The following is a 115,343-nucleotide window of genomic DNA, read 5'->3' on the forward strand; positions in this document are numbered from 1 at the left end:
GTATCAAATCAAGGGCGCGCGCTGTTGTCAGCCGCGCCCTTTTACTTGCCCCTCCGACATGGCCTCATGCCATCGTCGAACCCTTCATATAAATAACAAAGTGTCGCGTGTCATCGATAGAGTGAACTGGCGCGTTAAAGCGTTAACGGGTTAAGCAGATTAAGCGTGACCTACGCACTGAATCCCCTTGCACCCGCCGCCGTGATGTTCCCCCAAATCTTTTCGCGCCCGTCTATCGTTCAGATGCCAATTTCCCTCGTTTCAATTAAAAAAACCGGCGCCCTTGCCGCGCTAATTTACTGCACGCTAACTATGGCGATGCCGGCACGGGCAGCCGACAACGTGATCGTGCTCGACTCCGGCGAGGCGCAACTGACGCTGATCGACCCCGTCACGCACAAGGTCATCGGCACCGAGCCGACCGGTAAAGAACCGCATCATCTGATGATTACGCCCGACGGCCACTCGCTCATCGTGGCGGATTCGATCTCGAACAACCTCATGTTTCTCGATCCGCACACCGGTAAGGTGCAGCGCAAGGTCGAAGATATTGAAGACCCCTATCAGCTCGGTTTCTCGCCCGATCACAAATGGTTTGTCACCGCTGGCCTGCGGCTCGATCGCGTCGACGTGTATCACTACGACGGCCAGAATATGACGCTCGCCAAACGTGTCCCGCTCTCGAAGACGCCGAGCCACATGACGTTCTCGTCCGATAGCAAGACTGTGTTCGTCACGCTGCAAGACACGGGCGAAGTGGCCGCGATCGATCTGGCGACGCAGACGGTGCTCTGGAAACTGCATGTCGGCAATACGCCCGCCGGCCTCTGGATGACGCCGGGCGACCGCTATCTGCTGATCGGCATGACGGGCGAAGACGACGTCGCCGTGGTCGACTGGCAGAAACAGCAAGTCGTGAAAAGAATCCAGACGGGTCGCGGCGCGCACAATTTCCGCAACCTCGACGACGGCCAGCACGTGGCGCTAACGAACCGCGTGGAAAGCACGATCAGCATTCTCGATTACAACACGCTGACGAAAACCGCCGACATCACCGGACTCATGCCCGGCCCTGACGACATGGAACTGTCCGCCGATCGCCGCTACCTGTGGGTCACTTTCCGTTTTTCGCGGCATGTCGGCATCATTGATCTGACGACGCATAAACTTATCGACACGATCGCGGTCGGACGTTCACCGCACGGTTTGTATTTTGCCAACCGAGCTCCCGTGTATGCGCCCAATCCAGACTGAACAGGCTTTCGTTTCGATGACAGAACCCGCAATCCCAAGAGGCTTTCGATGATCCACGAAATCATCGCGCAACTCGACAATGGCATCTCGACGCTGCAGACACTCCTGTACGTCGACGTGGTGCAGCCGTTTTTCTATCGCTTCGGCCTGATGGGATATGACGAGGACACCTACGATGCACTCTATTGGGTGATCGTCGGCGTGCTGCAAATCCTGGTCACGTATATCGCCTTGCGGCCGCTGGAAGCGCTGCGGCCCATCGAGGCGTGGTCCGATCGAAAAGCGCTGCGCGCCGATGTGATCTACACGTGGATCGCCAAGCTCGGCATCCTCAATATCGCGTTCTTCTTCATGCTGCAGCCGCTGTTCAATCACTGGCAGAGCTTGATGGCGATCTACAACGTGCCGAACATCGACATCGACGGCGTGTGGCCCGGTGTCACCGATCAGCCGGTTGTGTCGTTCCTCATCTATCTGATCGTGCTCGATTTCTTCGGGTACTGGTATCACCGCTGGCAGCACCGCTTCGGCGTGTGGTGGGAACTGCACGCGGTGCACCACAGCCAGCAGCAGATGTCGTTGTGGGCCGACGACCGCAATCACTTTCTCGACGACATCATTCAGGCCGCGTTCTTTGCCGCGATTTCGCTGTTCATTGGCGTGCAGCCGACGCAGTTCGTCGTGCTGGTCGCGGTCGGCAACTTCATGCAAAGCGTGCAGCACGTGAATGCGCGGTTGCCATATGGATGGCTGCTCGAACGCACGATCGTGAGCCCGATTTTTCACCGGCGTCATCACGCGGTCGGTTACGGCCATGAAGGCACGCGCTACGGCTGTAACTTCGGCGTGCTGTTTCCGTGGTGGGACATGATGTTCAGGACCGCGTCGTGGGATCGTGCCGTCGAGCCGACCGGCATTCGCGACCAGTTGCCGGCACCGCACGGCGCGGGGCGCTCCTATGGCGAGGGTTTGATCGCACAGCAATGGCGCGCATTCGGCCGCATCGCCATGCGGCTGCGGGGGCAACGCAATTACGGCAGCGTGACGGACTGATTGTCATTGTCGTGGAGCGGGCGCGGCTCCCATCGCGGCCCGCTCGCCAGATCGTAGATCGCGACTGAAGGCCCGGCTGCCACCGTGAAGGCCACCCAGCGAAAACGAGCGGTTAGCGACTAGCGGGGACCTCATCCCAACCCCACCGCTCGCGCGATCAGCCACACCCCTGCGCCAACGATGCAGGCCCCAATGACGCGCGCCACGCGCTCACCACGCGGTGCAAGACGTTCGACGGTGATAGCCGCCGCCACGACGGTCATCACCCGCCAATCCATGACCCCGCCCACGAGAAGGACCATCGTCAAGCCTGCACAGCAGTAGCTGCAGTGGAGACCGAGGCGCAGGCCATGTCGCCATGCCGTGGCGGCGTCCGCGGGTAATGCGGGTGAGCTGGGCAACGCGGCCACCCCAGCCAACATCAGGCAGCGCCCAGGCGTCTCGCGGCAGCAGGCCAGGTGCCGCGCCTTCCATGCCGTGAACTGCAGCGCCCCGGCGAGAAGCACCACCACACCGACCGCGAGCGGAACCGCGCGTGCCAGCGCTGGCAGCGCTATCTCAAGTGCCGCCAGCGCGGCGCCCAGCGGAAATGCGGCCACGCCGAATACGGTCCACACAAAGAAATACCCGGCGCCCACCCACGCCGTCAGCCAGCCCAAACGGGTCTCGCCTATCCCGCCGACGGCCTGCCGGTAACGCCACAGCATGGGTACAAGAGAGGGCAGCATCATCGCGACCATCATCACTATCCACATGCCGAGGAACAACGCCGCGACGCCGGGCCATGTCTGTCCGCACATCCGCATCCATGCCGCCGACATCGTCCAGCCGCCCGGCATCGGCATCTCGCCCATCGCCGACATGGACGCGGCGCCGATTATCGTCACCGCCGCGCTAACAGCGAAGAGCAGCGCCGAGACGCCGAAGAACGCCCGCTGCGAAACTCGCGCTTCGACCAGGCGTCCCGACATCTCCCGTCCGCCGGTTGCGCTAACGTGTCCCATGGCCGGGCTCAGCGCTTCTCGTACTCGTCGTGCCGCTTCCACCAGACGCCCGTCTCGTTGCGCCCCTTGGGAGCACGGTCGAGCCACTGGTACATGCCCCAGATGCCGTCCACGCCGCGCGCATAGGTGGAATACGTGTGATAGACAACGCCGTCCTCGAGTACGAACGCGCTTAAGCCCGGCCGGTCGCGCGTGTAGGTCGCCGCGTCGGTGCCACAGGTGGCCGCGAACTGGGCGACGGGCGCCGGGACCTGTGTCGTCTCGTCCATCGCGTGGCCGCCGCGCTCGTAGTTGTACTCGATACTTCCTTCACGCTGCTGCGCCTCGGTGAACGCGATGTTGAAGTCGAAGTTGAAGTCGCTTCCGGACGAGGACGCCCAGGGAAACGTCCATCCCATCCGGCGCTGGTAGGTCTTCAGCTTCTCGAGCGGTGCCCGCGACACGGCCGAAAGCGTGACGTCGTGATTCGCCAGATGAACGACGAGGCCGTCGAACCCATCCGCGATCGCGGAGCACGACGGGCAGCCCGCCTTGTAGTCCGGCCCGAACATGAAGTGGTACACGAGGAGCTGCGAACGTCCCTTGAACAGGTCGGCCAGCGTGGCGCTTCCCGCCTCGGTTTCGAACCGGTACGTCTTGTCGACGCGTACCCAGGGCAGCGCCTGCCGCTGCCGCACCAGTTCGTCGCTCTGCCGCGTAAGCGCCTTTTCCGCCTTAAGCAGATCGAGCCGCGCCGCCAGCCACTCGTCACGTGTCCCGGTCGTATGTGTCGTGGTCATGCTTCCCTCCTTGGGAGTCCTTCGTCGTTCGTGCAATTGCAGATACGACGAACGGGTTGGTGGTCGTGCTAGATTAGTCACGGACACCGAACGGTGGGAGTGACAAGTGTGGCGGGATTCGAATCGACCATGGACGCGCGGGTAACGGCCGCGGCGCGGGCACTCGCGGCCGGGGACCCGCTCGGCGCACTGAACCGGGTTGCCTTGCGCGACGACGCCCCTGCGCTCGCTCTGCGAGGCATCGCCATGGCCCAGCTCGGCGATCTCGTTCGGGCGAAGGCGCTTGTGCGAAGTGCAGCACGCGCCTTCGGTCCAAAAGAGCCCGTAGCCCGCGCGAGATGCGTGGTCGCCGAGGCCGAAATCGCGCTCGCCTCGCGCGATCTGGGCTGGCCCGCCAAGGCGCTCGATGCCGCACGGGCAACGCTGGAAGCCCACGGCGACCGGCTGAACGCCGCACATGCGCGGTATCTCGAAGTCCGGCGCCTGCTCCTGATCGGACGCCTCGACGAGGCCGAGCGCCTGCTCGCCAGACTCGACCCCACGCCGTTCCCGCCCGCGTCGAGAGCCGCCCACGAACTGGCCGTCGCGGGCATCGCCATGCGCCGCCTCGACACGAAGACGGCTCGCGCTGCGCTGGCAAGGGCCGAGCGCGCCGCGCGTCATGCCGGCATCCCGTCGCTGACGGCGGAAGTCGAAAGCGCACGCCTTCTGCTGAACACACCCGCGGCGCGTCTGATTGCGCGTGGCGAGGCGCGGCCCCTCCTGCTCGAGGAAGTTGAAGCGTTACTGGCGTCGAAGGCGCTCGTCGTGGATGCGTGCCGTTATGTCGTACGTGAAACCAACATCGTGGTGCCGCTCGCGCGGCGTCCGGTGCTGTTCGCGCTCGCACGCGCACTGGCCGAAGCGTGGCCCGAAGACGTCTCGAGGAACGTACTCATCGCACGGGCATTCAGGACGAAGCACGCCGATGACTCGCATCGCGCGCGGCTGCGAGTCGAAATCGGACGGCTTCGCGCATTGCTTGGGCCGTTAGCCGGCGTGAGCGCGACGAAGCGCGGCTTTGCGCTCGTGCCGCACGGCGCGCGCGAGGTTGTCGTGCTCGCGCGCCCGGTCGAAGAACCGCATGCGATGGTGCTCGCCTTCCTCGCCGATGGTGAATCGTGGTCGAGCTCCGCGCTCGCGATTGCGCTGGACGCCAGCCAGCGCACCATGCAGCGGGCACTCGATTCGCTGGCGACGGCCGGCAAGGTGCAGTCGTTCGGTCGCGGGCGGGCGCGGCGCTGGATGACGCCGCCCATGCCCGGATTCACGACGACTTTGTTACTCCCCGCTCCCCTCTCGAGTGATTAGGATGGATCCATGAACCGATCAGCCGCCAAAATCGTACGTGAATATGGACCGTTTCCGGGTGTCGACAGTGTGCATGGCGTCACGTACGACGGTCAGCACGTCTGGATTGCTACCGGGGACAAGCTGAACGCCTTCGATCCGGCGAGCGGAGAAACGCTGCGCTCGATCGATATCACCGCGCAGGCAGGCACGGCCTTCGACGGCCAGCACCTGTTCCAGATCGCCGGCGACCGCATCCAGAAGATCGATCCCGATACCGGCCATGTGCTCGCCACGATCCCGGCACCTGGCGGCGGCGGCAACTCAGGGCTCGCGTGGGCCGAAGGAACGCTCTGGGTGGGACGGTATCGCGACCGGCAGATCCATCAGGTCGATCCTCAAACCGGGGCAATTCTTCGCACCATCGAGTCCAACCGCTTTGTCACCGGGGTCACCTGGAACGACGGGGAGCTCTGGCACGGCACCTGGGAAGAGGACGAGAGCGAATTGAGGCGAATCGATCCTCGTACGGGAGAAGTCCTGGAGAGCCTCGAGATGCCGACCGGCGTGTACGTGTCAGGGCTCGAATCCGATGGCCACGATCAGTTCTTCTGCGGCGGCGGAACCAGCGGGAAGGTGAGAGCCGTACGTCGCGCGAGGCCAGACGCCGGGATTGCCGCCGAGGCCGAGTCTACGAGCGAGTAGTTGAAAGTTGAATCTGAGTGGTCCCGCCGGAGCATGCCGGCGGCGTCTCGTGCCGATTGGGGCAGATGAGCCCCTTCGTCCATGCGCAGCAGGCGCCCCGCATTCGCGATCACAATGAAGGTGCCCCAGGTTGTGCAAAAGCGCGACCCAGACAGCGCTGAGCACACCTATTGCGGCCAGCGCGATCACAGCGACCGTCCACGCCAGGCCGATCGCGGCATTGATCGCCGCGGTATGCAGGCAGCGTCGCCCGAGGCGGACACACGTCGGGATACGGCGCAAATCGTCGCCAAGCATCACGACGTCCGCCGACGCCACCGCAATGTCGATACCTCGTTCGCCCATCGCAATGCTGGTCGGGCCGGCCTTGATGGCAAGCACATCGTTCAGGCCGTCGCCCACGACGAGCGGATGATAGCCCGCCGCCATTTCCCGCACGACGTAATCGAGCTTGTCGTGCGGCCGCGCCTGCGCGACGACGATGGCAATGCCGGTGTCCGCGGCCAGTTTGCGCGCCACTGGCTCGCGGTCGCCGGTCAACAGCGTCTGGCGCGTCAGCCCGAGCTCCCGCAACTCCGCTAACGCGTCCTTTGCTTCCGCACGCAGTGCGTCGGCAAATCCCGACCACGCGAGCAAGCTCACAAGCGTGGACGAGACCATCGCGTGAACCAGCGCGGCGGGCGAAAGAGGCTGCAACGCCGTCGCGGCGATCGCCACGGAAAGACAGCCGCACATGGCCACGCCCCACGGTTGCCAGTGGAAAGCTCGCCAGGCGAGGCTCGGTGGCCGCGTCTCGGCATCTTGCCGGACAAGTTGCCTGACGAAGCTTACGCCCCGCTTCCAGCCCGACTCCTCTGCCGGATCACGTGGCCTGCGTGTCATTGCCGCCTGCCATATCGTGACAACGAACACGTTCAGGCATGCGCTCGCCAGCAACGCGCTCCAGCGCAGATCCACGGGTAGGGTTGTCAGAAGGTTCAGGGCGCCGAGCAGGGCCGCAAGCCCCACGGCGACCCAGCCAGGATAGGAAACTCAAGGTTATCCCGCATTGTCACGCCGGGAATCGCCGCGCGTTGCACACGCAAGTGAAAACCCATAAGCGGACCAGCAACCGCAGAAAGGCGATGTACGCATTGACCAGAAAACGTGATCGGCGGCAGCCGTCATGTCGTGGGATTAATTAACGGTTGAAGCGACGGATTACTGCGGGTCGTTCCGTTAAAGAAGCTGGAGCACAACGTTCGCGAATCACCAGCAGCCTGACAGCGCTGAAAGCTGGCGTGGCAAACCCGGCAACCGTGATAGGGCAACCAACGTTACTGCAAACCCTGTTTGCCGGCCTATGCGTTCAATTTCCTTACTATGACAACTCAAATACTGGTCGTTGACGACGATGTCGAACTACTCGGCTCGCTGGCCGACTTTCTCGGACGCGAAGGGATGGCGGTATCCGTTTTGCATGAGATGCGATCGCTCGGGGAACAGATCAAGCGGGAGCCGCCGGATCTGATTGTCCTCGATCAGATCATGCACGGTGTGAACGGCCTCGCAGCGCTGAGCACACTCCGCGCTGCCGGCAACACGGTCCCCGTGATTCTGGCCTCGGGGCCCGACGACATGGACCGGATCGTAGGACTCGAAATGGGCGCCGACGACTGCATCGGCAAACCATTCAATCCTCGCGAACTCCTTGCGCGCATGCGGGCCGTTTTGCGGCGACGAACCCTGTCCGCGTCGGCCGCCGCGCGGGCCGAACCCGAAGTCGTCGGAATCGGCCCATTCACGCTGGACCTTCAGTTGCGCACGCTCAACATGGAGAACAAACGGGTCATTCTATCGGGGGGAGAATTCGCGCTGCTTAAGGTCTTCGTCAATAATCCGATGCGCACACTGACCCGTGAGCGCTTGCTCGAGTTACTGCATGGTCCGGAGGACGATCATACCGACCGAGGCGTCGACGTTCAGGTGTGGCGGTTGCGCAGAATCCTCGAGACGAACCCCTCCTCTCCGCGGTTCATCCAGACAGTCCGCAGCCACGGTTACGTATTCGTACCTGACGGCGCGCACCCTTGAGCGGATGTGGACAAGGCGTTCAAGGCGCTGCATTATCCATGCTGGCTGTTAGAGAGGCGAACAATGCCCAGGCACAACCCAGCGCTTCATCGCAACGAAAAACCCGCCATGACGCCGGCTCGCCGGCGGCTTCTCATTGCCGGCGCGATACTGCTGATGGCGCTGCTAGGGTGGGGCATGGCCGTGATACTCGAACCCGCCTTCCGGCACACGATCGTCATCACGACCGGCGCAGACAACGGAATCTATCGCGGCTTTGCCGATCGCTATGCGCCCATCCTGAAGCGTGACGGCATCAAGCTCGATATCCGCAGTTCATCGGGTTCGAGCGAAAACTATCAACGCTTGAAGGATCCGAACAGCGAATACGAAGTGGGCTTTATTCAGTCCGGCACCACCCACCCGAAAGAATCCGACCATCTGAAGACGATCGCCGCCGTCTCCTATGAACCGATCTGGGTGTTCTACCGTGGCGAGTCCACCATCAACCAGCTGGCGCAACTGCGCGGCAAGAAAGTTTCAATCGGTGTTCCTGGCAGCGGCCTGCTGAACGTCTCGCAAGTATTGCTCGGGTACAGCGGCATCACGCGGGACAATACGGCGTTGCTCGAAATGGACGCGACCCAGTCCTACAAGGCGCTCGAAAACGGGCAACTGGATGCCGCTTTCTTTATCGGCAGGCCCGATGCGCCCATGCAAACCACGCTGCTGAACAGCGATCTCAAACTGATGAGTTTTGCGCAGGCCGATGCGCTGGTGCAGAAATTCCCGTCGCTATCCAAGGTTATTTTCCCGCGCGCCGCGACCAGCATCGCCAACGACCTGCCGCAAACCGACGTCACGCTACTCGCGGCCACCGCTTTGCTCGTCGCCAAAGACACCCTGCACCCCGCACTGGTCTACCTGTTGCTGGACGCGGCCAAAACCGTCCATGGCGGCGAAGATTACTTCACGCCACTTGGTGTTTTTCCAAATCTGAACACCGAGGAATTTCCGCTTTCCGAAGAGAGCGAGCGTTACTTCAAAACCGGGCGCCCCTTCCTGCAGCGCTACTTGCCATTCTGGCTAGCCAGCTTTATCGAACGACGTCTGCTGATCCTGCTGCCCTTCATGGCTTTGCTGCTGGGGCTGGTACAGGCGCTGCCGCGCATGGCGGCGGCGCGGATAAAAAAGCGCCTGGTGGTCTGGTATCGCGAGATCAAAGCGCTCGAAGATGAGATATGGAAAAACAGTCATCCCACCCCGGACCAGATTGCGCAATGGCGGGACGAGATCGAGCACATCGACGCGCATGCCAATCAGATCCGGATGCCGCAGCGTTATTTCCAGGACGTCTACGCGCTCAAACAGGCAATTGGCGTAGTCCGGGATCGAATTTCCCGCGTGGCAAGGGAGCAATAGCGGCGCAGTGAGGGTGTGCCTTCAGGTCGGGCGCATACGCATAGGAGGGTCCTGGCTCAGCGAAGCCACGCGGCGCGCTGACTGCGAACTGAGCAAGCACAGCGCCCTCATGCGCGGACCAACATCAACCCGCTGGCGCGGCGGCATCGTCGACGATTGGTTGGCGGGCCATGAACCAGTAGAACAGCGCCGCACATCCGGCAATAATGCCGCCGGAGATGAATGCGAGCGCATAGGAGCCGGTGCGGTCGACGATAAAACCCGCGACGACGGGCGAAAACGCCCCACCGAAGTAGCCGCCAAAATTCTGGATCGCGCTCACCGACGCAATCATCGACGACGGTGCGATATCCGCCGCGAGCGCCCATGCCGAGCCCACCACGGCCGCAATGAAGGCGAGGCCGACGGTGAACAGCACGAGCGTCACGCTGAATGCATGGGTGAACGGCAACGCGATCGCGCACACTGCCGCGCCTGCCGAGCAGCACGCGATCAATAACCGCTTCGCATCGATCGCCGACGCGAGATGACGATCGACCATTTTCTTCGCCAGATAGCCGACTGCGATTTCACCCAGCGCGCCGCCGGCCCAAGGAATTCCCGCGACCATGCCAAGTTGCGCGAACGAGATATGAAAACGATCGAGCAGATAGAGCGGCAAGAACACCAGGAAAATGTTCCAGAGCCAGATCGTGCAAAAGTAGCCGAGGATCATGCCCCACACGCTGCGGCGGCCGAACAGCGAACGCCATTTGAGTGAGGAGGTCGCGAGCGACCGTTCGTGACCGCCGCCGCCCGCTTCGATGTAGGCGAACTCGTCCTTCGACAGACGTTTGCTGTCGACCGGATTGCGATACAGCAACAGAAACAGGAGTGCGAACGCGATCCCAACTGCGCCGGTGACATGAAATAGCGAGCGCCAACCGAACGCAAGCATCAACGCAACCAGCATGGCGGGCGCGAGTGCCGGTCCCCACTTGGATGACGAATCCCACACGCCTGTCGCGAAGCCGCGTTCCTTGGCCGGAAACCACGCCGCGGTGATTTTCGCCGAGGTGGGCCAGCACGGTGCCTCGCCCACCGCGAGCAACGCGCGCATCACGAGCAAGCCGGAGATCGAACCCACTACGCCCGTCAGCCAGGTCGCAACACTCCACCAGATCATGCCGAGCGCATACGCGCGCTTCGCGCCGAAACGGTCGATCAACCAACCTGCAGGTAATTGCATCACCGCATAGGTCCACGCGAACACGCTCCCGAGCAGACCAATCTGCGTGCGTGTCAGACCAAGCTCGTGAATCATGCCGGGCGCGGCGATCGAAAGACTTGCGCGGTCCATGTAGTTGATGATCCCGCCGATCATCAGCCAGATCAGAACGTGCCAGCGATAGTTGAAGCGAGCGGACTGCGCCGCGGCGGCCGATACGGGAATGATGTCTTTGTCCAAATCGTGTCTCCGTCCAGATGGCCTTAGGTGGCCATTCATCATTGTCGGTGGCGTCTTTTAGCACTGCGCAATGCGATGCTCGCTTGCACGCACCGAGCGACAAGTGTACGGACGGCCATGCACCGACTCCAATGAGGAAACCGGATGGGCCGATAGCGTTTACGTTATCGGCACAGGCCTGTAGAGACGAAAGCCGGGCGCGGCGTCAGTCAGGTTGCTCAGCTTACCCAGGCTATGAAGGGCGCAGCATGAGCTTCTGTACGCGCCAGTTAAGAAGCTCGGCGACATACAACACGTTCTCAGACGGACAGGCCATTTGGTGAATCCAGCCGAACTGCTTCAGTTGCTTGCCGGATTGCCCCAGCACGCCAAGCAGTTTTCCGTCGAGCGTCAGTTTGTAGATACGTCCCGGAAACGCATCGGAACTGTAGAGCACCTGATTCGGACCCGGAGAAATGCAGATCGCCCAGGGGGAGCCGGGTGCAAAAGTGCCGGCGGCTAGTATGGCTTCGTCCGGCACGTTACCGATTGCGGGTTGAGCGCCGGGCGGTACCGGTACGTCGATAGTGAACTGCCGCTGGAAATTGCCCTCGCCGTCAAAAACCTGAATACGACGGTTGCTGCGATCGGCGACATAGACGAGACCTTTGGCATCGACGGCGATGCTGTGTGGCGTATGGAACTGACCCGGACCGGTCCCACGGTCACCCCACGATTTGAGCCAGTTACCGTCCTTGTCGACTTTCGCCACACGGGAGTTGATGTATCCGTCACTGATATAGGTGTTGTCCGCGCTGTCCCACGCGACGTCGGTGACTTGCCTGAAACGACCCGGCTCCGACGGCAAAGGCGGATTCGGATGCTTGAGCGGACCGGTTTCCTCGTCCGCCGCCTCCTGCTTGCGGCCAAAAACCATGGCTACGCGTCCCTCCGGAGTGAACTTGATCACCATGTCGGAGCCCTTGTCGCTCACCCAGATATTGTCGTGCCGGTCGACCTTGACCGAGTGGGCGAACGACCAGGCGTACAGGTTGTGGCCGATTTCGCGGACGAAGCGACCATCCGGCGCGAACTCGAGAAGCTGGGCCGCGGCCGCGCCGTAGGCCGGGCCGATCGAGTTGCTGCGCGAGAGCACAAAAATATGCCCCTTCGAGTTGAAGCTCACGCCGGAACATTCGCCGAAATAGACGTCGTTTGGGAGACGCAGCAGATTGGGAACCGACTCGTAAGCGATGCTCGGGACAGACTCCGCGTAGGCGAGGCCCGGGTAGAGAGCAAGCGCCGCAGCGCCTTCGGCCGCCAGGGTAAGGAAGCGGCGCCGACTTAAAACAGCGCTTTGGGAATCGCTGCAGCACAGACAGGCGTACGACTGCTGGTCGTTCATTGGCTTGCCTCCCTTTCGCTCGCTGTGCAGGACAGCGACGTTGTCGGTTTTCGCGCCGATGTATACGGCATGTCCGAATAACAGGCGCAGTAGGTCTTACACGCGGGAGGATACACCGAGTGGGTGTGGAGGATCGGCTTCGGGCTAACCAGGTACAGGCAGAGGCACACGCAGATTCCCGGCACGCATCAGATCACGCGTACTATCCCGACTATCCGGTTCACCGGCCGTGCTCAACGGCCGCAACCGCCACGCGCCGCGCTTCACTCGAGGTGATATCCATGCTCAGGTATGTTTCGCAAGCCAGCTTCGCAACCATCGCCGTATCAATGCTCACCGCGTGTGCAATGCCACCCGCGAGTCCGCCGGGTGCATCCATCGAGCCACCCCAGGCCGAGCGCGTGATGACACTTGCAGCGTCTGGCGTGCAGAACTATTCGTGTGAATTCGACGCACAGCATCGTCTGGGATGGGTGTTCAAGAGTCCGCTCGCGACGCTCTACGACGCGAGCGGCCACGCGGCGGTCCGGCATGGCGCAGGGCCGTCCTGGGAAGCGGAAGACGGTAGCCGGATCGTAGGCCGCGTGCTTGCGCAGCAGCCCAGCGAAACCCGGGCGAGCATCCCGCAGCTACTGCTCGAAACGCATAGCACATCCGGCAGCGGCACGCTTTCAGCGGTGCGATATGTGCAGCGTGTGCATACCGTCGGCGGGTTAGCGCCAACGGCACCGTGTTCGACGGAACATGAAGCCGGCAGCTCGCCCTATCTCGCGGACTACGTGTTCTACCGGTAGCCGCCCACGCTTCATGTCGTGCACTTACTTCATGTTGGGCTGGTTCGGTGGCGGCAGTCCCGGATCGAGTTTCGCCGACTCTTTGACTAGCTGATCAGTCATGGCAGCCGCAACCGGATTCAAGCCCTGATGGTACGCGTCGTTACGGCTGGGCTGGACCGGCGGAGGCGGCAATGCCGGATCGAGTCCGGCGGACGCTTTGACCAGCTCATCCGTCATCGCGGAGGCGGCCGGATTCAAGCCATGACGATGCAGACTGTCGCCCCTGCTTTCGGTTCGCGGGGTTGGGTCGGCCTTCGATTCAACGTAACCATGAACGGCGACCGGTTCGCGTGGCCGCACGGCCGGCCGCGGCGCCTGTTCGACACCGATAACTGGCGAGTCGGCTGCCGTCACCACGGCCCCGCTCGTAGACTGCCCGGAACCCATCGCCGCGTTGCCGGAGAGAGGCGCGGCGCCGACCACAGTGCCCGCGGTCACATGGGTGTCACCCGATTGCGGGGAGGCCGAGGCCAATTCCACTGAACCGTTTGTGGCGACGTCGCTGTCGGCCGTCGAGCGATGGCTTTTCTGTAACAACAAAAAAGCGCCGAATACCAACTCGACGAAAAGCACTCCGACGATCAATGATGTGCGTACATTCCTCATATTAACCAACGATTCGTTCAATCGAGATGATTGGATTGATGACAGCCGTTCGCCCGGAGAATACGTCGAACGGCAGGTTCGCAGTCTGAGCCTGCGATAGGTTGATGTGGGGATGACTGCTTGGTCCGCACACGTTGATCGTCCAGCGGCAATGGTCCGGGGATTCACTCCGCCGGACGGCACTGGGCACCTTCATATGCTAATGCGAAAAAACAATCTGTGCTGAATGGCCACAAAATCCGGGCGCGATCGTTCGAACGCCGCGGGCTTTCTCTGCGCCCGCGGCCATGGGGGATTACAGCGCGATGTGATGGAACATCCGCCTCGGAAAGGCAATTTTCTCGTCCGGATGTGTCAGCTTTTTGTCGGCAACGAGCTAGTTCTCTTTGCGATCGACACGGGGCATCGAATCGTCCGACGATCCAGGCGCAGTGGGCCCGCGTCCTCTGGCAATCAATACGCCCCTTGCACCAGATGGGTCGGCGCGCCGTTGACGAAATTCTCGATGTTGTCCATTAATTGATCGGCGAGACGTTGCTGCGCCTCATCCGATGCCCATGCAACATGTGGCGTCAGAATGACGTTCGGGCGAGCCGCCGCACGCATCAGTGGATTGTCCTCGGGAGGTGGCTCGCTTGCGGTCACATCGAAACCCGCGCCGCTGATCAAACCTTCGTCGAGCGCCTGCACGAGTGCATCTTCGTCGACCAGCCCGCCGCGCGCTGTATTGATGATCAACGGCTTCCGTTTCATCGCGCGGAACTCGGGCATGGCCAGCATATTCCGCGTGTGCGGCGTGAGCGGACTGTGCACGGTAATGATGTCGCTCGTCGCGAGCACTTCGTCCCACGGCGTGTAAAGCGGACCCAGGCCGTCACGCCCCTTGTGCGCGGCGAACATCGGCTGCATACCGAAGGCTTTGCCGATTTCCGCGACGCGCTGCCCGAGCACCCCTTCACCGATGATGCCAAGGCGCGCGCCGGCCAGATCGTGAATCGCGTGCGTGAAGAAGCAGAATTGCCCGGACTTCTGCCACTCGCCGGCGAGCACGTCATCGCGATACGCGATCAGATTGCGCCGTAGCGCGAGAATCAGCGCGAAGGTATGCTCGGGCACCGTGTTGATCGCATAGCCGCGAATATTGCACACTGCAATGCCGAGCCGCTGGCAGGCCGCTTTGTCGACGCAATCGGTGCCCGTTGCAGCGACGGCGACGAGCTTCAGATCAGGTAATTGATTAAGGATTTCCTGCGTCAGCGCCACCTTGTTGATGATCGCGATCGACACGCCGGTGAGCCGCTGCAACACCTGCTCAGGCGCCGTGTTTTCATACTCGATCAACTGATGATCGAAGCGCGGTTCGCGCAACACGATTTGCGGTGCGAGCGTGGCGCGGTCGAGAAAAGCGATCTTGTACATGTTCGTGTCCTTTTTTGATTTACAGATGTCGCTTTGCCTCGGCCACGACATGCTGTGCGGTAATACCGAAGTGCTCGTACAACGTCTCCGCGGAAGCCGAAGCACCGAAGCCGGTCATCCCGACAAACCCACCGCGTTCACCCAGATATCGGTCCCAACCGAAACGCAGCGCCGCCTCGATACCGACGCGCACCGTGTTGGAACCCAACACCGCGGCGCGATAGTGGGCGTCCTGTTCATCGAAGATTTCCCAACACGGCATCGACACCACGGCGGTCGCAATGCCCTCTTCCTGCAACTGGTGGCGCGCCTGCAACGCCAGCGCGACCTCAGAGCCGGTGGCAAGCAAGGTCACGACACGCGCGCCGCCCTCCGCTTCGGCCAGCACGTAAGCACCGCGACGCGACAACGACTCGGCGCTATGTTCGCGGCGCACCAGCGGCAACGCCTGGCGAGCGAACACCAGCGTGCTCGGCCCGCGCCGATGCTCGAGCGCAAGCGCCCAGCACTCGGCCGCTTCCACTGCGTCGGCGGGACGCAGCACGCGCATGTTCGGCATCGCGCGCAATGAGGCCAGTATCTCGACGGGTTGATGCGTCGGCCCGTTCTTGCCGACGCCGATCGAGTCGTGGCTGTACACGTAATGCACCGGCAAGCCCATCAGCGCAGCCATGCGCATCGCCGGGCGCTGATAGTCGGAAAATGCCAGGTAGGTGACGCTGGTCGCGACGATGCCGCCGTGCGCGGCCATGCCATTGGCCATCGCGCCCATCAGATGTTCGCGCACGCCGCAGTGCACGTATGCACCGCTGCGGTCATCGGCGGTGAAGGCGTGCAACTGGCGCTTGTGACCCGTGGGCGCTTCGAGATCCGCACAACCCACCATGCGTTCAGGCAGCAGCCGTGCGAACAGATCGCTGATCTCGCCTGACACGGTGATGCCTGACTGCGGCTCATCGCGCTCGACAGCGCGTTTGCGGTAAGCGTCGAGCACATCGTCCCAGCCTTGCGGCAAGCCGCCTGCCAGGACCCGCTCGAATTCGGCGCACTGTGCGTCCGGCAACGCGGCGAGGCGTGCGTGCCAGGCGTTGTACTCTTCACTGCTCCGTCGTCCCGCCTCGCGCCACGCGCTCAGAACGTCAGCGGGCACGTTGAACGGTGTATGCGGCCAGCCGAGTTCGGCGCGCGCCGCGTCGGCATCCGCCTGAAACAGCTTGCCGCTATGACCACCGCGCTGGCCTTGCAAGCGCGCAATGCCGCAGCCGATGACCGTCTTGCACGCGAGCATCGACGGTCGCGGGTCTTTACGCGCGATGGTCAGCGCCGCACTGACCGCGTCGAGATCGTGACCATCGACGTCGATCACATGCCAGCCCGCAACGCGAAATCGCGCGCAGACGTCTTCGCTGATCGAAAGCGAGGTGCTGCCGTCGTCGGTGATCTGGTTGTCGTCCCAACAGAGGATCAGCTTGCCAAGCCTCAGATGGCCCGCCAGCGAGATCATTTCCTGACCGATGCCCTCCTGCAGACAGCCGTCGCCGACGAACGCATACGTGTAGTGATCGACCAGCTCGCTGCCGAATTTCGCCGCGAGATACGCTTCGGCAATGGCCATGCCGAACGCGTTGGCGATGCCCTGTCCGAGCGGGCCGGTAGTCGCTTCGATACCATGCGCCGGTTCGTACTCGGGATGTCCCGCACAATGCGAGCCGAGTTCGCGGAAGGTCTTCAGCTGGTCGAGGCCGATCGCCGCATAGCCGGTCAGATAGAGCAGCGAATACAGCAGCAGCGAACCGTGTCCGTTGGACAGCACGAAGCGGTCGCGATCGGGCCAGGTTGGATCGGCGGGATTGAATTTCAGGTGCTGGGTGAACAGCGCAGTTGCGATTTCGGCCATGCCGAGCGGCACACCCTGATGGCCCTCGCCGGCTTGCAGGATCGCATCGATAGAGAGGAAGCGAATCGCGTCCGCGAGCGGTAACGACGGCAATTGCGCCGCTTGCGCCGCCGTTGCGTGCGAAACAATCGAAGCATTCGGCGCAGCAAGCTGCGCTTCTGTAGTGGACATGACAAAAGGCTCCTCTACGCCGCTCCGGCATGCAGAGCGGCGGCAATCAAAACGGATCGAATAGGGCGGACGAACGTCGTAAAAGCGGCTGCGCAGCGCAGCCTCATCCGTCAGCGGATCAATGCAGGAAGCCGGTCGAAATCCACGGCACCGCGGCGACGATGATCAAGCCGACCATCAACGCGGCGATGTAGCCAAGAATCGGCTTCATGCCTTCGTCCGGATGAATGCGGCTCACCGCGCACGCCGAGTAGTAGCCGACGCCAAATGGCGGCGCGAACAGCCCCACGCCCATCGACAGGATCACCACCATGGCGTAGTGCACATCGTGAATCCCCAGCTGCCGTGCGATCGGGAACATCAGCGGGCCGAACAGCACGATTGCCGGAATACCTTCGAGTACGCTGCCGAGAATCACGAACACGCAGATGGAGGCGGCCATGAACATCGCCGCGCCCCCTGGCAAACCGCCGAGCGTCTGCGCAAGCTGCCCTGAGAAGCCTGATTGCGTCAACGCCCACGCCATGCTCGTCGCCGCACCGATGATCAGCAGAATCGCACCGGACAAACTCGCCGTATCGATCAGCATCGGCTTGAGGCGCTTCCACTCGAAACGGCGATAGATCAGCAACCCCGCCAGCACGGCATACGCAATGCCGATGGTCGAGACTTCCGTCGCCGTTGCAATTCCTTCGACCACCGCCGCGCGAATCACGAATGGCAACGCGAGCGCCGGCACCGCGATCACCAGCTTGCGCAGAATCTCGCCACGGGTCGCACGTTTGACACCGGACAGATCTTCGCGCCGGTAGCGCCACTGCACCACCGCGCACAGCGTGATAGCCAGTACGATGCCCGGTAGCATGCCGCCCGTGAAGAGCGCCGAGATCGATATGCCGGTTACCGAGCCAAGCGTGATCAGTACAAGGCTCGGCGGAATCGTCTCCGTCTGCGCGCCGGTTGCGGCCAGCAGCGCGACCAGATCGCCAGGTTTCGCCCCGCGCGCTTTCATCTCCGGAAACAGCACCGGTGCGACCGCCGCCATGTCCGCGGCCTTCGAGCCTGAGATACCCGACACCAGGTACATCGCGCCGACCAGCACGTACGACAGCCCGCCACGCACGTGTCCCAACAGACTCGCGAGGAACGCGATCATCGCGGCAGCCATGCCGGTCATCTCGATCAGCTGGCCGAGAAAGACGAACAGCGGCACCGAGAGCAGGATCAGATGCGACATGCCCTCATCCATCCGGCCGACCACCACCGGCATCGGCGTATTCGTCGTCAGTGCAAGATAGCCGAAGGTGGCAAGTCCGAACGAAAAAGCAATCGGCACGCCGCTCAGCACCCCGAGCGCCACCAGCCCGACAAAGAAGATCAACAGGTTGATGTTGCCGAGATCGCGCAACAGCGGTCCCAGCGCCATGAAAATGCCGACCAGCGCGCCGACCGCTGCAATCGCGGCGAGCGTCATACGCCAGTTCCCCACGCGGGCGAGCCGCACCACGGCGACCAGCAGCATCAGCGCCGAACCAACCGGCAATGCAGCGGCGCGCCACGAGTTCGACAGTTCGAGTGCCGGCGTGGTGATGAACGATTCGTCCTGCGCGAAGCTGATCGCCGGGCCGATCACCATCGCGAGGAACGCGATCGGCGCGGCGATCGCCACCACATCGAGAAAGGCGCGGACACCCGGCGACGCCATGCCGACCAGCGCCGTCATCCGCATATGCTCGCCGCGCCGCAAGGCGATCACGGCGCCGAGCATGGCGAGCCACAAAAACAGCATGGAGGCGAGTTCATCGGACCAGACGAGCGGCGCGTGCAGCAGATAGCGGCTCGTCACGCCGGCCAGCAACACGACAATTTCCGCGAGTACCAGCAAGGCGGCGGGAATCTCCACCAGATGGCCGAGGGCGGAGTCGAGCGCACAGGCGAACCGATGCTGCCGCTCGTGCGAATAGGAGATCGAGATCATCACATTACCCCAGTTTTCCGACGGATTTCTCCATCAACCCCCACGCCTCGTCGCCGTATTTGGCTTTCCAGTCGTGATAGAAACTCGTCTTGGCCAGCGCGGCACGGAAAGCCTCGCGGTCGACATCGATAAAGGTAATGCCCTTCTTTTTCAGGTCGTCGCGTAACGACAGGCTGAGCTTGGCGATATCCGCGCGTTGCAGCATCGCGGCCTTTTCGAATTCGCGCGTGACGATCGTACGGATGTCGGCGGGCAAGCGCTCCCACGCGGCGCGGTTGCCAAGAATCCAGTAACCGTCCCACACGTGCGATGTCAGGCTGATGTACTTCTGCACTTCATAGAGCTTGGCCGTGGCGATGATCGGCAGCGGATTTTCCTGGCCTTCCACCACGCCGGTTTGCAGCGCCGAATACAGCTCGTTGAAGTTGATCGGCGCGGGGCCGGCATCGAGCGCCTTGAACAGCGAGGTCAGCATCGGCGCTTGCGGCACGCGAATCTTGAAGCCTTTCAGATCAGCCGGCGCACGCAACGCCCGGGTCGATGAACTGATCTGCCGGAAGCCGTTGTCCCACACCTTGCTCACCGAGACGATGCCCGACTTGCCGATCTGCGCGCGGATGTAGTTGCCGAGATCGCCGTCCATTGCCTTCCAGACCGCGTCGTAGTCCTTGAATGCGAAGCCGGTGTTGACGATGCCTGCGGCGGGCGTCAGCGTCGCCAGAATCGACGAAGCCTGATTGAAGAACTCGACGCCGCCATTGCGCACCTGCGACAGCAGATCGGTGTCGGAGCCGAGCTGATTCTGCGGAAACAGCTTGATATCGAGGCGGCCGTTGGTCGCTTCGCGAATGTGATTGATCGCCTCCTGAGCGCGAATATTGACCGGATGCGTCGGGTCCTGGCCGGTCGCGAGCTTGTACGAAAACTCGGGGGCCGCCATTGCGCGTCGCGAGATGCTCCAGAGCGGCGCGGCGGCGGACATGGCCGCACCGGCCTTCAGAAAGGTGCGACGGCTGATGCCCTGGGGGGCGTTAGAACGGGTAGTCATGGTGTCTTCCTCCAAATCAGGATCGCGTGTCGTTATAGTTTGCGAAGCTGAACCGCGGCGGCTGCACGTAATGCTCACCGCGATCGTCTGTTCTCTACTACAGGGCCTCCATCGCCACCGCCGGTCTCCCGCCAGACGGCCCGTCCTGCCGGACCGGGATCAGCCGTGAATCAGCATGCCGCCGTTCACATCGATCACCGCGCCGGTGATATACGACGACAGGTTCGACGCGAGGAACAGGAAGGCACCGGCCACATCGTCGGGTACGCCCAGACGGTTAAGCGGAATGCCCGCGAGAATTTCGCCGCGTTTGTCGTCGCTGATCTTGCCTGCGTTGATGTCGGTCTGGATCAGGCCTGGCGTCACGCAATTCACACGGATGCCGTCGTTGCCGAGTTCGCGCGCCATCGCCTTGGCGAGACCCAGCACACCCGCCTTCGCCGCCGAGTAATGCGGGCCGCCGAGAATGCCGCCCCCGCGCTGCGCCGAGACCGACGACATGCAGCCGATCGAGCCGCTTTTCTGCTTCTTCATCTGCGGAACAACCGCTTGCGACAGATACAGCACGCCGCGCAGGTTGACGTCGAGGATACGGTCCCAGCTTTCCGGATCGATCTCGAGCAGCTTGGCGGCCTGGGTAATACCGGCGTTGTTGATCAGGATATCGATCGAACCAAAATCGGCGACGGTGCGTTCGACGGCAGCCTGGCAGGCGCCACGGTCGGTCACATTGCACACATAGCCGCGATGTTCGGGCCCGATCGACGCGGCGGCTTCGACCGCGGCGTTTTCGTCCAGATCGAAGATGGCGATGCGCGCGCCATGCGCCGCGAACATGCGGGCGGTCGCCATACCGATGCCACGCGGCGACGCGCCGCCGGAAATGACGGCGACCTTGCCGTCGAGTAGACGTGACTCTGACATGATACTGATCTCCTGAATATGAAGCTTATGGTTTGCCAAGTTGTTTGCTATCGGTAACTACGCGCGTATGGCGCTGCGCTGATCGACGCTTATGAAGCTTTATCGCAGCCAGCCTTTGATCGTGTCGCACATCGCCTCGGTGGAAATGCCGTAGCGGTCATGCAGGGTCGGCAGCGCACCCGCGTCGAGAAACGCATCGGGCAGGCCGATCTGACGAAACGGCGGCGTGACGCCGTTGGTCAGCAACACGGTGGCCACTGCCTCACCCAAGCCGCCGATCACCGTATGGTTCTCCGCCACCACCACGAGACGGCCTGAGCGGCGCGCTTCGCGCAACAGCGTGACGGTATCCAGCGGCTTGATGGTCGGCACATGCAGCACGCCCACATCGACGCGATCGGCGGCCAGCGCCTTGGCCGTTTCCAGCGCGCGCATCGTCATGATCCCGGACGAGATGATCAGCACCTCGGCGCCGTCGCGTAGCAGCTTCGCTTTGCCGAGCTCGAACTGATAGTCATACTCGTCGAGCACGACCGGCACGTTGCCGCGCAACAGCCGCGCATACACCGGCCCACGATGGTCGGCGATGGCCGGCACCATCTGTTCGATTTCGATGGCGTCGCATGGGTCGATCACGGTGAGATTCGGCATCGCGCGGAACAGGGCGAGATCTTCCGCCGCCTGATGGCTCGGGCCGTAGCCGGTCGTGAGGCCGGGCAACGCGCAGACGATTTTGACGTCGAGGTTGTCCTCGGCAATGGCCTGATGGATGAAGTCATAGGCGCGGCGCGCGGCGAACACGGCGTACGTGGTGACGAACGGCTGCGCGCCTTCGTGCGCCATGCCGGCCGCGGCCCCCATCAGCAGTTGTTCGGCCATGCCCATCTGGTAGTAGCGTTCGGGATATTCCTTCGCGAACAGATGCAGGTCGGTGTATTTGCCGAGGTCGGCGGTCATGCCGACCACTTCGGGCCGGTTGCGCGCCAGTTCGACCAGTGCGTGGCCGAACGGCGCGGAGCGCGTGAGTTGCCCTTCGCCCGCAATCGAGGCGATCATCGCCGAAGTCTTCAGACGCGGTTTCGGTACGGCGGCGCTCATACGGTTCTCCCGGCTTCCAGCGCCTGCAGCGCGAGTTGCCACTCGTGCGCATCGACGCGGATAAAGTGGTTTTTCTCACGCGCTTCGAGGAACGGCACACCGCAACCCATCCGCGTATCGCAGACGATGATTCGCGGTTGCGCTTCAGGATGCGCGTGCGCCGCATCGAACGCGGCGACAACGGCCGCGAGATCATTGCCGTCCACGCGTTGCACGAACCAGCCAAACGCCAGAAGCTTGTCGACCAGCGGCTCAAACGCCATGACGCTCGACGACGGGCCGTCGGCCTGCTGATTGTTGACGTCGACCATCGCGATCAGGTTGTCCAGCTTCCAGTGGGCCGCGGACATCAGGCCTTCCCAGATCGCGCCTTCATCGAGTTCGCCGTCGGAGAACAGCGTGTAGACGCGGGCGTCCGAGCCTTTGCGCTTCAGACCCAGGCAGCGGCCCACCGCAATCGTCAGCCCCTGCCCGAGCGAGCCGCCGGACATCTCCATGCCGGGCGTATAGCTCGCCATGCCGGACATCGGCAGACGGCTGTCGTCGCTGCCGTAGGTTTCCAGTTCTTCGTCGGCGATGATGCGGGCCTCGATCAGCGCCGCGTACAGCGCAATCGCGTAGTGACCGTTCGATAGCAGAAAGCGGTCGCGGCCTTCCCATTCAGGATCGTCGGCGCGATAGCGCATAGCGCGGAAGTAGGCGACGGCCAGAACATCGGCGATGTCGAGCGCCTGGCCGATATAACCCTGCCCCTGCACTTCGCCCATGCGCAGCGCGTTGCGGCGAATCTGGTAGGCGTGCGCCGCAAGTTCGGTGTACGGCGCGGTTTCGCTGGTGTTCACTGTTTGTCTCCTCGTGGCTCTCTTTGCAGGGACCGCTGTGATGCCGTTCCCAGTGACTCAAGCGTAATCTCGTGCTCACACGCGCTCAAACGAATTAAGATGGGCGGATGGATGAATTCAATTCACCTTGATGCTGCCATGCACAATCGCGTCACTTTCAAGTCGATACAGGCATTCGAGGCCGCCGCGCGGCTCTCGTCGTTCGCGCTCGCAGCAGACGAGCTGTTTGTCACACCGTCGGCTGTCAGCCATCAGATCAAGCTGCTGGAAGAGCAATTGAGCATTCGTCTGTTCCATCGGCTCCATCGCACGGTGATCCTGACGGACTACGGGAGGCAATACGCTGAAGAAATCACCGCGGCATTCGCGCGGATCGACTCAGCCACCCGCGAGATCGGGCGCGCCGCCAAGAGCGACATCCTCACGATCCACTGCACGCCGAGCTTTGCGACCCAGTGGCTGATGCCGCGCATCGCGCGTTTCAGTGCGGCGCATCCGGATATCGATGTGCGCTTGAATGCATCGTCGGAGCCGGTAAATCTGATTTCGGAAACGGTCGATATCGATATTCGCTACGGTCCGAGAAAACTGCAGCCGGCCGGCACGATGGTGCTCGAACTGCCACCCGAGACGATCGTGCCGCTGTGCTCACCCACGCTCATGACGGGAGAGCACCCGCTGCGCAGCGTCGCGGATTTGCAGCACCATGCGCTGATTCATAGCGAGGGGTGTCTGGTGGGGTGGCGAGACTGGATGCGCCTCTATCGCAAGACGCGACTCGATATCGGACGCGGTCCGCGTTTCGATCGATCGTTCATGGCGATCAGCGCCGCGGTCGACGGCTTGGGCGTCTGCCTCGAAAGTCTGCTGCTGGCGCAACGCGAACTGGAAACGGGCCGGCTGGTGGCGCCATTCGGTTTCGAAGGGCTCCCGGTGCACGGCTATACGCTGAACCTGCTGAAATCTCGCGCCGAGTTGCCGAAGCTGCGCAGCTTCCAGGATTGGCTGTTTGCGGAACTCGAGAAGTGATGTGCGGGCGGCGGCCATCTGGCTGATAGCGACGTCGGCAGGCTATCAGTAGAAACCAGCCTCCGCGCTGCCCAGCAGGAAACAAACTGCTATGACCGCTTTCGGGCGAACAGCGCAGGCGCCATCCATCCTCGCCGGACATTCAGATAACGTCTTCCGCTGATCCAGAAACAAGCCGACTGGCCAGAAAGTCGATCAACGCGCGAACGCGCCGTGGAACCGTGCGCGCCGCCGTCCACACCAGATGCACAGGTACGGGCTCAGGCTCGAACGCATCCAGCACCGTCACCACTTGCCCGGCATCGAGCAGTGTCTGCACCTGAAAAATCGGTGCCCGACCGATGCCCGCTCCGGCCGCAGCTGCCGCGTTGCACGCTAGCGCGCTTGTGGAGCGGAATCGCCCTGTGACTTCAACAGCGCCCCCTGCCCGATTGAATGTCCACGTCTCACGCTGACCGTGCTGACGCAGGATGCAGTCGTGCGCGGCAAGTTCGGACGGATGGGCCGGGTGACCGCGCGCGGCGAAATAGTCCGGTGTGCCGAACACCACCCGCCGCAACGTACCCACCTGTTTCGCACGTAAGTTCGAATCCGGCAGACGCCCGAGGCGGACCGCGAGATCGATGTCGGCTTTCGCAAGGTCGAGATGCTGCTCGGCAAGCACGAGTTCCGCCCTGACATACTCGTGAATCGCCAAAAACTTCGCCAGAATCGGCGAGACGAATTCAGCGCCGAATGCCGTTGGCGCACCCACGCGAATACCGCCGCGCAACTGCGTGACCAGGTCGACGAGTTCGTCACGTGCTGCGTTGATTTCCCCCAGCGCGGGTCGAATTCGCGCGGCGAATTTCAGGCATGCCGCAGTGGGTTGCACACGACGCGTCGTTCGGTGGAACAAAGTTACGTTCAACTCACGCTCGAGCGCTGCAATGGCGCGGCTCACCGACTGCAACGTTCGGCCCAGCGATCGCGCCGCGGCTGTCAGGCTTCCTTCGTCGAGAATCGCTAATAGCACTTCGTATTCGTCTTTGTTCATGCACGTGATTCTCTCGTTTTCTGGAAGAATATCTGACGGCTCGCCCAGCTATGCGGGAACCGATCGTCGCCTTACATTCTAGCCCTGTTGATATCCAGCAGGTTCCACAGGAGGTGACACATGACTCAACAAAACGAGAACGTTATGCCCATGAAATACAGCGACCGGTTTCATCTCGCCGATGCGCGCGAGGTCGCGCGCGCGGCCGAAGAGGAAGCCGTGCGCCAGGGCTGGCCTATGGTGATAGCGGTCGTGGATAGCGGCGGGCACCTGGTGCTTCAGCAGCGGCTCGATGGCGCGCAACTCGGCAGTAACGACGTCGCGAGACAGAAGGCCGAAACAGCGGTTCGATTCCGGCGTCCCACGCGCGTTTTTGAAGACGCAATCGCGCAAGGCGGTCTCCACCTGCGCCTGCTCGGCATGAATAATCTCGTCCCGCTGGATGGGGGCATTCCGCTGATTCGCGACGGCGCGGTGGTCGGCGCGATAGGTGTGTCGGGAATGCGTTCCGATCAGGACGCGCAGGTCGCCCAGGCCGGCGCGGATGCGCTGCCGCAGACCCCGCAGGCTACCGGCCTTTAGGGTTTGCCTTTGAGGGTAAACGGCGCCAACAGTGACTGTACGTCGACCTGTTGCCCCTGGAGCAGAAGCAGTCTCGCGTGAAGCACCGTGTTCTCGAGAACAAGCTTGGCGGTGCTCAGCAGATACAGGGCGTGGATGTCGGAAATCGACATGTTGCCGGCTTCGACCATGTGGTGACGCTCGACGAGTGAACTCATGACAAGGCGCCTGAGCTCCTGCTCTCCAAATGGAAGGTCCGCGTAATCGATCGGGTCGTCGGCTTCGACTTCCCGTAGCAGTTCCACCAGCGTTTCCGTGCTCACGTCCATGTGCGGGCTCCACGTTGTCGATCAAGACCAGCATAGCCAAACAGAGTCACCAGCACTCACAGCCTACCGCTTCTGTTCGTGGGCGTCCAGCCTGGGCCGTCGTGGAAAGGCATGATCGACTGTCCGATGTCTCCAAGGTGTGCGCTACGCCGCAAACCTGTTGCCGATGTTGGCCCCCATCACTTCTCCGAAGGTGTCTTTGCAACGTTCCAGCGTAGGCGCGGCAGTAGAATGCTTCCAGATACGGAGGGTCACCCTATGGCAACGATAACGAGTATCGGCATTGAACAACTGCGCCCGCTGCAGGCAACGGTCGGCATGCTGGAAGTCGATGCAAAACGAAAGCGCCTTCTGGCCATGGACGCAAAGTCCTTGAAAGACTTCCTGAAAGGGGCGCCGATACCAACCGTCATGGGCAAGCGTGACAGGCACTACGTCATCGACCATCACCACCTCGCGCGTGCGCTGTGGGACGGTGGCATCAAAAAGGCGTTTGCCGTGGTCGTGGACGACCTGTCCCGGCTGTCGGACGTCAAGTTCTGGGACACCGTGATTGAAAAACGCTGGGTGCATCCCTACGACGAACGCGGCATCCTGCGAGCCATTTCCGCGATTCCCGATGCGGTCTCCGCCCTCACGGACGACCCGTACCGCAGCATCGCCGCGTTCGTGCGCGACGCAGGGGGCTATCTAAAGACGCCCGAACCTTTTGCCGAATTTCAGTGGGCGGATTTTTTCCGCACACGCATTCCGCTGTGGACGAGCGATTCACAATTCAAGGCGGCCGTCGAGCAGGCTGTCCACCTGGCGTCGAGCCCCGACGCCAGGACGCTGCCGGGCTTCAAATCGCGACGCGTGAAATAACGTCGAGATAATCACCGGCAGAGAAACGGTTTGACACCCCGAAAAGTAAGTCGCTGGCGCGTCGAACCGTAGCGAAGCGCTGGTTACGCTCGCCGTTTCTTCTTCAGCTCGATCGTTTCGAACAACTCATAGTTCTGCGTCGGGGTCTGGTCCGCCCCCGGCGCATGATAGTAGTTCATCGTAATCGTGGTCTCGCCTCCCGGCTGTCCCGGGTCATGATCGAACACCGCGATACCGTAGCCCGTCCCGGTGTCCCGTTGTGCTGACCAGACCGCATCTTCAACGGCATCCGCGCTGGCACGCACAAAAGTACCCGCAGCCGTCCCGGCAACCGGACGATTGGGCCGTGTGAAAATGCGCGCCTGCGGCAGGCCGGTACCGATATCCACGCCATACACATCGAGCGGCGCGCTCGTGCCGCCACCGCCGAGAATCAGGTGAATGGTGCCGTGGCTCGTATCGAACGTCGACGCACCCGACGACACCGCCGACATCACCGGCCGCGGCTGCAACGTATCGACCACCCGTCCCGTGGCGATATCGGTGCCCTTGTTGTGATGACAGCCGCGCACGGGATAGCTGCGCTCGTAATCATGGTCATGCCCGCACAGCACCAGGTCGACGCCGTAGCGGTCGAACAGCGGCAGCCAGGCTTCGCGAATGCCTTTGTCAGAACCGTTGCCGGTTTTCGATGAGCTCAGCGCGTCCTGATGCATCTGCACGATGATCCAGTCGACTTCGTCGTCTTCCGCCGCGCGGCGCAATGTCCGCTCGAGCCAGCGGGTCTGCTCGCCGTCGCTATAGCCACGCACATAGAGCGACGTGCCCGGCTGAATCGGCGGATTGCCGGTGCTCGCCACCGGCACGAGCGGACTCGGGCCGGCAACGAACGCGGCCGCATCCTGATAGACCACGTCGTCCGCATCGAGCGAAATGAAGAGCACCGAGCTCACGCGGAAGCTGTACCAGCGCCCCTGGAAGCGCGTGTGATTCTCGGGCAGCGTGTAACGCGAGAGATACGACGCGAGGCCTTGTTCGCCGTTGTGAAATTCGAGCTCGTGATTGCCCGGGCAAGGCATCCACGGCCGGTTCGACGCCGAGGTCTGGCAGTTGTTGCCGAAATCGCGCCACACGTCCGGCTGGTGCGTCGGATTCAGATTGGCATAGCAGAGATCGCCGTTGAGCAGGTGGAACAGCGGCTGAAATCGCTCGACAGCCTGAACCGCGAAACGGCTTTGCGGCGACGACAGGACCCAGCCGGTGTTGGGCGTCGCGAGATCGCCGTAGCTCGTCCAGCGAAATGGCGCGCGGCCACGGGGCGCTGTGCGGAAGCTCGCGGTAAAGGGCTGGGCCGCATTGCTGTCGTTGTCGGCGCTCACTTCGTACTCGTAGCTCGTGTCAGCTTTCAGGCCACGCAGACGCGCGTGGTAGGTGAACACGACCTCGCCGTTGATGCCATCGGTATACGTGCTTTGGACGCCGTGCACCGTGTCTTTCGTCGCGCCCGCACCGCCGAAGCGCACCTTCGGATTGACCGCCGGCGCCGGCGAGGCCCACGACACAGTGACCTCACTCGTCGGATCGTTGCCCCAGGTCAGGTGGACCTGCTCCGGCGTGCCGTCGGGCGCACTGTTCGCGGCCCGCGCCGCCGAGGCGAGCGTACCCGCAGCCGTTGCCAGGCTCGACGCGCCGGCAAACTTCAGAAACCCGCGGCGCGAGACGATGCTAGCGCCCGGATCGGCCGGCAAATCTTTAACGTTTTTTTTGTTCGACATGTCTGGTGTTTTTGTATGGGGGTGGAAGGTCGTCAACGCGGACGGCGGGCGCACGGTGCTATGTGGGCCGCGAGGGCCACGCCGGACCAGGGCGCGACAGAAGTAACAGGGCATCCTAGTCGTGAAGCTATGACAGCCAGATGAAATGACCGGACGTGAGAAGATGGTGTCCTGCTTTCTCAGGAGCGACCGTTTGACCCCACTGCCGCACATCGCACCGCCCGACCGCCCTGACCGGTCGATCGACGGATGGCGCAAAAGCCGCGCACACGGCATAGAAAACCCCGGCATGGCACTCCGAATCGAGGCATCGCGATTGGCTTGCCAGTCACGCCGAAATCCCATGCCCGGCAGCCCCATTCATTAAGGGGCTGCATCCCTCACCCCTTCGCCGTGTAAACTGCTGACTTTTTTGACTCTGGTGGTATGGTGCAAGCCCCACAGCGCACAGCTTTCAGTGGCCCGGCGCTCATTCGTTTACTTGCGCGCCTGACGGACGTCGACGTTCCCGAATCCAGCCAATCGCTCTCGGACCGGCTAAGCCAGTGGCTAGGCTGGACCGACGCGATCGCGTTGTCCTCGGCGCTGACCAACAGTCCGCCTGCGGCGGCCGCCGGCGCGCGAGCCTTCGGCGACACTGAAGAGAGCGAGTGCGCCCGTGCGCGCGCGTCCCTGGCGAGTGCCATCGTCGGCGATAGCGTGTTTGCCGCCGCGAGGCGTCGTGGGTCCACGGCGTCGGCGCAGCCCCAGGGAGCGTCCGCGGATGCGCCGGTCGACTACGCGGTTTTTCGTCAGCGCTACCTCTCCATGCAGCAGTCGATGGAGACGGGCGTCGGCAATCTGCGTGCTCGCCTGCGGGCCATGCTGGCCGCCAGAACGCCCGCCATGGCCCGGCTCGCGGTGGTGGACGCCGTGATGGAGCGCGCGCTCAGTGAGCGCGAGCGGAGCTTGCTGGCCGCCGTGCCCGGGCTGCTGGCGGGGCACTTCGAGCGTTTGCGCCAGGCGGAGCAACAGACGCTGGCCGACGCCGAAGCCCCGGAAGACGCCGCACCCGCCGCAACCGCCACGCCCGGCGCCTGGCTGGACGCGTTCCGCAAGGATATGCAGAGCGTGTTGCTGGCCGAACTGGAAATTCGTTTACAACCGGTCGAAGGGTTGCTCGCGGCCCTTCGCACCCGCTAACTGGGACACTATGTCCAGATATCTCAATCTCGTTGTTTTTCTGGTAGGTCTGGCCGCGGTGTGCTGGATCGGTGCCGGCTACGTCGGCTCGAATCCGCTGGCGTTCGCGGTCACGATGTTGATTGGCGCCTGCTACGTGGCGGGTGCGCTCGAGCTGCGACGCTACAGCCAGGCCACGTCCACGCTGGCGCGTGCGGTCGCGAGCCTGTCCGCGCCACCGCCCAGCCTCGGCGCCTGGCTTGACGCGTTGCATCCCAGCCTGCGCAATGCGGCGCGCCTGCGCGTCGAGGGTGAGCGTGTGGCCTTGCCGGGCCCAGCGCTGACGCCGTATCTGGTCGGCCTGCTCGTGCTGCTGGGCATGCTCGGCACGCTCCTCGGCATGGTCGCGACCCTGCGTGGCACCGGCATGGCGCTGGAAAGCGCGACGGACCTGCAGGCTATCCGTGCGTCGCTCGCCGCGCCGGTCAAGGGGCTGGGCTTTGCCTTCGGCACCTCGATTGCGGGCGTGGCCACATCCGCGATGCTGGGGTTGCTTTCGGCGCTGTGCCGTCGCGAGCGGATCGATGCCGCACAGACGCTCGACGTGAAGATCGCGACGACCTTGCGCATCTACTCGCAGACCCATCAGCGTGAGGAGAGCTTCAGGCTCCTGCAGCGGCAGGCCGAGATGATGCCCACCCTGGTCGATCGTCTGCAGACGATGATGGCGGCCATCGAGCAACAGAGTCTCGCCTTGAACGAGCGGCAGATCGCCAGCCAGGACGCCTTCCACGGCAAAGCCGAGGCCGCCTACACGCGCCTCGCTTCCTCCGTGGAGCAGTCGTTGAAGGAGAGCGTCGCCGAAAGCACGCGCGCCGCCAGCGCGGCGCTGCAGCCGGTCATGGCGGCCACGATGGCGGGCCTCGCGCGCGAGACGGCCTCGATGCACGACACCGTCACGCACGCCGTGCAGCGGCAACTGGACGGGCTCTCGACTGGATTCGAGACCACCACCGCCGCCGTCGCGGACATCTGGAACAAGGCACTTGAGGGACACCAGCGGTCAAGCGAGGCCCTCACCCAGCATCTGGGCACGTCGCTCGATCGATTCACCGAGACCTTCGAACAACGCTCGGCCGGTTTGCTGGATGGCGTCTCCGCGCGCCTGGACGCGACGGCGGGCCGTGTGTCGGCAGCCTGGAACGAGGCGCTGTCACAGCAGGCGCAAGCCGGCGAGAAGCTGGCTGACCACAATCAGCAGGCGCTGGTTGCGGCCGCGGCGACCTTCGAGCAGCACTCGGCGTCGCTGTTACGCACCGTGGGACAGTCGCATACCGACTTGCAGACGGAACTGGCCGCGCGAGACGAGCAACGCCTGGCGGCCTGGACCGAGACGCTCGGTTCCATGGCCGCGACATTGAGCCAGCAGTGGGAGCAGGCGGGTACGCGTACCGCGAACCGGCAGCAGGAGATCTGCGACACGCTGGCGCAAACCGCACGCGACATCGCAGCCCAGACACAAGCGCACGCGAGCAGCACGATCGCCGAGATCGCCCAACTCGTGCAAGCCGCGTCAGAAGCCCCCAAGGCCGCTGCCGAAGTCGTCGCCGAACTGCGTCAGAAACTCTCCGACAGCATGGTTCGCGACACCGCCATGCTGGAGGAACGCAGCCGCCTGCTGGCGACGCTCGAAACCCTGCTCGACGCCGTGAACCACGCCTCCACCGAGCAACGCTCAGCCGTCGACGCGCTGGTCGCCACGTCGGCCGATCTGCTGGATCGTGTCGGCACGCGGTTCACCGATAAGGTCGAGCTCGAAACCGGGAAGCTGGGCGCGGTCGCCGCCCAGGTCACCGGCAGCGCCGTCGAAGTCGCGAGTCTCGGCGAAGCATTCGGCGCGGCCGTCCAGGTGTTCGGCGAGTCGAACACCACGCTGGTCGCGCATCTGCAGCGTATCGAAGCAGCGCTCGACAAGTCCCTCGCGCGCAGCGACGAACAACTGGCCTATTACGTGGCGCAGGCGAGAGAAGTGATTGACCTGAGCATGATGTCGCAGAAGCAGATCGTCGAAGATCTGCAACAGCTCGCGGGCAAGCGGGCGGCCGCGGGAGCTGAAGCGGCATGAGCGAGGAAATCGACGGCGGCGTGGAGACGGTGGCGCCTATATGGCCCGTCTTCGGCGACCTGATGTCGGTGCTGCTGGGCGCCTTCGTGCTGATCCTGGTGGGCGTCATCGGCGTGCAACTGGAGCTTTCGACCCGGCTGGAGCAGGAGGTCAAGCAGCGTCAGATGGAAACGCAGCGCCGCAAGACCCTGGAGCAGGCATTGGCAGGACCGCTGGCAGCGGGCCGGGTGACGCTGGTCAACGGGCGCATCGGCATCAACGGCAGCGTGCTCTTCGCACTGAACTCCGATCAATTGCAGCCTGAAGGCCGGGATGTTTTGAAGAGTCTCGCGGGGCCGCTGTCCGCGTATCTTCGGGCCAACGACGAGATCCTGATGGTGAGCGGCTTCACCGATGACCGGCAAGTGCGGGAAGCTAACCGTCGCTTTGCCGACAACTGGGAACTATCGGCCCAGCGCGCGCTGACGGTGACCCGTACGTTGATCGATCAAGGCGTTCCGTCCTCGTCCGTATTTGCGGCCGCGTTCGGTTCGCAGCAGCCCGTCAGCTCGAATGCCGACGACCAGGGGCGGGCCAAAAACCGGCGCGTGGAAATAGCGCCGGTCCCGAGGCCTTCGACCGCAACGGTGAAGCCCGGTGAGTAATGTGACTAGCGTGGGTAGTGCGAACGCTGACGCTAGCGAGTTGGCAAGCGGCGCCCGGGCAACGCTCGATGCATGGCGCGAGTGCGGCGCCGATCGCCTCGACCCCATCCGTTTTCGTTTCATCGCGGCGCTGGATCGGCGGGCAGCCGGCCACAGCGGCGAGACGCGACGCATCCTGGACGACAGGCTGTCCAAACTGATCGAGGCTTATGCCGGCGATCTCGAACGTGCTGCGTCCGAGGGTGCCGATGCGGGCACCGCGGCATCCTCTACCGAATCCGCTCGCGGAACGCTGGCCGAACTGATCGACTACATCGCCCATGCGCCGGCCGGCGGAAACAACCCCGCAGCAGGCAACGCCGCATCCCGCCGCCCCACTTATCCCGAACTGGAAGCACTCGATTACTTCAGGGAGACCTGGGCCAAGGTCCGGTCCGAGAAACAGTTGCGGCAGTCGTTGAAGAAAGCGCCGGGTAATGCCGGCCCGCTCAACTCGAGCAGCCTCGTCCATCGGTCGCTCTCACTGATGCGCGAACTGTCGCCTGGGTATCTCCAGCAGTTCCTGTCGTACGTCGACGCCTTGTCGTGGATGGAGCAGATGAACGGCGGCGGCGCGTTGTCGGCTAAAGACGCGCCTCGCACCACAAGCGCCAGAAAAAGTGCCCGGAGCAAACCGCGCTAACGCCGTGGGGACGGATCAACCGAAGCTTGGGCCATCACAGTCAGACCAAAACCGATCTTTCGGTCTAGGCCGTTTTCACGCCCGATATCGCGATTTAGACGCAGACTTCTATTTGGGATAATTAGATTGTACTATCTGGTTAAAACCTGAAAATGTTCGAATCCCTGCTGTCCGACGAAGATTGGCAACGCATTGCCCACCTGTTCCACCATGACGCCACACCGAGAGTCGGCCGGCCACGGCGAGATCCGCGCGAGATCGTGAACGCCATCCTGTGGATCGTTCGCAATGACGAAAAGTGGCAGCGTCTCCCCGCAAGCTTTCCACCGTCGCAAACCTGTTACATCAAATGGCTGGAATGGCGACGCTCCGGGATGATGTCGAAGGTTTTCGTCGAACTTGGCATGTGCGAGCAGTTAGAACATTGATCGTTCAGGGTGCGATGACTGCAGGATAAAACCGCGCCACTTCGTTTGTCGGCCGCATGCGAGTTGGCAATGGACTGACGATGCCAGCGGCATCTACGCAGCGGTGCGCCAATGTCTGATCCTGCGGTTTAACGGCTCGGAATAAAGCCGTGCGATGCCGGCACTCAACGCTGCCGACAGCACCAAAAACCCAGCCAATAGCAGCAGTTTTGTATCACCGTCCACAACGCGCGGCGGCCACATTGTTCGCATCGCCCCAAGCACGATGAGATGGAACAGGTAAAGCTCATAGCTAATCCGACCAAACCACTCGAAGCCCAGCAGAACCCGGACGTCTCCAACGTCAGGCGCGGCCGGTCGACAGTACGCGCCCAGCAGTAACACGGCAGTGCCCAATGCCATTCCCGTCACACCGAAGACATTGGTTTCTGCAATCGGCCCAACCAGGTACAGGACTGTCATGGCAACCACCGCGACGCATTGCAGGAGCGTTGCCGCGCGACCGCGCAGCGCGATCCGTTTCGCGAGCACGGCCGTGCAGCAACCAATAGCGATGCCGTCGAACGAAGCAAAATAAGCGTAGAGAAAGCCGCCTTCGTCACCCTGATGGGCAAGGCGATAAAACGGGCCGATGACGATGATCGCCGCCCAGAAGACAAGCAGGCGCGACTCCCGCTTCAGGACGAGGCACAGAATCGGGAAGAACAGGTAAAACACCTCCTCCACCGACAAAGACCACAACACACCCAACGGGTAGTTGACCCACCCGTGCAAGCCCACGAGCACATTCATCCAGAAGCTCAGCGACGCCAGATTGACGAGCCAGAAAGAGACCGGTGTGCCGGCCGGCGCGTGATTCTGGAAGATGGCGACACCCGCCAGCGCGAGCAGATTGACCGCACCCAGCAACAACAGCAGACACGGAATGATCCGCGCGACACGCAATCGATAAAATGCCCGCGCATTGATGCCGCTGAGACCGGACCAACGACGATCCGCGTTCGACGTAATCAGATAGCCCGAGATGACGAAAAACATCGTCACGCCATAATTACCGTTTCGAGCGACAGCGCGCACCGCTTCCCAGCCGAATGTTTTCGCCAGCCATGTGTCGTTCAGACGGTACGCGATGTTGAAGTGGTGAAACAGAACAAGAAGAATCGAGACGCCGCGGATCACATCGATCCGCGAGTTGCGCTGGCCAACCGTCATCATGTCCGATCCGAAGCCCACTTCACGAATGCAGCACCGACCTCCCGCAAGACGGCCTCCCGAGCGGGCATGCCAAGCGCCGGCGCATCGTAATAGGCGGCGATGAGAAGCGGCGCGCGTCGCGGTGGGCGCACGATCGCATAGTCATTGGTTTCTTCTTCTACGCTTGTTCCGGGTCTGTCACCCGCTATCCAGTCCGGCGGAAAAGCCGCGCGAAGCCGGTTCAAACCCGGCTTGCAGGCGATCATCCAGTTTTCCAGTTGCGCACGCGATTGGGGACGCAGGACGTTCCCCAGCAGAATTTTGCTCGCCGACGTCGTGATCGATCGAGGTGTGGTGGTGTCGAACACCCCGCTGTATTTATTCGACTCGGGTTCATACCGGTCGGAGCGGGTAACGGTATCGCCGAGACCACGAACGAATTGCGTCAAACCCGCGGGACCGCCAGCACTTTTCATCAACAACACTGCCGCCGTGTTGTCGCTCACTTCGACGATAGCCTGGCACAGCGCGCCGACCGACATCGCGCCGTCTGCCACGTGTGCCTTCGTCACGGGCGACGTGAAGATCAGGTCTTTCCCGGTGTATGGCACAAGGCGGGCAAGATCCTCCTTGCCGGCGTCGACGCGGGATAGCACCTGTGCGGCGAGCAATCCCTTGAAGGTGCTGCACATCAGAAAGCGCTCGTCAGCGCGATGCGTCCAGGTTCGGCCTGAACCGGTATCGACAGCGAACACGCCGAGGCGCCCGCCATTGCGGCGTTCGATATCGGCTAGCGAAGATGTATTTGCGGCCAGCGTGGGTATGGCGCCAAGGCCGAGGAGGATGGGCAACCCGAGCGTCAGGCTCCGGCGTGTTGCAGAGATGGTCAATGAATCGTCCTCAAAGTCAATTCGCTCACGAGGACCACGCGATGGATGGCAAAGGTCAGGCATAGCGCGCAGCTATCCGACATCCGGCCGACTGGTTTCCATGCTTGCGTTGCGGCGGGCGCCGGTCCTGGCTCAACATAAAAAAAGGGCCAGCCCTGCGTAGGGCTGGCCCGCTCACGGCGCCAAAAATCAGGTCTGAGGATTCGCGTCGTCTGTGGTTTGAGCATTGTCGGCGTCGTCCTGCTTCTCGCCGTCTTTCTTCTGGACCAACGACTCCAATGCGCCGGCGCCTTCAAAGCCCGCAACCGCCGCAACGCCCTTTGTGAGCAGGCCTGCATCCGGATCGACTTTTTCTGCTGCTTCAACGGCCGCTACTGCGCCAGCGATCTTGCCTACTTCGTCCAAGAGTCCCATTTCGCCCTCCGCGAGAAAAAGTGAAATGCCATCCTCTCACGAACTCGACGCCTTGTCGTCAAATGTAAAATTGACTTACCAGTTTGCGCCCAGCCCGAAATGACATTGAAAGAAATCGCTCATACGCACGCTTAAATCGCCTGCGTCACTGGCGCGGATGCAGCCGGACCGGCAATGCTCGCGTGGCCCGTTTATAGCCGTTCGGAGTACATGGTCCAGTTGAAGGGCTGCAGCTTGATGGCATCGAATCGCCGTTTGTGACACTCGCGTGTCGTGCTGGAAAGCAGGTGGACTGCCTCTAACCGCTAGCGCCTGGGTGGCTGCGGGTTACTCGCCGGATTGGTATCGAACCTGGCGACGCTTCCAATGCCGTCGTCGCCGACGAGTGCCCACAGTTCGGCTTCCATCACGTCGGCGATTTCCTTGCCGTATATCTCGTCGCCATTCACATAGACAGTGAACGACTGCAAGTACTTCGCTTTCTTCTCCGGGTTCTCGATCGTCTGCCGGGTCCATTGATAAAGCGGATAGTTTTCCGGACCCCGCTTTTCCGCTTCACGCACGTAGTCGGCGAAAGCGTCGAATTGGCATTTCACGGTCGCGTTGTGCCTGCTCAAAACATCACGAAGCGCGGCATGCGAAGCGCTCGCCGGTTCTGCGCGCAGATCGCTTGCAAGTTCAGGCGAGACGGCGATTCTTAGCTGGAATTGCCATGCGGGTTCCATGTCTACCTCGGTATCGAATCACGAGCGCTCGCTCGCGGACATAAGAGAAGGTAGCACGGTCAACGTAACCGCACGTGAACGCATCCGCCCCAAGCTGCTTTCAGGCAAGCAGCTCATCAGCACACTGCTTTCAACCCAGCAGCAAGAAGCCCCTTTCCCACCCGTGGACCAGCAAGACGACGCACTCGCCCCGATGGCATAGCTCGTGCTTTGTAGTCCACAGGGTCAAGAGCCTGGCCGCTCTGGCTTACTCCACCTACCGACTCAAGAGCAGGCGCATGACATCAAAAAATCAGCGTGAAGAATTGCCACTTTCATACGGCACCGACTATGAACAGTTGGCCGCCAGGTTCAGGCCGATCTTCGCCCGAATCGCGGAAGGCGCGCTCGAGCGCGAGCGCACTCGCTCGCTTCCCTACGAGCAGATTGTCTGGTTGAAGGAAGCCGGATTCGGCGCGGTCAGAGTGCCACGCGAATACGGCGGTGCCGGCGCGTCACTTCCGCAACTCGTGCAGCTCCTGATCGAACTGGCCGAGGCCGATTCGAGTTTGCCGCAAGCGTTACGCGGCCACTTCGCCTTCGTCGAGGACAGGATCAATGCAGTGCCCGGCGCTGGACGGGAAAAATGGCTGCAACGCTTCGTGGCGGGTGAAATCGTCGGCAATGCGTGGACCGAAGTCGGTGCGGTCAAGATCGGCGACGTGATCACGCGTGTATCGCGCAGCGACAACCAGTGGGTCGTCAACGGAACAAAGTACTACAGCACGGGCAGCATCTTCGCCGACTGGATCGACGTCTACGCGCAGCGCGACGACAACGGCGCCGACGTCATCGCGGCGGTGAGCACGCATCAGTCAGGTGTCAAACAAAGCGACGACTGGGACGGTTTCGGCCAACGCACCACCGGAAGCGGGACGTCTGTGTTCGACAACGCCGTCGTCGAGGAAGAGAACATTATCGATTTCTCCACGCGCTTCAAATACCAGACCGCGTTCTATCAACTCGTGTTGATCGCCGTGATCGCAGGTACGGGGCGCGCCGCGCTGCGTGACATTTCGCATGAAGTGCGCAAACGTACCCGGGTTTACAGCCACGGTAACGCGCCACGCGTCAGCGAAGATGCCCAGGTGCAGCAGGTGGTCGGGCAAATAGCGGCACGCGTATACGCGGCAGAGGCCGCCGCCGTGCGAGCCGCGGAGCCGTCACAAAGGGCGTACGAAACGCGCTTCGGCGCGGACCGCGATGCTGAACACGCGGCGAACGTGGCGGCCGAAATTGAATCGGCAAAGGCGCAAGTCGCCGTGGCCAGCTTGATTCTGCAGGCCACCACCGATCTGTTCAATGCGCTCGGCGCCTCGGGCATTAGCGAAAACAAACTTCTAGACCGTCACTGGCGAAACGCGCGCACCGCTGCGTCACACAACCCGCTGATCTACAAGGAGCGGATCGTAGGTGATTGGGAAATCAATGGCACACAACCTCCGTTTGTCTGGCAGATCGGCAACAGCAGATCGGTAGAGTAATCCGCTTGCGCCGTATGCGCTGCATTGAGCGTGGGCCGATTTCGCAACCGGCCCACGTTAAGGCTCGCCGCATGGAGAGGGCTAGTGCGCATCCGGCATCGCCGGATCGTATCTACTTCTGTGCGGAAATCTGTTTGGCGCGGATCAAACGCGCGCGTAACACGTTGCGACTAATGCCGAGCAGCCTCGCAGCCTGAATCTGATTCCGGTAGCAGAAGTCGAACGCCACGCGCATCACCGTGTCTTCGATCTGCTCGAATAGATTGCCTTCCGCATTATCGAAAAGATGACGCAAGGCCCCTTCCAACCCTTCCAGCGGTGTAGACGCAACAGGTTCGATCGCCGCGCGTCGCGCCGCGTGAACTCCGAACGACGACATCTGCAGATCGCCCTCGCCTAGCGAATCGCTGCGGCACACCAGCAACGCATAGTGGATGACGTTCTCGAGTTCACGAATATTGCCGGGCCAACTATGTTCCAGCAGCTTTCGCTCCGCGCGCGGTTCGATGCCGACGGGGCCGTAGCCCAGCCGGTTCCGATATTCTTCAATGAAGTAACGGGCCAGCGGCAGGATATCGCCGGGCCGATCGCGCAGTGTCGGCACGGCCAGATGTACGACGTTTAGTCGATAAAACAGGTCCTCACGGAAATGGCCCGCCGCCACCGCGTCCTGCAAATGCACGTTCGTGGCCGCCAGCACGCGCACGTCGATGGGAATACTCCTGCGCGAACCGAGCCGCACGATCTCTCGCTCCTGCAATACGCGCAGTAGCTTGACCTGCATCGACAGCGGCAGATCGCCGATCTCGTCCAGAAACAGCGTCCCGCCATTGGCCGCTTCGAACCAGCCGGGTTTGGCGCAAAACGCGCCGGTGAACGCGCCTTTCTCGTGGCCGAACAACTCGCTCTCCACCAGCGATTCGGAGAACGCCCCGCAGTTGACCGCGACAAAAGGGCCGTCCTTGCGAGCACTCAGGTTATGCACATGGCGTGCGACCAGCTCTTTACCCGTTCCTGTCTCGCCGATCACGAGCACGTTAGCGTCGCTCGGCGCCACCATGCGAATACGTTCGAGCAACGCCAGCGATTGCGGGTCGGAGAAGATCTGGGCAGTCGCGCGAATGGAGGTGGTCAGCGTGCGCTTGTCGGGCATCGTCAGCACAGGCGGCACTTCCGTTCGCGCGACGGCTGGCCGGTCCGGTAACACGTGATTGAGCGAATAGTTCATGAGTAGAAGCTCGGCGTCGGATATCGTTGCGTCAGGGCCCATTCGCCGATTTCTCGAAGCTTATAGGCAAGCGGATCGTGAAGCGTATGTGTGCGCAGATTGCGCCAGTGGCGGTCCAGTCGCAGCGCGCCATGCGTCGCACGCGCGCCGGCCACATCGAACATACGGGTACAGATGGTGAGCCCGATTTCTGTGGCGGCCACTTTGGCCGTGGCGACCGCCAGCGCCACTTCGCCACGCTCGGCGTCGGTCAGCGCATCCGCTCTATTCCAGGCCGCATCGAAACGGTCTGCCGCGCGGTCGGTCAACAGCCGCGCCGCCTCGAGACCCGTCCAGAACTCGCCATACTGGCCGAGGATATAGGGATCCGCCGCGGTGGTTGTCACGCCGGACGTATGCCACGGGCGCGCTTCATGAAGCGTGTAATGACGGGCGTCGTTAAACGCGCTTTCGCCGATGCTGAGATAGACATTCGTCAGAATCAGCTGAGCAAGCAAAGGACGCAGACAGGCAAACGGCGTCGACAATGGCCCGGGGTCGGTCAGAACCTCATGATTCTCCACACGCACCTTTTCCAGCGTCACGGTGCCGCTGTCCGTTTGGCGCTGGCCGATGTTGTTCCAATCTTCCGCAACGGAAATGCCCGAACGTCCGGTCGGTATGGCCGCGACCAGTAAGGTTCCGGTGCCGGCGTCTCGCGCGGAAGCAATCAGCATTTCGGAGTCGAGGGCGCCGGAACAGAAACTCTTCTGCCCGCTGAACTCCCGCCAATCCGCGTGCGAATGGCTGACAGCCCGCTCATCGAGTGGGTTTAACGCATTGCCCCAGAACCATTGGCGGCGGGCAGTCTGTTCGAACCAGGCGCGCCACTGCGCCGGCGCACCGAACAGACGCACGGTCGCCAGCATCAGATGATGAAAACCGAACACATGGCCAAGCGAACTGTCCGCCCGGCCGAGCGTACGCACCACATCCAACGTCTGCCGCCAGTCGGCGCCGAGCCCGCCCTGCGCCTCGGGAATGCTCATCGCAAGAAGACCGCTGGCGCGCAACGCATCCCGCTCCGCTTTCGGCGTGCCGCCCCGCGCGTCGCGCTCGGCGGCGGTTACCGAAAATGCGGTCGCGAGCCGCTGCGCGATCTGCAGAGGCGTTTCAGTTGCCGACGCTGTGGCCGCGTCCGGTAGCACGGAAGCCAGTGCGTCCGACAGTACGTAGGTCGAATTCATATAGGCAAAAGGGCACTCACCCCGCTACGTGCGGGCGTGGACCGTTATTTTTCAGTTGGCGGGTGTTAAATGGCGTCGATCAGGATTGCTTCCTGAGAAACATATTCTGACCATCTACCGCGACTTCCGATGCATTTTGTTGTGGTAACCAAAGTCGAATTGCTGCTTACGCAGCAGCATCGTTATGGATGCTGCCTCTGCATCAGCATCACCCCCACTCGACGCCTCCCAGGCAGCAGATCTACTGGAATTCTGAAAGCCTGCACGTCCATCGCCGGAACACAGCACTGCTGCTCCAGCAGCAGCATTGAGACCATGTTGCTTCGTCAGCTTCATACGTCAGCCTGCAATCGTTCTATGCCACCGCGATATGCGCGGAGGCAAAAAACCTCAAACGGTTATGCCATTTGACTTGGCGCGCGATCAACGTTGGTCCGCAGATTCCCTCCATGCCCGTCCTGTCCGCGCAACACCGGATGGCACGGTATTCGCTAAATAAGCTGTAGTCCCGATTAATTCGATTTCGCCTGTAAGGATCGTTCGAATGACCAAGAGATTGAAAGTGGTCGCCGTCTCCGGCGGATTGCAACGGCCGTCGCGCACGCTCGTCGTAGTTGAACGTCTGCTTGCCTCGCTTGGCGACGCGCTGCCGATCGACACGCATCTCGTCGAATTGGGGCAGATCGCCTCACGCCTCGCCGGCGCGGTTCAACGCTCGCAGGTCCCGGCTGACGTGGAAACGCACATCAAGGCGATTGAATCGGCGGACCTGCTGGTCGTCGCAAGCCCGGTTTATCGCGCGTCGTATGCGGGACTTTTCAAGCATCTGTTCGATCTCGTGCATCACGAGGCGCTATTCGACGTGCCGGTTCTGCTGGCCGCAACAGGCGGTAGTGACCGTCACGCGCTCGTCATCGATCATCAACTCCGTCCGCTGTTCAGCTTCTTTCAGGCTCGCACGCTACCGGTTGGCGTGTATGCGTCGGAAGCGGATTTCAGCGGCTATGCGATTTCGAACCCGGCACTGGAAGAGCGCATTGCGCTCGCTGTGACGCGCGCGCTCCCATGGCTGCATGCCGGCCGTATCCCTGCTTCGCTCCCGCAAGCCGCCACGCTGGCTGCATAGACCCTCACCCCATTATCAGGAACATCATGAGCCAGAACCCCTCTCACGACGACGCCGTCAAGTTCGCCTACTGGGTGCCCAATGTCAGCGGCGGTTTGGTCGTCAGCACGATCGAGCAGCGCACGGACTGGAGTCTCGAATACAACCAGAAACTCGCACAAACCGCGGAGAAGGCGGGCTTCGAATACGCGCTGAGCCAGATCCGCTTTACCGCCGGTTACGGTGCGGAATATCAGCACGAATCGGTTTCGTTCAGCCAGGCCCTGTTGCACGCGACAACCAAACTCAAGGTGCTGGCTGCGATTCTGCCAGGCCCGTGGCACCCCGCTGTCGTCGCCAAGCAACTGGCCACGATCGACCATATTTCGAATGGCCGCATTGCCATCAACGTCGTGAGTGGCTGGTTCAAAGGCGAATTCACCGCGCTCGGCGAGCCGTGGCTCGAACACGACGAACGCTATCGCCGCTCGAAAGAATTCATTCAGGCGCTCAAGGGCATCTGGACGCAGGACAATTTCACCTTCAAGGGTGATTTCTACCGCTTCAACGATTACACGCTGAGTCCCAAGCCGGTACAAAAACCGCATCCGGAAATCTTTCAGGGCGGCAGTTCACGCGCCGCCCGCGATAACGCTGCCAGCGTCTCCGACTGGTACTTCACCAATGGCAATACGCCGGAGAATCTGAAAGCGCAGATCGACGATATTCAGACCAAGGCGGCGAAGAACAATCACAAGGTGCGCATTGGCGTGAATGCCTTCGTGATCGCGCGCGATACCGAAGAAGAGGCCAAGGCCGTGCTCGCCGACATCATCAAGCATGCGCACGTCGAAGCCGTGCATGCTTTCGGCGATGCCGTCAAACAGGCGGGCCAGGCTTCACCGGAAGGGGAAGGCAACTGGGCCAAGTCGAGTTTCGAAGACCTCGTGCAATACAACGACGGTTTCCGCACCAATCTCATCGGTACGCCTCAGCAGATCGCCGAGCGCATTGTCGAGTTGAAGTCGATCGGTGTGGATCTCGTGCTGACAGGTTTTCTCCATTTCATCGAAGAGGTGGAGTATTTCGGTAAACGGGTTCTGCCGCTCGTGCGCGAACTCGAGCTCAAGCAGCAGGCCAAGGCCGCTTGAACATGACTCAGGCACCGCCGTCGACGCTACCGGACTGGCTGCGCCATCAGGCGCGGCACCGACCGCACGCCATCGCATTGCGCCACAAACGGCTGGGCACATGGCACGCGCTGTCGTGGCAAGACATCGCAACGGCGGTCGAGCAACTGGCCGCGGCGCTTGCACAACGTGGCTTTGCCGCGGGCGACGCGCTGCTGCTCGTCAGTCATCCGCGCGAGGAGGCGCTGCTCCTGTCGCTGGCGGCGCAGTGGAGCGGTGGCGTCGCGATACCGCTCGACCCGCATCTCGCTGATGACGCGTTGCGCTCGGTGCTCACGCATCTCGCCCCACGCTTCGTGTTCGCCGAAGATGACAGTCAGATAGATCGTCTGCTGACGCAGGCGGGATTGCGCGTGATTGACGCCAACCCGCGCAATCTGACGCCTCATCCGCACCCCGCCGTGACGGACTATCGCGCGTTGTCGATCCACAACGAAGACAGCTTTCCATCCGCTGCCCGCCCCCATGACGACGCATTCGCTTTCGTGCGCCACGATGCCGATGGGCAACTTGTTCAACAACGTTTCTCGCACGCGACGCTGGTGCGTGAAGCACAGCAACTCGTCGCCACCGAGAATCTGAACGCAGACGACGAAGCATTTGCCGCACGCGCATTCGCCGCCGCCTCTCAGGCCCGCTATCTGATCGCACCCTGGCTACTGAACGGTTTCCGCCTCAATTTCCCGGAGTCGCTCGCGACCCGCGACAACGATCGCCGCGAACTCGCACCGACACTGGTTGCGGGCACGCGTGAAACTTATGCCCGCGTCGCACAGCTCGTCGACGACCGTTTTCCCGGCGCACGCTCGTGGCGGCGCCGCCTGATCAGCCGTGCGGAGCGCAGGCAAAGCGGTCCGCTTGTCCGTGCGCTGACCTGGTGGCTCATCACCCGGCCGTTACGCGACGTGATCGGTTTTTCGCGCACCCATGCGGCGCTCGTCATCGGGCCGGCGCTCGACGACAAAACCGCTGCGCTATTCGAGGCATTACGTGTCGACGTGCGCGCGTGGCCCGATACCGGCGACTGGCAACGTGTCGAACATAACCGTCAGGCAACTGCAACTGCAACTGCAACTGCAACTGCACCGCAACGCTATGCGGCAGACGGCGCGTCCGAACAACCGGCCTATTGATTATTAATGCATGACCCAACGTCCAATGACTTCGTCCTCAAACCCGCTACTCTCGCTCGACCATATCTCGCTGTCGTTCAAAGGCGTGAAAGCGGTCACGGATATCAGCTTCGCTGTGCATACGGGGGAAATCTGCGCGCTGATCGGTCCGAACGGCGCGGGCAAAAGCTCATTGCTCAACGTGATCAACGGCGTCTATCAACCGCAGCAAGGCAGCGTGCATTTCGACGGCCACGCCTACGGGCGCATGAATCCGTATCACGCGGCACACCGCGGTATTGCCCGCACGTTCCAGAACATCGCGCTCTTTCGCCGGATGAGCGTGCTCGACAACGTGCTCACAGGCCGCAATCTGCATCGGCGCAGCACGTGGTTCGAACAGACTTTTGGCATCGGCCGCGCGCGTAACGATGAAACGGCGCAACGCCGCCATGCGGAAGTCGTGATCGAAGCACTCGACTTGCAGCGCTATCGGCATACCACCGTCGGCACCTTGCCGTACGGCGTTCAAAAACGCATTGAACTGGCCCGCGCCCTCGCCGCCGAGCCCCGTCTCTTACTGCTCGACGAACCGATGGCCGGCATGAATGCCGACGAAAAACGTGCAATGGCCGGCTATGTGCTCGACGCCAACGCGCAATTCGGCGTGACCGTCGTACTCATCGAGCACGACATTGGCGTAGTGATGGACCTGTCGGATCACGTCGTGGTGCTCGACTACGGCAAGAAGATCGCAGACGGCGCCCCAGCCGATGTGCGCACCAACCCGGACGTGCTGGCCGCTTATCTCGGCACCCGTCACTGAGAGATTGAACGACATGGGATTCTTCCTTGAGGTACTCGTCGGCGGCTTGCTGGCGGGCGTGATGTATTCGATGGTAGCGATCGGCTTCGTGCTGATTTACAAAGCGTCGGGCGTATTCAACTTCGCGCAGGGTTCGATGGTGCTATTCGGTGCGCTCACGTATATGAGTCTGGTCGAGCGGCATGTCAATCCCGTGCTTGCATTCGGTTTGGCGCTAGCGGCACTGGTGTTGATTGCGTTGCTGATCGGCCGCCTCGTATTGCGGCCGCTGGTGAATCGGCCGCCCATTGTCCTGTTCATGGCGACGCTCGGTTTGAGCTTCATTCTTGAAGGCGCCGCGCAATTATTCTGGGGTGCCCAGGTGCACGGCCTGGATCTCGGTATCGACGACAAACCGCTGAACGTGGCCGGCGTCATGATCAGCCAGTTCGATCTCTTTGCCGCGGCGAGCGCCGGCGTGCTGGTGATCGGCCTGTCGCTTCTGACCAATCGCACGCGACTCGGCTTGTCGCTGCGTGCCGTTGCCGACGATCCACTCGCGGCGCTCGCTATCGGCATACGGCTGCCGCGCGTGTGGGCGATCGTATGGGCGCTGGCAGGCTTTGTCAGCCTCGTGGCAGGGCTCCTGTGGGGCGCGCGCCTCGGAGTGCAGTTCTCGTTGTCGCTGGTCGTGCTGAAGGCGCTGCCGGTGCTGATCATCGGCGGATTTTCGTCGATTGGCGGGGCGATTGTCGGCGGATTGCTGATCGGTGCATCGGAGAAGCTTGCCGAGGTCTATGTCGGCAGCCTGGTCGGCGGCGGCATCGAAAACTGGTTTCCCTATCTGCTCGCCATGCTGTTCCTGCTCGCGCGGCCTGTGGGTCTGTTCGGCGAACCCGCCGTCGAACGCGTGTGAGGCGAGCTATGTCAACGCCTCACGCCACCGCCGACGCGCCGCGCAAGTTCAAACCGTACCCGCTGCAATTGCCAGTGTTGAAGTTATGGCTCACGGCGATTCTTGTGTTGATCGCGTTCATCGCCGTGCCGTTAGTCGGCAACGACTACTGGCTCAATGCGATTCTGATTCCATTTCTCGTGTTGTCTCTCGCAGGACTCGGCCTGAACCTGGTCACGGGCTACGCGGGCCAACTCTCGCTCGGCTCCGCGGCGTTCATGTCGGTCGGCGCCTATGCCACCTACAACCTGATGGTGAGAGTGCCAGGCTTGCCGCTGGTTGTGGATCTCTTCCTCGGCGGATTGATCACGGCCGTGGTCGGCGCCGTGTTCGGCTTGCCGAGCCTGCGCATAAAAGGGTTCTACCTGATCGTCTCGACACTGGCCGCGCAGTTCTTTGTCGAATGGATCTTTACGCGCGTCAGCTGGTTTTCCAACGACGACACCTCGGGCGTACTTAGCGCGCCGCGGCTCGCAGCATTCGGCTGGAAAATCGACACGCCGGCCGCACGGTATCTGCTCGTACTTGGCGTCACCACCGTCCTGTTCATGCTGGCGACCCGCCTCGTACGCAGCGAACTCGGTCGACGCTGGATGGCCGTGCGCGACATGGACACCGCTGCGCGCGTGATCGGCATTCCGATCGGCCGCACCAAGCTACTCGCATTCGCGCTGAGTTCGTTCGTGATCGGCATTGCGGGCGCGTTGTGGGCGTTTGCTTATCTGGGCACGGTCGAGCCGCACGGCTTCGATCTCAATCTGTCGTTTCAGGTGTTGTTCATCATCATCATTGGCGGCATGGGGAGCATCGGCGGGAATTTTCTGGGTGCGGCGTTCATCGTGCTGCTGCCAATCCTTCTCTCGAATGCGGCCGGTGCGCTCGCCAGCGTCGGCATCGAAGCCGGTCAGTTGCAGAACCTGCAGAAGATCCTCTTCGGCACGTTGATTATCGTTTTTCTCATCAAGGAGCCGGACGGGCTCGCAAGACTGGTTCAGACCGCGCGGAATCGTCTGCGCGACTGGCCGCTGCGCGCGTGACTCCGGTTTCATTCATCGCTCTTTAACCATCGTTTATCCATTCAAGGTCCATTCAGTATGAATTTCATCGACTCCTTCAAGAGGCGTGGGACGGCTTCGCGCGTTGCTGCTGCCGCAAGCCTGATGCTTGCCCTCGCCGCCGCATTTGCGTCCAATGCACAGGCCGCTGGCGAAGAATACTTCCCGCTGCAAAGCTACCGCGTCGGGCCGTATGCGGCAGGCGGCAGCGGTTTCTTCGGCGGCTTCATCGACTATATGAACCTCATCAACAAGCGCGATGGTGGCGTCAATGGGGTCAAGCTAACGTGGAGCGAATGCGAAACCGAATACGTCGTGGAAAAGGGCGTGGAATGCTATGAGCGGCTCAAGGGTGGTCTGAACGGCGCACCGGCTGCGGCGACCAATCCCCTTTCGGTCGGGATCGCCTATGCGACACTCGACCGCTCAACCGCCGACAAGATCCCTCTGGTCACGATCAATCACGGTCGCACGGATTCCACCGACGGGGCGGTGTTTCCGTACGTGTTTCCGCTTCAACTCAATCCGTACAGCGAAGTCTCGGCGATCATCAATTACATCGGTCAGCAGTCAGGCGGCCTGAATCAGCTCAAGGGCAAGAAGATCGTGGTGCTCTACCACGGTTCGCCTTATGGCCGCGAGACGATTCCCGTGCTCGATGCGCTCGCTAAAAAGTATGGCTTCGAACTCACGCAGATCGAAGTCCCGCACCCTGGTAACGAGCAGGGATCGCAGTGGCTCACCATCCACCGGATCAATCCGGACTGGGTGATTCTGCGTGGCTGGGGCGTGATGAACCCGGTCGCGTTGAAGTCGGCGCAGAAAGTGGGCTTTCCCGCGAATCACATTATCGGCAACATCTGGAGTAATTCGGAGGAGGATGCACGTCCGGCGGGCGACGCTGCGAAGGGTTTCATTTCGATCACTACGCATCCGTCGGGCACCGAGTTCCCGGTGCTTCAGGCAATCAATCAGTACGTGATCAAACCCGGCAACGGCAACCTGAAGGACCCGGCGCGCTTCGGCACGGTGTACTACAACCTGGGCGTCGTCAACGGCATTCTCAATGTCGAAGCGTTGCGCGTGGCTCAGGCGAAGTACGGCAACAAGCCGCTTACGGGCGAACAGGTGCGCTGGGGGTTCGAGCATTTGAATCTCGACGACGCGCGTCTTAAGCAGTTGGGCGCGTACGGCCTGGTTCAACCGCTGAAGTTGTCGTGCTCCGATCACGAGGGCGGTGGCGCCGTACGCTTCCAGCAATGGGACGGCCAACAGTGGAAGGTGATCAGCGGCTGGGTCCAGGCGGATCGCGCCCTGCTGCGCCCGATCATCGAGAAGTCGGCAAACGCGTACGCCAGGGAAAAGGGTATTACGCCGCGCGATTGCAGCAAGGATCTCTGAGCATGAGCGCCGCCCCGATCCTGCAGGTCGAGGACATTGCCGTGACGTATAGCCAACTCATTCCGGCATTGCGCGGTGTTTCCCTGACGGTACCGTCCGGCGCCATCGTCGCACTGCTGGGCGGCAATGGCGCCGGCAAGACGACCACGCTGAAGGCCATTTCGAACCTGATTCGTGCCGAACGGGGCGAGCTGACGTCAGGCCGCATCGCGTATCGCGGCGACGCGACGACTCATGTGGATCCGTGGACGCTCGCCGAACGTGGGCTCGTCCAGGTGCTGGAGGGGCGGCGTTGTTTTGCTCATTTGTCCGTCGAAGAAAATCTGCGGCTCGGCGCCTTTGTACGCCGGCCTCGACGCGCTGAACTCGAGGCGGATCTCGAACGTATCTACGGGATCTTTCCGCGGCTCAAGGAGCGCCGTAAGACACTTGCGGGCTATACGTCCGGCGGAGAACAGCAAATGGTGGCGATCGGCCGCGCGTTGATGGCACGGCCCTCGCTGGTGTTGCTCGATGAACCTTCTATGGGACTGGCTCCGCAAGTCGTCGAAGAAATCTTCGAGACCGTGGCTGCGCTCAATCGCGACGATGGCGTCAGCTTTCTGCTGGCGGAGCAGAATGCGGCGATCGCGTTGCGGTATGCGCAGTCTGGGTATGTGCTCGAAGGCGGCCGCGTGGTTGCGCATGGGAAGGCAGACACATTGCTGGAACTCGATGCGTTGCGCGATGCCTATCTTGGGCGTGACAAACCAGTTACGAGTGGCGCGCGCCGGGGATCACGCCACCTTGCCCCATCAGCGGCGGGCTAACGCCGCAGACGCATCGGCGTTTCAATGCTGCTGCTCAGTCCTTATCCACGGAATGCGCGGCCAGTCCTTTTTCGAAGTGCGGGATCTCCTCGCTTCGGACCGGCTTGCCGAGAAGAAAACCCTGAGCATGCGTGCATCCGCAGACGCGCACAAAATTCAGCTGCTCCTGCGTCTCGATGCCTTCGGCCGTAGTCGGCATACCGATTTCTCGCGCCAAAGCCACAATCCCACGAACCATGGCCGCGGATTCGCGCCGATACACCGATTCCTTCACGAACGAACTGTCGATCTTGAGCTTGTCGAATGAGAAGCGCACGAGCGTCGACATGGTGGAAAAACCGGTGCCGAAGTCATCGAGCGCCAGACCGATTCCCAATGCGCGGAGCTTTTCGATGTTGTGCCGGGTGATGACATCGTCGCTCAACAACACCGTTTCCGTGACTTCGATATTCAGACGGGCCGGCGGCAATCCCGTCTTGCTGAGTATCGCAGCGACCGTCGACGCGAACGACTCCTCCCGCAATTGCACCGGCGAAACATTCACGGCGACGCTCACTGCATCACGCCAGGTGGCGGCTTCCGTGCATGATTGCAGCAAGACCCACTCGCCGAGGCCGAGAATGAGCCCCGTACGCTCGGCGGTAGGAATAAATGCGGAGGGAGAAAGCTCACCGCGAGTCGGGTGTGTCCAGCGAAGCAGTGCTTCACGACCGGAAATCGTGTCGTCGCTGAGATCGACGATCGGCTGGTACTCCATGCGCAAATCGCTGTAAGACTGCATTGCACCTTCCAGATCGCTGCGCAGGAGACTCAGACTTTCGTCGGATGCGTGCGTGGCTGCATCGAAGATAGCGAACGCGCTTTTGCCGCTGCGTTTGACCGCGTACAACGCGCGGTCCGCGCAAATCAGCAATTGCGGCCCGGTATTGGCGTGCTCCGGATAGAGTGAGATGCCCACGCTCGCACCGATATGTACCAACGCTTCGCTCAACACGAAAGGACGTGCCAGCGTTTTGACGATGCGTTCGGCCAGCACACGAACATCGGGCGTGGACGCCGTGCCGTCGGAAATGGCAACGAACTCGTCGCCGGCCAGACGCCCGACAAGATCGCCCGCAGGCAGCACGTCACGCAATCGAGCCGCCGCCTCCTGAAGGATCTGATCTCCGGCGGCATGGCCCAGGCTGTCATTGATTGCCTTGAAGCCGTCGAGGTCGATCAGTAGCACCGCGAATAAATGATCCCACCGTAATGAGCCTGCCGCCGTGCGCTCCAACAGAAGTTCGGTAATGCGAGCCCGGTTGGGCAGACCCGTGAGACTGTCCTGGTGAGCGAGCCGGTGACTGCTTTCACGTGCCAACAGTAATGCAACGGTGTCGCGATTACTGCGCAATGCCACGGTGAAGAAACCCGCGGCACAAAACGGCGCCTGAAACAGCAGCACGAGTTTGCCGGAGCCGGGAGAAAGCGCCGCCCCCCAACCCAGAAGCCCGAGAATAAGCGAAATCTGCAGAAGCACGAGCCGGGGTGTACCGGCATTGCGTCCGGCTAACCCGCCGATCACGCCCACAGCGCAAACGTTACCGAGCAGAAACAGCGTCTGGTTTCCGCTGGTATTGCACAAGAAACTGCCGAACCCGAATAAGACGGCCCAGAGAAGGCTCGCAAAGAGGAAGGCTGAGGTAGGGGTCGGCAGATTCTGGGCGCTGCGCCTGCAGCACAGCCAGATCAACGCCAGACGCGCAACCAGCAACGCGACCACGGCGCTGCTCCACCCTGCGTAAAGGGGTCTTGGGTACAGGTAGTAGGCAGTCGCGCAGACACTTATTTCGCAGATCGACGCAAACACGATCGATGCGGTTCGCGTGAACAGGTTGGCAAGCAATACCTGCCGGTTGTCGGCACTCAGGTCCTGAGCGGAGGACACCACCCACTTGAAAAATGGAGACCTTGGTTCGCTGAAAGCCATAACCTGCACATTTCCACGGATTATTGAATCGAATCGGAGGCGCCTCGCGATTATTACGTAAACACAAAACAAAATGTCCAAAGCAACGCTACCGCGCTGTTTTGGACGCTATCACGCCGGTATATACCCGAAATGTTGTGCTGCATCCTGGTCGAAGGCGCGATTATTCCTTGCGTATTGCATCACGCTTCGGCGAGAAAAAAGGATGGATCAGGCGACTTCTACCGGCACCCGCTTTGCCAGCGCGCACATCAGTTCGTACCCGATGGTCCCCGAAGCGTGAGCCACGTCATCGATCTTGACCTGCTCGCCCCACAACTCGACCTTTGAACCGATCTGCGCACGCGGACATGACGTGAGGTCGATCGTGAGCATGTCCATCGAAACGCGGCCCACCACTTGCGTCATGAATCCGTCGACAGCGATTGGCGTACCCGTCGATGCGTGCCGCGGGTATCCGTCCGCATATCCGCATGCCACCACGCCAATGCGCATCTCACGATTCGCAGCGAAGGCACGACCATAACCGACCGTTTCCTGCGCCGACAATGATTGCACACCGATCACTTCGCTCCTGAGCGTCATCGAAGCACGCAAGCCCACGTCGTCAATGTGGCGCGACTGACCGGTGGGCGAACCGCCGTATAGCACGACACCCGGGCGCACCCAGTCACGATGCGCCTGGGGATGCCACAGAACGGCCGCTGAATTCGCGAGACTTCGTTGACCCGGTATGTCGTGAGTCACTGCATCGAAACGGTCCATCTGCCATGCCACGTCGCCGTCGTCAGCATTCGCGAAATGGCTCATCAACGTGATGTCGGCAATGGCCGGAATCGATCGGGCTTCTTCCCACGCGGCACGGTAGGCGTCGGGCCGAAAACCGAGGCGATTCATCCCGGAGTTCATCTTCAGGTGCACGTTGACGCGCTGACGTGACGAAGACAGGCGCAACAGATCGAGTTGCTCACGACAATGCACGGCCATGGAAAGATCGAATTGCTGGGCGATATGCACGTCGCCTGGCCTGAAAACACCTTCCAGAAGAAGAATCGGTTTGGTCCAACCCAGCTCACGCACGCGGACTGCTTCATCGAGATCGAGCAACGCGATACCGTCGGCGTTCGCGAGCGCCGGGAAAACGCGGTCGATTCCGTGCCCATATGCGTTGGCTTTAACTACGGCCCAGGCCCGCGATCGAGACGCGCGCTGCTTGACGAGGGAGAGATTGTGGCTGACTGCGCCAGGATGAATCTGGGCAACGATCGGGCGTGGCATGGGAGGTGTTGGGGACTTGTTTAGAAGGAATGGATGCCCGTTGCTAAAAGCCGGCGCTACCGCCGGCAGGCAGGTTTTCCCACTATCGTATCTAGCCTCAACCAGTTTTTGTTACTGTATTGTTTTGATTTTTTGGGTTTATTTGTCGATTCTCCTGACCGGTTATCGGTCTACTTCAATGCCCCTTCGGCGACAGAACCGCCCCATACCGGGACGGTTCAACGCCCTTGAGATGCGTCCCCGCGTAGTAGCACCATAATTTCTCCTGCCGCGATGCACCGCGTTCTGTATCTGGAAGTGGGCAGCCGGCACGCCTTACGTCGATACCGCGCGTTTCGCTCACGCAGGCTCCATTCCATGCGCAAGCTTGGCCGAAGCCGCTTGAGGCGAGGCAAGGAACGCGATGAGTGCCTGCGCTTCGGCCACCTGTTCAGACGCCGTACAGACCGCAGCCGAAAAAACAGTGACAACCTGGATATCGGACGGCAATGTCCCGACAACATCGATGCCGGGCAAATGCATCAGCTCGCTCAATTGCTGGAAACCGAGCTCGATATCTCCACTCGCGACAAGGGAGCCCACCGGAACGCCGGGCGGGGCTTGCACGATGCGCGGCGCGATCGTCTCAGCGATGCCCCAGCGCTCGAATAAACGAACCAGGTGCGAACCGCTAGGACCCGTTGAGTAGCCGATGCTACGCGCAGCCAGAATAGCGTTGCGAACAGCTGCGTCACTAGTGATGTCGGGTTGCGTCGCCCCAGCCGCCACGGCAATCGCCACGCCCGAGCGTGCCAGATCTGCCCGAGTGCCCGCAACGACCCGGCCAGCCGCGGCGAGCCGGTCGATCGCGCCGGCCGCCAGCACGACCATATCGAACGGCTCACCGTCCAGAACGCGCCGGGCCGCCTCGACACCACCGACCGATTCGACCGCGACCCGTTGCCGCGAATGTCGCGTGTACTGTTCGACGAGATCGGCCAGCACATTGCGGGTAGCCATCGAGGAGATGCCGGTGATCGCCTGGCTCAAGGTTGGATCGAAGACCATGCTCACGTCCCTTTCAGTCGATGTAGCGCAGTCCGGCCTGCTGCAACGGCTCGCGCATGTTGTACATATCCAGACCGAGCACGCCGCTGGCCAGCTTCGCGCGTTTCTCGCCTTCGTTGGCTTCGCGTGCCGCCGCTTTGTCGAGAACCTTTTGCGCCGACGCTGCAGGCACCACGACCACACCGTCGTCATCGGCCACGACGACATCGCCGGGGTTCACCAGCGCACCTGCGCATATCACGGGTATGTTCACCGAACCAAGCGTCGCCTTGACCGTTCCTTTCGCCGAGATCGCCTTGCTCCATACCGGGAACTTCATGTCGGCCAGCACGCGTACGTCACGTACGCCACCATCGATGACAAGCCCCCGTGCTCCGCGAGCCTGGAAGCTCGTCGCCAGCAGGTCGCCGAAATAGCCGTCCGTGCAATCCGTCGTGATCGCGGCAATGACGATATCGCCAGGCTGAATCTGCTCCGCCGCGACATGCAACATCCAGTTGTCGCCGGGTTGCAACAGGACGGTGACGGCGGTGCCGCTAGCCTGCGTGCCCGCATGAATCGGCCGCATGTACGGTTTCATCAGCCCGGTACGTCCCATTGCCTCGTGCACCGTGGCAGTCCCGAGCGCACCGAGCTTCGCAGCGACGTCGCCGTCCGCCCGCTGAATGTTGCGATACACGACTCCAAGTTCATACATGATCAATACCCCTTCGCTTTCAATCTTGCGTCCAGACGCGGGTAGACCCGCCGCGCGTTACCTTCGTAAATCTTGTAGCGTTCATCTGCATCGATATGTGCCGCCTCGATATATCGCTTCGTGTCGTCGAAATAATGCTGCGTGTACGGATCGATACCGCGGACCGCGCCAATCATCTCGCTCGCGAACAGGATGTTGTCGACGGGAATCACTTCGGTTAGCAGATTGATGCCGGGCTGGTGATACACACAGGTATCGAAGAAGACGTTGTTCAGCAGATGGTCCTCCAATGGCGGCTTTTTCATCTCCTGCGCGAGACCGCGAAAACGTCCCCAGTGATAGGGCACTGCGCCGCCGCCATGCGGAATTACGAAACGCAGCGTGGGGAAATCATGGAACAGGTCCGATGCCAGGCACTGCATGAAGGCGGTCGTATCGGCGTTCAGGTAGTGCGCACCGGTAGTATGGAAACACGCGTTACAGCTCGTGCTCACGTGAATCATCGCGGGGATGTCGTACTCGACCATCTTCTCGTAGATCGGGTACCAGTAGCGGTCGGACAATGGCGGGCTGGTCCAGTGCCCGCCCGACGGGTCCGGATTGAGATTGATCGCTACGTTGCCGTATTGCTCGACACATTTCACCAGTTCGGGAATGCAGGTGGCAATGTCCACACCCGGGCTCTGAGGAAGCATCGCAGCCGGAATGAAATGGTCTGGAAAGAGTTCACTCACGCGGTAGCAGAGTTCATTACAGATCGCCGCCCACGTGCTCGACACTTCAAAGTCGCCGATGTGATGCGCCATGAAGCTCGCGCGCGGACTAAAAATGGTCAGATCGAGCCTGCGTTCGCGCATCAGCCGCAACTGGTTGCTTTCGATCGACTCCCGCAACTCGTCGTCGCCGATATGCAATTCGGACGCCTTCGGCATGTCCGACGGATTGTTGATACCTGCGATTTGTCGGTTGCGCCACATCTCCAACGCTTTTGGCGCTGTCGTGTAGTGGCCGTGGATATCGATGACCATCGTTGTTCCAAGTAGCTGATTTGATGTTACCGCGATGTCACGCTTGACGAGTGGCATCGCCCCTTTACTTCGTCAATGTGCCGCCGATCACGAGACCCAGCGGCGCCGCGGTCATCACCAGACCGAATGCGGGGCGCGAAATCCCCCAGTCATGGATGATCGAAGGTGCCACAAAGCCCATGATGGCCACGTCCATGCCATCGGCAGTCACGATGAGAAAACACAGCGCTACCAGTAGCCACTGGTAAGGCGAGATGGGTCGCTCGTCGATAAAGGCCTTGATATCAATTGTCTTTCCGGTCGTCATTTGTTTCTCCTGTCTCCTTGCCGCCCGCTTTGACGTAACGCGCCGATCGCGATCTGGTCTGCAGCCGCGTCTTTCACAAGCGGGGGTGAATACCTGCTCGCGCAATCGTCAGGTTGATTTTTTGGTCTTCTTCACAAATTCTTACGTCATGGTTAGTTTTACTAATTTCGTGAAAACTTAACCACTTCCCTATCTGAAGCAAAGCTGGAAACGCACTTAGACCTGACGAAACAGACCTGACCGGGTTGCGACACGAAACAGTGACATCGGGTCAATATAGTCACCTCACCCAGCTTTCCAAATAGGTCTACGCATACTGGACAGGGCAGAAAGAACGTGCCGAGCAGCTGTTTCGATGTAAGGGTTTTTGCTTACCCCGCACTCTTACTCCTGGTACGACATCAACACTCGCCCTCACAAGCTCTTGAAAAATATGAGATTTTCCGTAGTTTCGGGAAAGGACTCAGCCGTCTGCCTGTGAGCCTCCGCGACGAATGCACGTCCTCACCATGAGGCGAGTTACTCAGACTCGATAAACAAAACAGATGGAATGCTGTAGCACTTGGCAAAGTGGTCAGTGACGAGAGGCAGGGCGTTGGTATCGTGCCGCTCCAATCCGTCTCTCAACTCTTTCCTTTTTTCGCACTGTCCCAGTCGAGTTTACCGGCACTCTTTCCCGCCACCGAGTACAGAGCACCAGGCGCATTGCGGGTGCGTTGGAAGGCCTCGAGCGTTTCTCCGCGCATTGCGGCGTAGATGTGAAGATTCGACACGCCCGTCACTGCGCCTAGCTTCTCGAGCATGAAGAAAATGACGCCGCAGTGCAGCAGGCCGCGCCAATCTCGACGGCGGATCAGGTCCCGCTCTTCCTCAGTCAAGCCCGCTGCTTCGAAACTCGCCTCTGGATCGCTCATGAAGGCTTCACGATGAACGGGCTCCACCATCCGGTGAAGGTAATCGTTGATCCGATAGGCCCTCACGGCGACTTCGATCGTGAACGGATACGTGCCCTCAAGCTTCTCAACATCGGCGAGCTGCGTCGCCATTCTCTGCCGGTGGCGCTCTGCGATGGAAGGCTTCGCCTCACTCTCTTCGCCTTCGTAGATCGCGGTCGCGATGCCAGCCATCGACGGCAAGTAGTAACTACGATGCTTGCATACGACGTTGGACGACAACGCGCCTCGCATCGTGAGCCACATGATCACTTCCGCGCCCTCGAACCCGCCCAGCTCCGCATATTCGGCAATCGTCATCTCGGCCAGTTGCTCGGGATCGTGCTCGAAAAGATCGAGAAAACGCTGGTCCCATTCCGTGTTGTTGAAACCCGCGCGCTCTCCATGCACCTGGTGCGAAAGCCCACCCGTTGCGACGATCGCGACTTTGAGATCCTCCGGGTAACTCTCGATCGCGCGTCTCAGCGCTTGCCCGAGCTTATAAAATCGCCGCGCACTCGGAACCGGCAGTTGCAGCACACCCATCTGCAGCGGTACGAGTTTCACCGGCCATTCGGGCGTGTGGGGGCAAAGCATGGATAGCGGGGAAAAGCAGCCGTGATCGAGCGCCTTGTTCTGAAAGAAGGACATGTCGAACTCATCGGTCATGAGGGAGGTGCCGATGTGCGCGGCCAAAGCGGGATGCCCTTTGATAGGCGGCAGGTCCCGCGCGCCGCCTCCCTCGTCAGCAACATGCCACTCGGGCCCCACGCCCAGCGCGAACGCCGAATAGTTCGCATCAGGTATATTTGGGATCCCAAGTGGGCTCGAGCCATCCAGGACACCTGCCCACATTTGTCCATAGCCAATAAATAGAACAGATGGCTCATAAACTAAATCGCAATCCGGTTTGCATACGTAGTGGCAGCGATAGTGCGTCGCTATACTGATATCGACAAATGAGTAAGCCCCGCCATTCATGAGCAACAACGAACTTCTCAACCTGTCGCAACTGCGCGCGTTCCGGCTTGTCGCCAATACGGGCAGCGCGACGCGCGCAGCCGCCATGCTCTTTCGCGCCCAGTCTGCTGTCACACGTTCAGTGCAGGAGTTGGAAGCGGCACTCGGCGAGCCGCTTTTCGACCGCAGCCCCTCGGGCATGCTTCCGACCCCCGTTGGCCGCGCTGTCCTGAAGCGTTGCGAGCGAATCTTTGCCGAGCTGGAAGAACTCGCGCAGTGGTGCTCGGCAAAGCAGGCACGTCGCCGGCCTGCAGCGGAGGGCGCGTTGCCCGCCTATCTGCTCAATACACGGCGGCTTCAGTTGTTTACCGCGCTCGCCCGTCATCGGCACATGCCGAGCGCAGCCAAGACCTTCGGTATCAGCCAGCCGGCGGTGAGCACGGCGATTCGCGTGCTGGAAAGTGGTGCCGGTCTGACTCTGTTTCACCGCAGCCCACGCGGCATCCTCCTCACAACCGAAGGCGAAACGTTTCTGCTGCGCGTGCGCCGTGCGTTGAACGAGTTAAGGCATGTACCTGACGATATCGCGGCAACGCACGGCAAGATCCAGGGCACGGTGACGGTCGGCGCGCTGCCGCTCGGACGCACGCTGATCCTGCCCAGAGCGATTGCGCGGATGACCAAAGAGAATCCTGGCGTGCGTACCGTCACGAATGAAAGCGCCTACGAGGCACTGGTCGCCGACCTGCGGGCGGGCGATATCGACTTTATCCTCGGCGCCCTGCGAGACAATGACGCCTCCAGTGGCTTGAAAAACGAGCGGCTGATGTCGTCAGATATGGCGCTACTGGTGCGCCGCGATCATCCGCTCGCGCACATGGACAATCTCACGATTGTGGATTTGCGCGGAGCGCAATGGGTGCTGCCGCGGAGCAATGCGCCGGCTCGTGCCCTCTTCGAAGCGCAGTTCAAGCGGATAAAAGTGAAGCCGCCCATGCCGACCGTCGAGACAGCGGACCTTGCCGTGATCCGCGGGTTGCTATCCGATACGGACATGATCGCTGCACTGTCGGCCCATCAGTTACATCTGGAGATTGAATCTGGACAGTTGGCTGTCCTCGACGTCAAGTTGCACAATACCCGGCGCGACATCGGGTTGACCATGCGCTCGACTGGCAATCCGTCGCCCGCTGCACGAGCGTTGATCGATGCAATCCGCCTGTCCGTTGTCGACGTTACGCGCACAATCAGTGGGTGAAGTTCGCCCACTCGCGGCGAGCGGTACCCGCTCCCCCTCAATTCCTGATCGATTGCACGAACCATTCACGCGGTAGCAGCACGCCAGGTTTCTCGCGAACGCCCTGACGTAATAGATAAACCAGGGTTCGTGTCGATGAATTCCATCTATTACCAGCCGCTACTTGTTGAAGGCACATGCATTGCGTTATATATAGTCCGATACAACGATACAGAAATAGATACATCAAGGTCCATGACTCGCTCAATCAACGTCTTTCAGGCGCTCACACTCGTATCAGCGGGGATGGGCGTGACATTCTCAGTCCATGCTCAGGACGACGGAATCCAGCTGACACCTGTAGTCATCACCGGGATATCTCCCGCCGCATACCCGTCGTATCAGATCGACCGAACGAAAGTAGGACCGCTAGGCGAGAAGGAGCTTCTTGATACGCCGTACTCGATCAGCGTCGTTCCCTCATCGCTCGCGGAGAATCAGCAACTCCAGAGCGTGCGGGAAGCATTTCGCTTCATCCCCACGGTTCAAGGGGAAAATATTCGCCCTCAGACTCGAGGGCTGCAAGCCGGGGTGGTCCAGAACACCCGGATTGATGGCCTGAGTATCGCCGCGACAACAGACTATCCGATCGAGCAATTCGAGCAGATCGAAGTTCTAAATGGCCTGGCCGGTGCGCTGTACGGACCCGCCAGTCCTGCCGGCACCTTCAACTATGTGCTTAAACGGCCTACCGCCGAACCGTTACGCGAGTTCACGTTCGGCTACGCGTCACGCGAGTCCTTGACTGAACATCTGGACCTTGGAGGACACTTCGGCAACGACGACCGCTTCGGGTATCGGCTGAATTTGCTCAACCAGAACGGTGAGGGGTATGTGGAGGGCAGTCGCCTGCGCAGACAACTGGCAAGCCTCGCGTTCGACGTTCGTTTCTCCCCGGACACGACGCTTGAGACCAATTTCAGCACGTACCACTACCTGTCGACCGGATTCCCGGGCACGTTCGCTTTAGCGCGTAACGTGCCCTTTCCCAGTGCGCCCGACCCTGCACGTCCGGGCTACGGCCAATCGTGGGCGGGTGATGACAACGTCACCAACATGTTCAGTGCGACCTTGAAGCACGACTTCAACAAAGACTGGCATCTAAGCGCCGGCGTGTTGAGAGAGACGAACGACCGTGCGTCGACAGTCCCGACCAACACCATCACCAGCAAGACAGGCGCCTATACGACGACCACCGCGACGACCACGTACAGTCTGGACACGATTGTCAGCAACACCGTCGCGCTGAATGGCCACACCGAGCTTGCGGGCCTGTCACACGACATCTTCGTGTCGAACACCGGTTTCTTCTGGCATCGATACACGCCGTATCAGACGGGAGCGATTACGCTCGGCAGCGCAAGCATCGACGACCCCCTGTCTTTTGCGAAACCTCCTCTGCCCGATTTCTCCAATCGGTATTTGTCCTCCAATACGGTCCAGCAGTCGATTAGCGTCGGGGACACGATCGGATTCAACAAATACTGGTCAACGCTACTGGCCGCAAGCCAGAGCTGGATACACACAGAGAACTACAGCAAGCAGGGAGCGACAACCAGCAAATACAACGCGAGCGGCATCAGCCCGACAGCCAGTCTGATGTTTAAGCCGCTAGATAATATGACGGCGTATCTGACGTACGCTGACAGTCTTCAACAGGGGGACAATGCCCCGGCCGGATCAGCAAATGCGGGAGATAGCCTCGCTCCGTACCGAAGCAAAGAATGGGAACTGGGCTACAAAGTCGATGTGAGCCGAGTTACGCTCGGCGCCGCTCTTTACCGCATCGAGCGACCGTACGCGTATGTCGGCGCGAACAACGTTTTTGCTGAACAAGGTCAACAAGTTAATCGTGGACTCGAACTGACTGCGACAGGCGCGGTTACACGAGATCTCAACATCTTCACGGGGATCTCGCTACTCGATCCCCGCCTGTCCGACACTGGCTCGGCGTCGACCAGTGATAAACAGATCCTCGGGCTGTCGCGCGTCGTATTCAATGCGCTACTTGACTACTCCGTGCCGGCCATCGCCGGTCTCGGGTTCAACGTCAACATGAATTACGCAAGCCGCCGGCCAGGCAATTATACGAACACAGACTATGTGAACGGTTATTCCGTCTTTGATCTCGGTGCACGCTACAGAACAAAAATTGCCGGCAAATCAGTGACGCTGCGCATTGCTGTCGACAATATCACCAACCGCCAGTACTGGGCCAACATCACGCCCAGTGGACAAAACGGCTACAGCGGCTCCGACAATGGTACTGGCACGCTGGGTGCCCCTCGTACCGTCCGCGCTTCGTTACAAATCAATCTCTGAACAAGGACCCACGTATGGTACTTCGCACCCTTTTTAGCGTCGTTCTCGGTAGCACCGTGGGCATCGCGTCGGCACAGCAAGCGCCTGCCACGGCAGTTGTCACGATCTATGCTGCCGGAAGCATGGGCGGCGCACTCGCCACGATCACGCAGCAATACACCGCGGAGTCGGGCCAGAAGATTGATCTCGTTACAGGACCGGCAGGTCTTCTACTGAACAAGATCGAGAATTCCGCCAAGGCAGATATTTTTGTTTCCGCCAATATGGCGCATCCGCAGCGCCTCACGACAGAAGGAAAAGCTGCGCCCACCGTTGTCTTCGCGAGGAACCGGCTTTGTGTTCAGGCCCGTCCGGACGTCGGCCTTACAACGGACAATCTGCTCGACAAACTGCTGGATCCGAATATAAAGATCGGCACTTCAACACCGAAGGCAGACCCGGGCGGTGACTATGCATGGGAGTTGTTCGCGAAGGCCGACTCAGTGCGCCCCGGAGCGGGGCAGACTCTGGAGACGAAAGCGCAGCAACTGGTTGGTGGTTCAGCAGCGCCCAAGGTTCCAGTGGGGCAGAATCCCGTGAAATACTTTATGGCGACGCGGCGTGTCGACGTCTTCATCGGCTATTGCAGCTCTCACGAAACAAAGCCCGATCCGACTCTTGTGCAGGTCGAACTCCCGGCCAACCTCAGCATCTTCGCGGACTATGGGATGACGGTTGTGGAACGGCAGCAGACCGCTATCACGCGAAACGCCGCTTACCGGCTTGCTTTGTACCTGATGAGCCCGGAGGCACAGGACGTCCTCACACGTTACGGGTTCACGCCGGTCGCGCGTCAATAGAATTTCTGAAAGCTGACGCGCCAAGGCGTTCGCTTTTCGCCAGACGGCTCTTCAAAGAGCGTCCGGGCTGCGCTCTGAGGTCTGTCATTGAGTCCAGATAGTGAAAACTCATGACAGACCTTATCCCGCACACCGCCAGCCTCCGACCGGCTTCATTTCATCTGATCAGCAATGCCCCGCACGCCCGCTCCGCCCACCATTTACTTGACATCTAAACTATCGAAGCCTAAATTACCCTCCAGAGCAAAGTCCACGTGGGAGAGTCAGCATGCGCATCGTCTGTATCGGCGGCGGCCCGGCCGGGTTGTACTTCGGTTTGTTAATGAAGGGCCGGAACCCGGCGTATGACGTCACGGTGGTCGAACGCAATCGCCCGTATGACACCTTCGGATGGGGGGTCGTATTCTCCGACCAGACGCTCGGCAACCTGCGCGCCGCCGACGCTCCAAGCGCGGACGCAATCCTCGACGCCTTCAATCACTGGGACGACATCGAGATCAATTTCCGCGGCAGGCAGATTCGCTCGTCGGGCCATGGCTTTTGTGGCATCGGCCGCAAACGTCTGCTGAATATCCTGCAGGCGCGCTGCGAAGAACTGGGCGTCAAGCTGGTTTTCGAAACCCAGGTCACGGACGACACCACCTACGAAGCCGACCTGATCGTCGCCTGTGATGGCGCCAACAGCGCAATCCGCCAGAAGCACACCGCCACCTACAAGCCCGCCATCGACATGCGCGATTGCCGCTTCGTCTGGCTCGGCACCAAAAAACTCTTCGACGCGTTCACCTTCGCCTTCGAAGAAACCGAGTTCGGCTGGTTTCAGGCTCACGCCTATCGCTTCGACGATCAAACCTCCACTTTCATTGTGGAAACACCGGAGCGCGTGTGGCGCGCCGCCGGTCTCGACGAAATGAGCAAGGAAGACAGCATCGCGTTCTGCGAGAAGCTGTTTGCCAAGTATCTGGATGGCAATGCGTTGCTATCAAACGCTGCGCATTTGCGCGGCTCATCGCAATGGATTCGCTTTCCGCGCGTTGTCAATGAAGAATGGGTGCATTGGCGCGGCAATGCCGACGGCACACAAACGCCGATCGTGCTGATGGGCGACGCAGCGCACACCGCACATTTCTCCATCGGCTCGGGCACCAAGCTCGCGCTCGAAGATTCGATTGAACTCGCCAACAGCATCGGCGCGCATCCGGGTGATTTGGCCGCCGCGTTGCAGCACTACACGGACGTCCGCAGTATCGACGTCTTGCGTATCCAGAACGCCGCGCGCAATTCGACGGAGTGGTTCGAACATGTCGATCGCTATACGTCGTTCGAACCGGAACAGTTCGCCTATTCGCTGCTCACGCGCTCGCAGCGCATTTCGCACGAGAATTTGCGTGAGCGTGACGCGGGCTATCTTTCGACGTTCGAAGACTGGCTCGCGCACCGCTCCGGTGTTGACCGCGCGCCCGAAAAACACTCCGTTCCGCCGATGTTCACGCCCTTCACGCTGCGTGGCATCACGCTGAAAAATCGCGTGGTCGTCTCGCCGATGGCGCAATACTCCGCCGTCGACGGCATTGCCGGTGACTATCACCTGATGCATCTCGGTGCTCGCGCGATGGGCGGCGCCGGGCTCGTGATGACGGAAATGACCTGCGTGTCGCCCGAAGCGCGCATCACGCCCGCCTGTCCCGGCATGTACGCGCCAGAACATCTCAGGGCGTGGAAGCGGATCGTTGACCTCGTGCACAGTCAGTCGGACGCGAAAATCGGCATTCAGCTGGGGCATTCCGGTGCGAAAGGATCGACACGCGTCGCATGGGAAGGCATCGACCAGCCGCTTGACGAAGATAACTGGCCGCTCGTGTCCGCATCGCCGCAGCAATACTTGAGCGGCGTCAGTCAGTACTCGCACGAAGCCTCGCGCGACGAACTGCAAGAAATCGAAGCGCAATTCGTACGTGCCACGCAAATGTCCGCAGAAGCGGGCTTCGATTGGCTCGAACTGCACTGCGCACACGGCTACTTTCTGTCGAGCTTCCTGTCACCGCTGACCAACCAGCGCACCGACGAATACGGCGGATCGCTGGAAAATCGCCTGCGCTACCCACTGCAGGTCTTCAAGGCGATCCGCGCAGTCTGGCCGCAAGACAAACCGATCTCCGTGCGTATTTCCGCTAACGACTGGGTCGAAGGCGGCACCACGCCTGACGACGCCGTGCAAATCGCGAGCGCCTTCAAAGCGGCAGGCGCCGACATGATCGACGTCTCGTCGGGCCAGGTCAGCAAGCAGGAAAAGCCCGTTTATGGCCGCATGTTCCAGACGCCATTCGCCGACCGTGTACGCAACGAAGCCGGCATCGCAACGATCGCTGTTGGTGCCATCTCGGAAGCGGATCACGTGAACAGCATCATCGCCGCGGGGCGCGCGGATCTCTGCGCGATTGCGCGACCACATCTGGCGAATCCGTCGTGGACGCTGAATGAAGCCGCAAAAATCGGCTATTTCGATGTGATGTGGCCGAAGCCTTACACAGCGGCCAAGTCGCAACTCGAACGCAATCTCGAACGTGAGCGTGCACAGGTTGCGGCGAATGCCGGCCTGTCGCCACAAGAGCGCGCGCAACGTGCGGAGGGAACCACGTGAATACGCCCACCAGAACGCTCGCAGGACAGCATGCTGTCGTCACAGGCGGTGGCAGCGGCATTGGCGCGGCAGTGGCCGAAGCGCTCTTGCGTGCCGGTGCTCGCGTCACCTTGATGGGACGCAATGCACAACGTCTTGATGCACAGCGGGAAAATTTCAACGGACTCGGCGAGGTCGCCTGCATCAGCGTCGACGTCGCTAGCGAAGATTCGGTCGAGAAGGCATTCGCACAGGTCGGGGCAATCGACATCCTCGTCAACAACGCCGGTCAGGCTCAAGCGGCACCCTTCACTCACACCGACATGGCGCTCTGGCAGCGCATGCTCGACGTGAACCTCACGGGCGTGTTCCTCGGCACGCGCGCCGTATTGCCTGGCATGCTCGAACGCGGCCACGGACGCATCGTCAATGTTGCGAGCACCGCAGGGCAAATCGGCTATGCCTACGTCGCGGCGTACTGCGCGGCGAAACACGGTGTAATCGGCCTGACGCGCTCACTCGCACTGGAAGTCGCGACGAAAGGCGTCACCGTCAATGCCGTGTGTCCCGGCTACACGGAGACCGAACTGCTTCACGCATCGCTCGAGCAGATCACCAGCAAGACTTCGCGCACCGAACAGCAGGCGCGCGAAACCTTGCTTCGCTCGAATCCGCAACATCGTTTCGTGAGCCCGGAACAGGTCGCTAATGCGGTGCTTTGGCTCTGCCAACCGGGTTCGGACGCGATCACGGGCCAATCCATTTCCATCTCCGGTGGAGAAGTAATGTGACCAAGTCGCCGAACATCAAGAAGCCCTCATCGCTCGAAGTCAAGCCGCCGCGCAAAGGCGTTGCCAAACCAGCGGAGAACGTCGTGGATCTGGAAATGAGCACCGGCGCCGATAGTCATATGGGCCTGCGTTTGTGGCTGCGCATGCTGACCACGACCAATCTCGTGCAAGCCGAGCTGCGCAAGCGCCTGCGCAACGAATTCGACACCACGCTGCCGCGATTCGATTTGATGGCGCAGCTTGAACGTCATCCGGAAGGCCTGAAGATGACCGAGCTGTCGCGCCGTTTGATGGTGACGGGCGGCAACGTGACCGGCATCACGGATCAGCTCGAAAAAGAAGGCCTGGTGTCGCGTGATACCGATCCGAACGATCGCCGTTCGATCAGCGTGTGCCTCACGCCCACGGGTCGAAAGACGTTCGACAAGATGGCCATCGCGCATGAGCAATGGGTCGTCGAACTGTTTGGCGGCTTGAGTCTCGATGAAAAATCGCGCACCCATCAGCGTCTCGGCAAGCTTAAGAACCATCTGCTGGACAGTCTGAAAGACTGATCCTCATCGAACCTGGCTTTGCATATGACCCGAGAAGGCTGCTAAAGCGCCAACTCTGGACGACACGCTAAAGCGTCAATTCTGATCGACAGGAGAGACTCATGACACGATCCAACGCCGACGCCCTGCTGGCCGGCAACCGCCTGACGCTCGCCGGTTACGAGGCGCGGCACTTCGGCTGGTCGGTCGCCGACAAAGTCGCGACTATCACGCTGAACCGCCCCGAACGCAAAAACCCGCTGACGTTCGAATCGTATGCGGAATTGCGCGATCTGTTCCGCCAACTCGCCTACGCGACCGACGTCAAGGCCATAGTGATTCACGGCGCAGGCGAGAACTTCTGCTCCGGCGGCGATGTGCACGACATCATCGCGCCGCTGATCGATCTGCCCATGCCGGAACTGCTGTTGTTCACGCGCATGACCGGCGATCTGGTCAAGGCAATGCGCCATTGTCCGCAGCCCATCATTGCCGCGGTCGACGGCGTATGCGCCGGCGCCGGCGCAATTCTGGCGATGTCGTCCGACATGCGCCTGGGCACCGCGCGCAGCAAGCTCGCGTTCCTGTTCTCGCGTGTCGGTCTCGCGGGTTGCGATATGGGCGCTTGCGCGATCCTGCCGCGCATCATCGGCCAGGGACGCGCCGCCGAATTGCTGTTCACCGGCCGCTCGGCGAGTGGTGACGAAGGTCACGCCTGGGGTTTCTACAACCGCCTGTGCGAACCGGCAGCCCTCCTCGCGGAGGCGCAAAAGCTTGCCGCCGATCTCGTCGCCGGTCCGACTTTCGCGCACGGCATCACGAAGAAGATGCTGCATCAGGAATGGAGCATGAGCATCGACGAAGCGATCGAATCCGAAGCGCAAGCACAGGCAATCTGCATGAGCACGCGTGATTTTGAACGTGCGTATAGCGCGTTTGCCGCGAAGTCCCGCCCGGTGTTCGAGGGAGATTGAATTGAGCACTCACAGCGATAACAGCGATATGGATCTGCACAGCGCGCTGGCCTGGCCGTTCTTCGAACCACGTCATCGCGAACTGGCTGCGGGTATCGAAGCATGGTGCCGCGCGAATCTCTCGCATGTAGCGCACGACGACGTCGATGCGACCTGCCGCCATCTGGTCCGCGAACTCGGTTCGGCGGGCTGGCTGAAATACGGCGTTGGCGGCGTTGCTTATGGCGGCCACGGTGACACCATCGAAACACGCGCCGTGTGTCTGCTGCGCGAAACGCTCGCGAAACATTCCGGCCTCGCGGATTTCGCATTGGCGATGCAAGGTCTCGGCTCAGGCGCAATCTCGCTCGGCGGCACGCATGAGCAAAAGGCGCGTTATTTGCCGCGCGTGGCGAACGGTACGGCTCTCGCCGCATTCGCCTTGTCGGAACCGGAAGCGGGATCGGACGTCGCGGCAATGGCATTGAGTGCACGCGAAGACGGCGACGCCTACATTCTCGACGGCGACAAGACGTGGATCTCCAATGGCGGCATCGCCGATTTCTACGTGGTGTTCGCCAGAACCGGTGAAGCGCCGGGCGCACGCGGCATCACGGCATTCATCGTGGATGCCGACACGCCGGGTCTGGAAATCGCCGAACGCATCGACGTAATCGCGCCGCATCCCCTGGCGCGATTGCACTTTGCCGGCGCACGCGTGCCGCGCAGTCAGATGCTCGGCGCACCCGGCGAGGGGTTCAAGCTCGCGATGCGTACGCTGGATATTTTCCGCACGTCGGTGGCGGCTGCATCGTTGGGCTTCGCACGGCATGCCATGGCTGAAGGTCTCTCGCGTGCGTCGTCGCGCAAGATGTTCGGACAGACACTCGGCGATTTTCAACTGACGCAAGCCAAGCTTGCACAGATGGCATTGACGATCGACAGTAGCGCATTACTGGTCTATCGCGCGGCCTGGCTGCGTGATCAGGGCGAAAACGTTACGCGTGAAGCCGCGATGGCCAAGTGGCACGCAAGCGAAGGCGCGCAACAGGTGATCGACGCCGCCGTGCAACTCTTTGGCGGCATGGGCGTGCAAAGCGGCACTGCCGTCGAGATGCTGTACCGCGAGATTCGTGCGCTGCGGATCTATGAAGGCGCGACTGAAGTGCAGCAGTTGATTATCGGCCGCGACCTTTTGAAGGCTTACGCTGCGCAAGCCACCAGGGACGCAGCGAAATGACCACCACCTTCGAAAGACCGGTCCGCATCCGCTTCCAGCACTGCGATCCCGCCGGCATCGTGTTCTTTCCGCAGTATCTGGTGATGACCAACGCGCTGGTCGAAGACTGGTTCAACGAAGCCCTGCATATCGACTATGCGCAGATGATCGCGCAACGCCGCATCGGCTTGCCGATCGTCAAACTCGATTGCGAGTTTTCGCGGCCGAGCCAGATGGGCGAAACGATCACGCTGGCACTCAACGTCACGAAGGTGGGACGCCGCTCTATCAGCATCGAGATCGTCGGCCAGCACGGCGGCGAAATACGCTTCAGCGCGAAACAGGTACTGGTCACGACATCGCTCGAAAGCGGCACATCGATCGACATTCCCGACGACATCGCGAGCGCGCTCGCGATGTTCGCCCCACAGCCCGAATCTATCGAGGCGCATCGCTCATGAAAAAAGCCCTCCTCCCCACTGGTTGGATCAAGCCGCGCGGCTACGCGAACGGCGTCGCGGCAAGCGGTACGCAAGTGTTCATCGCCGGCCAGATCGGCTGGGACGAACAGGCGCGTTTCCAGACTACCGACTTCGCGCAGCAAGCCATCCTGGCGCTCAAGAACGTAGTCGCCGTACTGCACGAAGCAGGTGGCACGCCCGAGCATCTGGTCCGCATGACGTGGTACGTCACAGACAAGCGCGAGTACCTCGCCGCATTGAAAGACATCGGCCGAGCGTTTCGCGAATTGATCGGCGACTACGACATTGCGATGAGCGCGGTACAGGTCGTCGCGTTGATCGAAGACGAAGCCAAGGTCGAAATCGAAGCCACGGCAGTGATTCCCCAGTAAGCGCACGAAACACGAAACCCACCAAGCCAACCGAAGCGCACTCAGCCGGCTCAACGCCCGGGAGACCATGATGGAACCGTCAGCACACGTCGATACCTTCGCGCGCGATAGTCTTCCGCCGCAGGATCAATGGCCTGTCTTTCTGTTCGACAACCCAGCCGTTGCCTACCCGGCGCGCTTCAATTGCGCGACGGAATTGCTCGACACGACCATTGAAGCCGGCCATCGCGATCATCCGGCGATCTGGTCGGACGTAGAGGGGAAGCCGCAGGCAACCACTTATGGCGAGCTGCTTGCGCTCGTGAATCGCAGCGCGCACGTGCTGGTCGACGAAATGGGTTTGCAGCCGGGCAACCGCGTGCTGCTGCGTGGACCGAATACGCTGCACATGGCGGTAACGGCACTCGCTGCGCTGAAGGCCGGCCTCGTGGTGGTGCCCACCATGCCGCTGCTGCGTGCGAAGGAACTCAAGCAGATCATCGAGAAGGCACAGGTCAGCGCAGCGCTATGCGACGCGCGCCTGATCGATGAACTTGCGCGCTGCAACAATCCTCAGGACGAGTTCTACTGCGCGGGCCTGAAACAGACGCGCCTGTTTCATGATGATTCCGCCGATTCGCTCGACACCCTCGCGATCAACAAACCGGATCACTTCACCGCCTGCGACACCGCCGCGGACGACGTCTGCCTGATCGCCTTCACCAGTGGCACGACGGGCGCGCCGAAGGGCTGCATGCATTTTCATCGCGACGTGCTGGCGATGTGCGATCTGTTTCCGCGTCATGTTTTAAAACCTTCATCGAGCGATATTTTTTGCGGCACGCCACCGCTCGCTTTCACATTCGGCCTGGGCGGCCTGCTGTGCTTTCCGCTGCGAGTGGGTGCGTCGACGGTGCTGATCGAACGGCTCACGCCCGAGACCTTGCTTCAAACAGTCGAACGCTTTCACGCGACGATCATGTTCACCGCGCCGACGTTCTATCGGCAAATGGCCCCGCTCGTTGCGCATCACGACGTTTCAAGCCTGAAGAAAACGGTGTCGGCGGGAGAAGCCTTGCCGGATTCGACGCGCCGTCTCTGGCACGACGCAAGCGGCATTGAAATGATCGACGGGATCGGCGGCACCGAACTGATCCATATTTTCATCTCGGCGCAAGGCGACGAGATTCGTCCGCATGCCATTGGCCGCGCGGTGCCAGGTTACGTCGTGCAAGCCGTGGACGACGCCATGCAACCCGTTGCGCCCGGCACCATCGGCAAACTCGCGGTGCGCGGGCCGACTGGCTGCCGCTATCTGGCCGACGAACGGCAAACGAAGTTTGTCCGCGACGGCTGGAACCTTCCCGGCGACTCAGTCTATCTCGACGAAGACGGCTATGTGTTTTATCAAGCCCGCGCCGACGACATGATCGTCTCCGCCGGCTACAACATCTCCGGCCCGGAAGTAGAAAGTGTGCTGCTGCAACACGACGCAGTGGCCGAATGCGGCGTAATCGGCGTGGCGGATGAGACGCGCGGGCAGATCGTCAAAGCCTTCGTGGTGCTGAATCCAGGTTATGCGCCGGATGACAAACTGGTCGCGCAACTGCAGGATTTCGTGAAAAATTGCGTAGCGCCGTATAAATACCCACGCGTCATCGCTTTCGTCGGCTCGCTGCCACGCACCGAAACCGGCAAGCTCAAACGGTTTGAGTTGCGTACACTCGTGTAGCCCCTCGCGTCGCCCCTCTTTCCGCGGCAACTATTTTGCACAGGAGACATACCGCATGGCCGCTTCTTTCGTCGAAGTCGTCGCCCAGGATGGCGGCCGTTTCAATGCCTACGTCGCGCGTCCGGCGCAAGGCTCGGGCCCAGGGCTCGTCTTGCTGCAGGAGATTTTCGGCATCAATGACACGATGAAGTCGATGGCCGACCGATTCGCAGAAGAAGGTTATGTGGTACTGGTGCCGGATCTGTTCTGGCGGATCAAGCCGGGCATCTCACTCGGCTATGGCGAAGCTGATATGAAGCAGGCGCTCGATTATCTCGGGCGCTTCGATGTCGATCTCGCTGTCGACGATATCGCGGCAACGGTCGCGGCATTGCGCACCTTGCCCGAACAGGCCGGCAAGGTGGGCACAGTCGGTTACTGTCTCGGCGGCAAACTCGCGTTCCTGAGTGCGGCGCGCACTGACGTGGACTGCGCGGTCAGCTACTACGGCGTTGGCCTTGAAGCGTACCTGGATGAGGTACCGGCCGTGCGCTGCCCAATGGTGTTTCATTTCCCCGAAAACGACGCACACTGTCCGCCCGAAACGCGCGAGCGAATCAGCGCCGCATTGCGCACGCGTCCGCAGATCGAGCAATACGTGTACCCGGGCTGCGATCACGCCTTCGCCGCGCCATCGCGCCCGCAGTACGACAAACCCGCCGCGATGATGGCCTATTCGCGCACGCTCGCGCTGCTGCGCAAAGTGCTCGGCCCGGTCTACGATCTGAACACGTTGTGGGAAGCACATTGCTACTACGAGTTCGCCACGCGCGACGTCGATGCGGTCATGCCGACCATGGTCGCGCAACCCTATGTCAATCACGTCCCCACCATGACGGGCGGCGTAGGGCATGACAAGCTCAAGCGTTTCTACACGCATCACTTCGTCAATTCGAATCCCGCCGATACGAAGCTGATTCCAATTTCGCGTACGATCGGCGCGGATCGCATCGTCGACGAGTTCATTTTCAGTTGCACGCATAGCTGCGAAATCGACTGGTTGCTGCCGGGCGTCGCGCCGACCGGCAAATATTTCGAAGTACCCATGCTGGCGGTGGTGTGCTTTCGCGGCGACAAGCTGTACAACGAGCACATCTATTGGGATCAGGCATCGGTGCTGGTGCAGGTCGGCTTGCTCAATCCCGAGGGACTGCCGGTGGCCGGCATCGAAAGCGCGCGCAAGCTGCTTGATGAGACATTGCCGTCGAATCAGTTAATGGGCGCGAAGTCGCGGGTGTGACGCGCGGGTGTGAGGCTTAACCAGGGGCGCGCAACTAGAGCCACTCCTCGGCACAACCTCCCTATGATGTGACTCTCCACAGCCCACCGTCCTCGACCCATGCTGATCGTCCATCATCTGAACAACTCCCGCTCGCAACGCGTGTTGTGGCTGCTCGAAGAACTCGGCGTTCCGTACGAGATCAAGCGCTACGAGCGCGACCCGAAAACGATGCTGGCGCCGCCCGAGTTGCGCGCGGTGCATCCGCTCGGCAAGTCGCCCGTCATTACCGACGACGGCCAGACCCTCGCCGAATCCGGCGCGATCATCGAGTATCTGGTGGACAAGTACGGTCAGGGCCGCTTTGCGCCCGCGGCAGGGACGCCCGATCGGCTGCGTTACACCTACTGGCTGCATTACGCGGAAGGCTCGGCGATGCCGCCGTTGCTGCTCAAACTGATCGCCCTGCGCATTGCCGGCGCGCCGATGCCCTTCTTCGCCAAGCCGATTGCCCGCAAGATCGCGTCGACACTGCAATCGAGCTTCGTCGATCCGCAGTTGAAGCTGCACCTCGGCTACATCAATCAGGAATTGAGCGCGACCGGCTGGTTCGTCGGCAACGATTTCACGGCGGCTGACGTTCAGATGAGTTTCCCGCTCGAAGCCGCTACCGCACGCGGCGGCATGGAGGGACAGATTCCCGCGGTAGTCGATTTCCTGAAGCGCATTCACGCGCGGCCGGCTTATCAGCGGGCGTTGGAGCGCGGCGGCAAGTACGAACTGCTGGGTGGCGATTGACGGCAAGCGTCGCCCAGGAATTCGTAGTTGTGGGTCGAAAGTCGCGGGTGCTAGACTCAAATTCCTCATTGCCATCAACGGTTGCCGACCGGGTTTCCGACTTCGTGCCGAGCGGCGGCACGTCCGGCATCCGCTTGCACCCGCTTGACCACGGCAAAGGAGTCCCCGCATGACCCATTCCATCCACGGCAACAAACGCTGGCTGGCGCTGATCGTTCTGTGCCTCGGCGTGCTCATGATTGTGCTCGATACGACGATCGTGAACGTTGCATTGCCGTCTATCGCCGCGGACCTCGGCTTTACCGAGACCTCACTGGTGTGGGTGGTCAATGCGTACATGCTCACTTTCGGCGGCTGCCTGCTGCTTGGCGGACGGCTCGGCGATCTGTACGGCCATCGCAAGCTGTTTCTCGGCGGCATCACGTTGTTCACGCTGGCATCGCTCGCATGCGGCATGGCGAATTCGCAAGTGCTGCTGGTGTGCGCACGTGCCGTGCAGGGTTTGGGCGGCGCGGTCGTCTCCGCTGTCTCGCTGTCGCTGATCATGAATCTGTTCTCCGAAACCGGTGAACGGGCTAAAGCAATGGGCGTATATGGCTTCGTCTGCGCGGGTGGCGGCAGCATCGGCGTCTTGCTCGGCGGCCTGCTGACTAACCTGCTGAGCTGGCACTGGATCTTTCTCGTCAATCTGCCAATTGGCATCGCCGTCTACGCACTGTGCCTCGCGCTCCTGCCGTCGGCACGCGGTCACGCCCATGGCGAACGGCTCGACGTGGCCGGCGCGGTCACGGTGACTGCTTCGCTGATGCTGGCCGTGTACGCGGTCGTGAACGGCAATGAAGCCGGCTGGACTTCGGTGCAGACGCTGGGCATGCTGTTCGCCGCGCTCGTCCTGCTGGCCGTGTTTCTCGTGATCGAAGCGCGCGTGCAGCATCCGTTGATGCCGCTCGGTCTGTTCCGCTTGCGCAATGTCGCGACGGCGAATGTGGTCGGTGTACTGTGGGCGGCCGCCATGTTCGCGTGGTTCTTCATCTCCGCGCTGTATCTGCAGCGTGTGCTCGGTTACCGGCCATTGCAGGTCGGGCTCGCGTTTTTGCCTGCCAATCTGATCATGGCGTTCTTTTCGTTGGGCCTGTCGGCGCGCGTGGTGATGCGCTTCGGTCTGCGCCTTCCGCTTGCCGTTGGGTTGCTGGTCGCGGCGTGTGGCCTCGCGCTGTTTGCGCGCGCGCCGGTCAACGGCAGCTTCGTGCTCGATGTGCTGCCCGGCATGATGCTGCTCGGCTTCGGCGCGGGCATCGCATTCAATCCCCTGCTGCTCGCTGCCATGAGCGACGTCGGTCCGAGCGATTCGGGCCTGGCGTCCGGCATCGTCAATACGTCGTTCATGATGGGTGGCGCACTCGGCCTCGCGGTGCTCGCGAGTCTCGCGGCCGCGCGCAGCGACGCGATGCAGGCTTCCGAAAACGCGGTGACGGCGCTCAACAGCGGCTATCACGTGGCGTTTCTGTTCGGTGCGATCTTCGCCGCGGCGGCGGGTGTGCTGGGCGGTTTGCTGTTGCGTCCGGGGCAAGCTGGCGGCGCTCAAGCGGACGCTCAAGGCGCGTCCGCATCGGAACAGTCTCGCTCCACCGGCAATGAAGCCGCGACGGAAAACTACTAACCTGCGGTGTATTCCGGCTCACTGGCCGAAAACGTTTCGCCTACCTGAACGCGCGCCGCTCACCACGCCTGCAAGCGGACCGCTGCAAAACCGCAAGCGCGATCAAATGCGCCGCATCGGGCCTGGCTATGCTGGCTTCATGCAGACATGAGAGCGGATATGAACCCCGTTGGAAAAGCGCTCTGGTTTATCGAAAGCCATTTTGCCCGCGAGCTGACGCTCGACGACATCGCCAATTGCGGATGCGTATCGCGCTTTCACCTGGCGCGTGCTTTCGAAGCGGCCACCGGGCTTTCGGTGATGCGCTATGTTCGCGCGCGCCGCCTGAGCGAAGCGGCACGGCGTCTCGCCGACGGTGCGCCCGACATCCTGACGGTCGCCGTCAACGCCGGCTACGGTTCTCATGAAGCATTCACGCGTGCGTTTCGCGAGCAATTCGGACTCACACCCGAAGCGCTGCGCGCGCGTGGTCACCTCGACAGCATTGCCATCGTGGAGCCGATCAAAATGGACGAAACCCTTCTCACCCAGCTGGAACCGCCGCGTTTCGAAGACGGCAAACCATTTCTCATCGCGGGCCTGAGCGAACGCTACACCTGCGACACCAGCACCGCCATTCCGTCGCAATGGCAGCGCTTTGGGGATCACTTCGGCAAGGTGCCGGGGCAAGTAGGCGGCGTGGCCTACGGCGTTTGCTACAACGCCGACGACGCGGGCAATTTCGACTACCTGTGTGGCGTCGAGGTCAGCGACTTCTCGGCGCTGCCCGCCGAGTTGAGCCGCGTACGCATTGCGGCGCAGCGCTATGCGGTATTCAGCCACCGCGAGCACATCTCGTCGATCCGGCGCACCGTCAACACGATATGGAATCAATGGCTGCCGGCGTCGGGACGTGTGCCGGCGGACGCGCCGAATTTCGAGCGCTATAGCGAGCAGTTCGACCCGGTCAGCGGCATGGGTGGGCTCGAAATCTGGCTGCCATTGAAGGCCTGATTACTGGCGCGTTGACTATTCCCTACTTCCTGCCGGGTATCTCCCGCCCGCGTATCGAACAGCCCGATGTCTCCGTGACGAAGATCAGCGCGAACGCGCCAATCGCGCAAGCGCCCATCATGTAGTACGCGGGCATAAGCGTATTGCCGGTATGTGCGATGAGCCATTCGTTCACCATCGGTGCTGTTCCACCGAAGATCGACGTTGAGATGTTATAGGCGATCGCCATTCCGGCATAACGCACCTGCGTGGGGAACATCGCCGGGAACATGGCCGAGATACTGGCGAGTTGCGGGACATACAACAAGCCAAGCAGGGAGAAACCTACGATTGCGCCGGGCACGCCGTGCTTCATCAGGAGGAACATCGGAATGGCCGCGACAAAGAGGCCAACCAGCGAAAACCACCAGACGTTCTTGCGGCCAACCCGATCCGAGAACGTCCCGGCAACAGGAAGAAAGACCATCATCGCTAACATACCGATTAGCGGGACGAGCAAGGACATGTTGTCACTCATGCCGAGCTGTTTCTGCATGAAAGTCGGCATATAAGCCAACAACACGTAATTGACGACGTTCAAGGCCACCACCAGGCCGCCTAGCAACAGCAGCGGTTTCCAGTATTCGGTCAGCAAGGCTTTCAGCGGCACGAAGGTACGCTGTTCCTTGTGGACGGATTGTTCCAGTTCGAGGAAGACCGGCGTGTCTTCCAGTTTCGAGCGCAGATAGAAACCAATCAGACCAAGCGGCGCCGCGATCAGAAACGGCAGTCGCCAGCCCCACGCATGCATGGCTGTGCTTCCCAACACGACGGAACAACCGAGCATCAGGAACGCGCCGAGCGAGAAACCTGCAAGGGTGGCGAATTCAAGGAAACTCCCGCAAAAACCGCGCTTCCTGTCGGGAGCATATTCGGCCATGAACGTCGCCGCGCCGCCATACTCCCCGCCAGTCGAAAAACCCTGAATCATCCGCAAAACGATCAGCAGCGCCGGCGCCCACCATCCGATGCGCGCGTAAGTCGGCACGAGCCCCACCAGCAGCGTTGCCACTGACATCATGATGATTGTCAGCGCCAGCACGTGTTTGCGCCCCAGCCGGTCACCGAGCGGCCCCCAGAACAGGCCGCCAAGCGGACGAACCAGGAACGAAATGGCAAAGGTGGCGAGTGCGAATAAGGTGGCCTGCGCCGTGCTGCCGGGGAAAAGCGCAGCCGATATGTAGGTCAGACCATAGGCATAGATTCCATAGTCGAACCACTCCGTGGCGTTGCCCAGAGCCGAAGCAGCGATGGCGCGGCGCAACAGGCTCGGCGATTGGGGTCGCAGGGCCTCGCTGTTCAATGGATGTACGTAGCTCATCGTTCCTCCAGAATTTCGAGCGATCCGACACATTCAGCACCGCCCCGAGTCCACAATACCGCCGAGGCGATATTTGAAAGATGTTCTAGGACGATGCAATCGTTGGGGTTTTCCATAACATCCGGCTACCGGCGCTAAACCATTCGCCTCAATGAACAGACAGCGGCAGCGTCATCAATCGTCCCTGCGCAGGCTTGGCGGTGGTGTCGCCGCAAAGACGCAGACACATCCAGGCCGTGGCCAAATTGCTGCTCACAACCGCCTTGCCGATTGCGGCCTCAATACGCGTGATAACCGCCGTTGCCCGCACCGCCGTGCAGGAGATAAAGAGCGCATCGGATTCTTCCGTCATCGCGTCACGCGCGAAAGCAACGATATCGTCGTACGAAATCCGCGCCATCTCCCGATCGTCGGTCAAACCGAGGCACGTAAAGCGGTCGATGATGAAACCTTGCGCGGTGAAGTACGCGGCCATCGGCTGACTGGTTTCAACGGTATAGGGCGTCAGCACGCTAATGCGGCGCGCGCCGAGCGCTTTGAGCGCGGTGACCGCCGCGGCGGTAGGCGTGACGACCTGTGCCTCGGGTTTCGCCGCATGGATAGCCTGCTCGATCTCCGCCTCTCCGATCACGACGGACGCCGACGTGCACGAATACATCACCACGTCGAGCGTTTCGTCGGGCAAGATCAACGCAGCACCGGCAGTCAACGACGGCTGCATGGCGAGCAGATTCTCCGGCGTCACCGGATTTGCGTATGGCACGCGATTCACGTAGACGCCGATACGCTCATTCGCGACGAGCCTCGCAAAGTCCGGCTCCGTGGTGTGATCGGTTGCGAGGATCACAAGGCCGATACGTTTGGCCAAGGCGCGATCGTCCAGACGCGGCACCCGGCTTGGCAGATGGATGAAAGTCAGCATCGCTTAGTGCCCGAGGTTGGGAAAGCGTTTTTCGAGCAGCCTTACGCCGACCACCGCAATAAGACTGATACACAGAAACAGCACGCCGACGAGCGTCATAGGCTCGAGGTAACGATAGTCCGTGTTCGCGACGATCTTCGCCTCGTTCATCAATTCGAGGACCGTAATCGCCGACAGCAACGGCGTTTCCTTGAACATCGAAATCAGATAGTTCGCGAGCGCGGGCAGCATCGGCGGGACCGCTTCGGGCAAGATGATGTGCTGCCACATCTGCGCCGGGCTCAGGTTGCACGCCTTGGCGGCTTCCCATTGCCCGCGCGGTACGTTTTCGATGCCGGTCCGATAGACCTCGGCGGTATACGTCGCATAGTGAATGCCCAGTGCGAGCACACCAGCGGCGAGCGCCGGCATCCGGATGCCGATATCGGGCAGCACATAGAAAACAAAGTAAAGCTGCACGAGCAACGGTGTGCCGCGAATAAAGCTCGCCACGGCCGTCGTGGTCCGCGATACCGCGCGATTCGGCGAAAGCCGCAAGATCGCGAACGCCATGCCGACCACAGCCGCCACCACGGCGCCGAGCAAGGTCGCAAGCACGGTGATCCTCAGACCTTGCAGCAAGATCGGCATAATCCCGCGCGCGAAACTCCAGTCCCATTCCATACGGTTATCTCCTCATCCCGTCGAGACCAAAGGTCATCCGGCGTTCGAGCTTGCGCACGCCGAACGAAATCAGGCAGGCCATTGCGAAGTACAACGCGAGAATCGTCGCGAACGGTATCAACGTATTGCCGGTTTGCGAGCGGACGACCTGCGCCTGGAATGTCATATCGCCGAGCGAAATCAACGATACGACTGCTGTGCCTTTGAGCAACTCGATTGCGTTGTTCCCGAAGGTGGGCAGCATCAGCGGCAAGGCTTGCGGCAAGATCACGTGACGCATGCGTTGATACGTGGACAGATTCAACGCAATGCATGCACTCCTTTGCTCCTGACCGATCGCGACGACCGCGCCACGTACCACTTCCGCACCGTACGCCCCCACATTCAAACCGAGTGCGAGCACACCGGCCTGCAGCGGCGTGAGGGTGAGCCCGACCATCGGCAACACGAAATACGCCCAGAACAACTGGACAAATACCGACGTCCCACGGAAAAACTCGATATACGACGTGGCGAGCGCGCGCACCGCAAAGAATCGCGACAGCCGCCCGAGTCCGGCGACGAACGCCATCACGAGCGCCAGCACGGTGCCCATCACCGTCAGTTCAACGGTTGCCTCGGCGCCTTTCAGAATCAGTACCAGATAGCCGGACCAGTCGTTCATCAGCGCACCTCGCAGACAACGGAATGGCCGTTTAGCGTGCTACGACGTAGCGTGCCAAACGGCCCGGGCAGATTCAGTTTTTCGCCGCGCACAGCTTTTCACGGCTCGTTGACATCGCGGCTTTTGCCGAGAACCCGTACGGCTCGACGATCTTCGCGAACTGGCCGGATTCCTTCATCTTCTTCAACTCGACGTCGAAGGCATCACGCAGCGCGGTGTCCTGCTTGCGGAAGGCCACGCCGTCGCATTGCACGGGTGTGCCTTGCACCGGTGCGATCGATTCGAGGTTGGCGTCTTTCGCTTTCGAGAGCAGGTCGCTGATCGACAGCAGCGGCAGCGCGAACGCGTCGATGCGCCCGTCCTGGAGCATCTTCAGGCCGCTCTGACCGTCCGGCACGATGACGACGCGTTCGGTCGGAATCTGCGCGGCGGTCGCGAGTTTCTGTTCGGTCGTGCCGCCTTCGACGCCGATCACAGCTTTAGGATCCTTGGCGATTTCCTCGTAGGTCTTGATACTTTTGGTGTTGCCCTTCTTGACTGCAAACGCCTCCACCGCGCACAGCACCGGCTCCGAGTAAGCAACCGCAGCGCAACGCTGCGGGGTCATGAAGAGACCGGCTGCGATCGCATCATGCCGCCCCACGGCGAGACCTGGAATCATTGCGCCATACTCGGAGATCGACGCGACGATATCGTTGACGCCCAGCTTCTTGAAGACCGCTCGCGCTACATCAGGCGCGGCACCCGTCACCTTGCCGTCGGCGCCGACCGCGGTAAACGGCGGTTCGTTGGCGATCGCGATGCGCGCAAAGCCCTGCTCCCTGAGTTGCGCGAGTTTGTCCTGTGCCGCGACTGCGAGACCGGTCAAGGTCAGCAGCGACAACGTTCCCGTGATCAGAATCCCCTTCAATTTCATGATTTTTGGCTCCTAAAGCGTGGTGGCGTGCAACGTTAAGGGTGCGTGGTGGTGTAGCGCGGGTAGATCAGATCCGATGTCCCGCAGCGATGATCTTGCGAAGAAACGCCTGGGTTCGCTCATGCTCTGGATGACTGAAGATATCTTCCGGCTTGCCTTCCTCCACGATCCTGCCGCGATCGAAAAACAGCACACGGTCCGCAAAATCGTGGGCAAAACCCATTTCATGCGTGACGAGCAGCATCGTCATATCGGTTTCTTTGGCGAGCCGCTGCATCACGTTCAGCACTTCTTCAACGAGCTCGGGGTCGAGCGCGGAAGTCACTTCGTCGAAAAGCATGATCTTGGGTGCGAGGGCCAGCGCCCGCGCAATCGCCACGCGTTGCTTCTGCCCGCCGGAGAGTTGCGCCGGGCGGCTCCTCGCCTTGTCGGCCATGCCGACCATGTCGAGTAGTTCCAGCGCGCGCTTTTCCGCCGACTCGCGGCTCTCGCCTTTGGTCAGCATGGGCGCGAGCGTCACGTTATCGAGCACGCTCTTGTGCGGAAACAGATTGAAGTGCTGGAAGACCATGCCGATCTTCTCGCGCATCTTCTGCAGGTGGCGCTCGTTCGCGGGCACCATCTGGCCGCCGTGCGGCATATGAAACAGTTGTTCGCCGTCCAATTCGATGTGGCCGCCGTCGATCGATTCGAGCGTCATCAGGATGCGCAGGATCGTGGTCTTGCCGGAACCCGACGGGCCGATCAGCGCGAGCTTCTCGCCCGGCATTACATCGAGCGAGAGTTCGTCGAGCACGGTCAGCGCGCCATAACGCTTCGTGATGCGATCGATGCTGATCAACGGCTTTATCATCGGCGCCTCCCGGCGCGGCTGAAAGGTGCCGGCAGAGGCCGACGGAAGTGTCACCGGGGCGATGGCTGAAGCGCTCAGCATGTCGGCGACTCGCGCGGTTTTCATATCGATTCGGTTCCCGTTCGTCATACCTGGCTCGATGGAAGGTGATGCGGCGGCGATTCTGGGCAAAGAGCTATGCAAACCAGAATACAAAGCCATATTTGCGTTCCGATTGCCCTAGAACAATTCTTTTTCCATGGAGAACCGGACCGCGCTATGAGGCCAAAGGGCGACGGGCAAGAAACCGGCGTGCGAGTCAGGGACAACACCTATAAGCACAGCGCGAAGCCAATCTCGGCGATACCGCCGAGTTCCGTGCCGCCCATTCAGACCAGCGATGAAGATTGAACTAGCACATTAAAAGCGGCTTTTCGCAGCATTAGACTGCGGCCAGAAACGCCTACAGGTGTCTCATTGCGTCCATGGGTCACCACTTTCCGCAACGACGTCACGCCAGAGAGAGGGGAAGATGTCAGATACAACGCAACAGGAACCACGAACCACGGCGCCCGTCGTACGCCTGCCGTTTGAACGTGCCGAATACGCCGCCCGGATCGGTAAAACGCGTCAAGCGATGCAGGCAGCAGGGGTCGAACTCCTGATCGTGTCCGATCCGACCAACATGGCCTGGCTCACCGGCTATGACGGTTGGTCGTTCTACGTGCATCAGTGCGTGCTGCTCGCGCTGGACGGCGAACCGGTCTGGTTCGGCCGTGGCCAGGACGCGAATGGTGCCAGGCGCACCGTCTTTATGGAGCACGAGCAGATCGTCGGTTATCCGGATCATTATGTGCAGTCTTCCGAGCGACATCCCATGGATTACCTCGCCCGTGAGGTGATCGAGGCACGCGGCTGGGGCGCGCTGAAGATCGGCGTGGAAATGGACAACTACTATTTCAGCGCCGCGGCCTATCGCTCGCTCGTCGCGCATCTTCCCAAGGCGAAATGGCAGGACGCGACCGGTCTCGTGAACTGGCAGCGCGCCGTTAAATCGCCGCGTGAAATCGAATACATGCGCGTAGCCGCGCGTATTGTCGAAAAGATGCATGCGCATATCGTCGAGCGGATCGAACCCGGCATGCGCAAAAACGACCTGGTTGCCGAGATCTACTCGGCAGGCATTACCGGCGTCGACGGTTACGGTGGTGACTATCCAGCAATCGTGCCGCTATTACCCACCGGCGCCGATGCCGCCGCCCCGCATCTAACCTGGGACGACACGCCCTTCGCCAAAGATGCCGGTACGTTCTTCGAAATCGCCGGCTGCTTCAAGCGCTATCACTGCCCGCAGTCACGCACCGTGTATCTCGGCAAACCGCCGAAGCATTTCATCGACGGCGAACGCGCGGTGGTGGAAGGCATTGAAGCGGGTCTCGCTGCGGCCAAACCCGGCAATACGTGCGAGGACATCGCCAACGCGTTCTTCGCGGTGCTGCACAAATACGGCATCGAGAAGAACAGTCGCTGCGGCTATCCGATCGGTGCAAGCTATCCGCCGGACTGGGGCGAACGCACGATGAGCCTGCGGCCGCGGGACAAGACCGTCCTCGAACCGGGCATGACGTTTCACTTCATGCCCGGCCTGTGGCTCGACGACTGGGGCCTCGAAATTACCGAAAGCATCCTGATTACCGAAACCGGCGTCGAGACCTTCTGCAACACGCCGCGCAAACTGTTCGTCAAACCATAAACCCGTCAACTCCTGTGCCGCCGTGACCGCGACGCGCACAGGAATAGGTCAAAGGGGAAACATGCTTCCGAAAACCATGAAGGCCGTCGTGCTGACGGCCCACGGCGGCCTCGACACACTCGTCTATCGCGCCGACGTGCCGGTTCCCGCCTGCAAAGCGGGCGAAGTGTTGCTCGAAGTCACCGCCTGCGGGTTGAACAATACCGACGTCTGGGTTCGCGAAGGCGCGTATGGCACGGATGACGACCCGCAAGCCGTCTCCACCTGGCGGCGCGGTCGCTCGACGCTGTCGTTCCCGCGCATTCAGGGCGCGGATATTGTCGGATACGTGGTGGCGGTGGGCAGCGGCGTCAGCGATGCGCGCCTCGGCGAACGCGTGATCGTCGACGCATCGATCTATAACCGCGACGACGACAGCCTCGCCGATATCGACTACATCGGCCACGGCCGCGATGGTGGTTACGCCGAATACACCGCAGTACCTGCGGAGAACGCCCATCGCGTCGATTCCACTTACTCCGATGCCGAGCTGGCGACGTTCTGGTGTGCGTATCACACCGGCGAGCAGATGATCGAACGCGCCGCCGTCAAAAGCGGCGAAACGGTGCTGATTACGGGCGCTTCCGGCGGTGTCGGCTCGGGAATCATCCAGCTTTGCCGCGCACGGGGTGCGATCCCGTATGCAGTGGTCAGCAAGGGCAAGGAAGATGCGGTGCTCAAGCTCGGCGCAGAAGGTGCGATGCTTCGCGACAGCGCGACTTTCGTCACGGATGTCGAGCGGATGACCGGCGGCCGGCCGGTCGACGTCGTGGCCGACTTGGTCGGCGGCGCACTGTTCGGCAAGCTGCTGAACGTGCTAAGGCCGCAAGGCCGCTACACCACGGCGGGCGCTATTGCCGGACCCGTAGTCCAGCTGGACTTGCGCACGATGTATTTGAAGCAGTTACAGCTGAATGGGTCTTCGCAAGGAACACGCGCGGCCTTCAAACGCGTGCTCGGCTATATCCAGGCTGGTACGATCAAGCCGATTCTAGCCGCGACCTATCCTTTGTCGAAGTTTCATGAAGCGCAAACGCAATTCATGGCCAAGCAATTCGTCGGCAACATCGTCGTGATTCCGGATCGGCATTACACACCGGCAGCAAAACAGGCTTGAACAACGGGTCCGCATGACAGGCAGCCGGAACAGCGATCATCCGCTGTTCCGGCTGTTTTTTATCACGCGGAAACCGCCGGCGCAAAAACCTGCGACGCAACTTCGTCCACCGCCTCACGTGCCAGCTTCACGATCTCGTCAACGTCGTTGCGTGACGTGACCAACGGCGGCGCGAAGCCGAGAATGTCGCCGTGCGGCATGGCGCGAGCGATCAACCCACGTTGCAACGCAGCAGCGGAGACGCGCGGACCGACCTTCAGCGCGGCATCGAATGGTTGACGGCCATCCTTGTCGGCCATGAATTCGAGCGCGGCCAGCATGCCGGCACCGCGCACTTCGCCAACCAGCGGATGCGAATCGAACGCCGCATGCAACTGTTCGAGCAGATACGCACCGGTTTGCGCCGCGTTCTGCGTGAGGTTTTCGCGCTCGAGAATATCGAGGTTCGCGAGTGCGGCCGCGGCGCAGATCGGGTGACCTGAATAGGTCCAGCCATGCCCCATCGCGCCGAATTCCTGCGACGCCTTGTCGATCACGTCCCACACGCCTTCGCTGACGATCACGCCCGACAGCGGCGCATATGCACTGGTCAAACCCTTCGCCACGGTGATCAGATCCGGCGTGATGCCGTAGTGTTGCGCGCCCATCTTCGAGCCGAGGCGGCCGAAACCGCACACCACTTCGTCGCAGATCATCAGGATGTCGTGCTTCTTCAGCACTTGCTGGATCGCGGACCAGTAACCTGCAGGCGGCGGCAGGATGCCGCCCGTGCCCATCACCGGTTCAGCAATGAAGGCAGCGATCGTATCGGCGCCTTCCTGTGCAATGAGCTTTTCCAGTTCTTCCACACAGTACGCGACAAATTGCGCCTCGTTCATGCCGGCCGGCGCATGCCGATACCAGTGTGGACACACCGTATGTTTGACACGCTCGATCGGCAAATCGAAACACTGATGGAAACTTGGCAAGCCAGTCAGGCTGCCGGTGACGATCCCCGAACCGTGATACCCGCGCTGGCGCGAAATGATCTTTTTCTTGTTCGGCCGACCCTTCACGTTGTTGTAATACCAGACGAGCTTGATCTGCGTTTCGTTCGCATCCGAACCGGACATGCCGTAGTACACCTTCTTCATGCCCTGCGGCGCCCAGTCGATAATGCGCGACGACAATTCGATAATCGTATCCGTCGAGTGGCCAACATACGTGTGGTAGTAAGCAAGCTTCTTTGCCTGCTCGTAGATCGCCTCGGCGACCTCGGTGCGGCCATAGCCGATATTCACGCAATACAGGCCCGCGAAGGCGTCGATATACGACTTGCCTAGATGATCTTCGATGCGGATGCCTTTCGCGCCGGTCACGATACGGCCGGGGAGAGCCCCGCTCGCATGGTCGTGAGCGTGCGTCGAAGGATGCATGAAGTGCGCGCGGTCGGCGTCGAAGAGTTGGTCGAGTTGGGTCATCGGAAGCTCCTTCGTGTGATCGTTGGATGGGTTGGGTTGACTCAGGCCGCCGCGTCAGCCGTCGCGGCAGCTGCCGTTGCAGCAGCCAGGCGGTGAGCGGGAAGGCTGTCAGTCACCGGCAAGCCGAGCTGGCCGAGGCAGAAATAGCGGGTTTCGACAAATGGCTCAAAACCCTCAACCCCGCCTTCGCGGCCGAGTCCGGACGATTTGATGCCACCGAATGGAATCGGCGCACCAGTGAATTTCGCGCCGTTCACGGACACCATGGCGAAGTCGAGACGGCGGATCAGTTGAAACACCGTGTTGAGGTCTTTCGCGCAGACATAGGCGACGAGGCCGTATTCGGTGTCGTTCGCGCGCTCAATGACTTCGTCGAGCGAATCGAATGGCGAGACCGCTGAAATTGGCGCAAAATTTTCTTCGTCGTAGATGCGCATGCCGGGCGCAGCGTCCGCGACCACGGTCGGCTCAAAGAACCAGCCGCCGCGTTCATGGGCCGCGCCGCCAGTGGTAATGCGCGCGCCCTTCGCTTTCGCCTCGGCGACGCGCTGCGCCGTGGTGTCGAATGCGGCCTGGTGCATCAGCGGGCCGACATCCACGTCCGCTTCGAATGCGGCACCTACCCTCAGCGCTTTGACGGCTTCGCTATATTGCGCAACGAACGCTTCGTACAGCGGCCGGGCAACGAAGATGCGATTCGCCGCGCAGCAGTCCTGCCCCGAAGTCTGAAACTTCGCCGCAATCGCCACGCGTACGGCCTGATCGAGGTCGGCATCTTCGGTCACGATGAACGGCGCGTTGCCACCGAGTTCCAGTGCCGTCTTCTTGATGCCGGCCTGGGCCGCGGTCTGCATGACCAATGCTCCGACGCGCGTTGAACCGGTGAAGCTCACCGAGCGCACCCGGGTATCGCGTACCAGCGTTTCCATCGCCATTTGCGGCTCGCCGAGCACGACATTGAATACGCCCGCGGGAAAACCCGCTTCTTCCGCGAGTTGTGCGAGGGCGAGTGCGGAGAACGGCGTTTCATGCGCGGGCTTCACCACCACAGTACAACCGGCGGCGAGCGCGGCGGCGGCCTTGCGCGTGATCATCGCGCAGGGGAAATTCCATGGCGTGATCAGCGCGGCCACGCCGACGGGTTCGATGACCGTGCCCAGGTGCGCGCCATCAATATGCGTGGGAATCGTGCGGCCATTCAGGCGTCGTACTTCATGCGCAAACCATTCGACGAAACTCGCACCGTAGGCGATTTCGCCGCGTGCTTCGGCAAGAGGCTTGCCCTGTTCAAGCGACAGAATCGCAGCCAGGTCGTGTTGATGGCGCAGGATCAACTCATGCCAGCGCAACAGCAGTGCAGTGCGTTTGGCGACCGGCAGCCAGCGCCACGTAGAGAACGCACGCTGAGCCGCGTCGACTGCTTCGGTGATCTGCGAGGCATCGAGCATGGGCGCGTGGCCGAGTATTTGCTGGTCGGCGGGATTCTGCACGGCGATACTCGCGGCGCTCGCGCTGTGTATCCAGCGTCCGTCGACGTAGCACAGCGATTTGAATAGGACCGGATGACCCAGCAACATGACGACCTCCTGTGTGCGATGTATGTCTGTTACTGTACGACCGGCAGCGATGGGGTTTTTTTGGTTGAGGCGTCGCAAAGTCAGTGTTTTTTCTGGATTTCGCCGCGACGGGTGGCGATTTTCTGGCGCGATTCGCCCTTCGCTTCAACTGTCGTCGCCGATCGTTTGTTCTGCCCAATCCGGCAACCCTTCCGCGCTGCTCTTCACCACCTTCGTGACGATGTAGGTAAAGTACTTTTCGATGCCCAGTTCGTCGGTCAGGAGCGAATCGATAAACCGCTGATAGTGGTCGATGTCGCGCGACATCACGTGCATCACATAGTCAACGCCGCCGCCCGTTGCGTGGCATTGCACAACCTCCGGTGCGGCGGCGATCCGCTCTTCAAAGCGCCGCATGTCCTGCGCGGTGTGACGTGCCAGCGTGACCTCGACCACGACGCGGCTGCCCTTGAAGGCGCGCACCCAGTCGATATCCGCGCGATAGCCGCGAATCACACTGCCCTCCTCCAGACGCTTGACGCGCTCCCACGCCGGCGAGATCGACAGATTGATCTCCTCGGCGAGACGCGACTTGGTGATGCGTCCGTCACGCGCGAGGATGCGCAAAATCGCCAGGTCGAAACGGTCGAGTTTCATCGTGCGCTCAGACTCCCACCGGTATGCCGCGCTCGACGACATCGGCCACCACCGCCACCGTATCGCCGATCCGTACGAGGCCCGGAAAATGCCGCGCCGTGAGCAGGCCGCCGCGGCGCGCGCGATATTCGACGGGCGCGCCGCCCGTGCGCGACGCGTCATAAATGCGCGCGATTACTTCGCCGCTTTCAATCATCTCGCCGAGGTCCTTGCACAACTCCAGCAGACCGTCGTGTTCGCTCGTCGTAAAACAGGTGCCATCGGGCATATCGAGCAGCGTCGTGGTACGCGCGGTCGAGTGCCCTGATTGACGTCCAACTTCGTCTCGCCCGAGGATGCCGGCATACTGCAGGAAGCCCTGCACGCCGCGCTCCGCCACCGCTACGCTTTGCACCGTCGCCGTGCCGCCACCGCCGAGTTCGGTCGATACAAACACCTTGCCCGCTTCTTCGACCGCTGTGTCGTACAGGCCGACGCTATCGAGTTCTAGCATCCGCATCGAATACGGCGCGCCGAACGCGCGCATCGCCGCTTCGCACCGGGTCTGCTGATTCGCATCCGGCAGCAGGTGAATCGCAGCGAGCGGCACGAAGTCGAGCGTGCGGCCGCCGGCGTGCAGATCGAGCACGTAATCGGCGAGCGGCAACAGATAGCGCTGAAAATAATCAGCGATCTTCTCGGTGATCGTGCCATCCGGCTTGCCGGGGAAGCTGCGATTCAGATTGCCGCGATCGATCGGCGACGTCCGGCTGCCCGCGCGGAACGCGGGAAAATTCATGAATGGCACGATGATCACGCGCCCTTTCACATCCCTGGCTTTCAACGATACGGCCAGCTTCGACAACGCGATCGGGCCTTCGTACTCGTCGCCATGATTGCCGCCGGTGAGGAGCGCCGTCGGACCCTCGCCGTTTCGAACCACCGTGACCGGAATCATCTCCGCGCCCCATGCGGACGTGTCGTGCGAATGGGGCAACTTCAGAAAGCCGTGTTGTTCGCCGTCGGCGTTGAAATCGACCGTCGGCTGAATAGGTGATGCCCGCATATGCATTACTCCCTCATGAACAGCTTGTGCGGCGTGGTGTAGAACGTTTCGCTGCCGGAACAGCTATGCGCGTGCCCTGTTCCGCTCGTATTGCTTCCGACATAGGCCACGCTCAGCGCTTCACGTCATTGCGAAAGATCGTCCCTGCCCCTGCGGCATGCGCTCGCTTCAATGCCAGCGAGGCAATCGCGGTGTCCTGCGCGCCGGTGCCGGTCAGGTCGCAGATCGTCACGTCGGTTTCATTGGCGCGACCCACGGCCTGTTCGGCAATCACCTGACCCAGCTCCGCTATCGCCGCGCCGGCATGCATCACGCCGGCATTCAACGCGTGATGCAACTCGCCCAGCACGCGAGTTTGTTGCGCGCGGTCGCACACATAGCGTGCCGCGGCGAGCGCTGCCGGCGCGATTTCATTCTTGTGCTCAGCGTCCGAACCCATCGCCGTGATGTGCAAGCCCGGATGCAGGTCTGCGACGTCGATCAGCGGTGTGCGGCTTGGCGTGGTGGTGATCGCGATATCCGCTTCGGCGAGCGCATGATGGACATCGCGTGCTACATCGCATTGCACGCCGAGCGAGGCGCTCATCTCCGCAGCGAAACACTGCGCCTTGGCCGGATCGCGCGCCCATACGCGCACGTGTTCGACGCGACGCACCAGCATCAACGCCCGCAATTGCAAACGTGCCTGTTCGCCGGCGCCAAGCACGGTAACTTGCGGCGTGCGCTGTTTCGCCAGCCAACGCGCCGCGACCGCACCGGCGGCGGCCGTGCGCACAGCCGTCAGATACCCGTTGTCGAGTAGTACTGCTTCGGTCAGGCCTGTCTTTGCGGACAATACCAGCATCAGCCCATTCAAACTCGGCAAACCGAGCGACGGGTTGTTGAAGAACCCTGGACTCACCTTGATAGCGAAACTGTCGAAGCTCGGCAGCCACGCTGTCTTGACGTCGACTTCGCCGTTGTGTTCGGGCAGATCGAGACGCAGGATAGGGGGCATCGCAACGGCTTCGGTGGCGAGTGCGAGAAAGGCTGCTTCCACCTGGTCGACGGCGGCAAGATCGAGCGGCACGAGTTCGCGAAGCTCCGCTTCGCCAAGGAGCGTGATCGAGGTCATAGAGTGGTGTGTGAGGCGGGTTGGATCGACTCGGCATCCACGATTCGGCGATGCAGGTCCATATCGATGTTGGCGCCCGTCACGATAAGCACGAGCGGCCCGCGCCTGACGCGCTCGGCGGCCAGTTCGTCATCGAGCAAGGCGGCGATGCCTACAGCCGCCGCGCCTTCCACGACGAGCCGTTCATGACGGTATGCATGCGCAATGCCGCGTGCAATTGACGCCTCGCCAAGCAGCACGGTCTCGTCGATCAGATCGCGCGTGAGCGCATACGTATAACGGTTTTCGAGTCCAATGCCGCCGCCGAGCGAATCGGCCAGGGTTTCGACTTCTTCGACCAGCACCGGCTGGCCGGCCGCGAGACTCGCATGCATCGCGGCACCACGCACCATCGTCACGCCGGTCAGGCCGATCGCGCGATTCGCGCTTTTAGCCGCGAACGCAATGCCCGCAAACAGGCCGCCACCGGATAGCGGCACGACGATGTTCGCGACATCCGGCAACGCCTCGACGATTTCCAGTCCAATGGTCGCCTGACCGGCGATCACATGCAGATCGTCGAATGGTGGGACGTAGGCGAAACCTTCGTCGCGTACCAGTCTCAACGCTTCGTGTTCGGCCTCATCCTGACTTTTGCCGACAATCCGCGCCTGCGCGCCGAGTGCGCGCACGGCATCGACTTTATTCGCCGGCACGAGCGCGGACAGGCAGACGGTCGCGTCGATACCCAGCGCACGGGCCGCATGCGCAACCGCGCGGCCGTGATTGCCCGTCGAGGCGGTCACGACTTTCCGGCAACCCTGTTCGGCGAGACGGGCGAGTGCATTGGTGGCGCCGCGCAGCTTGAAGCTGCCGGTCGGCTGCACGGTTTCCAGCTTCAGAAAGACCGGTGTGCCCGCCTTCTCCGACAAACTCTGCGATTCGACGAGCGGCGTATGACAGACGCGCCCCGCGATACGGCGACGCGCACGGTAGACATCGGCTAACGACAGAACGGACATGAACTCGGCCCTGCACGAAAGGGTTCAATTCCGATGCTGTCGCGCCTGCGTTCTCACGCTGATTTGCGGCCGCATCGTTTTCAATGCAGTCCAGTCTAATGTTCTAAAAAACGATTTCCATTGTCCTAGTTCATTTCATGCGAGCAGCGCACAAACCGCGCGAGATCAGGTGAAATCGTGCACCTGTGGGTACTGCTCGAACACGTCGCGCATCGTTTCCAGCGCGGCTTTATAGGTTTCTTCGCCGACCTCGGCGCCGACGCAGATACGCACCGCATTCGGCCGGTCCGCGTCGCGCACCAGAAATGGATCAGGCGACGTCACGGCGATATCGCGGTTGCGCAGCTCCCTCACCAGACGGTCGGTATGCCAGTGGTCAGGCACGCGCAGCCAGGCGGACAGTGCCTGTGGATGCGCGCCAAGCACGTATTTACCCAGCGTTTGCTGCAGTTGCGCCTGACGCCGTCCCAGAAGTTCGCGCTGTATTTCCACGAGCCGTCCGGCGGTCCCGTCGACGATCCAGCGCGTCGCGACTTCGGCCATCGGCGAAGTCGCCATCCAGCTGCTCACACGCAACACACTTTCAGCGCGTAGCGCGAGCCGTCGCGGCGTGGCGAGGTAGCCGATCCGCAAACCGGCCATCACCGACTTCGTCAGGCTCGTGCAGTAGAAGGACAAATCGGGAATCAGACTCGAAATCGGCGTGCCATGCTTCGTCGGCAAAGGACCATAGACATCGTCCTCGATCACGTAAACGCCATAGCGTTCGGCGATTTTCGCAATCGCGCGGCGCCGCGAATCGGGCATGAGCGCGACGGTAGGATTGTTCAGCGTGGGCGTGCAGACAAGGGCCGTGATGCGCTCGCTATCGCACATCTCCTCGAAGTGTTCGGGGTGAATGCCGTACTCGTCGATCTCGAGGCCCTTCAGCGTAAAGCCCAGCACATTGGCCGAGCCGATCACGCCATGATCCGTGAGGCTTTCGCACAGCACTGTGTCGCCCGGGCCCACAAGCGAAGCCAGCGCCAGAAAGATACCGTGCGCCGCACCATTCGTAACGAGCAGCGTATCCGCCGAAGCCGGCATGCCCAGCGACGCGAGCCATGCGATCCCCGCCTGCCGATGATGCTCGAAGCCCGCAATAGGCCGGAACGCGCGAATCCACGGCTGGTCATCGAGCGTCGAGAGCGTCGCGCAGACCTTGCGCCACATGGCATCGTGCTCCGGCGTATGGATGATGCGCGCGATCGAAAAGTCGACCACGGAACGCTCGGCCGTGTCGAGCATATAGCTCGACATGGTTTCCGTGACGCGCGCCGCCACGAAACTGCCGCGCCCCACCTCGCAGCGGATCAGCCCTTGCCGCTCCAGTTCCTTGTAGGCATTGGTCACCGTTTGCACGCTGATCGCCAGTTCCGAGGCGACGTCGCGCTGCGGCGGCAGGCGCGCACCCGCCGGCAACGACTCGCTTTCGATGTCGCCCGCGATCGCCTTGACCAGCCGTTTATATTTCGATTCCACGCCGTGTACCGCGCGCACGGCTTCCCGCCACTGCTCGATCACCGCTGCCCTCCGTTCTCGTCGACGCTCACCCTGGTCCACTCCACCTCAATAGTGAGGCCAAACACGGCACAGAAATAATTGTCCTAGTGCATTGCCGAGCAAAAATAGGGGTTTGTATCGTGCATTGGCAGGGGGCGGTACCGGCCCCTCAGACCGGCGGGATTGCCGGCAAACGCCGCGCAGTCGCGATTACGGCGCCTGGCGATGCACGTACCCGGTGCGTCGCCGTTCATCGCCAGTCATCATCGCACCATGACATGCTTCACCAAACGTTTGCGGCGTGCACGGCAACCACCGCAATGCCCGTGGCATCGACCCGGCCCGATGCTTGCTTTTATGCAGGCACAACATTTCTACGCTACCGGGGCCAAGCCATGTCGAATCCGCTCGAAATCGTCGAACTGACGCATCACGTCAGGAAGCTGGCAACGGGGAAGATCTCCGATATCAACGACATCAATCGCGAGACCACCTTCCTCGCCCTCAACGCCTTGATCGAAGCGGCGCGCGCCGGCAATGCGGGCCGCGGCTTCGCGGTCGTGGCGAATCAGGTCAAGCATGTGTCCGCGCGAATCGGCGAAATCACGACGGTGCTCAATCGCGAACTCGCCGGCTCGCTGACCAGGTTGACCGATCTCGGCGACAGCATGATCGAACGGCTGCGCTCACATGAGGGTCAACGTTGCGCCGATCTCGCGCTGAACATGATCGATGTGATCGACCGCAATCTGTACGAGCGCTCATGCGACGTGCGCTGGTGGGCGACCGATTCCGCGGTAGTCGACTGCCTCGCCCACACGAGTGCTGAGACGCGGGCGTATGCGTCGCGCCGTCTGTCGGTGATTCTCGACAGCTACACCGTGTACCGCGATTTATGGATCATCGACGCGGCCGGCAATGTAGTCGCAAATGGCCGGCCGGACGTGTACGCGGTGCATGACCGCAATGTCGCTGAAGCCCGGTGGTTTCGCGACGCGATGAAAACGCCTTCAGGCGCGGACTTTATTGCGGGCGATATCGAGGCGCTGCCGCTTCTGAAGCACGCGCACGTTGCGACCTATGCGACGGCAATCCGCGAAAACGGCGCAGTGGACGGCAAGCCGCTCGGTGCGCTGGTGATCTTCTTCGATTGGGCGCCACAAGCGTCGGCGGTCGTTAAAGGCGTGCGGCTCACGGAAGAGGAATGGCGACGCACGCGCTGCATGATCGTCAACGCATCGCATCGCGTGATTGCGAGTTCGGATGATAAGGGCGTGCTGGACGAACAGTTCCGTCTGAATACAGGCGGCCGTCCAGCAGGCTTTTATCAACTGGCCGACGGCCGCACCTTATCGTTCGCCGCCACCCCAGGCTACGAGAGCTATCGCGGCTTGGGGTGGTACGGCGTGATCGTACAGTCACCGCCGTGAGACCATAACGCGAGGCGGTGCCCTACCAATGGCGCCGCCCATACCACTCATGATGGCCCCACCAGCGGCGGAAAGATCAGCAAAGCCAAGGCAACGCGCGGTAACAACAGAAGGGATTTTTTAAAAATGTCATGGGAGGATGCGTCGATGCTTCGTCCGTTGACTATTCGGGGCTAGCCACCGCACGCAAGCGCGCGGCGAAATCATAAGCGGCGCTCTGCTGATCGGCCGTCGCGCGCTCGACAATCCCGACGTCGCGGTAGAACGTGTCGTCGCCGAGCGTCAGCGGACGCACGCTCGGCGGGAAGTGTAACGCCGCCGCCTGCGGGACGATGGCGACGCCCACGCCCGCCGCCACCAGCCCAACGATTCCCTGCAACTCGTCCAACTCCACCACATCGTCCACGTTGATCCGCACACGTTTCAGGAAGCGGTCCACGAGCCGCCCGCCAAACGAATTGCGGTCGTAGCGGATCAGCGGCTCACGGGCGAGCAGCACGCGCCACGATTCCTTCGCATGCTTACGCGGCACCAGCAGCACAAATGGCTCGCTAACGAGCAAATGCCATTTCAACTCGGGCGGCAACGCGAATGGCGGTTTGATAATCACCGCGAGATCCAGTTCGCCCGAGTCGACCTGCGTGAGCAGATTCAGCGATACCCCCGGCAATACGCGAATCCGCCAGCCTGGCGACGTCGTGCGAAACTGCTGGATCGCGCCGACCAGCAACGAAGTCTGTACCGACGCAATCGCGCCGATCCGCAAGAGCCCCGCGTTCTCGCCGGCTGCGCCCTGCAGTGCGAGGCGCGCGTACACGGCGAGTAATTCCTGCGCGACTTCCACTGTCCGCTTGCCCGCGGCATTGAGGCTGGCGGACCGGCCGGTGCGATCGAACAGGGCGAAGCCGAGTTCGTCCTCCAGACGCTGGATCTGCGCGCTCACCGCCGACTGCGTCAATCCGGTCTGTGCGCCGGCACGCGCGAACGTGCCATGGCGCACGACGGCGAGGAACGTTTTGAGTTCTCGTAGCATGATTCAATTCATCGATAAATTTGGTTCTCAGATCTGAAATATATCGTTATTCATTAAAACACGTTATGTTTAATATGTTGGCTGAACGCTCAATGAAGCGCACATTCCTTCAACTTCTGAAAGCCCCATTGCGATGAATACCCCACTCCTCCCGTTCCACATTGCATTTCCGGTCCACAGCATCGAGGCGGCACGTGCGTTCTACGGCGACCTGCTCGGTTGTCCCGAAGGCCGTAGCGCGCCCGACTGGGTCGACTTCAACTTCTACGGCCACCAGATCGTCGCGCATCTCGCGCCGGGCGAAACGGGCGTGAGCTCGACCAATGCCGTCGATGGACACGGTGTCCCTGTGCGCCATTTCGGCGCGCTCCTGACAATGCCGCAATGGACGGCGCTCGCGGACAAGCTCAAGGCGGTCGGCGTGGAATTTGTGATCGAGCCGTACATCCGCTTTAAGGGTGAGCCGGGCGAGCAGGCCACGATGTTCTTTCTGGACCCGAGCGGCAACGCGCTCGAATTCAAGTCGTTCGCGAACCTCGATATGCTGTTCGCGAAGTAAGGTCGCGGGGGAATCGTCGTGCAACGGTGGAATGAGCTGCAGGCAAGATGCCATTACAATCCAGCACTTCGATCTGACGACGGTGATTTGGGCCATGAGATATCTCCTTGCATCGACCCTCGCGGCGCTCGTCGCGGCCGCAAGCACGGCTGCGACAGCCCAAACAGCCGGGAACAGCAATACACCGACGCTGCAGTGCGCCATTGGTTATGTCACTGGCGTCGGTGGAGCGGCGCAGAGTTTTCGCGAGTACCTTGCGGCCTCCGACAGGGATAAGTACCGCTACATCGCCGACAATCCGATCCAATGCAAGGTCTCCGACGAGGGTCGCGCGTCTGCCTGTACCGGCGTCACGAACCTTCGGCATGAAAAGGTCAGCGTGTATGACGACGTCGACAGCGAGACGATGGCCGTGGTCGCGCGCGTGGAACTCGAGCACGGGACCTACCCGGTGATTATCGTTGTGCGAAAGCAGGACGTGAAATGCGAGGAGTGAATGCGGCGCTCGCGGTAGCCTTGCGGTAAAGTTCTGAATCGGTGAGTCGGCGCGAACGGCAACATCGATACCACCACCGCGACGGCGCCCGTCGAAGCGTTCGTACTCACGAACGGCGGATTGATGGCCGGTGTGACGCTCGAAGGCACGAAGATCACCCGCCTCAAGTCACTATAATGAGCAACGTAGGCCGGGCAGGTTTGTGTCTATCTATCGGCTTCAATCTTCAGGAGGGAGTATGCACATTCTCACGAACGCAGGCCCATTGGTTTCGCTGATCGCCGGCATTCTGATTCTCGCGGTGCCTCGCCTGTTGAATTACATCGTTGCGATCTACCTGATCGTGATCGGGTTGCTCGGGCTGTTCGGGGGACATCTCCACTGAGCTGAAACCGCCTATCAGGAAGCACGTTGCGAACAGGTGCTGGTCGCAACGCGATGGATCGATCTGATCGACTGGGTCGGCTCCGCCCGTCCTCGTCAACGCAGGATGCGCCTCTTATAACGCCTTCAGATCAGGCAGCAACCGGTCGAATTCCCTTCGCACCACGCCATAACATTCACACACGCGTTGTTCCAGCCCCGGTCTATCCAGCACCTCGATATGGCCATGACTGTAGCGGATCAGACCCGCGTCCTGCAGTTTCTGCGCCGCCTCCGTCACACCGGATCGCCGCACGCCAAGCATGTTGGCGATTAGCTCCTGCGTCATCTTCAGCTCATTCGACGGCAGGCGGTCCATGCTGAGCAACAGCCAGCGGCATAGTTGCTGATCGATCGAATGATGCCGGTTGCAAACGGCGGTCTGGGCCATCTGCGTAATCAGTGCCTGGGTATAGCGCAGCAACAGCCGCTGCACCGGGCCGGCTCGATGGAATTCCTCTTTCAGAATCGCTGCGTCCAGCCGATACGCCGCGCCTGCGCTTTGCACGATCGCCCTGCTTGGTGTGGTTTCCCCACCCATAAAAAGCGCAATGCCGATGAGCCCTTCGTTGCCCACGATCGCAATTTCAGCGGATGAACCGTCTTCCATGACGTATAGCAGCGAGACGATGGACGTGGTCGGAAAATACACGTCGTGGAGGTGATCGCCCGACTCGTACACGACATGCCCCAAGGGCATTTCAACCGGCACAAGATGAGGAGCCAGGCGAAGCGATTCCGCCTCGGGCAACACCGAGAGCAGGTGATTTTCTTTGAAACCAGATTGGTTTTGCATGTGTCGTCTCCGTCTTCGACGATCCGTTCCTGACAATGCCAAGTTTCGACGGCAGTTGGGCGAAAGCGTCAGACAAGTCAGACAAATTGGCAAAGCCGCCGCTGCGCGGCAGCTTGCTCTGAACTCCGAGTCTGACTGAGCCCTCTTTAAATTATAGTGTGATTGCGCACCATGGGGGATGACGCCTGGCCGCGTGGCGCGGCCAAGTAGTCGCCACCGTACAGACGGGAGAATTTCATCCGGGACATGATGATCTCAGATGCAGGAGTCCACCATGTCCATCCAACTCTCCACAGAGGCCGCCGAGGCCCTTAAATCGCTCGATCGAGTTCCGGATTCTGGAGCGGAGATGCCGCGCTCCATGGCCGACGAACTATTGACGCTGGGGCTTGCATACGAATCGCGTAGCGGCGGCGTCATCAATATGACAGCCGCAGGCCGGTTGTGGCTGAGCTTGCGCCCATGGTGATACGCCCATTTTTCCGGCGTGTATTTACCGCGCTATGACAACTGCAACTGGAGGACATCAGATAGAACACGTGATCGTCCGGCGGCAACGCCTCAGGTGGGGTAACGGCAAGGGCTTTGCTGTCGATCAGGCGTACTGGCGAAGGCGCAGCGAAAACGCCTCGAGCGCATTGATCCCGCTATGTTCGGCACGGCGGCACCAGTCCTGCAACTGGGAAAGCAACTGCTCATGCGATTTATTCGACCGTTCCCATATTGCTGACAGGCCGTCACGCAACTCGATGTAAGTGCGCAGCTTCTGGTTGCGGTCGCATAGTGTTGTCAGCTGCCATTGACGACGATTACTTTTCACCGCGTATGTGCCGCGGAACCGTTGCCTGACATCGCGCATCAGCAGCAACCTTTCATGGCGGCTGATGTTTTCCATATGCTTCAGCTCCTGCCGGCATGCGCGTTCGGCCGTCCTCGCATAGTTCCGCATCACCTCGTAGCGGTTGCGAAGTACCGCTTGCACCGTATCGTCGTCAAGCACCATCTTGCCTTTGACAAGACGCGGCGTCGGCGCCACTTTCTTTACCTGCGCCAATCCCAGCGCAGCAAGAATGCAAATGTACATCCAGCCAATATCAAGCTCATACCACTTGTTCGACAGTCTGGCGGATGTCGCGTAAGCATGGTGGTTGTTGTGAAGTTCCTCCCCGCCAATCACAAGGCCCAAGGGAATGATATTCGTGCTCGCATCGGTAGACCCGAAGTTGCGATAACCCAGAAAATGTCCGACACCGTTAACAACGCCCCCTGCCCAGAACGGGATCCACATCATCTGAACAGCCCAGACCGATATGCCGGCAACACCGAAGAGCGCAACATCAATCACCATGAGCAGGCTGATGCCGAGGTCCGGGTACTTCGCATAGAGGTTTCGTTCTATCCAGTCGTTCGGCGTGCCGTGACCGAACTTGCGCAGCGTTTCTTCGTTCTTCGCTTCGGCGCGGTAGAGTTCTGCGCCCCCCATCAGTACCGCCCAGATGCCACGGATCTGCGGACTGTGAGGATCCTCATCAGTCTCGCATTTCGCGTGGTGCTTTCGGTGAATCGCAGCCCATGGTCCAGTCAGCACGCCCGTCGTCATCCATAACCAGAAACGGAAGAAGTGGCTGGCGGCGGGATGCAGATCAAGCGCGCGGTGTGCCTGGCAACGATGGAGGTAGACCGTCACGCTGACAATCGTCACGTGGGTCAATACCAGCGTCGCGAGGAGAATCTGCCACCACAAAAGGGAAAGCAGGCCGTGCGAGAGAAATGCAAGCGAAGCGATAAACACATTGACCTTCTTGTAGAAGCGACCTCGAGCGTATCCGGATCGACGGCTGGCGCCTATCTGCACGATATATACAACCTGCGGGGATGTCGGTACGGTCCCGTACCGGGAAGAAACGCGATCGCGGACCGTGGTCAGGAGTGGGCCGCGCTTCATGCCGCCTCCCCCGGCACGCATACAGACATAGCCATCGCCGAGCTAAGTCAAAGCCACGTCCTCATTTGTGCTTCGGTCAGGTTACCGCCGCAGACAACCAGGCCGGCGCTCAGTCCTGCAAAGGCTTCGCGATTCTCCAGAATGGCGGCAACGCCAGCCGCTGCAGACGGCTCAGCAACCACACCCGCATGCACGTGGAGCATTTTCATACCTCGAATCATTGCCGCGTCACTCACGAGCAATGCATCGTCAACCAAACCGTGCATATCTTGAAGTGCCTCTGGAATGGGCGACTTCGTTGCGATCCCGTCGGCAATGGTTTCGACATTTTCATGTTCGATCGCTCGCCCCGCACGCCATGATTCGACCATGGCGCTTGCGCCTGCCGCAGAAACAGCAACGATACGCGTGGCCGGGCTGCGATGCCGTCGATCAAAAATCTGGAGCGCCGACCGACGGCTTGCCACGCCGCGTTTCCGCTACGCCCGCGCCCGGCTTCACACTACCGTCGGGCTGCGGAACTTCCATTGGTTTGACTTCGACGGGGGCGGTGCCATCTTTTTTCAACCCGAGCTTATCGGCAGTCTTGGGCGACACATCGACGATTCGATTCTTGACGTAGGGGCCGCGATCCCTGATTTCGACCACCTCGCTACTGCCGTTTTCCAGATTCGTGACGCGGGCCGTGGTGCCAAGCGGCAGAGTCTTACTCGCGGCGGCATTGGATTGCGGATCCATGCGCGTACCGTCGGCCATCTTCTTTGTGTAGAACTGCCGCCCGTAGTAAGAGGCCTTGCCCTTGCGCGTCTTGCCGGAGCGGTCAAGTCCAGCATGGTGAACTGCCTTCGGGCTCGCCTGCCCGGCGTCGGTGGACGTCGGCTTTTGCGCCGGAAGCGCCGTACTCAGGCAGCACGCCAGGACCAGAAACAGAATCGTTCGAAGCTTGCTTCTTCGACCGGGCCGTAGTCGGGTGTCGTCAACGTGCTCGTCAGCCTCGTACATTACCCATCGCGGCTTCATCCCGGCCAGCGTCCGTTGCATTTTCAGACGCCGCAATTCCGCTTTGCGGAGAAGGCCCAGTAGCCCATTCCCCGTGGTATGAGGATGATTTCCCATTTGCCCCTCCTCTTCAGTCTGTCAAAAGCAGCGGGCACCTGATTCAGCGACAGTGACATCTGAATTGCGGGTGTATGCGGGCTATTAAAAAACCTCTCACGACGACAGTGTCGAGTCGGCTATGAGCTCCGCAGGCGGCTGACATTTACGCACGGTGAAGAACTCACTCCAAGCAATTGACATTCCTGTCGATTGACTGTCAATGCGTGCGCCTGGTCAGGAAGGTCATGGCCGCGTCAGGTTCGCTGCTGCACAAGCATTGGATCGGATCTGTCGAAGAGGGGATAAGCGTGTGGGAGCAATACGTAGGCGCGGTCATCGAATTCTTCGACGAGATCCCAGCGGACCTGGCACTGACCGTCTCGTATCGCACGGTGATGGAAGACCCGGACACGACGGCGACGCGTATCGGGCAGTTCCTCTTCGTGGTCAGCGCTTCGTTCTTCGGCGGGTTCTCGCCGTTTATCGCGACCTGGCTGGTCGAGCAAACCGGTAATCCGCTCGCGCCCGCCTGGTATGTCGCCGCCGCGTGCGCCATTTCGCTGGTTCCGGTAATCTGGCTGCGCGACCGAACCGGCGAAGCGCTCGCCTGAACCATCGAGGATGCAATGAGTCACGATAACGAATTGGTTGGCCGCGGTGCGGTCGAATTGCGCCGGATGATCGGCGCCAAAGAGATTTCCCCCGTCGAGCTGCTCGACGCCTGTATGGCGCGAATCGAGGCGATCAATCCCGCTGTCAACGCGATCACGGCGACGGATTTTCCGGCCGCGAGAGAAGCCGCCAAACGCGCGGAAAGCATGTCGACGGTCTGAATCCATGTCGGACGAAACTGTCGGCGTTGTCGTCAGCCGGTGAACTCATGAGCACAATGAAATTCGATACTGTCGTACTCGGTGCGGGCATCGTCGGGGTAAGCGTCGCCGTCCATCTTCAGAAACGCGGCCGTCAGGTTGCATTGGTCGACCGCAAGCTGCCCGGCAATGAGACGTCGTTTGGCAACGCCGGACTGATCCAGCGTGAAGGCGTCTACCCGTACGCGTTTCCGCGCGACCTCGGTACCTTGCTTCGATACGCACGCAACCAGTCGCCTGACGTTCGGTACCACGCCAACGCGATGCTCGAGGCGATGCCGTTTCTGTGGCAATACTGGCGCAATTCTCATCCGGCAAAGCATGCGGCGATCGCACGGTCCTACTCGACGCTGATCGAACATTGTGTGACCGAGCATCGCGCGCTGGCCGCCGACGCCGGCGCGAGCGCGTTATTGCGCCCGATCGGCTGGATGAAGATATTCCGCACCGAAGCGGTCCGCGACAAGGAAACGCGGATTGCGGGGCAGTGGCATCAGGAATATGGCGTCGAGTTCGAGTCGCTCGACCCGGCGCGTCTGCAACAGCTTGAGCCCGATCTCGAGAGCAGCCTGATCGGCGGCCTGCGTTACACGGCATCCGATTCCGTGAGCGATCCGAATGCGCTGGTTACGGCTTACGCAAAATACTTCGAACAGCTCGGTGGACGTTTTTTCATCGGCGACGCGAATACGTTGCGCGATCATTGGCAGGTCGATACGAACGCGGGCACGATCGCGGCGTCGTCGGCGGTGGTCGCGCTGGGCCCATGGTCCGATCAGCTGAGTTCGCGGCTGGGTTATCGCCTGCCGCTGGCTGCCAAGCGCGGGTATCACATGCACTATGGCTCGCAGCCAGGAGCACGTCTGAATCATCCGGTCCTCGATGTCGAAGGCGGTTTCTTGCTGGCGCCGATGACAAAAGGTATTCGCCTCACGACAGGTGCCGAAATCGCGCGGCACGACGCGCCGAAAACGCCCAACCAGCTCGCCGCGGTCGAACCGGTGGCACGCAGGCTGTTCCCGTTGGCCGAGCGTCTGGACGCCGAGCCATGGATGGGCCGGCGCCCCTGCACACCCGACATGATGCCGATCATCGGGCCGGCAGGAAATCATAAGGATTTGTGGTTCGCGTTTGGTCATGCGCACCACGGGCTGACGCTCGGTCCCGTGACTGGCCGGTTGATCGCCGAGATGATGACCGGCGAGGAAACGCTTGTGGATCCCCGGCCGTTCAGGGTGGGCCGGTTTTAGCAGCGTCGATCGGGCTGGACCTGCGCCAGGACCTTTCGGCACTCATCGGATCGCTAACGTCGCGTTGAAAAGCATGGAGTCCCGGCACGGTTTGCTGTGCAAGCTCCAGCCTGTCGAGATCCCGTCCGGTGACTATCACCGTATTACCCTGAGCGACCAGCTGCCGTGCCAACTCCATGCTATCCCGCTTGTCCCGCCCGTAATCAATATGGGCGGCCAACAATCTGGATGCTGTAGAGAAGGCACGTCGAGATTTTGATCAGCCCCCCGCGTAACGGCTGCCGACATGGCATTAATCGAGGCTTCAGCGGCCGGCAGCGTCTTCGCGCCCGGCTACGCTCCCCTCAGCGGGAATGATCACGGCAGAGGCGACCGGCGAATGGACCGTCCATCCGATGGCACTGTACAGCGCAAGGCCGTCGGCCGTCGCCACCAGAATGCCTTGCTTCTTTCCCCGCGCAACTGCCTCGCCGCTCAATAACTTCATGATTGCGCTTCCCAGGCCACGTCTGCGGTGTGATTCATGCGTGACGATCTGGTCAAATATGCACGACTCGCCGAATTGGGCGCACTGACCGCCCGCAGCTATCTCACCCGCGGCATCCTCGACTTGGACCCGGAGAATTGGCCCCTCGTCAAATACGCGTGCGGCATACCCGTTCGGAAGGATGCGCTCGCCTTGCGAACATTCATTGTCGGCCAACGCTGCCGTCATCATGAACACCGGAGCTTCCACGGTCCAGGTCTTCGGAAGGACTTCAGCCACGGTCCGCGGCTCGGCGCAAACCTTGATGAAAGTCCATGGGGCATCGATACGGGAAGCCAGGTCTGTGACGACTTCTGGCTGGAATGCCGGCAGCACATAGCGAGCGTTGTGTTGAGGTAATCCGACGTCGACCCGAAAACCCATTGGTAAGACTGTCGGGGCGGCCGTTCTTCGCGACAGCGCCCAGCCTGTTACCCACGCTTCGACGATCAGAGGATCAACCCGATGAGAGGCCAAGGGTTTAGGCATTTGCATTGTCGATACTTCCATCCAATCCGTCCCACTTACATAGCCGGCCGCCGAAACTCCCCGTGCTCAAACATTCCGGCGGTTCAAAGCACCCCTTCAGGCGTCGTCGACATTGCCCGATGCTCAATTCGAGTATTCGGCGAAGATAGTGATTAAAAGCACAGAGCACGTCAAGACTGCGGAGATATGCGCGAGCTGCCGGCTTCGCCGGACCGGTGCCCGGTCGAGTGCGGGCCGGCACGCAAGCTCCATTTAGGACAGTTCGAACACGCAACGTGGCGCTTGCTATTCGCCAACCTTCACACTGTGCATCGGCTCCTCGCCAAGGGTCGCCGACGCGGTCCTCGTCGATATCCATGCAAGGCATAAAGCAATCGCGACCACGCCAGCGCCTGCCCACGGCGTACTGAGCAGCGCGCCATTGTCCACCAGAAGTCCTCCAAGGCCCGCGCCCAGGGCCACGCCAAGATGCATGGCGGAAACGTTGATGCCGATGCTGATGTCGGCCTGATCCGGCGCGCTGCGTATCAGGTAGTTCTGGACGATCGGTGAAATGGACCAGCTCAGGCATCCCCACAGCATCATGGCGGGCAGGAAGAGGAGGGGCGCGCGGCTTGTCGCGGGGAGTGCAACCATTGTCAACAGAAAGACCGCAGGGCAACAGGTCAGCGCACGCGCCGCGCCTGCCCGATCGGAAAACCAGCCGCCCAGCCACGCGCCTATGACGCCTGCCACGCCGAACGCGACATAGAGCAGAGTCAACGTGGCCGCGCCCGGCGAATAAACGGCCTGCACATACGGTGTCAGATAGGCGAACAGCGTAAAGTGGCCGCCGATCATCGCAACCGATACCAGTTGCCCGGTGAGCATTCGCGGATGCGTGAGCTGGGTCCAGTACGCGCGAACGGACATTGATTTGCGCGATGCAGACAGCGGCAGCCGGCACGCGAGATAGCCCGTGAGCGGCAATGCCAGAATAGCGATACAGGCGAATACCGCTCGCCAGCCAGCCCAGTTATTGATGACCATGCCTACTGGCACGCCCAGCACCAGCGAGCCGCTGATGCCCATGAAAACAATCCCGATAGCCCGTCCGCGACGGGCGGGAGGCGTGAGTTCGGTGGCAAGCGTCGTGGCCAGCAGAATCACTGTTGCGCAGCTGGCAGCCATCAAGACTCGCGCGGCGAACAGGACGCCGTAACCCGGACTCATGGCTGCCAGCAGATTGCTGAGCGCGAAAGCGCCCAGGGCGCACAGCAGCAGACGTTTGCGCTCTCGATGCGATAACCACGCGGACACGCAGAACGCAGTCAGTGCGAAGACGCAGGAAAAGATGGTGGTGAGTTGCCCAGCAGACGCAAGCGAGACATGAAGGTCCGTTGCGATTGACGGCAGGATGCCAATGCAGATGTTTTCGTCGATGCCGGCCAGAAATACCGTTGCTGCCAGCAAGTACACACGCGTGTCCATGAAATCCCTTCCGATGTGATGGATGACGCGGCGAACATGCCTGATGCGTCATCGTCAGTCAGTTGGGTTTCGAGGCGTGACCTTCGGTTATCCCTGAAGGTTGGACATTATCGAAGTTGAGTGGAGGATGCAACCAGCAGGGGTTTTGTCGCAGTAAAACACGATGGCCGAGAAAACCATTCCAGGCGCATCGGCCCGGTTCGCCCCATCACGAACATCCCGCGCGGTACGCGCGAATGTCTGTTCAACGGCGGGACACGGCAAACTACTTTTCCCGCAAAGGATAGCCAAGATCGCGTTGCACCGCTCAGGGCGGCCATGATGGCGTGACGGTGTCCTTTGGAGCGAACTCATAATTTACGCCTTGCCAGTTGAATAGCCATACCCCGGTCACAATGCAAGCAACGGACCCGACTAATACGATGGCAACAAGAATTTTCGTCGCGCGTCTCATGTGAACTCATTTCCCCCTCTGGCCGTTGCGAGATTTTTGCTGCCTGCTTCGATGACGCAATCACCCATCAGCATCGACGCGTCGCTCATTCAGTTCGCTCGACAAATTGCGCGCGATCAAATGGCGCCTCGTAGGGATCCGGCCAGAATTCGACCATGCGGGTGATTTTGCCATGTTCGACCGTAAAGAAAGAGATTGCTCTTGCGTGCTGGACGCCGTCGGTGACAGACACATCCGACACAGCCTCTTTTTCACTCCCGACGATACGATTGATCGTGAAAACCCAAGGACCTTGCGCCGGGTATTCTGTGTTGAGTCGAGCAAAATTGACAGCGCCCCGGATCCGCTCTTTCGATTGAGGCCACTCAAGGACAAAGTCCTGCGCGAGAACCGCCGCGACGGCGTGAAAATTGTTCGTCGCCATGAGACGCCAGAACGCTTGAACCACATGAGACGCGATTTCGGGAGAGGGAGTCATGATGTCGTCGGCGTCACTGACCGTCTATTCCCATTGCTTTCAACCTCGGCGTAAAAGTGCGCCCGCACTGCCTCTGCATTTGTCGCTCCCTTTCGTGCTGAGCTCGACTGGCCCACAAATTCGGCAGTAAATCTCGCGTTAGGTCCGGAGCGTGTTCGACGCCCAAGTCGGTAAACTTTTGTGCGAGCGCCGGATCACCTAGCGGATCTTTGTGCCCAGTCATATGCGCAATAGAAGCCTGCAGTCCAAGAAAAATCATAGCCGCGGGGTATCCCTGATCGGCCGCCTTGCGGTACCAGACAATGCTCTGAGAATCATCACTGGGAACACCCCTGCCCTGTTCATAATCGAGCGCGAGCATGAACTCCGCGTCGGGTCGTCCCTGTTCAGCCGCTTTACGGAGCCAGACAGCCGCCTGGGCGAAGTCCTTGGATGGACCGATCACATATAGGAGCCTGCGCATCACCTGGCTGTTGGCATCATCTTGCTTTACCTGCTTATGCATTGACGAATTGCCAGCATTATTCGTTTGAAGTTGGGCACAGCCGCCCGTGACAGCAACCGCAATCACCTGCCCCGCAATCGTACGGCAAGGATTCCATATATCTCTTTGCGCCATTGAAATCACGATCCGAAATTTGCGTTAGTCCGGCTATTGTCGCCGATTCGTCCAGTGTGGTCGAACGTCCCGTGTTGGGCGTGTGGAGTCGGACGACGGCTGGTCCAGGCCGGCCCTTCTCTGCCGTTCGTCATCCACTACGGCAGACGGCAGCTTCCGAAATACACAGGTCAATCTTTGCGGCGTAGCGTCCTGCCGTGAGGTGACCACGTAAACGGCGCTGACCGCAAAAACGCACGCGATCAGCGAGCCGGACGACCAGGGCGCCCTATTCGTTAGGCATGCTTCATTTGCCAAGCATATCTAATCGCCTTGACAGACGAACGCTCGATGAGTGACCAATCGATTTATGAACCCAAATATTAGCAATAGTATTAACCAGATGCCGAGCAGAAAACGCACCTGCCCAGCACTCACGAGCAGCCGCCAGACTGTCTCTCATGCCTACATAAGGGATTACACTGAGACGACTAATTGATATTATTGACTAATATTATTACCTGACAAGGCTGCCGCGCCGCCGTGCGTCATCGAAGGCTGTCCGGCTGGGCAAGCAATTGACGCAACTCTTGACAAGTAACGATTCCCGGCAAATCAGTTCGTATAGCTAAATTATACGAACCTAATCAGAAGCGTGGTTCCATAGGAGGAGGTCATGATGTCCAGAGGAATTGGATTAATTGCTGTTTTGTTAGCGATGACCGTCGGGCTTGCCGCATGTAATGGAGATAGCAGCGGTACGTCCGCATCTCAAGCGACAGGCGTGTCGAACGCGAGTTCGTCACCGACGGATGCTGCAGCCCAGTCAGCCCACGCAAATGACAGTACAACAACGGAAGAAGCTACGGCGATTCCTCTACCCTGCGACGCCGCCGCAACGGCCAGCACACCGTGCTCCGCGGCACACAGCGTGACACGCTTACTAACAAGGAAGTACAAGGGTCCGCTATTCCGGGTTCAACGGGCGTCTGACAATGCAACGCAGGACATCTATCCCTATACATCGGGTAACTTGCCGAACGGCGCTGACCACACGCTGATTGGCTCAACCAATGTCAAAAGCGCAAACGCGTTCTGCAACAATACAAGCTGTTCCGTCACGTACATTTACGATCAGATCGACCTGGTTGCACCCCTCAAGGGAGGTGCGTTTGGCAATGTGCCGGCCACCCTCACACTCAACCAGGACGGAACAGAGTCATTGACCGTTCCGAATAGCACAGGGTCGCAAAAAACGACGACTGTTCCGGTCATCAACGGCTTTGCGACGATCACGCTTCCGGGAACCGCAGGCGCGCTGACCGTTCAACTGCTCCAGCCCCCCACCGCGCTGACCACCCAGTCACCGACCCTCCAGTTATCGATCGGGAACGATCTGCCGGCGCTCTCCGGCACGCCGGCAAAGCTAGGCTTCGTGCCGCGGCAAGGCGACCAGATTCCGGCTCTGGGCACGTTGGCGGGGCAAGCGTACCGCAACAGGTTCGGCACGGTGAACCAGTCAATCGGTGATAGCGAAATCGCCGAGTATATGGTGGCGGGAGCGCACTATAGCCAGTCATCCACGTGCTGCGGGACTTATGGAAATATGGAAAGCAGTGCCAACCCGGGCACCTATGCACACGGAGAAGTCGAAGGTGAAATGTTCGCGCTGGCGTTCTCAAACGGCAACGCAGCTGTTTTTGGCTACTGTGATGGTGATTCGAACCAGGCACCCAACGTAAAGGACCCCGTATGCAACGCACTCGATATTAACTGGCCGGGTGTCGACGCGGAGGCAGGCGTTTATCTCTACGGCCCGCAACAGCCTCCGAAAGAAAAGTTCGTCACGGTACTGTCCAAGTACTCGCCGGTGACCGCATCAAATCTTTTCGCTGTCAAAGGCGGCTCTGCCTCGCAGAGCGTACTCACGGCAGTCTATGACCAGGCGCCCCCAGAAGCCTTGATCTTTGGCAACGACGCGGGTCATGCATTTAACGGGCAATGGCAAGGTGGTCTCTCGCTTGGCGAAGGCGGCGATGGTAGCGCTGCTCCCATCCAGTTCTTCGAAGGCGCGGTGATCACCAAGACGACATCCGACACGACCGACAACGCAATCCAGGCAAGCATTGCAAGCTTTTATGGACCGCCGGCGGATAAGGCCATGGCCGCGTGCTATGCAAACAATCTGGTCAACTCGCCGCTGAGTCTCGCCACACCAGATGCATGGTCCCAGCAAAATGGCGGCACCGCCGTGCCTGCGACCGATATCTCGGGAGCAAACAGAGGTGCCGCAACGGTTACCAGCACGAACGGCTCGTCAGTCTCGAATGTCCGCGAAATCATCAGGGTTCAGGGCGGCCAATCGTATAGTTTCACTGACTACGTTCTCGCTACCACCAACGCGACGGTCTTTCCTGGCGGATCAATCCAGACCGATGGCCCGAACGGCGCCGAATTTGCGTGGGTCCTCAATACGAATACGGGCGCTGTAGTGCGAGGGACATGGGGTGGCGGACAGGCTACCGCGCTGAGCGCGGTGAAATCGGGCAAGTGGTGGAAAGTGACGATGACCCTCACCGCTCCCGCGGGATCAAACAACGCGTCAGTTTTTATCGATCCACCCACGTCTAATGCTGCTGGAGATCGCTCACAGCAAGCGCCTTACTTGAGCGCAACGCATTATTGCCCAAGCCTTGCAATCTTGAGCAACTCGGGAACGTAGGCGTGAACCCGGCAGTGGTTTCCTGAGACATCAGATCCTAAGGGAATGAAGTCACGGAAAACACAAAGAAGAAATCGGCAAGGTGTTCGCCAGCAAATTACGATCTGTCGGTTCGGATGGTGCTCCTGCACCGTCCGAACCGGAATCGTCATGGAGAATGTCCGGTCCGATCGCGCTAACTTCGCTTGCGGGGAAAGATTTTGATTAAATGAATGCGCGCCCCGCACCCTCCACTGCATCAAACCCACATCGATCCTCTTAAACAATCATTCGCTGCTGGTCCACTCCACGTTTGCACCGACCGAACGCAAATTTTCCACAAAATTTGGGTGTGCACGGCGGATCGGCAGCGCATTCATGATTTCCGAACGCCCCTCGATACTCGCGGCAACCATGAGCAGCGCGATTGCCACACGAATGATGTACGGACTCTCGACTTTCGCGGCGCTCAACGGAAGTCCGCCGAAAGTAATCAGACGATGAGGGTCCGACAGGAACACATGCGCGCCGAACTTGGAGAGTTCAACAGACCAGCCCATTGCCCCGTCATATACCTTGTTCCAGAACATCGCGCTGCCTTCGGCCTTGACGCCAAGCGCAATGAAAATGGGCAGCAGATCGACGGGTAGATACGGCCACGGCGCCGCTTCCACCTTGGTGAGAATATTCTGGGTAAAAGGCCGGCGCACTCGCAGCGGACCTTCCCGAACGGCGTGCGACCAGCCATCGCGGTGCACCACCTCCACCCCGAACTTCGCGAAGGTTCGGTCGATAAGCGGGAACTGCTCGGGCGCGGTGTTTTTGACCGCGATGTCGCCCCCGGTGATTGCGCCAAGCGCGAGAAAAGTTGCGATCTCGTGGAAATCCTCGCTGAAACGGAATTCGCCGCCCCTGAGTTTGTGGCCGCCTTCTACGCTCAGGCGCGATGTGCCAATACCCTCGATCGGGACACCCAGCTTTGCCAGAAAACGGCAAAACTCCTGCATGTGAGGTTCCGACGCTGCATTGACCAATGTCGACGTGCCATGGGCCGACGCCGCGCATAGCACGAAGTTCTCGGTGGTGGTGACCGATGCATAGTCCAGCCAATGCTGATTCGCAGTCAATTGCGTGGCTGCGCGCACGATAAGCGAGTCGGCAGTGCGCTCGATGCATGCGCCGAAACGCTCGAATACCTCGACGTGCGGATCGATCTCGCGTACGCCTAGCGTACAGCCCTTTACGTCGTTTTCCAGACGTGCAACGCCGAAACGGGCCAGTAACGGTGGTACCAGCATGATCGAAGAGCGCATCTCCTCAGGCAATCTGTGCGTGACGGGATCGAACGCCGTCGCGTGGTGATGCAGATCGAGAATGCCGGCGGCAAAATCCATCGACACGGAGCTGCCGAGCATGCGAAAGATCTCAAGGATTTTCTTGACGTCGGTGATTTCAGGTACACCGATGAGACGTAGCGGCTGATCGGTAAGCAGCGTGGCACAAAGGACGGGCAGGACAGCATTCTTGTTGGCGGACGGCACGATCTGGCCGCGTAACGGCAGGCCGCCATGTACGATCAGGTTGGACATGTTGGGCGAAGGCTGGTGGATTAGAGAGCGAGGTTAACATCATGCCATCGGACCGTGTGCGGAAGATAGTTCGAGATTACGTCTCTTTTTCTCGAGACAGGACAGCGCTGACACAGCAATGCGTGAGCGGTAGAAAGGCGCCGACGCATCGCTGTGCAAGCACGGATCGTTACTGTTTCAGCAGCTTCACAATGGTCAGCGTTCCATCCACATTTTCGACTCGAACCTTGACCTTTTCGCCCTCCTTCACCTCTTTAACCATCGACGCATCCTTGGCCTTGTAGGCCATCGTCATTGCCGACATCCCGATGTTCTTCAGCTCACCGTGCTGAAGCGTCACCATCCCGGTCGACGGGTTCACCTTCTTGACGACCGCATCGGTGAGCGCGGCATTGTTCTGCGCCCCGGCATCCGTTGCGCTGCCATTCATCTTCATGCCGGCCATGTCGTCCGCCGCTATCGCCGCGCCGGCGAACGTAAGACCGGTACAGACCGCAGCCGTCAGGGTGATCAACTTCTTCATTGGTTTTCTCCAGAGTGAGTTTGCGGCACAAGCGTGCCATGGGGTACTACACGAGGTTGAAGTGCTTCTTGCGTGTTTGCTTTCATCGGCACAACGCGGCGGCGTTGCAGCAACAGCCAGGCCGCCGGAATGATGAGCATGGACAGGAGCGGCGCGGTCACCATGCCGCCAACCATCGGCGCGGCGATGCGCTGCATGACTTCGGAGCCGGAACCATGCCCGAGCATGATCGGGATGAGGCCCGCCAGGACAACCGCGACCGTCATCGCCTTGGGTCTCACTCGCAGAACCGCGCCTTCGCGGATGGCATCGAGAAGCGTCTCTTCAGTAAACGGCGCCCCTTCTTCAAGCCGACGGTTAAGCGCACCCTTCAGATACAGCAGCATCACGACACCGAACTCGGCCGCCACGCCCGACAACGCGATGAATCCGACTGCTGTGGCAACGGACACCGCATGCCCAAGGATCCAGATCAACCAGAACCCTCCCACGAGGGCAAATGGCACCGTCGACATCAGCAATAGCGCGTCGGCCGCCGAGTTGAAGGTCAGGAAGAGCAAGACAAAAATGACGACGAGCGTCACAGGAATCACAGTTCGCAGCTTCGCAGCCGCGCGCTCGAGATACTCGAACTGACCCGACCACGCGATGGAATAGCCAGGTGGCAATACGACATGCTGCGCAACAGCGATCTGCATTGCCTTCACGGCCGATTGCAAGTCGGTGTCGCGAATGTCGACGTAGACGTAGCCGGATAGCCTGGCGTTTTCGCTACGGATCATCGGCGGCCCATCGGAGATCCTGATCGTGGCGACGTCTCCTAGCGTGATCTGCGCGCCGCGGTCCGTTACAACCGGCAACTGACGTATGTTGTCGACCGAGTCGCGGACCTCGCGTGGATAGCGGATGTTGATCGGAAAGCGCTCCCTACCGGCGATCACCTCGCCGACGTTATCGCCACCCACCGCAGTCGATACGACGGACTGAATGTCGTTCACCGACAGGCCATAGCGAGCGGCCGCGAGGCGGTCGATGTCGACGTCGATGTAGTGACCGCCGTTCAGGCGCTCCGCCAGTGCCGACGTGACGCCTGGAACGTTCTTCAGAACGGACTCGACCTGCGTGGCGATCCTGTCGATCTGCCCGAGGTCCGCGCCGGAGATTTTCACCCCGACGGGCGTCTTGATCCCGGTCGACAGCATGTCCAGACGATTGCGGATCGGCGGCACCCAGACGTTCGACAGGCCCGGAATCTTTACCCGCGCGTCCAGTTCGTCCACCAGCTTCTCCGGCGTCATGCCCGGCCGCCATTCGCTGCGCGGCTTGAACTGGATGGTAGTTTCAAACATCTCGAACGGCGCGGGATCGGTCGCGGTATCGGCACGTCCCGACTTGCCGAACACGGTCTTCACTTCCGGAACCGTCTTGATGAGGCGATCTGTCTGCTGCAGCAGTTCGGCGGCTTTATCCGCGGAGATGCCGGGTAACGCCGTCGGCATGTAAAGCAGGTCGCCTTCGTCGAGCGGCGGCATGAATTCGCCCCCGAGCCGCGACACGGGAATCACCGTGATGGCGAGCGCTAGTACTGCCAGCCCGATTGCCACCCACGGCCGGCGCAGTGTCGCTTCGAGCAACGGACGGTAAATCCGGATCAGCACCCGGTTGATTGGATTCGCATTCTCATGCGGAATCCGGCCGCGGATCAGATAGCCCATCAGAACCGGCACGAGCGTGACGGATAAGCCGGCGGCAGCGGCGATCGTGTAGGTCTTGGTGAACGCGAGGGGCGCAAACAACTTCCCTTCCTGGCCTTCGAGCGAGAACACCGGGATAAACGACAGCGTGATGATCAGCAGTGAAAAGAACAGCGCCGGACCGACCTCGGCGGCAGACTGCGCGATCAGTTCCCATCGCTGGGCGGTCGTGATCGGCGTATCGGGGTGCTTGTGGTCGTACGCTTCCAGATGCTTGTGAGCGTTCTCGATCATCACAATGGCTGCATCGATCATCGCGCCGATCGCGATTGCAATACCGCCCAATGACATCAGGTTTGCATTGACGCCCTGATAACGCATCACGATGAATGCGGCCAGCACACCGAGTGGCAGCGACAGGATCGCGACGAACGCGCTGCGCAGGTGCAACAGGAACACCGCACAGACTAATCCGACGATGATGAACTCCTCGATGAGTTTGTCCTTGAGGTTGTCGACTGCGCGTTCGATGAGTTGCGAGCGGTCATAGGTGGTCACGATCTCGACGCCCGGCGGCAGAGACTTCTTCAGATCGGCGAGCTTCGCCTTGACTGCTTCGATGGTCGTCAGCGCGTTCTTTCCCGAGCGCATCACGATCACACCGCCAGCCACTTCGCCTTCACCATTCAGTTCGGCAATGCCGCGGCGCATTTCAGGTCCGATCTGGATGCGGGCGACGTCGCCAAGCAATACCGGGGTACCCGCATTGTTGGTACGCAGCACGATGTTGCGGAAATCACCGAGCGAGTGCAGATAGCCCGATGACCGGACCATGTATTCGGACTCGGCCAGTTCGACCACTGAACCGCCCGATTCCTGGTTCGCCTTGCCGATGGCATCTGCGACGGCAGCCTGGGTGATGCCGTAGGCGCGCAGCTTGTCCGGATCCAGAACGACCTGGTATTGCTGCACCATGCCGCCGATGCTGGCCACCTCCGAAACGTCCGGCACCGACTTGAGCTCGAACTTCAGAAACCAGTCGTTCAAGGCCCGAAGCTGCCCAAGATCGTGCTTGCCCGTGCGGTCGACCAATGCATATTCGTAGACCCAGCCGACACCCGTCGCGTCTGGCCCCAGTGAGACAGTCGCCCCGGGGGGCAAACGGCTCTGCACCTGGTTCAGGTATTCGAGCACGCGAGAGCGGGCCCAGTACTGGTCCGTCTTGTCATCGAATAGCACGTAGACGAATGCATCCCCGAACGACGAATAAGCGCGGATAGTGGTGGCGCCTGGTACGCCCAGCAGTGTCGTCGTAAGCGGATAGGTCACCTGGTCTTCGACGACCAAGGGCGCCTTGCCCGGATACGATGCCTTGATGATGACCTGGGTGTCGGACAGGTCCGGCAGCGCGTCGAGCGGCGTCTGCGTCAGCGAATACACGCCCCACGCGGTGACGAGCACCGTCGCGAGCAGCACGAGGAAGCGGTTGTAAATCGACCAGCGAATGATGCGTGCAATCATTTCGAGCCTCCGACCGGTTCGACCTGCGTCAACTGGTAGCCGTCATCGGACGGCTTGAAGACGAAATGCACGGACTCGCCCACCTTGACGTCAGGAAAGGCCGTCGGAGACGGCTTGCCGAAGGTCATGGTCATCGCGCCCCAGCCCAGCGCCGGCACAGGCTGGTGCGAGAACGTGATATCGCCGGCGGTGACTTTTTCAACCTTGCCGGTTGTTTCGTAGGTTTGCGCCGCAGCGGATGTGGATGCAGAAGAAGGTGCGGATGCCGGCACACCAGATGCCACGCCTCCTTCGAGTTTCGGCAGCACGGACGTCAGGCTCGCTTCCGAGTCGATCAGGAACTGGCCCGATGCGACGACCTGCTGACCCTCAGCCAGCCCGCTCGTCACTTCAGTGTTGTCGCCGCTATCGTTACCGACTGTGACCTGAACAGGCTGCAGCCGGCCATCGCCATTCCTGACGATGACGATCGAGCGCTTGCCGGTGGTGATAACCGCTTCAGACGGCACAAGCAGCCGCGAGACCGGCTTCGCTCCGCTGACCCGTGCGCGCATCAGCATGCCGGGCGTCAGCTTCAGCCCGGCGTTATCGATTTCGAGGCGCGCCTGCAGCGTCCGGCTGTCCGTACTGATGCCCGGCAGGATTTCACGGATACGGCCGCTAAAGTGTTGCGACGCGTCGCCAGCGAACGTCGCGTCGACCATCATGCCCGGCTGCACTCGCAGTGCGAGCGACTCAGGTATCTCAACGATCAGCCACAGCTTTGAAAGACCCGCGATCTTGGCGAGCGTTTGTCCCGGCGCCACCATCGCACCATCGCGGACATTGAGTTCCGTCAACACGCCGGCGTCCTGGGCGAATAACGTGACGTGGGTCTGCGCCTTTCCGGTTCGCTCGAGGCTCGCAATAAGGCCGTCCGGAATCGACAGCGCCTGCATGCGCGCACGGGCTGCGGCAAGCAGGCCGGTATCCATGCCCCCGCGCTTGAGCGCAAGGTATTCTTCCTGTGGCGCCAGCCAGTCGGGAACGAACAGCGACGCAATCGGCGCCCCCTTCGCAACACGTTGCATCGGAGCGCTGGCGTACAGGCGGTCGATATAGCCCGTCACCCTCGACTGAACGACATCTGCCATCGACTCGTCGAACTGGGTGGTTCCGATCGCGTCGAAACCTTCAGC

The 115,343-nt window shown here is 61.0% G+C and carries 101 protein-coding genes and 5 pseudogenes (1 of these 106 running past the window's edge); 51 read left to right on the top strand and 55 right to left on the bottom strand.

All coding sequences use genetic code 11. The annotated features are described in order from the left end of the window. Positions 1-243 precede the first annotated feature (243 nt). Both PQQ52_RS07790 and PQQ52_RS07795 read left to right on the top strand, forming a co-directional pair. The gene (locus PQQ52_RS07790; RefSeq protein ID WP_494478222.1) at positions 244-1,254 is read left to right on the top strand and encodes a YVTN family beta-propeller repeat protein; all 1,011 of its coding nucleotides are present in this window, start codon (positions 244-246) and stop codon (positions 1,252-1,254) included. Between the two features lie 48 nt (positions 1,255-1,302). Further along, a complete protein-coding gene (locus tag PQQ52_RS07795) occupies positions 1,303-2,307 on the top strand; it encodes a sterol desaturase family protein (RefSeq protein ID WP_408208789.1) in 1,005 nt (334 codons plus the stop codon). A 131-nt stretch (positions 2,308-2,438) separates the two neighbouring features. Here PQQ52_RS07795 and PQQ52_RS07800 read toward each other — a convergent pair whose 3' ends face one another. Both PQQ52_RS07800 and PQQ52_RS07805 read right to left on the bottom strand, forming a co-directional pair. Next, entirely contained in the window at positions 2,439-3,311 is an 873-nt protein-coding gene (locus PQQ52_RS07800; RefSeq protein WP_408208792.1) for a DUF2182 domain-containing protein, read from the bottom strand. A gap of 8 nt (positions 3,312-3,319) precedes the next feature. After that, positions 3,320-4,090 carry a DUF899 domain-containing protein gene (locus PQQ52_RS07805; protein ID WP_408208795.1) on the bottom strand — a complete coding sequence of 257 codons (771 nt, stop codon included), beginning with the start codon at positions 4,088-4,090 and terminating at the stop codon, positions 3,320-3,322. 129 nt (positions 4,091-4,219) lie between these two features. Between PQQ52_RS07805 and PQQ52_RS07810 the strand changes: the two genes are divergently transcribed. After that, positions 4,220-5,440, top strand: coding sequence for a winged helix-turn-helix domain-containing protein (locus PQQ52_RS07810; RefSeq protein WP_408209551.1), 1,221 nt, complete (start codon positions 4,220-4,222; stop codon positions 5,438-5,440). A 9-nt stretch (positions 5,441-5,449) separates the two neighbouring features. After that, positions 5,450-6,124 (top strand): Vgb family protein, encoded by a 675-nt coding sequence (locus tag PQQ52_RS07815; RefSeq protein ID WP_408208798.1) that lies wholly within the window; start codon positions 5,450-5,452, stop codon positions 6,122-6,124. Between the two features lie 195 nt (positions 6,125-6,319). On the opposite strand, the pseudogene PQQ52_RS07820 reads toward PQQ52_RS07815, so the two are convergent. Continuing rightward, positions 6,320-7,006: pseudogene (locus PQQ52_RS07820) on the bottom strand (HAD-IC family P-type ATPase); the annotation flags it as partial. Positions 7,007-7,486: 480 nt separating this feature from the next. On the opposite strand from PQQ52_RS07820, the gene PQQ52_RS07825 reads away from it, so the two are divergent. Together PQQ52_RS07825 and PQQ52_RS07830 are read left to right on the top strand one after the other, a co-directional pair. Further along, a complete protein-coding gene (locus PQQ52_RS07825) occupies positions 7,487-8,197 on the top strand; it encodes a response regulator (protein ID WP_408209554.1) in 711 nt (236 codons plus the stop codon). A 63-nt stretch (positions 8,198-8,260) separates the two neighbouring features. After that, on the top strand, positions 8,261-9,598 hold the full coding sequence (locus tag PQQ52_RS07830) for a TAXI family TRAP transporter solute-binding subunit (RefSeq protein ID WP_408209557.1): 1,338 nt from the start codon (positions 8,261-8,263) through the stop codon (positions 9,596-9,598). A 124-nt stretch (positions 9,599-9,722) separates the two neighbouring features. Here PQQ52_RS07830 and PQQ52_RS07835 read toward each other — a convergent pair whose 3' ends face one another. Both PQQ52_RS07835 and PQQ52_RS07840 read right to left on the bottom strand, forming a co-directional pair. Beyond that, positions 9,723-11,045: an MFS transporter gene (locus PQQ52_RS07835; protein ID WP_408208801.1), complete on the bottom strand. Its 1,323-nt coding sequence runs from the start codon at positions 11,043-11,045 to the stop codon at positions 9,723-9,725. 232 nt (positions 11,046-11,277) lie between these two features. Next, positions 11,278-12,429 (bottom strand): peptidyl-alpha-hydroxyglycine alpha-amidating lyase family protein, encoded by a 1,152-nt coding sequence (locus tag PQQ52_RS07840; protein ID WP_408208804.1) that lies wholly within the window; start codon positions 12,427-12,429, stop codon positions 11,278-11,280. Between the two features lie 281 nt (positions 12,430-12,710). Between PQQ52_RS07840 and PQQ52_RS07845 the strand changes: the two genes are divergently transcribed. After that, positions 12,711-13,223: a DUF3455 domain-containing protein gene (locus PQQ52_RS07845; protein WP_408208807.1), complete on the top strand. Its 513-nt coding sequence runs from the start codon at positions 12,711-12,713 to the stop codon at positions 13,221-13,223. 24 nt (positions 13,224-13,247) lie between these two features. Here the strand turns inward: PQQ52_RS07845 and PQQ52_RS07850 are convergent, their stop codons facing one another. From PQQ52_RS07850 to PQQ52_RS07885, 8 genes are all read right to left on the bottom strand, one after another. Continuing rightward, the gene (locus tag PQQ52_RS07850) at positions 13,248-13,892 is read right to left on the bottom strand and encodes a hypothetical protein (protein ID WP_408208810.1); all 645 of its coding nucleotides are present in this window, start codon (positions 13,890-13,892) and stop codon (positions 13,248-13,250) included. A gap of 432 nt (positions 13,893-14,324) precedes the next feature. Continuing rightward, on the bottom strand, positions 14,325-15,290 hold the full coding sequence (locus tag PQQ52_RS07855; RefSeq protein WP_408208813.1) for a D-2-hydroxyacid dehydrogenase: 966 nt from the start codon (positions 15,288-15,290) through the stop codon (positions 14,325-14,327). A gap of 19 nt (positions 15,291-15,309) precedes the next feature. Further along, on the bottom strand, positions 15,310-17,358 hold the full coding sequence (gene tkt, locus PQQ52_RS07860; RefSeq protein ID WP_408208816.1) for a transketolase: 2,049 nt from the start codon (positions 17,356-17,358) through the stop codon (positions 15,310-15,312). A 118-nt stretch (positions 17,359-17,476) separates the two neighbouring features. After that, a complete protein-coding gene (locus PQQ52_RS07865; protein ID WP_408208819.1) occupies positions 17,477-19,336 on the bottom strand; it encodes a TRAP transporter large permease in 1,860 nt (619 codons plus the stop codon). A 4-nt stretch (positions 19,337-19,340) separates the two neighbouring features. Continuing rightward, entirely contained in the window at positions 19,341-20,384 is a 1,044-nt protein-coding gene (locus tag PQQ52_RS07870; RefSeq protein ID WP_408208822.1) for a TRAP transporter substrate-binding protein, read from the bottom strand. Between the two features lie 159 nt (positions 20,385-20,543). Further along, a complete protein-coding gene (locus PQQ52_RS07875; protein ID WP_054033623.1) occupies positions 20,544-21,308 on the bottom strand; it encodes an SDR family NAD(P)-dependent oxidoreductase in 765 nt (254 codons plus the stop codon). 99 nt (positions 21,309-21,407) lie between these two features. Then, the gene (locus tag PQQ52_RS07880; protein WP_408208826.1) at positions 21,408-22,406 is read right to left on the bottom strand and encodes a transketolase family protein; all 999 of its coding nucleotides are present in this window, start codon (positions 22,404-22,406) and stop codon (positions 21,408-21,410) included. Further along, on the bottom strand, positions 22,403-23,248 hold the full coding sequence (locus PQQ52_RS07885) for a transketolase (protein ID WP_408208829.1): 846 nt from the start codon (positions 23,246-23,248) through the stop codon (positions 22,403-22,405). The genes PQQ52_RS07880 and PQQ52_RS07885 overlap by 4 nt, the downstream gene beginning before the upstream one ends. A 111-nt stretch (positions 23,249-23,359) precedes the next feature. Here PQQ52_RS07885 and gcvA point away from each other — a divergent pair, with 111 nt between their 5' ends. Further along, complete coding sequence (gene gcvA / locus PQQ52_RS07890) at positions 23,360-24,277, top strand: transcriptional regulator GcvA (protein ID WP_408208832.1); 918 nt, start codon at positions 23,360-23,362, stop codon at positions 24,275-24,277. A 142-nt stretch (positions 24,278-24,419) separates the two neighbouring features. On the opposite strand, the gene PQQ52_RS07895 is transcribed toward gcvA, so the two are convergent. Next, positions 24,420-25,313 (bottom strand): LysR family transcriptional regulator, encoded by an 894-nt coding sequence (locus PQQ52_RS07895; RefSeq protein WP_408208835.1) that lies wholly within the window; start codon positions 25,311-25,313, stop codon positions 24,420-24,422. Between the two features lie 120 nt (positions 25,314-25,433). On the opposite strand from PQQ52_RS07895, the gene PQQ52_RS07900 reads away from it, so the two are divergent. After that, positions 25,434-25,895, top strand: a complete 462-nt coding sequence (locus tag PQQ52_RS07900; RefSeq protein ID WP_408208838.1) for a GlcG/HbpS family heme-binding protein — start codon at positions 25,434-25,436, stop codon at positions 25,893-25,895. Here the strand turns inward: PQQ52_RS07900 and PQQ52_RS07905 are convergent. Beyond that, on the bottom strand, positions 25,892-26,203 hold the full coding sequence (locus PQQ52_RS07905; RefSeq protein ID WP_408208841.1) for a hypothetical protein: 312 nt from the start codon (positions 26,201-26,203) through the stop codon (positions 25,892-25,894). The two genes, PQQ52_RS07900 and PQQ52_RS07905, sit on opposite strands and share 4 nt — an antisense overlap. A gap of 258 nt (positions 26,204-26,461) precedes the next feature. Between PQQ52_RS07905 and PQQ52_RS07910 the strand changes: the two genes are divergently transcribed. Beyond that, positions 26,462-27,067, top strand: coding sequence for a ParB-like protein (locus tag PQQ52_RS07910; protein WP_408209560.1), 606 nt, complete (start codon positions 26,462-26,464; stop codon positions 27,065-27,067). Between the two features lie 83 nt (positions 27,068-27,150). On the opposite strand, the gene PQQ52_RS07915 is transcribed toward PQQ52_RS07910, so the two are convergent. Further along, the gene (locus PQQ52_RS07915) at positions 27,151-28,842 is read right to left on the bottom strand and encodes a purple acid phosphatase family protein (RefSeq protein ID WP_408208844.1); all 1,692 of its coding nucleotides are present in this window, start codon (positions 28,840-28,842) and stop codon (positions 27,151-27,153) included. Positions 28,843-29,268: 426 nt separating this feature from the next. Between PQQ52_RS07915 and PQQ52_RS07920 the strand changes: the two genes are divergently transcribed. The 5 genes from PQQ52_RS07920 (at position 29,269) to PQQ52_RS07940 (ending at position 33,882) form a co-directional block, all read left to right on the top strand. Beyond that, positions 29,269-30,024, top strand: a complete 756-nt coding sequence (locus tag PQQ52_RS07920) for a DUF3348 domain-containing protein (protein WP_408208847.1) — start codon at positions 29,269-29,271, stop codon at positions 30,022-30,024. A 10-nt stretch (positions 30,025-30,034) separates the two neighbouring features. Then, positions 30,035-32,128: a DUF802 domain-containing protein gene (locus PQQ52_RS07925; protein ID WP_408208850.1), complete on the top strand. Its 2,094-nt coding sequence runs from the start codon at positions 30,035-30,037 to the stop codon at positions 32,126-32,128. Continuing rightward, positions 32,125-32,772, top strand: coding sequence for an OmpA family protein (locus PQQ52_RS07930; protein ID WP_408208853.1), 648 nt, complete (start codon positions 32,125-32,127; stop codon positions 32,770-32,772). The genes PQQ52_RS07925 and PQQ52_RS07930 overlap by 4 nt, the downstream gene beginning before the upstream one ends. Position 32,773: 1 nt before the next feature. Continuing rightward, positions 32,774-33,454 carry a DUF2894 domain-containing protein gene (locus PQQ52_RS07935; protein WP_408209562.1) on the top strand — a complete coding sequence of 227 codons (681 nt, stop codon included), beginning with the start codon at positions 32,774-32,776 and terminating at the stop codon, positions 33,452-33,454. 152 nt (positions 33,455-33,606) lie between these two features. Next, positions 33,607-33,882 (top strand): transposase, encoded by a 276-nt coding sequence (locus PQQ52_RS07940; RefSeq protein WP_408208856.1) that lies wholly within the window; start codon positions 33,607-33,609, stop codon positions 33,880-33,882. 93 nt (positions 33,883-33,975) lie between these two features. On the opposite strand, the gene PQQ52_RS07945 is transcribed toward PQQ52_RS07940, so the two are convergent. From PQQ52_RS07945 to PQQ52_RS07960, 4 genes are all read right to left on the bottom strand, one after another. Next, entirely contained in the window at positions 33,976-35,094 is a 1,119-nt protein-coding gene (locus tag PQQ52_RS07945; RefSeq protein WP_408209565.1) for an acyltransferase family protein, read from the bottom strand. Continuing rightward, entirely contained in the window at positions 35,094-35,966 is an 873-nt protein-coding gene (gene bla / locus PQQ52_RS07950) for a class A beta-lactamase (RefSeq protein ID WP_408208859.1), read from the bottom strand. Before bla ends, PQQ52_RS07945 begins: the two co-directional genes overlap by 1 nt. A gap of 189 nt (positions 35,967-36,155) precedes the next feature. Beyond that, positions 36,156-36,380, bottom strand: a complete 225-nt coding sequence (locus tag PQQ52_RS07955; RefSeq protein WP_325044207.1) for a hypothetical protein — start codon at positions 36,378-36,380, stop codon at positions 36,156-36,158. A gap of 305 nt (positions 36,381-36,685) precedes the next feature. Further along, positions 36,686-37,105, bottom strand: coding sequence for a hypothetical protein (locus PQQ52_RS07960; protein ID WP_408208862.1), 420 nt, complete (start codon positions 37,103-37,105; stop codon positions 36,686-36,688). 278 nt (positions 37,106-37,383) lie between these two features. On the opposite strand from PQQ52_RS07960, the gene PQQ52_RS07965 reads away from it, so the two are divergent. Beyond that, positions 37,384-38,628: an acyl-CoA dehydrogenase family protein gene (locus tag PQQ52_RS07965; protein ID WP_408208865.1), complete on the top strand. Its 1,245-nt coding sequence runs from the start codon at positions 37,384-37,386 to the stop codon at positions 38,626-38,628. A gap of 112 nt (positions 38,629-38,740) precedes the next feature. Here the strand turns inward: PQQ52_RS07965 and PQQ52_RS07970 are convergent, their stop codons facing one another. Together PQQ52_RS07970 and PQQ52_RS07975 are read right to left on the bottom strand one after the other, a co-directional pair. Continuing rightward, positions 38,741-39,856, bottom strand: a complete 1,116-nt coding sequence (locus PQQ52_RS07970; RefSeq protein ID WP_408208867.1) for a sigma-54 interaction domain-containing protein — start codon at positions 39,854-39,856, stop codon at positions 38,741-38,743. Beyond that, entirely contained in the window at positions 39,853-41,082 is a 1,230-nt protein-coding gene (locus PQQ52_RS07975; protein WP_408208870.1) for an acyl-CoA dehydrogenase family protein, read from the bottom strand. Before PQQ52_RS07975 ends, PQQ52_RS07970 begins: the two co-directional genes overlap by 4 nt. Before the next feature lie 544 nt (positions 41,083-41,626). Between PQQ52_RS07975 and msuE the strand changes: the two genes are divergently transcribed. From msuE to PQQ52_RS08015, 8 genes are read left to right on the top strand one after another with little or no spacing between them, the layout of a single operon-like run. Beyond that, the gene (gene msuE / locus PQQ52_RS07980; RefSeq protein ID WP_408208872.1) at positions 41,627-42,208 is read left to right on the top strand and encodes an FMN reductase; all 582 of its coding nucleotides are present in this window, start codon (positions 41,627-41,629) and stop codon (positions 42,206-42,208) included. 26 nt (positions 42,209-42,234) lie between these two features. Next, entirely contained in the window at positions 42,235-43,338 is a 1,104-nt protein-coding gene (sfnG, locus tag PQQ52_RS07985; RefSeq protein WP_408208875.1) for a dimethylsulfone monooxygenase SfnG, read from the top strand. A 2-nt stretch (positions 43,339-43,340) separates the two neighbouring features. Further along, on the top strand, positions 43,341-44,510 hold the full coding sequence (locus tag PQQ52_RS07990) for an AMP-binding protein (protein WP_408208878.1): 1,170 nt from the start codon (positions 43,341-43,343) through the stop codon (positions 44,508-44,510). A 25-nt stretch (positions 44,511-44,535) separates the two neighbouring features. Then, entirely contained in the window at positions 44,536-45,315 is a 780-nt protein-coding gene (locus tag PQQ52_RS07995; RefSeq protein WP_408208881.1) for an ABC transporter ATP-binding protein, read from the top strand. 13 nt (positions 45,316-45,328) lie between these two features. After that, positions 45,329-46,210 carry a branched-chain amino acid ABC transporter permease gene (locus PQQ52_RS08000; RefSeq protein ID WP_408208884.1) on the top strand — a complete coding sequence of 294 codons (882 nt, stop codon included), beginning with the start codon at positions 45,329-45,331 and terminating at the stop codon, positions 46,208-46,210. 8 nt (positions 46,211-46,218) lie between these two features. Next, a complete protein-coding gene (locus tag PQQ52_RS08005; RefSeq protein ID WP_408208887.1) occupies positions 46,219-47,286 on the top strand; it encodes a branched-chain amino acid ABC transporter permease in 1,068 nt (355 codons plus the stop codon). Between the two features lie 57 nt (positions 47,287-47,343). Beyond that, positions 47,344-48,705: an ABC transporter substrate-binding protein gene (locus PQQ52_RS08010; RefSeq protein WP_408208890.1), complete on the top strand. Its 1,362-nt coding sequence runs from the start codon at positions 47,344-47,346 to the stop codon at positions 48,703-48,705. 2 nt (positions 48,706-48,707) lie between these two features. Beyond that, entirely contained in the window at positions 48,708-49,514 is an 807-nt protein-coding gene (locus PQQ52_RS08015) for an ABC transporter ATP-binding protein (protein WP_408208892.1), read from the top strand. Positions 49,515-49,548: 34 nt separating this feature from the next. Here PQQ52_RS08015 and PQQ52_RS08020 read toward each other — a convergent pair whose 3' ends face one another. The 7 genes and pseudogenes from PQQ52_RS08020 to PQQ52_RS08050 all read right to left on the bottom strand — a co-directional run bounded on the left by PQQ52_RS08020 (position 49,549) and on the right by PQQ52_RS08050 (position 57,762). After that, complete coding sequence (locus PQQ52_RS08020; RefSeq protein WP_408208895.1) at positions 49,549-51,483, bottom strand: putative bifunctional diguanylate cyclase/phosphodiesterase; 1,935 nt, start codon at positions 51,481-51,483, stop codon at positions 49,549-49,551. A 210-nt stretch (positions 51,484-51,693) separates the two neighbouring features. Continuing rightward, complete coding sequence (alr, locus tag PQQ52_RS08025; RefSeq protein ID WP_408208898.1) at positions 51,694-52,761, bottom strand: alanine racemase; 1,068 nt, start codon at positions 52,759-52,761, stop codon at positions 51,694-51,696. A gap of 339 nt (positions 52,762-53,100) precedes the next feature. Then, entirely contained in the window at positions 53,101-53,808 is a 708-nt protein-coding gene (locus tag PQQ52_RS08030; RefSeq protein ID WP_408208900.1) for a substrate-binding domain-containing protein, read from the bottom strand. Between the two features lie 13 nt (positions 53,809-53,821). Next, positions 53,822-54,505: a 4-carboxy-4-hydroxy-2-oxoadipate aldolase/oxaloacetate decarboxylase gene (ligK, locus tag PQQ52_RS08035; RefSeq protein ID WP_408208903.1), complete on the bottom strand. Its 684-nt coding sequence runs from the start codon at positions 54,503-54,505 to the stop codon at positions 53,822-53,824. 2 nt (positions 54,506-54,507) lie between these two features. Further along, positions 54,508-55,533: an amidohydrolase family protein gene (locus PQQ52_RS08040; protein ID WP_408208906.1), complete on the bottom strand. Its 1,026-nt coding sequence runs from the start codon at positions 55,531-55,533 to the stop codon at positions 54,508-54,510. An 82-nt stretch (positions 55,534-55,615) separates the two neighbouring features. Further along, a pseudogene (locus PQQ52_RS08045) lies at positions 55,616-55,840 on the bottom strand (aromatic acid/H+ symport family MFS transporter); the annotation flags it as partial. A 623-nt stretch (positions 55,841-56,463) separates the two neighbouring features. After that, entirely contained in the window at positions 56,464-57,762 is a 1,299-nt protein-coding gene (locus PQQ52_RS08050; RefSeq protein ID WP_408208909.1) for a gallate dioxygenase, read from the bottom strand. On the opposite strand from PQQ52_RS08050, the gene PQQ52_RS08055 reads away from it, so the two are divergent. The 15 genes from PQQ52_RS08055 to PQQ52_RS08125 all read left to right on the top strand — a co-directional run bounded on the left by PQQ52_RS08055 (position 57,752) and on the right by PQQ52_RS08125 (position 75,579). Beyond that, the gene (locus tag PQQ52_RS08055; RefSeq protein WP_408208912.1) at positions 57,752-58,990 is read left to right on the top strand and encodes a LysR family transcriptional regulator; all 1,239 of its coding nucleotides are present in this window, start codon (positions 57,752-57,754) and stop codon (positions 58,988-58,990) included. The two genes, PQQ52_RS08050 and PQQ52_RS08055, sit on opposite strands and share 11 nt — an antisense overlap. 234 nt (positions 58,991-59,224) lie before the next feature. Beyond that, positions 59,225-61,351: a TonB-dependent receptor gene (locus PQQ52_RS08060; RefSeq protein WP_408208914.1), complete on the top strand. Its 2,127-nt coding sequence runs from the start codon at positions 59,225-59,227 to the stop codon at positions 61,349-61,351. Between the two features lie 14 nt (positions 61,352-61,365). Further along, positions 61,366-62,190 carry a molybdate ABC transporter substrate-binding protein gene (gene modA, locus PQQ52_RS08065; RefSeq protein ID WP_408208917.1) on the top strand — a complete coding sequence of 275 codons (825 nt, stop codon included), beginning with the start codon at positions 61,366-61,368 and terminating at the stop codon, positions 62,188-62,190. 268 nt (positions 62,191-62,458) lie between these two features. After that, positions 62,459-64,831 (top strand): bifunctional salicylyl-CoA 5-hydroxylase/oxidoreductase, encoded by a 2,373-nt coding sequence (locus tag PQQ52_RS08070; protein ID WP_408208920.1) that lies wholly within the window; start codon positions 62,459-62,461, stop codon positions 64,829-64,831. Then, positions 64,828-65,601, top strand: a complete 774-nt coding sequence (locus tag PQQ52_RS08075; protein ID WP_408208923.1) for an SDR family NAD(P)-dependent oxidoreductase — start codon at positions 64,828-64,830, stop codon at positions 65,599-65,601. The genes PQQ52_RS08070 and PQQ52_RS08075 overlap by 4 nt, the downstream gene beginning before the upstream one ends. Continuing rightward, positions 65,598-66,155, top strand: coding sequence for a MarR family winged helix-turn-helix transcriptional regulator (locus PQQ52_RS08080; protein ID WP_408208926.1), 558 nt, complete (start codon positions 65,598-65,600; stop codon positions 66,153-66,155). The genes PQQ52_RS08075 and PQQ52_RS08080 overlap by 4 nt, the downstream gene beginning before the upstream one ends. A 101-nt stretch (positions 66,156-66,256) precedes the next feature. Further along, positions 66,257-67,108, top strand: coding sequence for an enoyl-CoA hydratase family protein (locus PQQ52_RS08085; RefSeq protein ID WP_408208929.1), 852 nt, complete (start codon positions 66,257-66,259; stop codon positions 67,106-67,108). Positions 67,109-67,136: 28 nt separating this feature from the next. Beyond that, positions 67,137-68,327 (top strand): acyl-CoA dehydrogenase family protein, encoded by a 1,191-nt coding sequence (locus tag PQQ52_RS08090; RefSeq protein ID WP_408209568.1) that lies wholly within the window; start codon positions 67,137-67,139, stop codon positions 68,325-68,327. Then, the gene (locus PQQ52_RS08095; protein WP_408208931.1) at positions 68,324-68,767 is read left to right on the top strand and encodes an acyl-CoA thioesterase; all 444 of its coding nucleotides are present in this window, start codon (positions 68,324-68,326) and stop codon (positions 68,765-68,767) included. Before PQQ52_RS08090 ends, PQQ52_RS08095 begins: the two co-directional genes overlap by 4 nt. Beyond that, positions 68,764-69,159 (top strand): RidA family protein, encoded by a 396-nt coding sequence (locus PQQ52_RS08100; RefSeq protein WP_408208934.1) that lies wholly within the window; start codon positions 68,764-68,766, stop codon positions 69,157-69,159. Before PQQ52_RS08095 ends, PQQ52_RS08100 begins: the two co-directional genes overlap by 4 nt. A 70-nt stretch (positions 69,160-69,229) precedes the next feature. Further along, positions 69,230-70,870: an AMP-binding protein gene (locus PQQ52_RS08105; RefSeq protein ID WP_408209571.1), complete on the top strand. Its 1,641-nt coding sequence runs from the start codon at positions 69,230-69,232 to the stop codon at positions 70,868-70,870. 55 nt (positions 70,871-70,925) lie between these two features. Then, complete coding sequence (locus PQQ52_RS08110) at positions 70,926-72,149, top strand: dienelactone hydrolase family protein (RefSeq protein ID WP_408208937.1); 1,224 nt, start codon at positions 70,926-70,928, stop codon at positions 72,147-72,149. 99 nt (positions 72,150-72,248) lie between these two features. Then, positions 72,249-72,926, top strand: coding sequence for a glutathione S-transferase (locus tag PQQ52_RS08115; RefSeq protein WP_408208939.1), 678 nt, complete (start codon positions 72,249-72,251; stop codon positions 72,924-72,926). 169 nt (positions 72,927-73,095) lie between these two features. Beyond that, positions 73,096-74,586, top strand: a complete 1,491-nt coding sequence (locus PQQ52_RS08120; protein ID WP_408208942.1) for a DHA2 family efflux MFS transporter permease subunit — start codon at positions 73,096-73,098, stop codon at positions 74,584-74,586. A 159-nt stretch (positions 74,587-74,745) separates the two neighbouring features. Beyond that, positions 74,746-75,579 carry an AraC family transcriptional regulator gene (locus PQQ52_RS08125; RefSeq protein ID WP_408208944.1) on the top strand — a complete coding sequence of 278 codons (834 nt, stop codon included), beginning with the start codon at positions 74,746-74,748 and terminating at the stop codon, positions 75,577-75,579. Between the two features lie 22 nt (positions 75,580-75,601). On the opposite strand, the gene PQQ52_RS08130 is transcribed toward PQQ52_RS08125, so the two are convergent. From PQQ52_RS08130 to ehuA, 6 genes are all read right to left on the bottom strand, one after another. After that, positions 75,602-76,939, bottom strand: coding sequence for an MFS transporter (locus PQQ52_RS08130; RefSeq protein WP_408208946.1), 1,338 nt, complete (start codon positions 76,937-76,939; stop codon positions 75,602-75,604). A 148-nt stretch (positions 76,940-77,087) separates the two neighbouring features. Continuing rightward, the gene (eutA, locus tag PQQ52_RS08135) at positions 77,088-77,861 is read right to left on the bottom strand and encodes an ectoine utilization protein EutA (protein ID WP_408208949.1); all 774 of its coding nucleotides are present in this window, start codon (positions 77,859-77,861) and stop codon (positions 77,088-77,090) included. A 3-nt stretch (positions 77,862-77,864) separates the two neighbouring features. After that, positions 77,865-78,524 (bottom strand): ectoine/hydroxyectoine ABC transporter permease subunit EhuD, encoded by a 660-nt coding sequence (gene ehuD, locus PQQ52_RS08140; protein ID WP_408208951.1) that lies wholly within the window; start codon positions 78,522-78,524, stop codon positions 77,865-77,867. Between the two features lie 4 nt (positions 78,525-78,528). Further along, positions 78,529-79,188 carry an ectoine/hydroxyectoine ABC transporter permease subunit EhuC gene (gene ehuC, locus PQQ52_RS08145; RefSeq protein ID WP_408208954.1) on the bottom strand — a complete coding sequence of 220 codons (660 nt, stop codon included), beginning with the start codon at positions 79,186-79,188 and terminating at the stop codon, positions 78,529-78,531. Positions 79,189-79,261: 73 nt separating this feature from the next. Beyond that, positions 79,262-80,104, bottom strand: a complete 843-nt coding sequence (gene ehuB, locus PQQ52_RS08150) for an ectoine/hydroxyectoine ABC transporter substrate-binding protein EhuB (RefSeq protein ID WP_408208957.1) — start codon at positions 80,102-80,104, stop codon at positions 79,262-79,264. Positions 80,105-80,171: 67 nt separating this feature from the next. Continuing rightward, a complete protein-coding gene (gene ehuA, locus PQQ52_RS08155; RefSeq protein ID WP_408209574.1) occupies positions 80,172-81,062 on the bottom strand; it encodes an ectoine/hydroxyectoine ABC transporter ATP-binding protein EhuA in 891 nt (296 codons plus the stop codon). 406 nt (positions 81,063-81,468) lie between these two features. Here ehuA and doeA point away from each other — a divergent pair, with 406 nt between their 5' ends. Both doeA and PQQ52_RS08165 read left to right on the top strand, forming a co-directional pair. Next, on the top strand, positions 81,469-82,689 hold the full coding sequence (gene doeA / locus PQQ52_RS08160) for an ectoine hydrolase DoeA (protein ID WP_408208960.1): 1,221 nt from the start codon (positions 81,469-81,471) through the stop codon (positions 82,687-82,689). 61 nt (positions 82,690-82,750) lie between these two features. After that, on the top strand, positions 82,751-83,845 hold the full coding sequence (locus tag PQQ52_RS08165) for an alcohol dehydrogenase family protein (RefSeq protein WP_408208963.1): 1,095 nt from the start codon (positions 82,751-82,753) through the stop codon (positions 83,843-83,845). 62 nt (positions 83,846-83,907) lie between these two features. Here PQQ52_RS08165 and PQQ52_RS08170 read toward each other — a convergent pair whose 3' ends face one another. From PQQ52_RS08170 to ehuR, 7 genes are all read right to left on the bottom strand, one after another. Next, on the bottom strand, positions 83,908-85,305 hold the full coding sequence (locus tag PQQ52_RS08170) for an aspartate aminotransferase family protein (protein ID WP_408208965.1): 1,398 nt from the start codon (positions 85,303-85,305) through the stop codon (positions 83,908-83,910). A gap of 41 nt (positions 85,306-85,346) precedes the next feature. Beyond that, positions 85,347-86,882, bottom strand: coding sequence for an NAD-dependent succinate-semialdehyde dehydrogenase (locus PQQ52_RS08175; RefSeq protein ID WP_408208967.1), 1,536 nt, complete (start codon positions 86,880-86,882; stop codon positions 85,347-85,349). Between the two features lie 144 nt (positions 86,883-87,026). Continuing rightward, entirely contained in the window at positions 87,027-87,518 is a 492-nt protein-coding gene (locus PQQ52_RS08180; RefSeq protein WP_408208970.1) for an Lrp/AsnC family transcriptional regulator, read from the bottom strand. A gap of 7 nt (positions 87,519-87,525) precedes the next feature. Then, a complete protein-coding gene (gene doeB / locus PQQ52_RS08185; RefSeq protein ID WP_408208973.1) occupies positions 87,526-88,563 on the bottom strand; it encodes a N(2)-acetyl-L-2,4-diaminobutanoate deacetylase DoeB in 1,038 nt (345 codons plus the stop codon). Between the two features lie 112 nt (positions 88,564-88,675). Then, entirely contained in the window at positions 88,676-89,677 is a 1,002-nt protein-coding gene (locus tag PQQ52_RS08190; RefSeq protein ID WP_408208976.1) for a cyclodeaminase, read from the bottom strand. After that, positions 89,674-90,678, bottom strand: a complete 1,005-nt coding sequence (eutB, locus tag PQQ52_RS08195) for a hydroxyectoine utilization dehydratase EutB (protein ID WP_408208979.1) — start codon at positions 90,676-90,678, stop codon at positions 89,674-89,676. The genes PQQ52_RS08190 and eutB overlap by 4 nt, the downstream gene beginning before the upstream one ends. Before the next feature lie 165 nt (positions 90,679-90,843). Continuing rightward, entirely contained in the window at positions 90,844-92,241 is a 1,398-nt protein-coding gene (ehuR, locus tag PQQ52_RS08200) for a MocR-like ectoine utilization transcription factor EhuR (RefSeq protein ID WP_408208982.1), read from the bottom strand. Between the two features lie 374 nt (positions 92,242-92,615). On the opposite strand from ehuR, the gene PQQ52_RS08205 reads away from it, so the two are divergent. Continuing rightward, positions 92,616-93,650: a methyl-accepting chemotaxis protein gene (locus tag PQQ52_RS08205; RefSeq protein WP_408208984.1), complete on the top strand. Its 1,035-nt coding sequence runs from the start codon at positions 92,616-92,618 to the stop codon at positions 93,648-93,650. Between the two features lie 163 nt (positions 93,651-93,813). Here PQQ52_RS08205 and PQQ52_RS08210 read toward each other — a convergent pair whose 3' ends face one another. After that, on the bottom strand, positions 93,814-94,683 hold the full coding sequence (locus PQQ52_RS08210; protein WP_408208987.1) for a LysR family transcriptional regulator: 870 nt from the start codon (positions 94,681-94,683) through the stop codon (positions 93,814-93,816). A gap of 133 nt (positions 94,684-94,816) precedes the next feature. Here PQQ52_RS08210 and PQQ52_RS08215 point away from each other — a divergent pair, with 133 nt between their 5' ends. The 4 genes and pseudogenes from PQQ52_RS08215 (at position 94,817) to PQQ52_RS08230 (ending at position 96,123) form a co-directional block, all read left to right on the top strand. Further along, a complete protein-coding gene (locus PQQ52_RS08215; protein WP_408208989.1) occupies positions 94,817-95,242 on the top strand; it encodes a VOC family protein in 426 nt (141 codons plus the stop codon). 94 nt (positions 95,243-95,336) lie between these two features. Beyond that, positions 95,337-95,738: a hypothetical protein gene (locus tag PQQ52_RS08220; RefSeq protein ID WP_408208990.1), complete on the top strand. Its 402-nt coding sequence runs from the start codon at positions 95,337-95,339 to the stop codon at positions 95,736-95,738. A 45-nt stretch (positions 95,739-95,783) separates the two neighbouring features. Beyond that, positions 95,784-95,915 (top strand): annotated as a pseudogene (locus tag PQQ52_RS08225) (twin-arginine translocation pathway signal); the annotation flags it as partial. Between the two features lie 61 nt (positions 95,916-95,976). Continuing rightward, on the top strand, positions 95,977-96,123 hold the full coding sequence (locus tag PQQ52_RS08230) for a DUF3096 domain-containing protein (RefSeq protein WP_408208992.1): 147 nt from the start codon (positions 95,977-95,979) through the stop codon (positions 96,121-96,123). Positions 96,124-96,237: 114 nt separating this feature from the next. On the opposite strand, the gene PQQ52_RS08235 is transcribed toward PQQ52_RS08230, so the two are convergent. Next, complete coding sequence (locus tag PQQ52_RS08235) at positions 96,238-96,957, bottom strand: Crp/Fnr family transcriptional regulator (RefSeq protein ID WP_408208995.1); 720 nt, start codon at positions 96,955-96,957, stop codon at positions 96,238-96,240. 274 nt (positions 96,958-97,231) lie between these two features. Between PQQ52_RS08235 and PQQ52_RS08240 the strand changes: the two genes are divergently transcribed. Then, positions 97,232-97,426, top strand: a complete 195-nt coding sequence (locus tag PQQ52_RS08240) for a hypothetical protein (RefSeq protein ID WP_408208998.1) — start codon at positions 97,232-97,234, stop codon at positions 97,424-97,426. A 126-nt stretch (positions 97,427-97,552) separates the two neighbouring features. On the opposite strand, the gene PQQ52_RS08250 is transcribed toward PQQ52_RS08240, so the two are convergent. The 3 genes from PQQ52_RS08250 to PQQ52_RS08260 are packed head-to-tail and all read right to left on the bottom strand — an operon-like array spanning position 97,553 to position 100,018. Continuing rightward, positions 97,553-98,923: a DesA family fatty acid desaturase gene (locus PQQ52_RS08250; RefSeq protein WP_459252553.1), complete on the bottom strand. Its 1,371-nt coding sequence runs from the start codon at positions 98,921-98,923 to the stop codon at positions 97,553-97,555. Positions 98,924-98,949: 26 nt separating this feature from the next. Next, on the bottom strand, positions 98,950-99,369 hold the full coding sequence (locus PQQ52_RS08255) for a pyridoxal-phosphate dependent enzyme (protein ID WP_408209000.1): 420 nt from the start codon (positions 99,367-99,369) through the stop codon (positions 98,950-98,952). Next, positions 99,335-100,018: a septal ring lytic transglycosylase RlpA family protein gene (locus PQQ52_RS08260; protein WP_408209003.1), complete on the bottom strand. Its 684-nt coding sequence runs from the start codon at positions 100,016-100,018 to the stop codon at positions 99,335-99,337. The genes PQQ52_RS08255 and PQQ52_RS08260 overlap by 35 nt, the downstream gene beginning before the upstream one ends. A 422-nt stretch (positions 100,019-100,440) precedes the next feature. Here PQQ52_RS08260 and PQQ52_RS08265 point away from each other — a divergent pair. The 3 genes and pseudogenes from PQQ52_RS08265 to PQQ52_RS08275 form a co-directional block, all read left to right on the top strand. Next, positions 100,441-100,611 (top strand): annotated as a pseudogene (locus PQQ52_RS08265) (MFS transporter); the annotation flags it as partial. A gap of 15 nt (positions 100,612-100,626) precedes the next feature. Beyond that, positions 100,627-100,815 (top strand): annotated as a pseudogene (locus PQQ52_RS08270) (amidase); the annotation flags it as partial. Between the two features lie 74 nt (positions 100,816-100,889). Further along, entirely contained in the window at positions 100,890-102,122 is a 1,233-nt protein-coding gene (locus PQQ52_RS08275) for an NAD(P)/FAD-dependent oxidoreductase (RefSeq protein WP_408209580.1), read from the top strand. A gap of 304 nt (positions 102,123-102,426) precedes the next feature. On the opposite strand, the gene PQQ52_RS08280 is transcribed toward PQQ52_RS08275, so the two are convergent. From PQQ52_RS08280 to PQQ52_RS08295, 4 genes are all read right to left on the bottom strand, one after another. Continuing rightward, on the bottom strand, positions 102,427-103,158 hold the full coding sequence (locus PQQ52_RS08280) for a GNAT family N-acetyltransferase (RefSeq protein ID WP_408209005.1): 732 nt from the start codon (positions 103,156-103,158) through the stop codon (positions 102,427-102,429). A 264-nt stretch (positions 103,159-103,422) separates the two neighbouring features. Continuing rightward, positions 103,423-104,607 carry an MFS transporter gene (locus tag PQQ52_RS08285; RefSeq protein ID WP_408209008.1) on the bottom strand — a complete coding sequence of 395 codons (1,185 nt, stop codon included), beginning with the start codon at positions 104,605-104,607 and terminating at the stop codon, positions 103,423-103,425. A 539-nt stretch (positions 104,608-105,146) separates the two neighbouring features. Further along, positions 105,147-105,539 (bottom strand): nuclear transport factor 2 family protein, encoded by a 393-nt coding sequence (locus tag PQQ52_RS08290; protein WP_408209010.1) that lies wholly within the window; start codon positions 105,537-105,539, stop codon positions 105,147-105,149. Between the two features lie 13 nt (positions 105,540-105,552). Continuing rightward, entirely contained in the window at positions 105,553-106,158 is a 606-nt protein-coding gene (locus tag PQQ52_RS08295; RefSeq protein ID WP_408209013.1) for a tetratricopeptide repeat protein, read from the bottom strand. 655 nt (positions 106,159-106,813) lie between these two features. Here PQQ52_RS08295 and PQQ52_RS08300 point away from each other — a divergent pair. Continuing rightward, positions 106,814-108,859 carry an arabinofuranosidase catalytic domain-containing protein gene (locus tag PQQ52_RS08300; RefSeq protein ID WP_408209016.1) on the top strand — a complete coding sequence of 682 codons (2,046 nt, stop codon included), beginning with the start codon at positions 106,814-106,816 and terminating at the stop codon, positions 108,857-108,859. Between the two features lie 266 nt (positions 108,860-109,125). Here the strand turns inward: PQQ52_RS08300 and PQQ52_RS08305 are convergent, their stop codons facing one another. The 4 genes from PQQ52_RS08305 to PQQ52_RS08320 all read right to left on the bottom strand — a co-directional run. Then, positions 109,126-110,427, bottom strand: coding sequence for a UDP-N-acetylglucosamine 1-carboxyvinyltransferase (locus PQQ52_RS08305; RefSeq protein WP_408209019.1), 1,302 nt, complete (start codon positions 110,425-110,427; stop codon positions 109,126-109,128). Between the two features lie 169 nt (positions 110,428-110,596). Next, positions 110,597-110,950, bottom strand: coding sequence for a copper-binding protein (locus PQQ52_RS08310; protein WP_408209022.1), 354 nt, complete (start codon positions 110,948-110,950; stop codon positions 110,597-110,599). Further along, a complete protein-coding gene (locus PQQ52_RS08315) occupies positions 110,947-114,165 on the bottom strand; it encodes an efflux RND transporter permease subunit (protein WP_408209024.1) in 3,219 nt (1,072 codons plus the stop codon). The genes PQQ52_RS08310 and PQQ52_RS08315 overlap by 4 nt, the downstream gene beginning before the upstream one ends. Then, positions 114,162-115,343 carry the 3' portion of an efflux RND transporter periplasmic adaptor subunit gene (locus PQQ52_RS08320; protein ID WP_408209027.1) on the bottom strand. It continues 363 nt past the right edge of the window, so the window shows 1,182 of its 1,545 coding nt (coding positions 364-1,545); its start codon lies beyond the right edge, outside the window; its stop codon occupies positions 114,162-114,164. Before PQQ52_RS08320 ends, PQQ52_RS08315 begins: the two co-directional genes overlap by 4 nt.

It is taken from the genome of Paraburkholderia sediminicola (genome assembly GCF_046030555.1).
GTDB classification, from domain to species: domain Bacteria; phylum Pseudomonadota; class Gammaproteobacteria; order Burkholderiales; family Burkholderiaceae; genus Paraburkholderia; species Paraburkholderia sediminicola_E.

Coding starts and splice junctions, on each gene's coding strand:
- PQQ52_RS07790 (WP_494478222.1), top strand. CDS start 244: ATGCCAATTTCCCTCGTTTCAATTAAAAAAACCGGCGCCCTTGCCGCG.
- PQQ52_RS07795 (WP_408208789.1), top strand. CDS start 1,303: ATGATCCACGAAATCATCGCGCAACTCGACAATGGCATCTCGACGCTG.
- PQQ52_RS07800 (WP_408208792.1), bottom strand. CDS start 3,311: ATGGGACACGTTAGCGCAACCGGCGGACGGGAGATGTCGGGACGCCTG.
- PQQ52_RS07805 (WP_408208795.1), bottom strand. CDS start 4,090: ATGACCACGACACATACGACCGGGACACGTGACGAGTGGCTGGCGGCG.
- PQQ52_RS07810 (WP_408209551.1), top strand. CDS start 4,220: ATGGACGCGCGGGTAACGGCCGCGGCGCGGGCACTCGCGGCCGGGGAC.
- PQQ52_RS07815 (WP_408208798.1), top strand. CDS start 5,450: ATGAACCGATCAGCCGCCAAAATCGTACGTGAATATGGACCGTTTCCG.
- PQQ52_RS07825 (WP_408209554.1), top strand. CDS start 7,487: ATGACAACTCAAATACTGGTCGTTGACGACGATGTCGAACTACTCGGC.
- PQQ52_RS07830 (WP_408209557.1), top strand. CDS start 8,261: ATGCCCAGGCACAACCCAGCGCTTCATCGCAACGAAAAACCCGCCATG.
- PQQ52_RS07840 (WP_408208804.1), bottom strand. CDS start 12,429: ATGAACGACCAGCAGTCGTACGCCTGTCTGTGCTGCAGCGATTCCCAA.
- PQQ52_RS07845 (WP_408208807.1), top strand. CDS start 12,711: ATGCTCAGGTATGTTTCGCAAGCCAGCTTCGCAACCATCGCCGTATCA.
- PQQ52_RS07855 (WP_408208813.1), bottom strand. CDS start 15,290: ATGTACAAGATCGCTTTTCTCGACCGCGCCACGCTCGCACCGCAAATC.
- tkt (WP_408208816.1), bottom strand. CDS start 17,358: ATGTCCACTACAGAAGCGCAGCTTGCTGCGCCGAATGCTTCGATTGTT.
- PQQ52_RS07865 (WP_408208819.1), bottom strand. CDS start 19,336: ATGATCTCGATCTCCTATTCGCACGAGCGGCAGCATCGGTTCGCCTGT.
- PQQ52_RS07870 (WP_408208822.1), bottom strand. CDS start 20,384: ATGACTACCCGTTCTAACGCCCCCCAGGGCATCAGCCGTCGCACCTTT.
- PQQ52_RS07875 (WP_054033623.1), bottom strand. CDS start 21,308: ATGTCAGAGTCACGTCTACTCGACGGCAAGGTCGCCGTCATTTCCGGC.
- PQQ52_RS07880 (WP_408208826.1), bottom strand. CDS start 22,406: ATGAGCGCCGCCGTACCGAAACCGCGTCTGAAGACTTCGGCGATGATC.
- gcvA (WP_408208832.1), top strand. CDS start 23,360: ATGAATTCAATTCACCTTGATGCTGCCATGCACAATCGCGTCACTTTC.
- PQQ52_RS07895 (WP_408208835.1), bottom strand. CDS start 25,313: ATGAACAAAGACGAATACGAAGTGCTATTAGCGATTCTCGACGAAGGA.
- PQQ52_RS07900 (WP_408208838.1), top strand. CDS start 25,434: ATGACTCAACAAAACGAGAACGTTATGCCCATGAAATACAGCGACCGG.
- PQQ52_RS07905 (WP_408208841.1), bottom strand. CDS start 26,203: ATGGACGTGAGCACGGAAACGCTGGTGGAACTGCTACGGGAAGTCGAA.
- PQQ52_RS07910 (WP_408209560.1), top strand. CDS start 26,462: ATGGCAACGATAACGAGTATCGGCATTGAACAACTGCGCCCGCTGCAG.
- PQQ52_RS07915 (WP_408208844.1), bottom strand. CDS start 28,842: ATGTCGAACAAAAAAAACGTTAAAGATTTGCCGGCCGATCCGGGCGCT.
- PQQ52_RS07920 (WP_408208847.1), top strand. CDS start 29,269: ATGGTGCAAGCCCCACAGCGCACAGCTTTCAGTGGCCCGGCGCTCATT.
- PQQ52_RS07925 (WP_408208850.1), top strand. CDS start 30,035: ATGTCCAGATATCTCAATCTCGTTGTTTTTCTGGTAGGTCTGGCCGCG.
- PQQ52_RS07930 (WP_408208853.1), top strand. CDS start 32,125: ATGAGCGAGGAAATCGACGGCGGCGTGGAGACGGTGGCGCCTATATGG.
- PQQ52_RS07940 (WP_408208856.1), top strand. CDS start 33,607: ATGTTCGAATCCCTGCTGTCCGACGAAGATTGGCAACGCATTGCCCAC.
- PQQ52_RS07945 (WP_408209565.1), bottom strand. CDS start 35,094: ATGACGGTTGGCCAGCGCAACTCGCGGATCGATGTGATCCGCGGCGTC.
- PQQ52_RS07955 (WP_325044207.1), bottom strand. CDS start 36,380: ATGGGACTCTTGGACGAAGTAGGCAAGATCGCTGGCGCAGTAGCGGCC.
- PQQ52_RS07960 (WP_408208862.1), bottom strand. CDS start 37,105: ATGGAACCCGCATGGCAATTCCAGCTAAGAATCGCCGTCTCGCCTGAA.
- PQQ52_RS07965 (WP_408208865.1), top strand. CDS start 37,384: ATGACATCAAAAAATCAGCGTGAAGAATTGCCACTTTCATACGGCACC.
- PQQ52_RS07970 (WP_408208867.1), bottom strand. CDS start 39,856: ATGAACTATTCGCTCAATCACGTGTTACCGGACCGGCCAGCCGTCGCG.
- PQQ52_RS07975 (WP_408208870.1), bottom strand. CDS start 41,082: ATGAATTCGACCTACGTACTGTCGGACGCACTGGCTTCCGTGCTACCG.
- msuE (WP_408208872.1), top strand. CDS start 41,627: ATGACCAAGAGATTGAAAGTGGTCGCCGTCTCCGGCGGATTGCAACGG.
- sfnG (WP_408208875.1), top strand. CDS start 42,235: ATGAGCCAGAACCCCTCTCACGACGACGCCGTCAAGTTCGCCTACTGG.
- PQQ52_RS07990 (WP_408208878.1), top strand. CDS start 43,341: ATGACTCAGGCACCGCCGTCGACGCTACCGGACTGGCTGCGCCATCAG.
- PQQ52_RS07995 (WP_408208881.1), top strand. CDS start 44,536: ATGACTTCGTCCTCAAACCCGCTACTCTCGCTCGACCATATCTCGCTG.
- PQQ52_RS08000 (WP_408208884.1), top strand. CDS start 45,329: ATGGGATTCTTCCTTGAGGTACTCGTCGGCGGCTTGCTGGCGGGCGTG.
- PQQ52_RS08005 (WP_408208887.1), top strand. CDS start 46,219: ATGTCAACGCCTCACGCCACCGCCGACGCGCCGCGCAAGTTCAAACCG.
- PQQ52_RS08010 (WP_408208890.1), top strand. CDS start 47,344: ATGAATTTCATCGACTCCTTCAAGAGGCGTGGGACGGCTTCGCGCGTT.
- PQQ52_RS08015 (WP_408208892.1), top strand. CDS start 48,708: ATGAGCGCCGCCCCGATCCTGCAGGTCGAGGACATTGCCGTGACGTAT.
- PQQ52_RS08020 (WP_408208895.1), bottom strand. CDS start 51,483: ATGGCTTTCAGCGAACCAAGGTCTCCATTTTTCAAGTGGGTGGTGTCC.
- alr (WP_408208898.1), bottom strand. CDS start 52,761: ATGCCACGCCCGATCGTTGCCCAGATTCATCCTGGCGCAGTCAGCCAC.
- PQQ52_RS08030 (WP_408208900.1), bottom strand. CDS start 53,808: ATGGTCTTCGATCCAACCTTGAGCCAGGCGATCACCGGCATCTCCTCG.
- ligK (WP_408208903.1), bottom strand. CDS start 54,505: ATGTATGAACTTGGAGTCGTGTATCGCAACATTCAGCGGGCGGACGGC.
- PQQ52_RS08040 (WP_408208906.1), bottom strand. CDS start 55,533: ATGGTCATCGATATCCACGGCCACTACACGACAGCGCCAAAAGCGTTG.
- PQQ52_RS08055 (WP_408208912.1), top strand. CDS start 57,752: ATGAGCAACAACGAACTTCTCAACCTGTCGCAACTGCGCGCGTTCCGG.
- PQQ52_RS08060 (WP_408208914.1), top strand. CDS start 59,225: ATGACTCGCTCAATCAACGTCTTTCAGGCGCTCACACTCGTATCAGCG.
- modA (WP_408208917.1), top strand. CDS start 61,366: ATGGTACTTCGCACCCTTTTTAGCGTCGTTCTCGGTAGCACCGTGGGC.
- PQQ52_RS08070 (WP_408208920.1), top strand. CDS start 62,459: ATGCGCATCGTCTGTATCGGCGGCGGCCCGGCCGGGTTGTACTTCGGT.
- PQQ52_RS08085 (WP_408208929.1), top strand. CDS start 66,257: ATGACACGATCCAACGCCGACGCCCTGCTGGCCGGCAACCGCCTGACG.
- PQQ52_RS08090 (WP_408209568.1), top strand. CDS start 67,137: ATGGATCTGCACAGCGCGCTGGCCTGGCCGTTCTTCGAACCACGTCAT.
- PQQ52_RS08095 (WP_408208931.1), top strand. CDS start 68,324: ATGACCACCACCTTCGAAAGACCGGTCCGCATCCGCTTCCAGCACTGC.
- PQQ52_RS08100 (WP_408208934.1), top strand. CDS start 68,764: ATGAAAAAAGCCCTCCTCCCCACTGGTTGGATCAAGCCGCGCGGCTAC.
- PQQ52_RS08105 (WP_408209571.1), top strand. CDS start 69,230: ATGGAACCGTCAGCACACGTCGATACCTTCGCGCGCGATAGTCTTCCG.
- PQQ52_RS08110 (WP_408208937.1), top strand. CDS start 70,926: ATGGCCGCTTCTTTCGTCGAAGTCGTCGCCCAGGATGGCGGCCGTTTC.
- PQQ52_RS08115 (WP_408208939.1), top strand. CDS start 72,249: ATGCTGATCGTCCATCATCTGAACAACTCCCGCTCGCAACGCGTGTTG.
- PQQ52_RS08120 (WP_408208942.1), top strand. CDS start 73,096: ATGACCCATTCCATCCACGGCAACAAACGCTGGCTGGCGCTGATCGTT.
- PQQ52_RS08125 (WP_408208944.1), top strand. CDS start 74,746: ATGAACCCCGTTGGAAAAGCGCTCTGGTTTATCGAAAGCCATTTTGCC.
- PQQ52_RS08130 (WP_408208946.1), bottom strand. CDS start 76,939: ATGAGCTACGTACATCCATTGAACAGCGAGGCCCTGCGACCCCAATCG.
- eutA (WP_408208949.1), bottom strand. CDS start 77,861: ATGCTGACTTTCATCCATCTGCCAAGCCGGGTGCCGCGTCTGGACGAT.
- ehuD (WP_408208951.1), bottom strand. CDS start 78,524: ATGGAATGGGACTGGAGTTTCGCGCGCGGGATTATGCCGATCTTGCTG.
- ehuC (WP_408208954.1), bottom strand. CDS start 79,188: ATGAACGACTGGTCCGGCTATCTGGTACTGATTCTGAAAGGCGCCGAG.
- ehuB (WP_408208957.1), bottom strand. CDS start 80,104: ATGAAATTGAAGGGGATTCTGATCACGGGAACGTTGTCGCTGCTGACC.
- ehuA (WP_408209574.1), bottom strand. CDS start 81,062: ATGAAAACCGCGCGAGTCGCCGACATGCTGAGCGCTTCAGCCATCGCC.
- doeA (WP_408208960.1), top strand. CDS start 81,469: ATGTCAGATACAACGCAACAGGAACCACGAACCACGGCGCCCGTCGTA.
- PQQ52_RS08165 (WP_408208963.1), top strand. CDS start 82,751: ATGCTTCCGAAAACCATGAAGGCCGTCGTGCTGACGGCCCACGGCGGC.
- PQQ52_RS08170 (WP_408208965.1), bottom strand. CDS start 85,305: ATGACCCAACTCGACCAACTCTTCGACGCCGACCGCGCGCACTTCATG.
- PQQ52_RS08175 (WP_408208967.1), bottom strand. CDS start 86,882: ATGTTGCTGGGTCATCCGGTCCTATTCAAATCGCTGTGCTACGTCGAC.
- PQQ52_RS08180 (WP_408208970.1), bottom strand. CDS start 87,518: ATGAAACTCGACCGTTTCGACCTGGCGATTTTGCGCATCCTCGCGCGT.
- doeB (WP_408208973.1), bottom strand. CDS start 88,563: ATGCGGGCATCACCTATTCAGCCGACGGTCGATTTCAACGCCGACGGC.
- PQQ52_RS08190 (WP_408208976.1), bottom strand. CDS start 89,677: ATGACCTCGATCACGCTCCTTGGCGAAGCGGAGCTTCGCGAACTCGTG.
- eutB (WP_408208979.1), bottom strand. CDS start 90,678: ATGTCCGTTCTGTCGTTAGCCGATGTCTACCGTGCGCGTCGCCGTATC.
- PQQ52_RS08205 (WP_408208984.1), top strand. CDS start 92,616: ATGTCGAATCCGCTCGAAATCGTCGAACTGACGCATCACGTCAGGAAG.
- PQQ52_RS08210 (WP_408208987.1), bottom strand. CDS start 94,683: ATGCTACGAGAACTCAAAACGTTCCTCGCCGTCGTGCGCCATGGCACG.
- PQQ52_RS08215 (WP_408208989.1), top strand. CDS start 94,817: ATGAATACCCCACTCCTCCCGTTCCACATTGCATTTCCGGTCCACAGC.
- PQQ52_RS08220 (WP_408208990.1), top strand. CDS start 95,337: ATGAGATATCTCCTTGCATCGACCCTCGCGGCGCTCGTCGCGGCCGCA.
- PQQ52_RS08230 (WP_408208992.1), top strand. CDS start 95,977: ATGCACATTCTCACGAACGCAGGCCCATTGGTTTCGCTGATCGCCGGC.
- PQQ52_RS08235 (WP_408208995.1), bottom strand. CDS start 96,957: ATGCAAAACCAATCTGGTTTCAAAGAAAATCACCTGCTCTCGGTGTTG.
- PQQ52_RS08240 (WP_408208998.1), top strand. CDS start 97,232: ATGTCCATCCAACTCTCCACAGAGGCCGCCGAGGCCCTTAAATCGCTC.
- PQQ52_RS08250 (WP_459252553.1), bottom strand. CDS start 98,923: ATGCGTGCCGGGGGAGGCGGCATGAAGCGCGGCCCACTCCTGACCACG.
- PQQ52_RS08260 (WP_408209003.1), bottom strand. CDS start 100,018: ATGGGAAATCATCCTCATACCACGGGGAATGGGCTACTGGGCCTTCTC.
- PQQ52_RS08275 (WP_408209580.1), top strand. CDS start 100,890: ATGAAATTCGATACTGTCGTACTCGGTGCGGGCATCGTCGGGGTAAGC.
- PQQ52_RS08280 (WP_408209005.1), bottom strand. CDS start 103,158: ATGGAAGTATCGACAATGCAAATGCCTAAACCCTTGGCCTCTCATCGG.
- PQQ52_RS08285 (WP_408209008.1), bottom strand. CDS start 104,607: ATGGACACGCGTGTGTACTTGCTGGCAGCAACGGTATTTCTGGCCGGC.
- PQQ52_RS08290 (WP_408209010.1), bottom strand. CDS start 105,539: ATGACTCCCTCTCCCGAAATCGCGTCTCATGTGGTTCAAGCGTTCTGG.
- PQQ52_RS08295 (WP_408209013.1), bottom strand. CDS start 106,158: ATGGCGCAAAGAGATATATGGAATCCTTGCCGTACGATTGCGGGGCAG.
- PQQ52_RS08300 (WP_408209016.1), top strand. CDS start 106,814: ATGATGTCCAGAGGAATTGGATTAATTGCTGTTTTGTTAGCGATGACC.
- PQQ52_RS08305 (WP_408209019.1), bottom strand. CDS start 110,427: ATGTCCAACCTGATCGTACATGGCGGCCTGCCGTTACGCGGCCAGATC.
- PQQ52_RS08310 (WP_408209022.1), bottom strand. CDS start 110,950: ATGAAGAAGTTGATCACCCTGACGGCTGCGGTCTGTACCGGTCTTACG.
- PQQ52_RS08315 (WP_408209024.1), bottom strand. CDS start 114,165: ATGATTGCACGCATCATTCGCTGGTCGATTTACAACCGCTTCCTCGTG.